Origin of the sequence: Mesorhizobium sp. YC-39 (assembly GCF_025753795.1) — a bacterium.
Lineage (GTDB): Bacteria > Pseudomonadota > Alphaproteobacteria > Rhizobiales > Rhizobiaceae > Mesorhizobium.
The window spans coordinates 675,758-788,045 of the sequence record NZ_JAOWPS010000004.1 but is presented as its reverse complement, the minus strand read 5'-3'; the positions used below and the strand labels follow the sequence as shown (position 1 = coordinate 788,045).

At 63.2% G+C, this 112,288-nt stretch carries 107 protein-coding genes, 1 other RNA gene and 2 pseudogenes (2 of these 110 cut by a window edge); 37 read left to right on the top strand and 73 right to left on the bottom strand.

Features of this window, described 5'->3' with window-relative positions; translation table 11 throughout:
- Positions 1-77, bottom strand: the 5' portion of a protein-coding gene (locus OHD62_RS25240; protein WP_263788302.1) for an FAD-dependent oxidoreductase. 1,162 nt of this gene lie to the left of the window's left edge; only the first 77 of its 1,239 coding nucleotides appear in the window; it begins with the start codon at positions 75-77; the stop codon falls past the left edge of the window.
- A 75-nt stretch (positions 78-152) separates the two neighbouring features.
- Positions 153-563, bottom strand: coding sequence for a winged helix-turn-helix transcriptional regulator (locus OHD62_RS25235; RefSeq protein WP_263788300.1), 411 nt, complete (start codon positions 561-563; stop codon positions 153-155).
- Positions 564-696: 133 nt separating this feature from the next.
- Here OHD62_RS25235 and OHD62_RS25230 point away from each other — a divergent pair, with 133 nt between their 5' ends.
- Positions 697-1,590 (top strand): SDR family oxidoreductase, encoded by an 894-nt coding sequence (locus OHD62_RS25230; protein WP_263788298.1) that lies wholly within the window; start codon positions 697-699, stop codon positions 1,588-1,590.
- 54 nt (positions 1,591-1,644) lie between these two features.
- On the opposite strand, the gene OHD62_RS25225 is transcribed toward OHD62_RS25230, so the two are convergent.
- Together OHD62_RS25225 and OHD62_RS25220 are read right to left on the bottom strand one after the other, a co-directional pair.
- A complete protein-coding gene (locus OHD62_RS25225; protein WP_263788297.1) occupies positions 1,645-3,564 on the bottom strand; it encodes a potassium transporter Kup in 1,920 nt (639 codons plus the stop codon).
- Positions 3,565-3,667: 103 nt separating this feature from the next.
- Complete coding sequence (locus OHD62_RS25220; RefSeq protein ID WP_263788295.1) at positions 3,668-4,408, bottom strand: pyridoxine 5'-phosphate synthase; 741 nt, start codon at positions 4,406-4,408, stop codon at positions 3,668-3,670.
- 110 nt (positions 4,409-4,518) lie between these two features.
- Here OHD62_RS25220 and OHD62_RS25215 point away from each other — a divergent pair, with 110 nt between their 5' ends.
- Positions 4,519-4,941: an STAS/SEC14 domain-containing protein gene (locus OHD62_RS25215; RefSeq protein ID WP_263788293.1), complete on the top strand. Its 423-nt coding sequence runs from the start codon at positions 4,519-4,521 to the stop codon at positions 4,939-4,941.
- An 18-nt stretch (positions 4,942-4,959) separates the two neighbouring features.
- On the opposite strand, the gene OHD62_RS25210 is transcribed toward OHD62_RS25215, so the two are convergent.
- From OHD62_RS25210 to OHD62_RS25165, 10 genes and pseudogenes are all read right to left on the bottom strand, one after another.
- Complete coding sequence (locus OHD62_RS25210) at positions 4,960-6,087, bottom strand: ATP-dependent DNA helicase (RefSeq protein WP_263788291.1); 1,128 nt, start codon at positions 6,085-6,087, stop codon at positions 4,960-4,962.
- A 154-nt stretch (positions 6,088-6,241) separates the two neighbouring features.
- Positions 6,242-7,141: pseudogene (fusA, locus tag OHD62_RS25205) on the bottom strand (elongation factor G); the annotation flags it as partial.
- A 106-nt stretch (positions 7,142-7,247) separates the two neighbouring features.
- Entirely contained in the window at positions 7,248-7,592 is a 345-nt protein-coding gene (locus OHD62_RS25200) for a nitrile hydratase accessory protein (RefSeq protein ID WP_263788289.1), read from the bottom strand.
- Positions 7,579-8,238, bottom strand: coding sequence for a nitrile hydratase subunit beta (gene nthB / locus OHD62_RS25195; RefSeq protein WP_263788287.1), 660 nt, complete (start codon positions 8,236-8,238; stop codon positions 7,579-7,581). Before nthB ends, OHD62_RS25200 begins: the two co-directional genes overlap by 14 nt.
- Entirely contained in the window at positions 8,235-8,840 is a 606-nt protein-coding gene (gene nthA, locus OHD62_RS25190; RefSeq protein WP_263788285.1) for a nitrile hydratase subunit alpha, read from the bottom strand. The genes nthB and nthA overlap by 4 nt, the downstream gene beginning before the upstream one ends.
- 55 nt (positions 8,841-8,895) lie before the next feature.
- Positions 8,896-12,057, bottom strand: coding sequence for an efflux RND transporter permease subunit (locus OHD62_RS25185; protein WP_263788283.1), 3,162 nt, complete (start codon positions 12,055-12,057; stop codon positions 8,896-8,898).
- Positions 12,054-13,337, bottom strand: a complete 1,284-nt coding sequence (locus OHD62_RS25180; protein WP_263788280.1) for an efflux RND transporter periplasmic adaptor subunit — start codon at positions 13,335-13,337, stop codon at positions 12,054-12,056. The genes OHD62_RS25185 and OHD62_RS25180 overlap by 4 nt, the downstream gene beginning before the upstream one ends.
- Positions 13,338-13,570: 233 nt before the next feature.
- Positions 13,571-14,167 carry a LysE family translocator gene (locus tag OHD62_RS25175; protein ID WP_263788278.1) on the bottom strand — a complete coding sequence of 199 codons (597 nt, stop codon included), beginning with the start codon at positions 14,165-14,167 and terminating at the stop codon, positions 13,571-13,573.
- A gap of 106 nt (positions 14,168-14,273) precedes the next feature.
- Positions 14,274-14,846, bottom strand: coding sequence for an acetolactate synthase small subunit (ilvN, locus tag OHD62_RS25170; protein ID WP_263788276.1), 573 nt, complete (start codon positions 14,844-14,846; stop codon positions 14,274-14,276).
- An 84-nt stretch (positions 14,847-14,930) separates the two neighbouring features.
- The gene (locus OHD62_RS25165; RefSeq protein ID WP_263788274.1) at positions 14,931-16,712 is read right to left on the bottom strand and encodes an acetolactate synthase 3 large subunit; all 1,782 of its coding nucleotides are present in this window, start codon (positions 16,710-16,712) and stop codon (positions 14,931-14,933) included.
- Between the two features lie 450 nt (positions 16,713-17,162).
- On the opposite strand from OHD62_RS25165, the gene OHD62_RS25160 reads away from it, so the two are divergent.
- Positions 17,163-18,965, top strand: coding sequence for an NAD(P)/FAD-dependent oxidoreductase (locus OHD62_RS25160; RefSeq protein WP_263788272.1), 1,803 nt, complete (start codon positions 17,163-17,165; stop codon positions 18,963-18,965).
- Positions 18,966-19,020: 55 nt separating this feature from the next.
- Here the strand turns inward: OHD62_RS25160 and OHD62_RS25155 are convergent, their stop codons facing one another.
- The 5 genes from OHD62_RS25155 to OHD62_RS25135 all read right to left on the bottom strand — a co-directional run bounded on the left by OHD62_RS25155 (position 19,021) and on the right by OHD62_RS25135 (position 23,114).
- Positions 19,021-19,545 (bottom strand): DUF1269 domain-containing protein, encoded by a 525-nt coding sequence (locus tag OHD62_RS25155; protein WP_263788270.1) that lies wholly within the window; start codon positions 19,543-19,545, stop codon positions 19,021-19,023.
- Positions 19,546-19,914: 369 nt separating this feature from the next.
- Positions 19,915-21,075: a PcfJ domain-containing protein gene (locus OHD62_RS25150; RefSeq protein WP_263788268.1), complete on the bottom strand. Its 1,161-nt coding sequence runs from the start codon at positions 21,073-21,075 to the stop codon at positions 19,915-19,917.
- 569 nt (positions 21,076-21,644) lie between these two features.
- Positions 21,645-22,178, bottom strand: a complete 534-nt coding sequence (locus OHD62_RS25145) for a GNAT family N-acetyltransferase (protein ID WP_263788266.1) — start codon at positions 22,176-22,178, stop codon at positions 21,645-21,647.
- A gap of 55 nt (positions 22,179-22,233) precedes the next feature.
- Positions 22,234-22,542, bottom strand: coding sequence for a hypothetical protein (locus OHD62_RS25140; RefSeq protein WP_263788265.1), 309 nt, complete (start codon positions 22,540-22,542; stop codon positions 22,234-22,236).
- Positions 22,543-22,547: 5 nt separating this feature from the next.
- Positions 22,548-23,114, bottom strand: coding sequence for a helix-turn-helix domain-containing protein (locus tag OHD62_RS25135; RefSeq protein ID WP_263788263.1), 567 nt, complete (start codon positions 23,112-23,114; stop codon positions 22,548-22,550).
- A 170-nt stretch (positions 23,115-23,284) separates the two neighbouring features.
- On the opposite strand from OHD62_RS25135, the gene OHD62_RS25130 reads away from it, so the two are divergent.
- On the top strand, positions 23,285-25,114 hold the full coding sequence (locus OHD62_RS25130) for an ATP-binding protein (protein WP_263788261.1): 1,830 nt from the start codon (positions 23,285-23,287) through the stop codon (positions 25,112-25,114).
- Between the two features lie 201 nt (positions 25,115-25,315).
- Here the strand turns inward: OHD62_RS25130 and OHD62_RS25125 are convergent, their stop codons facing one another.
- Positions 25,316-26,107 (bottom strand): GGDEF domain-containing protein, encoded by a 792-nt coding sequence (locus OHD62_RS25125; protein ID WP_263788260.1) that lies wholly within the window; start codon positions 26,105-26,107, stop codon positions 25,316-25,318.
- Positions 26,108-26,236: 129 nt separating this feature from the next.
- On the bottom strand, positions 26,237-27,205 hold the full coding sequence (miaA, locus tag OHD62_RS25120) for a tRNA (adenosine(37)-N6)-dimethylallyltransferase MiaA (RefSeq protein ID WP_263788568.1): 969 nt from the start codon (positions 27,203-27,205) through the stop codon (positions 26,237-26,239).
- Between miaA and serB the strand changes: the two genes are divergently transcribed.
- Both serB and OHD62_RS25110 read left to right on the top strand, forming a co-directional pair.
- Entirely contained in the window at positions 27,195-28,082 is an 888-nt protein-coding gene (serB, locus tag OHD62_RS25115; protein WP_263788257.1) for a phosphoserine phosphatase SerB, read from the top strand. The two genes, miaA and serB, sit on opposite strands and share 11 nt — an antisense overlap.
- Positions 28,079-28,669, top strand: a complete 591-nt coding sequence (locus OHD62_RS25110) for a GNAT family N-acetyltransferase (protein ID WP_263788255.1) — start codon at positions 28,079-28,081, stop codon at positions 28,667-28,669. Before serB ends, OHD62_RS25110 begins: the two co-directional genes overlap by 4 nt.
- A gap of 28 nt (positions 28,670-28,697) precedes the next feature.
- Here OHD62_RS25110 and OHD62_RS25105 read toward each other — a convergent pair whose 3' ends face one another.
- From OHD62_RS25105 to OHD62_RS25080, 6 genes are all read right to left on the bottom strand, one after another.
- Complete coding sequence (locus OHD62_RS25105; protein WP_263788253.1) at positions 28,698-30,212, bottom strand: DegQ family serine endoprotease; 1,515 nt, start codon at positions 30,210-30,212, stop codon at positions 28,698-28,700.
- A 164-nt stretch (positions 30,213-30,376) separates the two neighbouring features.
- The gene (locus OHD62_RS25100) at positions 30,377-30,562 is read right to left on the bottom strand and encodes a DUF2065 domain-containing protein (RefSeq protein WP_263788252.1); all 186 of its coding nucleotides are present in this window, start codon (positions 30,560-30,562) and stop codon (positions 30,377-30,379) included.
- 6 nt (positions 30,563-30,568) lie between these two features.
- Entirely contained in the window at positions 30,569-31,513 is a 945-nt protein-coding gene (hflC, locus tag OHD62_RS25095) for a protease modulator HflC (RefSeq protein WP_263788251.1), read from the bottom strand.
- On the bottom strand, positions 31,513-32,625 hold the full coding sequence (gene hflK / locus OHD62_RS25090; RefSeq protein WP_263788250.1) for an FtsH protease activity modulator HflK: 1,113 nt from the start codon (positions 32,623-32,625) through the stop codon (positions 31,513-31,515). The genes hflC and hflK overlap by 1 nt, the downstream gene beginning before the upstream one ends.
- A gap of 151 nt (positions 32,626-32,776) precedes the next feature.
- Positions 32,777-33,295: a dihydrofolate reductase gene (locus OHD62_RS25085; RefSeq protein WP_263788249.1), complete on the bottom strand. Its 519-nt coding sequence runs from the start codon at positions 33,293-33,295 to the stop codon at positions 32,777-32,779.
- On the bottom strand, positions 33,295-34,305 hold the full coding sequence (locus OHD62_RS25080) for a DUF4424 domain-containing protein (RefSeq protein ID WP_263788247.1): 1,011 nt from the start codon (positions 34,303-34,305) through the stop codon (positions 33,295-33,297). Before OHD62_RS25080 ends, OHD62_RS25085 begins: the two co-directional genes overlap by 1 nt.
- 140 nt (positions 34,306-34,445) lie before the next feature.
- On the opposite strand from OHD62_RS25080, the gene cobF reads away from it, so the two are divergent.
- Positions 34,446-35,219, top strand: coding sequence for a precorrin-6A synthase (deacetylating) (cobF, locus tag OHD62_RS25075; protein ID WP_263788245.1), 774 nt, complete (start codon positions 34,446-34,448; stop codon positions 35,217-35,219).
- On the opposite strand, the gene OHD62_RS25070 is transcribed toward cobF, so the two are convergent.
- From OHD62_RS25070 to modA, 4 genes are all read right to left on the bottom strand, one after another.
- On the bottom strand, positions 35,216-35,557 hold the full coding sequence (locus OHD62_RS25070; protein WP_263788243.1) for a winged helix-turn-helix domain-containing protein: 342 nt from the start codon (positions 35,555-35,557) through the stop codon (positions 35,216-35,218). The genes cobF and OHD62_RS25070 overlap by 4 nt on opposite strands.
- 91 nt (positions 35,558-35,648) lie before the next feature.
- Complete coding sequence (gene modC / locus OHD62_RS25065; RefSeq protein WP_263788242.1) at positions 35,649-36,761, bottom strand: molybdenum ABC transporter ATP-binding protein; 1,113 nt, start codon at positions 36,759-36,761, stop codon at positions 35,649-35,651.
- On the bottom strand, positions 36,758-37,462 hold the full coding sequence (gene modB / locus OHD62_RS25060) for a molybdate ABC transporter permease subunit (RefSeq protein WP_263788239.1): 705 nt from the start codon (positions 37,460-37,462) through the stop codon (positions 36,758-36,760). The genes modC and modB overlap by 4 nt, the downstream gene beginning before the upstream one ends.
- A gap of 16 nt (positions 37,463-37,478) precedes the next feature.
- Positions 37,479-38,273 carry a molybdate ABC transporter substrate-binding protein gene (modA, locus tag OHD62_RS25055; RefSeq protein WP_263788566.1) on the bottom strand — a complete coding sequence of 265 codons (795 nt, stop codon included), beginning with the start codon at positions 38,271-38,273 and terminating at the stop codon, positions 37,479-37,481.
- Positions 38,274-38,405: 132 nt separating this feature from the next.
- Between modA and OHD62_RS25050 the strand changes: the two genes are divergently transcribed.
- Together OHD62_RS25050 and OHD62_RS35625 are read left to right on the top strand one after the other, a co-directional pair.
- Positions 38,406-38,567: a hypothetical protein gene (locus OHD62_RS25050; RefSeq protein ID WP_263788237.1), complete on the top strand. Its 162-nt coding sequence runs from the start codon at positions 38,406-38,408 to the stop codon at positions 38,565-38,567.
- A 93-nt stretch (positions 38,568-38,660) separates the two neighbouring features.
- Positions 38,661-38,750 (top strand): annotated as a pseudogene (locus OHD62_RS35625) (transporter); the annotation flags it as partial.
- A 15-nt stretch (positions 38,751-38,765) separates the two neighbouring features.
- Here the strand turns inward: OHD62_RS35625 and OHD62_RS25045 are convergent.
- On the bottom strand, positions 38,766-39,560 hold the full coding sequence (locus OHD62_RS25045; RefSeq protein ID WP_263788564.1) for a thymidylate synthase: 795 nt from the start codon (positions 39,558-39,560) through the stop codon (positions 38,766-38,768).
- Positions 39,561-39,707: 147 nt separating this feature from the next.
- Entirely contained in the window at positions 39,708-40,019 is a 312-nt protein-coding gene (locus OHD62_RS25040; protein WP_263788235.1) for a DUF2853 family protein, read from the bottom strand.
- A 169-nt stretch (positions 40,020-40,188) separates the two neighbouring features.
- On the opposite strand from OHD62_RS25040, the gene ssrA reads away from it, so the two are divergent.
- Positions 40,189-40,549: a transfer-messenger RNA gene (ssrA, locus tag OHD62_RS25035) on the top strand.
- A 128-nt stretch (positions 40,550-40,677) separates the two neighbouring features.
- Positions 40,678-41,214: an AAA family ATPase gene (locus OHD62_RS25030; protein WP_263788233.1), complete on the top strand. Its 537-nt coding sequence runs from the start codon at positions 40,678-40,680 to the stop codon at positions 41,212-41,214.
- Positions 41,215-41,280: 66 nt separating this feature from the next.
- On the opposite strand, the gene OHD62_RS25025 is transcribed toward OHD62_RS25030, so the two are convergent.
- Both OHD62_RS25025 and OHD62_RS25020 read right to left on the bottom strand, forming a co-directional pair.
- Positions 41,281-42,363, bottom strand: coding sequence for a D-alanine--D-alanine ligase family protein (locus OHD62_RS25025; RefSeq protein ID WP_263788231.1), 1,083 nt, complete (start codon positions 42,361-42,363; stop codon positions 41,281-41,283).
- A gap of 129 nt (positions 42,364-42,492) precedes the next feature.
- Entirely contained in the window at positions 42,493-43,389 is an 897-nt protein-coding gene (locus OHD62_RS25020) for a LysR family transcriptional regulator (protein ID WP_263788561.1), read from the bottom strand.
- A gap of 187 nt (positions 43,390-43,576) precedes the next feature.
- On the opposite strand from OHD62_RS25020, the gene OHD62_RS25015 reads away from it, so the two are divergent.
- On the top strand, positions 43,577-45,019 hold the full coding sequence (locus OHD62_RS25015; protein ID WP_263788559.1) for an MFS transporter: 1,443 nt from the start codon (positions 43,577-43,579) through the stop codon (positions 45,017-45,019).
- Positions 45,020-45,064: 45 nt separating this feature from the next.
- Here the strand turns inward: OHD62_RS25015 and OHD62_RS25010 are convergent, their stop codons facing one another.
- The gene (locus tag OHD62_RS25010) at positions 45,065-46,273 is read right to left on the bottom strand and encodes a multidrug effflux MFS transporter (RefSeq protein WP_263788229.1); all 1,209 of its coding nucleotides are present in this window, start codon (positions 46,271-46,273) and stop codon (positions 45,065-45,067) included.
- A gap of 184 nt (positions 46,274-46,457) precedes the next feature.
- On the opposite strand from OHD62_RS25010, the gene OHD62_RS25005 reads away from it, so the two are divergent.
- From OHD62_RS25005 to OHD62_RS24990, 4 genes are all read left to right on the top strand, one after another.
- Positions 46,458-47,147, top strand: a complete 690-nt coding sequence (locus OHD62_RS25005; RefSeq protein ID WP_263788227.1) for a TetR/AcrR family transcriptional regulator — start codon at positions 46,458-46,460, stop codon at positions 47,145-47,147.
- Between the two features lie 199 nt (positions 47,148-47,346).
- Positions 47,347-47,880 (top strand): SspB family protein, encoded by a 534-nt coding sequence (locus tag OHD62_RS25000; protein WP_263788225.1) that lies wholly within the window; start codon positions 47,347-47,349, stop codon positions 47,878-47,880.
- A gap of 18 nt (positions 47,881-47,898) precedes the next feature.
- Positions 47,899-48,144 (top strand): DUF4169 family protein, encoded by a 246-nt coding sequence (locus tag OHD62_RS24995; RefSeq protein ID WP_263788222.1) that lies wholly within the window; start codon positions 47,899-47,901, stop codon positions 48,142-48,144.
- Between the two features lie 11 nt (positions 48,145-48,155).
- Positions 48,156-48,386, top strand: coding sequence for a ribbon-helix-helix domain-containing protein (locus tag OHD62_RS24990; protein ID WP_263788220.1), 231 nt, complete (start codon positions 48,156-48,158; stop codon positions 48,384-48,386).
- A 6-nt stretch (positions 48,387-48,392) separates the two neighbouring features.
- Here OHD62_RS24990 and OHD62_RS24985 read toward each other — a convergent pair whose 3' ends face one another.
- The gene (locus OHD62_RS24985; protein ID WP_263788218.1) at positions 48,393-52,385 is read right to left on the bottom strand and encodes an AsmA family protein; all 3,993 of its coding nucleotides are present in this window, start codon (positions 52,383-52,385) and stop codon (positions 48,393-48,395) included.
- A gap of 209 nt (positions 52,386-52,594) precedes the next feature.
- On the opposite strand from OHD62_RS24985, the gene OHD62_RS24980 reads away from it, so the two are divergent.
- Positions 52,595-53,569 carry a Dyp-type peroxidase gene (locus OHD62_RS24980; RefSeq protein WP_263788216.1) on the top strand — a complete coding sequence of 325 codons (975 nt, stop codon included), beginning with the start codon at positions 52,595-52,597 and terminating at the stop codon, positions 53,567-53,569.
- On the opposite strand, the gene OHD62_RS24975 is transcribed toward OHD62_RS24980, so the two are convergent.
- From OHD62_RS24975 to OHD62_RS24965, 3 genes are all read right to left on the bottom strand, one after another.
- On the bottom strand, positions 53,566-54,087 hold the full coding sequence (locus OHD62_RS24975; protein ID WP_263788215.1) for a hypothetical protein: 522 nt from the start codon (positions 54,085-54,087) through the stop codon (positions 53,566-53,568). The two genes, OHD62_RS24980 and OHD62_RS24975, sit on opposite strands and share 4 nt — an antisense overlap.
- A gap of 95 nt (positions 54,088-54,182) precedes the next feature.
- Positions 54,183-54,740: a hypothetical protein gene (locus OHD62_RS24970; protein WP_263788213.1), complete on the bottom strand. Its 558-nt coding sequence runs from the start codon at positions 54,738-54,740 to the stop codon at positions 54,183-54,185.
- 5 nt (positions 54,741-54,745) lie between these two features.
- A complete protein-coding gene (locus OHD62_RS24965) occupies positions 54,746-56,164 on the bottom strand; it encodes an FAD-binding oxidoreductase (RefSeq protein ID WP_263788212.1) in 1,419 nt (472 codons plus the stop codon).
- A 105-nt stretch (positions 56,165-56,269) separates the two neighbouring features.
- On the opposite strand from OHD62_RS24965, the gene OHD62_RS24960 reads away from it, so the two are divergent.
- Together OHD62_RS24960 and OHD62_RS24955 are read left to right on the top strand one after the other, a co-directional pair.
- The gene (locus OHD62_RS24960; RefSeq protein WP_263788209.1) at positions 56,270-56,755 is read left to right on the top strand and encodes a thioesterase family protein; all 486 of its coding nucleotides are present in this window, start codon (positions 56,270-56,272) and stop codon (positions 56,753-56,755) included.
- A gap of 253 nt (positions 56,756-57,008) precedes the next feature.
- Positions 57,009-57,206, top strand: a complete 198-nt coding sequence (locus tag OHD62_RS24955) for a hypothetical protein (RefSeq protein WP_008876617.1) — start codon at positions 57,009-57,011, stop codon at positions 57,204-57,206.
- A 42-nt stretch (positions 57,207-57,248) separates the two neighbouring features.
- Here OHD62_RS24955 and OHD62_RS24950 read toward each other — a convergent pair whose 3' ends face one another.
- Positions 57,249-57,776 carry an Lrp/AsnC family transcriptional regulator gene (locus OHD62_RS24950; RefSeq protein WP_263788556.1) on the bottom strand — a complete coding sequence of 176 codons (528 nt, stop codon included), beginning with the start codon at positions 57,774-57,776 and terminating at the stop codon, positions 57,249-57,251.
- A gap of 41 nt (positions 57,777-57,817) precedes the next feature.
- On the opposite strand from OHD62_RS24950, the gene OHD62_RS24945 reads away from it, so the two are divergent.
- Entirely contained in the window at positions 57,818-58,735 is a 918-nt protein-coding gene (locus OHD62_RS24945; RefSeq protein WP_263788199.1) for an EamA family transporter, read from the top strand.
- 139 nt (positions 58,736-58,874) lie between these two features.
- On the opposite strand, the gene OHD62_RS24940 is transcribed toward OHD62_RS24945, so the two are convergent.
- Positions 58,875-59,786: a dienelactone hydrolase family protein gene (locus OHD62_RS24940; RefSeq protein ID WP_263788197.1), complete on the bottom strand. Its 912-nt coding sequence runs from the start codon at positions 59,784-59,786 to the stop codon at positions 58,875-58,877.
- Between the two features lie 245 nt (positions 59,787-60,031).
- On the opposite strand from OHD62_RS24940, the gene OHD62_RS24935 reads away from it, so the two are divergent.
- Both OHD62_RS24935 and OHD62_RS24930 read left to right on the top strand, forming a co-directional pair.
- Positions 60,032-60,181, top strand: coding sequence for a hypothetical protein (locus OHD62_RS24935; protein ID WP_263788195.1), 150 nt, complete (start codon positions 60,032-60,034; stop codon positions 60,179-60,181).
- A gap of 8 nt (positions 60,182-60,189) precedes the next feature.
- Entirely contained in the window at positions 60,190-60,624 is a 435-nt protein-coding gene (locus tag OHD62_RS24930) for a hypothetical protein (protein WP_263788194.1), read from the top strand.
- Between the two features lie 27 nt (positions 60,625-60,651).
- On the opposite strand, the gene OHD62_RS24925 is transcribed toward OHD62_RS24930, so the two are convergent.
- Positions 60,652-62,964 (bottom strand): glucose/quinate/shikimate family membrane-bound PQQ-dependent dehydrogenase, encoded by a 2,313-nt coding sequence (locus OHD62_RS24925; protein WP_263788192.1) that lies wholly within the window; start codon positions 62,962-62,964, stop codon positions 60,652-60,654.
- Positions 62,965-63,176: 212 nt separating this feature from the next.
- Between OHD62_RS24925 and OHD62_RS24920 the strand changes: the two genes are divergently transcribed.
- From OHD62_RS24920 to OHD62_RS24910, 3 genes are all read left to right on the top strand, one after another.
- Positions 63,177-64,817: a helix-turn-helix transcriptional regulator gene (locus OHD62_RS24920; protein WP_263788190.1), complete on the top strand. Its 1,641-nt coding sequence runs from the start codon at positions 63,177-63,179 to the stop codon at positions 64,815-64,817.
- A 141-nt stretch (positions 64,818-64,958) separates the two neighbouring features.
- Positions 64,959-66,239 (top strand): flavin-containing monooxygenase, encoded by a 1,281-nt coding sequence (locus OHD62_RS24915; RefSeq protein ID WP_263788189.1) that lies wholly within the window; start codon positions 64,959-64,961, stop codon positions 66,237-66,239.
- Between the two features lie 140 nt (positions 66,240-66,379).
- On the top strand, positions 66,380-69,058 hold the full coding sequence (locus tag OHD62_RS24910; protein ID WP_263788187.1) for an ATP-dependent helicase: 2,679 nt from the start codon (positions 66,380-66,382) through the stop codon (positions 69,056-69,058).
- Between the two features lie 15 nt (positions 69,059-69,073).
- Here the strand turns inward: OHD62_RS24910 and OHD62_RS24905 are convergent, their stop codons facing one another.
- From OHD62_RS24905 to OHD62_RS24885, 5 genes are all read right to left on the bottom strand, one after another.
- Positions 69,074-70,123 (bottom strand): ABC transporter permease, encoded by a 1,050-nt coding sequence (locus OHD62_RS24905; protein ID WP_263788184.1) that lies wholly within the window; start codon positions 70,121-70,123, stop codon positions 69,074-69,076.
- Positions 70,120-70,917 carry an ATP-binding cassette domain-containing protein gene (locus tag OHD62_RS24900; protein ID WP_263788182.1) on the bottom strand — a complete coding sequence of 266 codons (798 nt, stop codon included), beginning with the start codon at positions 70,915-70,917 and terminating at the stop codon, positions 70,120-70,122. The genes OHD62_RS24905 and OHD62_RS24900 overlap by 4 nt, the downstream gene beginning before the upstream one ends.
- 88 nt (positions 70,918-71,005) lie before the next feature.
- Positions 71,006-72,019, bottom strand: a complete 1,014-nt coding sequence (locus tag OHD62_RS24895) for a substrate-binding domain-containing protein (RefSeq protein WP_107650461.1) — start codon at positions 72,017-72,019, stop codon at positions 71,006-71,008.
- Between the two features lie 81 nt (positions 72,020-72,100).
- Positions 72,101-73,009, bottom strand: a complete 909-nt coding sequence (locus tag OHD62_RS24890) for a sugar phosphate isomerase/epimerase family protein (protein WP_263788180.1) — start codon at positions 73,007-73,009, stop codon at positions 72,101-72,103.
- Between the two features lie 14 nt (positions 73,010-73,023).
- Positions 73,024-74,043: a Gfo/Idh/MocA family protein gene (locus OHD62_RS24885; RefSeq protein WP_263788178.1), complete on the bottom strand. Its 1,020-nt coding sequence runs from the start codon at positions 74,041-74,043 to the stop codon at positions 73,024-73,026.
- A 193-nt stretch (positions 74,044-74,236) separates the two neighbouring features.
- Between OHD62_RS24885 and OHD62_RS24880 the strand changes: the two genes are divergently transcribed.
- Entirely contained in the window at positions 74,237-75,262 is a 1,026-nt protein-coding gene (locus tag OHD62_RS24880) for a LacI family DNA-binding transcriptional regulator (protein ID WP_263788176.1), read from the top strand.
- A 22-nt stretch (positions 75,263-75,284) separates the two neighbouring features.
- Here OHD62_RS24880 and OHD62_RS24875 read toward each other — a convergent pair whose 3' ends face one another.
- Both OHD62_RS24875 and OHD62_RS24870 read right to left on the bottom strand, forming a co-directional pair.
- A complete protein-coding gene (locus OHD62_RS24875) occupies positions 75,285-76,100 on the bottom strand; it encodes an ADYC domain-containing protein (protein ID WP_263788175.1) in 816 nt (271 codons plus the stop codon).
- A gap of 176 nt (positions 76,101-76,276) precedes the next feature.
- Positions 76,277-76,741 carry a hypothetical protein gene (locus OHD62_RS24870; RefSeq protein ID WP_263788173.1) on the bottom strand — a complete coding sequence of 155 codons (465 nt, stop codon included), beginning with the start codon at positions 76,739-76,741 and terminating at the stop codon, positions 76,277-76,279.
- A gap of 249 nt (positions 76,742-76,990) precedes the next feature.
- Between OHD62_RS24870 and OHD62_RS24865 the strand changes: the two genes are divergently transcribed.
- A complete protein-coding gene (locus tag OHD62_RS24865; protein WP_263788171.1) occupies positions 76,991-77,674 on the top strand; it encodes a cation transporter in 684 nt (227 codons plus the stop codon).
- Between the two features lie 62 nt (positions 77,675-77,736).
- On the opposite strand, the gene OHD62_RS24860 is transcribed toward OHD62_RS24865, so the two are convergent.
- Positions 77,737-78,450 carry a response regulator gene (locus OHD62_RS24860; protein WP_263788169.1) on the bottom strand — a complete coding sequence of 238 codons (714 nt, stop codon included), beginning with the start codon at positions 78,448-78,450 and terminating at the stop codon, positions 77,737-77,739.
- The gene (locus tag OHD62_RS24855) at positions 78,447-81,005 is read right to left on the bottom strand and encodes a PAS domain-containing sensor histidine kinase (RefSeq protein WP_263788167.1); all 2,559 of its coding nucleotides are present in this window, start codon (positions 81,003-81,005) and stop codon (positions 78,447-78,449) included. The genes OHD62_RS24860 and OHD62_RS24855 overlap by 4 nt, the downstream gene beginning before the upstream one ends.
- A gap of 324 nt (positions 81,006-81,329) precedes the next feature.
- Between OHD62_RS24855 and OHD62_RS24850 the strand changes: the two genes are divergently transcribed.
- The 5 genes from OHD62_RS24850 to OHD62_RS24830 all read left to right on the top strand — a co-directional run bounded on the left by OHD62_RS24850 (position 81,330) and on the right by OHD62_RS24830 (position 87,126).
- A complete protein-coding gene (locus OHD62_RS24850) occupies positions 81,330-82,031 on the top strand; it encodes a response regulator transcription factor (RefSeq protein WP_263788165.1) in 702 nt (233 codons plus the stop codon).
- 201 nt (positions 82,032-82,232) lie between these two features.
- On the top strand, positions 82,233-83,714 hold the full coding sequence (locus OHD62_RS24845) for an esterase-like activity of phytase family protein (protein ID WP_263788163.1): 1,482 nt from the start codon (positions 82,233-82,235) through the stop codon (positions 83,712-83,714).
- Positions 83,715-83,826: 112 nt separating this feature from the next.
- The gene (locus tag OHD62_RS24840) at positions 83,827-85,299 is read left to right on the top strand and encodes an MATE family efflux transporter (protein WP_263788161.1); all 1,473 of its coding nucleotides are present in this window, start codon (positions 83,827-83,829) and stop codon (positions 85,297-85,299) included.
- Between the two features lie 61 nt (positions 85,300-85,360).
- Positions 85,361-85,936, top strand: coding sequence for a TMEM175 family protein (locus OHD62_RS24835; protein ID WP_263788160.1), 576 nt, complete (start codon positions 85,361-85,363; stop codon positions 85,934-85,936).
- A 95-nt stretch (positions 85,937-86,031) separates the two neighbouring features.
- Positions 86,032-87,126: a DUF930 domain-containing protein gene (locus OHD62_RS24830; RefSeq protein ID WP_263788158.1), complete on the top strand. Its 1,095-nt coding sequence runs from the start codon at positions 86,032-86,034 to the stop codon at positions 87,124-87,126.
- A gap of 118 nt (positions 87,127-87,244) precedes the next feature.
- Here the strand turns inward: OHD62_RS24830 and OHD62_RS24825 are convergent, their stop codons facing one another.
- Positions 87,245-87,526, bottom strand: a complete 282-nt coding sequence (locus OHD62_RS24825; protein ID WP_263788157.1) for a hypothetical protein — start codon at positions 87,524-87,526, stop codon at positions 87,245-87,247.
- Between the two features lie 130 nt (positions 87,527-87,656).
- On the opposite strand from OHD62_RS24825, the gene OHD62_RS24820 reads away from it, so the two are divergent.
- Complete coding sequence (locus tag OHD62_RS24820) at positions 87,657-88,523, top strand: SDR family NAD(P)-dependent oxidoreductase (protein ID WP_263788155.1); 867 nt, start codon at positions 87,657-87,659, stop codon at positions 88,521-88,523.
- A 9-nt stretch (positions 88,524-88,532) separates the two neighbouring features.
- On the opposite strand, the gene OHD62_RS24815 is transcribed toward OHD62_RS24820, so the two are convergent.
- From OHD62_RS24815 to OHD62_RS24805, 3 genes are all read right to left on the bottom strand, one after another.
- Positions 88,533-88,955 carry a low affinity iron permease family protein gene (locus OHD62_RS24815; RefSeq protein WP_263788153.1) on the bottom strand — a complete coding sequence of 141 codons (423 nt, stop codon included), beginning with the start codon at positions 88,953-88,955 and terminating at the stop codon, positions 88,533-88,535.
- Positions 88,956-89,198: 243 nt separating this feature from the next.
- Positions 89,199-89,834 (bottom strand): DapH/DapD/GlmU-related protein, encoded by a 636-nt coding sequence (locus OHD62_RS24810; protein WP_263788149.1) that lies wholly within the window; start codon positions 89,832-89,834, stop codon positions 89,199-89,201.
- Positions 89,835-89,941: 107 nt separating this feature from the next.
- Positions 89,942-90,460: a CreA family protein gene (locus OHD62_RS24805; protein WP_263788147.1), complete on the bottom strand. Its 519-nt coding sequence runs from the start codon at positions 90,458-90,460 to the stop codon at positions 89,942-89,944.
- A gap of 196 nt (positions 90,461-90,656) precedes the next feature.
- Here OHD62_RS24805 and OHD62_RS24800 point away from each other — a divergent pair, with 196 nt between their 5' ends.
- Both OHD62_RS24800 and OHD62_RS24795 read left to right on the top strand, forming a co-directional pair.
- Entirely contained in the window at positions 90,657-91,235 is a 579-nt protein-coding gene (locus tag OHD62_RS24800; protein ID WP_263788145.1) for an SCO family protein, read from the top strand.
- On the top strand, positions 91,235-92,107 hold the full coding sequence (locus OHD62_RS24795; RefSeq protein WP_263788142.1) for a 50S ribosomal protein L11 methyltransferase: 873 nt from the start codon (positions 91,235-91,237) through the stop codon (positions 92,105-92,107). Before OHD62_RS24800 ends, OHD62_RS24795 begins: the two co-directional genes overlap by 1 nt.
- Positions 92,108-92,141: 34 nt before the next feature.
- On the opposite strand, the gene OHD62_RS24790 is transcribed toward OHD62_RS24795, so the two are convergent.
- A complete protein-coding gene (locus tag OHD62_RS24790; RefSeq protein WP_318528625.1) occupies positions 92,142-92,285 on the bottom strand; it encodes a hypothetical protein in 144 nt (47 codons plus the stop codon).
- 311 nt (positions 92,286-92,596) lie between these two features.
- On the opposite strand from OHD62_RS24790, the gene OHD62_RS24785 reads away from it, so the two are divergent.
- Positions 92,597-94,441, top strand: a complete 1,845-nt coding sequence (locus OHD62_RS24785; RefSeq protein ID WP_263788138.1) for an aminopeptidase P family protein — start codon at positions 92,597-92,599, stop codon at positions 94,439-94,441.
- Positions 94,442-94,599: 158 nt separating this feature from the next.
- On the opposite strand, the gene OHD62_RS24780 is transcribed toward OHD62_RS24785, so the two are convergent.
- From OHD62_RS24780 to OHD62_RS24730, 11 genes are all read right to left on the bottom strand, one after another.
- Positions 94,600-94,896, bottom strand: a complete 297-nt coding sequence (locus OHD62_RS24780) for an AzlD family protein (RefSeq protein WP_263788137.1) — start codon at positions 94,894-94,896, stop codon at positions 94,600-94,602.
- Complete coding sequence (locus OHD62_RS24775) at positions 94,893-95,621, bottom strand: AzlC family ABC transporter permease (RefSeq protein ID WP_263788134.1); 729 nt, start codon at positions 95,619-95,621, stop codon at positions 94,893-94,895. Before OHD62_RS24775 ends, OHD62_RS24780 begins: the two co-directional genes overlap by 4 nt.
- Positions 95,622-95,755: 134 nt before the next feature.
- Positions 95,756-97,150: a glutamine synthetase family protein gene (locus OHD62_RS24770; protein WP_263788132.1), complete on the bottom strand. Its 1,395-nt coding sequence runs from the start codon at positions 97,148-97,150 to the stop codon at positions 95,756-95,758.
- Positions 97,151-97,183: 33 nt separating this feature from the next.
- Positions 97,184-98,260 (bottom strand): branched-chain amino acid ABC transporter permease, encoded by a 1,077-nt coding sequence (locus OHD62_RS24765; RefSeq protein ID WP_263788130.1) that lies wholly within the window; start codon positions 98,258-98,260, stop codon positions 97,184-97,186.
- 31 nt (positions 98,261-98,291) lie between these two features.
- A complete protein-coding gene (locus OHD62_RS24760) occupies positions 98,292-99,191 on the bottom strand; it encodes a branched-chain amino acid ABC transporter permease (protein ID WP_263788128.1) in 900 nt (299 codons plus the stop codon).
- A gap of 7 nt (positions 99,192-99,198) precedes the next feature.
- A complete protein-coding gene (locus OHD62_RS24755) occupies positions 99,199-99,903 on the bottom strand; it encodes an ABC transporter ATP-binding protein (protein WP_263788127.1) in 705 nt (234 codons plus the stop codon).
- Positions 99,904-99,952: 49 nt separating this feature from the next.
- Positions 99,953-101,107 carry an ABC transporter substrate-binding protein gene (locus OHD62_RS24750; protein ID WP_263788125.1) on the bottom strand — a complete coding sequence of 385 codons (1,155 nt, stop codon included), beginning with the start codon at positions 101,105-101,107 and terminating at the stop codon, positions 99,953-99,955.
- A gap of 43 nt (positions 101,108-101,150) precedes the next feature.
- On the bottom strand, positions 101,151-101,876 hold the full coding sequence (locus OHD62_RS24745) for an ABC transporter ATP-binding protein (RefSeq protein WP_263788122.1): 726 nt from the start codon (positions 101,874-101,876) through the stop codon (positions 101,151-101,153).
- A gap of 156 nt (positions 101,877-102,032) precedes the next feature.
- Positions 102,033-102,674 (bottom strand): helix-turn-helix domain-containing protein, encoded by a 642-nt coding sequence (locus tag OHD62_RS24740; RefSeq protein ID WP_263788120.1) that lies wholly within the window; start codon positions 102,672-102,674, stop codon positions 102,033-102,035.
- Between the two features lie 14 nt (positions 102,675-102,688).
- Entirely contained in the window at positions 102,689-103,492 is an 804-nt protein-coding gene (locus OHD62_RS24735) for an N-formylglutamate amidohydrolase (protein ID WP_263788118.1), read from the bottom strand.
- A gap of 15 nt (positions 103,493-103,507) precedes the next feature.
- On the bottom strand, positions 103,508-104,911 hold the full coding sequence (locus OHD62_RS24730; protein ID WP_263788116.1) for an aldehyde dehydrogenase family protein: 1,404 nt from the start codon (positions 104,909-104,911) through the stop codon (positions 103,508-103,510).
- Between the two features lie 153 nt (positions 104,912-105,064).
- Between OHD62_RS24730 and OHD62_RS24725 the strand changes: the two genes are divergently transcribed.
- Positions 105,065-105,823, top strand: a complete 759-nt coding sequence (locus OHD62_RS24725) for an SDR family NAD(P)-dependent oxidoreductase (RefSeq protein WP_263788114.1) — start codon at positions 105,065-105,067, stop codon at positions 105,821-105,823.
- Between the two features lie 29 nt (positions 105,824-105,852).
- On the opposite strand, the gene OHD62_RS24720 is transcribed toward OHD62_RS24725, so the two are convergent.
- The 5 genes from OHD62_RS24720 to lpxC form a co-directional block, all read right to left on the bottom strand.
- Entirely contained in the window at positions 105,853-106,545 is a 693-nt protein-coding gene (locus tag OHD62_RS24720; RefSeq protein WP_263788111.1) for a DUF2461 domain-containing protein, read from the bottom strand.
- Complete coding sequence (gene ligA / locus OHD62_RS24715; protein ID WP_263788110.1) at positions 106,545-108,752, bottom strand: NAD-dependent DNA ligase LigA; 2,208 nt, start codon at positions 108,750-108,752, stop codon at positions 106,545-106,547. Before ligA ends, OHD62_RS24720 begins: the two co-directional genes overlap by 1 nt.
- Before the next feature lie 150 nt (positions 108,753-108,902).
- Positions 108,903-110,576, bottom strand: coding sequence for a DNA repair protein RecN (gene recN, locus OHD62_RS24710; protein WP_263788109.1), 1,674 nt, complete (start codon positions 110,574-110,576; stop codon positions 108,903-108,905).
- Positions 110,577-110,589: 13 nt separating this feature from the next.
- On the bottom strand, positions 110,590-111,459 hold the full coding sequence (locus OHD62_RS24705) for an outer membrane protein assembly factor BamD (RefSeq protein WP_263788107.1): 870 nt from the start codon (positions 111,457-111,459) through the stop codon (positions 110,590-110,592).
- Positions 111,460-111,721: 262 nt separating this feature from the next.
- Positions 111,722-112,288 carry the 3' portion of a UDP-3-O-acyl-N-acetylglucosamine deacetylase gene (gene lpxC, locus OHD62_RS24700; protein ID WP_263788105.1) on the bottom strand. 381 nt of this gene lie beyond the right edge of the window, so 567 of the gene's 948 nt are visible here — the last part of the coding sequence; its start codon lies beyond the right edge, outside the window — the gene reads right to left on this strand; it ends in the stop codon at positions 111,722-111,724.

The window sequence follows — 112,288 nt, the reverse complement described above, 5'->3', positions numbered from 1 at the left end:
GCGCGCTTCAGATAGAGCGCGGTGGCGAGCCCCGCCGGCCCGGCGCCGGCAATCGCGATGTCGAGAGAATTGCCCATAGCCCGCCGAATCCCGCCCAGGCCGGACAATCCTTCAGCGACATTGGCAAATCAAGCTACAGGCTCTCGGAAGGATCAGGTCGGGGTGGCGTCAAAGGCGGCACGCGCGTCGCGCACCGCGCCATGGTTGAGTTCGGCCCATTGGATCAACTCATGCAATGGGCCAAACATCGAGCGTCCGAGATCGGTGAGGCTGTATTCGACGCTTGGCGGTTTGGTCGGGAACACCTCGCGATGGACGTAACCGTCACGCTGCAGATCGTGCAGCGTCTGGGTCAGCATGCGCTGCGAGATGTCAGGCACGAGACGCCGCAGTTCGCCGAAGCGATATGGCCTCTCCGCCAGCGCCATCATCAGCAGCGAACTCCACTTGCCGCTGATACCCTGGATCACATCGCGAACAGGGCAATCGGCAAAATTGCCCCCGTCAGTCATGGCTTTGTAGACCTCCATCTTCGATCGCAGATTGAGGATCTTGCTGTCCATGCTGGTTCCTTGCGTGTGCCTACCTCCCGCAAAACTGCCTCCTTTACGAGAGTTGGTCAATTCCTATTTTAGTGCTGCTCTCTTTTTGAGACTACATGGCACCCGCCATTTCGGCGCAACCACAGGACCTCCCATGACCGAAACCCTTCTCGTCACCGGCGCTTCTGGCCAGCTTGGCCGCGCCGTCATCCATCATCTGCTGGACACGCTCAAGGTTGCCCCTGCCCGCATCATCGCCACCACTCGCAATCCGGCGAATCTTGCCGATCTGGCGGCGCGCGGCGTCGCCATCAGGGCCGCCGACTTCGACGACACGGCCTCGCTGGCCAGCGCATTCAAGGGCGCCGACAGGGTTCTGATCATCTCGACCGGCGATCTTGACCTCAAAAGCGGCAAGCGCCTGAAACAGCATGAGACGGCGGTCGCCGCGGCCAAGGAAGCAGACGTCTCACACCTGCTCTACACCTCGATGCCCAATCCGGAGCCGGTCTCGCCAGTGCTGTTTGCCGGCGACCATTACGGCACCGAACAAGCGATCAAGGCGAGCGGCATCCCCTATACGATCTTCCGCAACGGCTGGTATCAGGAGAACCTGTTCATGTCGCTGCCGCACGCCATTGCCTCGGGGCACTGGTACACATCCGCGGCCGACGGCCGCATCGCCCATGGCGCCCGCGACGACATGGCGGCGGCAATCGCCGCCGGCCTCGCTTCCGGCTCGCGCGAAAGCAAGACCTACACGCTGACAGGCCCGCAAGCCTATACCGTTGCCGAGATCGCCGCCCTGGTGACCGAGGTCACCGGCAAGCCGCTTGAAGTCATTCAACTGCCGGACGAGGCCTTGACCGAAGGGGTGAAGGCAGCAGGCGTTCCCGAGGACTTCGCCCGCATCATCGTTTCCTTCGACGCCAACACGCGTTCCGGCCGGATCAGCATGGTGACCGATGCAATCGAGAAGCTTTCAGGCAGGAAGCCGCAATCGCTGGAACAGTTCCTTGAGGCGAACAAGACTGCTCTGGCCGGCTGAAGTCGGCGTTCTGCGACGTGACGCAGGGCCGTGCTCTATGGCACGGTCCTGCCCCTAAATCGCTACCTGCGTGCCGATCTCCACCACACGCCCGGTCGGGATCTGGAAATACTCCGTCGCATCCGCCGCCGTGCGCGCCAGTCCGATGAACAGCTTGTCCTGCCACACCGGCATGCCGGAATTGGGCGAGGCCTTGAGGGAACGCCGCGACAGGAAGAACGACGTCGTCATGATGTCGAACTTCCAGCCTTGCTTGCGGCAGATCGCCAGCGCGCGCGGAATGTTGGGCTGCTCCATATAGCCGAAGGTCAGCGTCACCCGCATGAACAGCTCATTGATCGTTTCCATCTTGACCCGCTCGCTGTCGGGCACGACGGGCTGCGGCGCCGTCACCACCGAAAGGATGACGTTCTGCTCGTGCAGCACCTTGTAGTGCTTCAGGCTGTGCATCAGCGCCGTCGGTGCGCTGAGCGGATCGCTGGTCAGAAACACGGCCGTGCCGGACACCAGTTGCGGTTTCTTCTTCAGCAAATTGCCGGCAAGGAAATCGAGCGGTATCTCGTTCCTGCGGGTCTTGTCGAACAGATAGCGGCTGCCGCGTACCCAGGTCCACATGGCCAGCACGACCGTGAAGGCCACCGCCAGCGAAGCCCAGCCGCCTTCGAACACCTTGACGATGTTGGAGGCAAAGAAGCCGACATCGATGAACAAGAACAATACCGTCAGGCTGATGGCCAGCCAGAGCTGCCATTTCCAGATGCGGGTCATAATGACGTAGAGAAGCACGGTCGTCACCAGCATGTTGCCGGTCACCGAAATGCCGTAGGCCGAGGCCAGCCTGCTGGATTCGCCGAAGCCCACGACCAGCAGCATCACCACCAGTGCCAGCAGCAGGTTGATTCGCGGCAAGTAGATCTGGCCTGACTGTTTTTCCGACGTATGCTGAATCACGAAACGCGGCAGCATGTTGAGCTGCACCGCTTGTCTGGTCAGCGAGAAAGCGCCTGAAATGACCGCCTGGCTGGCGATCACGGTCGCCATCGTCGCCAGCACCACCATCGGTATCAGCGTCCAGCCCTCGTTCATCTCGAAGAACGGATGGCCGACGACACCGCCATTGGCCAGCACGAAGGCGCCCTGGCCAACATAGTTGAGCAGCAGGCAAGGAAACACGATCGCCAGCCAGGCCAGCACGATCGGCTTACGCCCGAAATGGCCGAGATCGGCATAGAGCGCCTCCGCGCCGGTGACGGCGAGAAAGATGGCGCCGATCGTCACGAAGGCGACGTCTGGCGAATTGATCAGGAAGGCGACGATGTAATGCGGGCTGATGGCCAGCAGGATTTCCGGGTCGTCGACGATGTGGTTGATGCCCGACAGGCCGATGGCCAGGAACCAGACCGCGGTGATCGGGCCGAAGATCAGCGCAACGCCGCCGGTGCCGAACCGCTGCACCGAAAACAGGATCGCCAGGATAACCAGCGTCAGCGGCACCACATAAGGCTGGAACGCCGGCGTGACGACGTTCATGCCCTCGACCGCGGAAAGCACCGAGATGGCCGGCGTGATCACGGCATCGCCGAAAAACAGCGAAGCGCCGACGATGCCTATGCCCAGAATCACCGCCGAGCGGGTCGGAAAACTGCCGCGCGCCAACGCCATCAACGACAGCACTCCGCCCTCGCCGCGATTGTCGGCCCTGAGCACGAACATGATGTATTTGATCGTGACGATAATGGTCAGCGACCAGATGATCAGCGACAGCACGCCGAGAATATCGCCGCGCTCGGCGACATTGCCGCCCGCCGACGCTCGCAACGCCTCGCGGAACGCATAGATCGGGCTGGTGCCGATATCGCCGTAGACCACGCCGAGCGCGCCCAGCATCAGAACCTTGGTGCTGTGCTGTTCAATCTCCGGATGGCTCGATTGTTCGACGGGTTCTGCCTCACTACCAGTGTTGGCAAGGGCCATGGACGACACTCCGATAAGCGCGCGGTGCTCTACGCTTGCTGCGATGCAATATCAAGTGCCGCCGCGTAATCGCTTCCATGCGGGTAATGCAAAGCTGCCATCTCTACCACCCGCAGGCCTTCAGGAACCGCCCCACCGTGCCGGCCATGCCATACTCCAATGCGTCGGCTGTCAACCCGTGCCCGATCGATACTTCGGCCAAGGCCGGGATGCGCTTGATCAATGCCGGCAGATTGGCCACCACCAGATCGTGCCCGGCATTGACCTGCAGCCCGGCGGCAAGTGCGGCATCCGCGGTTTTCCCCAGTCTTTCCAGCTCTTTCGCCGCTTTTGCCGAATCGGAATGATAACTGCCATAGGGGCCGGTATAGAGCTCGATACGGTCGGCCCCGGTGTCGCGCGCGGCGCTCATGCCATCCGGCTCCGCATTGGAAAACAGCGACACGCGCAAGCCTCCCTTTTTCAGGCGCTTGACGATCGGTGTCAGGAACGGGGCATCGGCGACGAAGTTCCAGCCGTGATCCGAAGTGGCCTGGGCCGGATCGTCAGGCACCAGCGTCACCTGCTCCGGCTGGTGCTTTTCCACCAGCGCCAGGAAATCCTCGCTCGGATAGCCCTCGATGTTGAATTCCGCCTTGGGAAATTCGTCGTCGATCAGCGCCCTGATTTCTGGCAGGTCGGAATGCCTGGTGTGCCGCTCGTCGGGCCGCGGATGCACCGTCAGCCCATGGGCGCCAGCCGCAAGGGCGAGCCGCCCGAGCCCGATCACGCTTGGCCACGGCAGGTCGCGCCGGTTGCGCAGCATGGCGATGGCATTGAGGTTGACGGAGAGCTTTGCGGGCATTTTTCCGGTCCAGTCTAATCTTGGCGCGCATCTATACCGTCTTTGATGGGAACAGACAGGGGGTTTTCGGTGTTCCAAGGTGACGACTATTGCCTACCGAAGGAGGTTGCGTGAATTTTCTCGACGACGTGCCGGCTGTCCGCCGCATCGATACCAACCGCGACGACCTTTTCGCCATCGATGTCGTCGGCCATGTTACGGCCGCCGACGCGGAGAATCTGTTTGGATTGCTGGAGGCGGCCTATGCGCTGCACAACAGGATAGATGTGCTGGTTCGTCTGGTCGACCATGACGGCGTCGACTGGCGCAACCTGTCGGACGAGACGATCGAACAGGGCACGGCTAGTGCCGTGGCGCATATCGGTCGCTGTGCGGCAGTCGGCGAGCCAAACTGGATCCCGGGCGCACAAGCCATACTGCCCGACTCCGTGCCGATCGAGTTCAGGCATTTCGAGGCCGAGGACGAAGCGGCCGCCTGGGAATGGCTGGTGGCTAGCCCGATCAGTCCCCCGGCGATTCCGGCAAACTCATGATGTTGACACCAGAGCGTCTTATCTGACGATGGTCAGCCGTTCGGCAGCGCGCGTGATCGCAGTGTAGAGCCAGCGCTGGCGGGTTTCCTTGAACGCCCAGCTTTCGTCGAACAGCACGATCTCGTTCCATTGCGAGCCCTGCGCCTTGTGCACGGTCAGCGCATAGCCATAGTCGAAATCGTCGAAGCGTTTTTTTTGCTGCCAGGGAATATCGGCGTCCGGGTCCTCGAACGCCGCCTTGAGCAGCTTGATCTTGGCGACGCCACGATCCGGGTCGTCCTCCTCCGGCGAGACCAGCAAATTGATGCCGGGCTTCACCGTCTCGCGCGACGAGGTCATCACCTTCCACAGCGAGCCGTTGAGCAGCCCCTTGGCGGGGTCGTTGCGCAGGCAGACAAGCTTGTCGCCGGCCTGCGGATAATCGGCATTGAACCCTTTCAGCTCGCGCAGCCGCTGATTGTAGCGCCGGCGCGTGCGGTTGGTGCCGACCAGCACCTGGTCCGCCTTCAGCACCAGTTCCTGGGTGACGTCCTCCTTGCCGATCACCTGCGCCGTGCCATAGTCGCCGCGCATGAATTCGCGGCCCTCGCGCACGTCAAGGGCCAGCCGGATGATCGGATTGTCGCGCGCCTGGCGGTGTATCTCGGTGAGCAGGACATCAGGCTCATGGTCGGTGAAGAAGCCGCCACCGGAGATCGGCGGCAACTGGCCGGGATCGCCCAGAACGAGGATCGGCGTGCCGAAACTCATGAGGTCGCGGCCAAGCTGTTCGTCGACCATCGAGCATTCGTCGATGACGACGAGCTTGGCGCGCGAGATCGGGCTTTGCCGGTTGAGCGAGAAGGTCGGCGACATCGAAGTCTTGCCGGTCACCTCGTCGGCCACCGATTCCTCGCCCTTCGGCCGGTAGATCAGCGAATGGATGGTACGGGCGTTGGTTGCCCCCTTGGAGCGCAGCACCTGCGCCGCCTTGCCGGTGAAGGCGGCGAACTGCACCTGGCCGTCGACATGCTCGGCAAAATAGCGCGCCAGCGTCGTCTTGCCGGTTCCGGCATAGCCGAACAGCCGGAAGATCTGCGGCCGGCCCTCTTTGAGCCAGCCGGCAACCGCCTTCAGCGCCTCATCCTGTTGGGGGGAAAATTCCATCAGAGCGAGAGACCGGATTCGCAAGGGAAAGACAAGACAGCCGCCACCATATCGACTGCCGTCGGTGGCAAACTCAGCGCCTCCGACGGCTCAGGCTATCAGGCGCAAACGAGAACGTAAAGAGAACGAAGGCGGCTGCATATTAGTTTGAAAGTCAGGCAACGGCCATGATGGCCGGCGGGTCGCGGCCGTCCGGTGGTAGAGGGACGGGAGCGTATCCGGCATAGCTGGCGCACAAGCGTGCCTGCCCTTTCGAATGCAACAGGAGTGTATCCTCGAGCTTGGACATGTTCGCGAGCGGCACTGTCGCGTTGACGATGACCGCCACGCCCCTGGTTTCTTGGCCCCGGATCTGGCCGCGATGGCTGTTCAATTCGCGGATGACAGTGCCGACGTGATCTTCCGGCGTCATCACCTCGACCTTCATGATCGGCTCGAGCAGTTGCACGCCGAGGCGCGGAGCGGCTTCGCGAAGGCAGGCGCGGCCGGCGACCTCGAAGGCCAAAGCCGAAGAATCGGTATCATGATAGGCGCCGTCAACCAACGCCGCCTTGACGCCGATCATCGGGAATCCCGCGAACGGGCCTGAGGACAGGACGCTGCGCAGTCCCTTTTCGACGCCCGCAATGTATTCGTTCGGAAACGCACCGCCGACAATTTTGGACTCGAACATGAAGTCCGCGCTGTCCGCGTTCGGCTCGAACATGATCTTGACGCGGGCGAACTGGCCGGTGACGCCGGACCGTCTCTTGTGCGTGTAGTCCTGCTTGTAGGTGTGCGTGATCGTCTCGCGATAGGCCACTTGCGGAGTGCCGATGTTCACATCGACCTTAAATTCGCGGCGCAGGCGGTTAATGATGATGTCGAGATCAAGTTCGCTCATGAAGGCGATGATCGTCTGGCCTGATTCCCTGTCCGACTTGACGTCGAACCAAGGATCCTGGTCCGCTATTTTCGATAAGGCAACGAGCAGCTTCTCCTCATCGGTCTTCGACTTCGGCTCGATCGCGATTTGCAGCAAAGGCCAAGGCGCGGCAGGCTTTTCCATCATGAGGATATGGTCGCTGGTAGCCCCAATATTTGCAACTGGAGTGCCGGGACGAAATTCAGGCTGAGATAACAGAAGGCTAAATTGATCCTTTGGCTGCCCGCAGCTGCTGTCAGGGCCCGGGATCGTTATCCAGCAGGATCGGCTTGCCGTGCGGTGTTGCATGCGCCGCGCGTTCCCAGGCGGCGGCCATCGCATCGACATCGCCCTTGCCGGCAACGCCCTTGGCCGCAAGAAGCCTTTCCAGGGCCGCCAGCCAGTGTTCGTAATAGTCGTGGCCATCGCTTGCCGCGCCCGGCTTCTTCACCTCGGCGGACAGTGCGTCAGCCCATTCGCTCCAGGAAAACAGGCCCCTGTCGTGCAGCGCCACCGTCATGGCGAAGGCTTCCGCTTGCCACGGCTCGGCGAACACCGGCTCGTCGAAACCCGCCGGCAATGCGGCGTCACGCCGGCTCAAGATAGCTCTCCCAGGCGTCGATCGAGACCGTCAGCGTCGGGTCAGCCCCCTCGCCCCAGATCTCGGCGCCATCGAAAATCACGGTGTAGACCCATTGCGGGTTTTCACCCTTTCCATGTGCATTGCTGTCCGGGAAGACAAAGCCGTCGCGCACCGCCTCGATCCTTCCCTGCTTGCCACGCGCATAGCGCGGCAGCCGCGTGTGGCCGGTCGGATGAAAATTCTTCGTCCGCACGCGGTCGCCCGCTCTGAACCGCGCCGATGTCGAAACCGGCCGGTCGCAAGGCCCGCCCTTGGCCAGCACCGCCGGCACGTCAGCGGCCTTCAGTACCCTCTTCGGCGTCGCTGCCGGATCGATTGCCCGGCCCTCGGCCAGGTCGCGCTCGCTGACGAAGCCATGGCGCTTCAGCAGCACTTCCAGCGCCTTGATCCAGATCTGGTAGTAGCTCGACGCATAATAGTCGGCGGGATGCAGGGATTCGCGCGCATGCCGGCTCTCGTCGATGTTCCACGCCCCCATCCCACCGGCGGTGAGCGTCACGCCGAGCGCCCGCCTTTCCCAGGCAGTATGGAAGTAGGGCTCGTCCTTTTCGGGCGCGACCAGCCCGAACCCCATCTGTCCGCCGAGATCCTGCGGTCCGTTCATGCTGGTTCCCTCGCGAGCGCCGTGCCGATCATCGCATCGCGGCTCACCAGATCGGCCAGCCTTTCCTCGCTCCAGCCTTCGGTGCCTTCGGGCCGCATAGGCACGACCAGGTAACGCAGCTCCGCGGTGGAATCCCATACCCGGATTTTGGTCGTCCTCGGCAGCGTCAGCCCGAATTCCTCGAGCACGCCGCGCGGATCGATCACCGCCCGCGAACGATAGGGCGGCGCCTTGTACCAGACCGGAGGCAAGCCGAGCACCGACCAGGGGTAACAGGAGCACAGCGTGCAGACGACGAGGTTGTGCGTCTCCTGGCTGTTGAACACCGCTTGCATGTGTTCGCCCTGCCGGCCGGTATAGCTTAGCGATTCGATCGCCGCCGTCGCGTCGCGCTTCAGCCAATCGGCATAGCCAGGATCGCTCCAGGCCTTCGCCACCACTCGCGCACCGTTGCGCGGGCCGATTTTTGTCTCGTAGGTGTCGACGATGACGTCGATCGCGGCCGGATCGATCAGGCCCTTCTCGATGAGGATCGTTTCCAGCGCGCGCACCCGCGCCGCGAAAGGGTCGAGTTCGTTGTCGTGGTCATGATCGTGGGACATGGCCTCAAAATACGACCACCCGCAGCTGGCCGCAAGCGCGACGCCTTGGGCCAGCCTATTCGGCCGCCGCCTTCTGCGGTTCCCTCAGAGATTCGTCCTCGAGGCCGAACAGCGAGGGCTGTTCGGCGGTCTCCACCACGTGCAACTCGGGCTTGCGCTTCGGCCAAAGCCCCACCAGCCAACCGGAGAAATGCTCCATGTAGACATAGATCACCGGCGTGACGAACAGGGTCAGCGCCTGCGAGGCAAGCAGGCCGCCGACAACGGCAACACCCAGCGGCTGGCGCAGTTCGGCACTGGCGCCGGTGCCGAGCGCGATCGGGAACGTACCCATCAGCGCCGCCAGCGTCGTCATCATGATCGGCCTGAAACGCATCAGGCAGGCCTTGTGGATGGACTCGGTCGCCGACATCCCTTCTCGTCGCAATTCAAGCGCGACGTCGACCATCATGATGCCGTTCTTCTTGACGATGCCGATCAGCATCAGAATGCCGATCACCGCGATCACCGACAGATCCATCCCGGCGAAGCGCAGGGCAACAACCGCTCCGAGCACAGCCGACGGCAGGCCTGTGAGGATTGTGAGCGGGTGGATGAAGCTCTCGTACAGAATGCCGAGCACGATGTAGATGGTGAGGATCGCGCCGCCGACCAGCAGACCCTGGTTGGCCAGCGAATCCTGGAAGGTCTTGGCCGTACCGGCAAAGCTGGTCGAGATCGCCGTCGGCATGCCGATCTGCTCCTTCAGCGCGGCGATGCGGGCGGTACTGTCGCCAAGCGCCACGCCCTGCGGCAGATTGTAGGAGATGGTCACCGCCGGCAGCTGGCCGAGCTGGTTGACCGTCAAGGCGCCGGCGGTGCTGTCGACGCGGGCGAAGGCGCCAAGCGGAACCAGGCTGCCGCTCGCCGTCCTCATCTGGATGGCCAGCATCCGCTCGGGCGACCATTCGATGTTGGGATCGAGTTCGGTAATGACTTCGTAGCTGTCGGCCGAACCAAAGATCGTCGAGACCTGGTCGGTGCCGAACCCGCCATAGAGGGCGGAGCGCAGCGTGTCGGTATCGATGCCAAGCTGGGCGGCCTTATCGCGGTCGACCACCAGCGATGCCTGCAGGGCATTGTTCTGCAAATCGCTGGTGACGTCGGCGAATATCGTATGGTCGGCCGCCATCGCGTCATTCAGTTTCTGCGCCCAGATATCGGTCTGGCCGGTATCGAGGCCCTGAACCACGAGCTGGTAGGCGCTGGCGGAAGACCGCGAGCCCAGCCTGAGGTTCTGCACCGGCTGCATATAGGCTTCAATGCCCGGGACATTGGCAAGTTGCCGCCGGAGATCCGAAAGTACTTTCTCGATGTTGGGGCGCTTGTCCTTGTCCTTCAGTTGCACGAACAGCTGGCCTTGATTGAGCGCATTGCTGCCACTGCCCGCCGACCACGCCACATGGTCGACATACGGCGAATGCGAAAAGACACTGGCCACCTGGCCTTGGAGCTTTGCCATGGCGTCGAAAGAGATGTCCTGGCGGGCGATGGTGGTCACCGAGATCTGGCCGATGTCCTCCTGCGGGAAGAAGCCTTTGGGTGAGACCTGGATCAGCCAGACCGAGCCCGCTGCCGTTCCGATGAAGACCAGGAACACCAGGAAAGTGTGGCGAAGGCAGAAGCTCAGCAGCCGGTCATAGCCGCGCGTCACAATGTCATGCCGGTGGCCGTCGCCGTGCGCCTCGCGATCGGCCTTCGTGACCGACAGCAACCGCGAGCACAGCATCGGCGTCAGCGTCAGCGACACGAACATCGAGGCCAGGATGGCAACCGTCACCACGACGGCGAACTCGTTGAAGATGCGCCCGATCACTCCGCCCATCAGAAGCACGGGAATGAAGACGGCGACCAGCGAAATCGAGATTGAGATAATGGTGAAGCCGATTTCGCGCGCACCTTTCAACGACGCATCGAAGGCCGACAACCCATCCTCCTCCATGTGCCGGAAGATGTTTTCCAGCATCACGATAGCGTCGTCGACGACGAGGCCGACGGCAAGCGTCAATCCCATCAGCGAGATGTTGTCGATGGAAAAACCGAACAGGAACATCGCTCCGAGCGTGGCGATCAGCGAGATCGGCACCGCCACCGCCGGAATGATGGTCGCCGTCACACGGCGCAGGAAGACGAAGATCACCATCACCACCAGGGCGATGGTCAACAGCAGCGTGAACTGCACGTCGTCGACGGCCTGACGAATCGAGGTCGAACGGTCGTTGAGCAACTTGATGCTGGCTGCGGCCGGCATCTGGTCCTGGAAGGACGGCAGCATCGCCTTGACCTTGTCGACAACGTCGACCGTGTTGGCGTCGGGCTGGCGCTGCACGGCCATGATGATGGCGCGGGTACCATCGTACCAACTCGCGGTGGTCGTGGTCTGCACCGAATCGACCACGCGGGTCACTTCGCCCAGCCGCACCGGGTGGCCGTTCTTGGTGGCGATGATGAGGTTGGAGAAGCCGGCGGCGTCGGTCAGCTGCGTGTTGGCGGTAATGGTGAGCTGCTGCTTGTCGTTCTGCAGCACGCCCAGTGGCGTGTTGCTGTTGGCCGACGCGACCGCCGCCTGCAACTGATCGATCGAGATGCCGCGCGCGGCAAGTGCCGTCGGATCGATCTGGATGCGCACCGCATATTTCTGCTGGCCGAAGATCGAGACCTGCGCCACGCCGTCGATCGTCGACAGCGACGGCGAGATGACGTTTTCCGCGAAGGCATCGAGGTCGGTCAGCGGAACCGTGTCGCTGACCAGCGACATCAAAAGGATCGGCGCATCGGCCGGATTGACCTTGCGATAGCTCGGCGGCGCGGTCATCTCCGGCGGCAAGGACTTCTGCGTGCGCGCAATCGCCGCCTGCACGTCAGCCGCGGCTGCATCGATGTCGCGATTGAGCACGAACTGGATGGCGATCGAGGTCTGGCCAAGCGAGTTGGTGGTCGAGATCGAATCGATGCCGGCGATGGTGGCGAACTGCTTGATCAGCGGCGTCGCCACCGATGTCGCCATGGTCTCCGGCGAGGCGCCAGGCAGCGACGCCGAGACGTTGACCACCGGAAACTCCGCGCTCGGCAAGGCGGCCACTGGCAGGAATTTGTAGGCGAACAGCCCGCCCAACACGAGGGCGAACGACATCAGAAGGGTGGCGACCGGCCTGCGGATGCAGAATTCGGAGATCATTGGGCCGCCTCGCCGGCGTTGGTCGCCTCGGCCACCTTCGGCGTGGCAGCGCTCGCCGTGGACTTGCCTTCATGTACAGCGGCACCGTCCTTCAGCCTTGTCTGGCCTTCGGTGACTACTCTCTCACCGCTTTTCAGCCCCTGGCTGATGGCGCTGTTCTCGCCTTCGGTCAGCGCTACCTGCACCGGCCGCATCTCGACGGTGTTGTCCGGCTTGACCACGTAGACGAACGGCCCCTTCTGGCTGGGCTGGACCGCGACGGTGGGAACGGAGGTCATCTGCGGCATGATGCCGGCGTCCAGGATGACATTCACATATTGGCCGGGCCATAGCGAAAGATCGGCATTCGGAATGCTTGCCCGCGTGGCGATCGTGCCCGACGCCGTATCGACGCTGGAATCGACGAAATCGAGCGTGCCCTTGCCGATCGGCGTCGGGTCGCCGTCCTTGGTCAACGTCACTGCTCCTTGCTGGGGATTGGCAAGCGCCTTGTGCAGCAAGGCAAGATCGCCTTCGGGAAGATTGAAGTTCACCTGCAGCGGGTCCATCTGCGTGATCGTCACCAGCGGAGTCGTCGACGAACTGTTGCCGTTGCTGGTGGTGACGAGATCGCCGACCGCGACGTTGACCGCGCCAAGCCTGCCCGAAATCGGCGCCGAGATGGTCGCATAGCTCAACTGGACGGTATCGGAATCGATCGTCGCCTTGTCGGCGTCGATGGTTGCGACAGCGGCCTTCTGTGCCGCCAGTGCCTGATCATAGGTCTGCTGCGTGCCGGCTTGCTTGGCGACAAGATCCTTGGCGCGCTGGAGATCCGCCGTGGCGCTGACGAGCATCGCCTGATCCTTGACGAGCGTCGCCTGATCCTTGGCCAGTTGCGCCTTCAGCGCGCGATCGTCGAGCGAGAACAAAAGATCGCCAGCCTTCACCATCTGCCCGTCCTTGACCGCGATCGAGACGATCTGGCTGGACATCCGGGCATTGATACTGACCACGGCGGGTGACGAGACGAAGCCGATGGCATAGCGGCGGATCGGGAAATCGGCCGTCGAAGCGGTGGCCGCGACGATCGAGGCTGAACGCGCGCCATTGCCCCCGCCTGCCCTGTCGGCGCCTGACTTGCTCGCGCCGGGTTTGTCGGCGCCAGACTTGTCTGCGGCCGCGGTCTGCTTCGGCGATATGAGCTGCTGAACCTTGCTCATCGCCGTCGGCGAAAGGTAGAGGCCGGCTCCGGCGAGGCAGACCACTGCGACCACCGCAAGGACGATTTTTCCGCGCATCGACAACAGGTCCTCTCATCCGACACGCCGAACCCGGTGGTCCCGGTCTAGCTCAAACCACGGCGCCTTGCCGCGAATTCGCCGAATAGATAGGACACGCCTTAGGCGGAAAAGGGCCAAAACGCGGCATTACGAAGATTTAATGTGCAGTGCACAATAAGGCGGCACTAAAGCGCGCAGCGTTAAAGTGGCCTCGTGTGACGCGTTTTATGCACGCTTTTAGGCGGCAAACATCACCTCAGCATCGGCCACAGCGTCGCCGCCAGGAGCACGCCCATGGCGATGTTGAACCACTTCAGCCGCACCGGTTCCGACAGGAAACCGCGAAGCGCCGTGCCGAAACCCGCCCACACCGAAACGCTCGGCAGATTGACGATGGCGAACGCCGTCGAGATCAGCACCACCGACAGAAACGGATGGTCTGCGTCGCTGTAGACGGCCATGGCAGTGATCGCCATCACCCATGCCTTGGGATTGACCCACTGGAATGCCGCCGCATCGATGAAACGCATCGGCTTTGCCGTCGCCTCGCCCTTGCTGGTCATCGATCGCGACATGGCAATCTTCCAGGCAAGATAGAGCAGATAGACGCCGCCGGCGATCTTCAGTCCGGTGTGCAGCACCGGAAACGCCGTCAGCACCGCGCCCAGCCCGAAGCCGACAGCCAGCAGCAGCACAAGAAAGCCAACGCCGACGCCAAGCATATGCGGGACGGTCCTGACGAAGCCGAAATTCACGCCCGACGCCAGCAGCATGAAATTGTTCGGCCCCGGTGTGATCGAGGTCACGAAGGCGTAGACCAGCAGGGCAAGGAAGGCATCAAGGGACATGGTTTCCTCCCAAGTCAGGTCAGTATTATTGTCCTTTTACGCCAGACGCACCAAGGCCACCTCGGAGCGACAGCGCGGGCCAGACGATCATGACTTGCGAGGTGATCTACATCCCCTGCGGACCGCGGTTCATTGCCGCCACGCCGGTGCGGCAGATTTCGACCAGGCCGAGCGGCTTCATGATGGCGATGAACTGGTCGAGCTTGGAGCCTTTGCCGGTGATTTCGAAGATGAAATGCTCGGTGTTGGCGTCGATGACACTGGCGCGGAAGGCGTCGGCGAGCCTCAGCGCCTCGACGCGGGATTCACCGGTGCCGGCCACTTTAACCAACGCCAGTTCCCGCTCCATCGGCCGTTCCTGGCCGAGTTCCTGCGAGCGCACGGTGAGGTCGACGACGCGGTGCACCGGCACAATGCGCTCGAGCTGGTGCTTGATCTGCTCCAACACATGCGGCGTGCCGCGCGTCACGATGGTGATGCGCGACAGATGCTTCTCGTGCTCGGTCTCGGAGACCGTCAGGCTCTCGATGTTGTAGCCCCGCCCGGAAAACAGGCCGATGACCCGGGCAAGCACGCCAGGCTCGTTGTCGACCAGCACAGACAGGGTGTGGCTTTCCGGTTTTTCCGTTTCCTTGGCGATGAAATAGGCGGAACCGGTGGGTTGAAGCTGTGCGTTCATGATATGAATCTCGATTTCAGACTTTTTGAGCTAATTCTCTGTTTTCGCACGGCTTCTTCCGACAAGCCCTGCCTCGGCTTGGCGTTACACCAGTTCCCTGCCCTTGGCGTCGATGGCGTTGGCCACCGCCTCGTCCGTCGCCTCGTCCGGCAGCAGCATCTCATTATGTCCCTTGCCCGACGGGATCATCGGGAAGCAGTTGGCGAGCGTCGCCACACGGCAGTCGAAGATCACCGGCTTCTTCACCGCAATCATCTCCTTGATCGCGTCGTCCAGCTCATCCGGCTTTTCGCAGCGGATGCCGTGGCCGCCATAGGCCTCGGCCAGCTTGACGAAGTCCGGCATCGCCTCGGTGTAGGAATGTGACAGCCGGTTGCCGTGCAGCAGCTGCTGCCACTGCCGCACCATGCCCATATACTGGTTGTTGAGGATGAAGATCTTGATCGGCGCCTCGTGCTGCACGGCGGCACTCATCTCCTGCATCGTCATCTGCACCGAGGCGTCGCCGGCAATGTCGATGACCAGCGCATCCGGGTGCGCGATCTGCACCCCGAGCGCCGCCGGCAGGCCATAGCCCATCGTGCCCAGTCCGCCCGAGGTCATCCAGCGGTTCGGCTTCTCGAAGTGATAATGCTGCGCCGCCCACATCTGGTGCTGGCCGACCTCGGTTGTGATGTAGGTGTCCATGTCCTTGGTCAGCGCGTAAAGCCGCTGGACGGCATATTGCGGCATGATCACGTCGTGGTTCATCTTGTAGGCGAGCGAATCCCGTGCGCGCCATTTCGCGATCTGCTCCCACCACGGGTGGAGCGCCTTCTTGTCAGCCTTGGCGCTAGCCCGCCACAGCCGCACCAGATCCTCCAGCACCCGGCCGACGTCACCGATGATCGGCACGTCGGTGCGGACGTTCTTGTTGATCGACGACGGATCGATGTCGATGTGGATCTTCTTCGAATTCGGCGAGAACGCGCTGAGCCGCCCGGTGATACGGTCGTCGAAGCGCGCGCCGATGCAGATCATCACGTCGCAATCATGCATCGCCATGTTGGCTTCATAGGTGCCGTGCATGCCGAGCATGCCCAGCCAGTTCTTGCCCGACGCCGGATAGGCGCCGAGCCCCATCAGGGTCGAGGTGATGGGAAAGCCTGTCAGGTCGACCAGTTCGCGCAGCAAATGGCTGGCCTCCGGGCCGGAATTGATAACACCGCCGCCGGTATAGAGGATCGGCTTTTTGGCGGCCGCCATCAGCTCGACCGCCGCCTTGATCTTGTCGAGGTCGCCCTGGACCTTCGGCTGGTAGCTGGTGCGCGGCGCCGTTTGCGGCGGCACATAGATGCCCTTGGCGAACTGCACGTCCTTCGGAATGTCGACAACAACCGGACCCGGCCGCCCGGTCGTCGCGACATGGAAAGCCTCGTGGATGATTGCGGCGAGTTCGTTGACGTCCTTGACCAGCCAATTGTGCTTGGTGCAGGGCCGCGTGATGCCGATGGTGTCGCATTCCTGGAAGGCGTCGGAGCCGATCAGCGAGGTCGGCACCTGCCCGGTCAGGCAGACCAGCGGGATCGAATCCATCAGCGCATCCTGCAAGGGCGTCACTGCATTGGTGGCGCCCGGCCCCGAAGTCACCAAGAGCACTCCGGCCTTGCCTGTCGAACGCGCATAGCCTTCCGCCGCATGGCCAGCACCTTGCTCATGGCGCACGAGGATGTGCTCGACCTCGTCCTGCTGGAAAATTTCATCGTAGATCGGGAGAACGGCACCGCCCGGATAGCCGAAGACATGCTTGACGCCATTGTCCTTCAGCGCCTGCACCACCATTTCGGCGCCCGTCATTTCGCGCCGCTCGTTCTGTCCGTTGCTCATCGGTCTGGTCCCGTATTGGTTCGCCGTCTGGCGATTGCTGGTCGTTTAGTCGTGTTTCGGGCAATAAAAAAGGCCCCCGAGGGAGCCTGTGTCTTGCGCATGGGAGGTTTTCGCCCGGCGGTTACACCGCCTTGCCCACGCGCTTTCCTACGAGAATGAGTGCCGTTTTCATGGTGGCGGACAATAGAATTGGTTCTGCGCCGCTGTCAACGGGGAATGTGTATGACGTCGACGGGTTCGGATCAGTCCGGCTTCGAGCCGCCTGTTTCGCCGCTGGACACCGTTTCAGCAGCACCCAGCGGCGCCAGTGCCTCGATAAGTTGCTGAAACCACAGTAAACTATTTGACGACGTGACGCGGCGCGCATTTTGCCGCGATACTCCGGCCGACCGAGCTGGGAGGGCCCGGCAAAGCCATAGCAAACGACCAGGACTTCACGGGAGGAAATTGATGCTCGACAAGGCCCCAAACACGAAACTGTCAGATCTGCTCGACCGGTTCGGCGCAGCACTTGCCGCCGGCGACATCGACAGCGCGGTCGCATGCTTTCAGGAAGACTGTTATTGGCGCGATCTCGTCACCTTCACCTGGAACATCAAGACCATGGAAGGCCGCGACCAGGTGCGCGACATGCTGATCAGCCAGTTGGCGAAGACAAAGCCCTCGAACTGGTCGATCGCCAAGGGGGAGGACGCCAGCGAAAACGATGGGCTGCTGGAGGGCTGGATCAGCTTCGAGACGGAGACGGCACGCGGCTTCGGTCACATCAGGCTGAAGGACGGAAAGATCTGGACGCTTTTGACCACCATGGCCGAATTGAAAGGCCACGAGGAGCCGGCTGGCTTCGCCCGGCCGATGGGCGCCAAGCACGGCCATGGCAAGAACCGTCCGACCTGGAAGGAGGAGCGTGAGAGGGAAGCCGCTGAATTAGGCTTCAAGACGCAGCCCCATACGCTCATCATCGGCGGCGGCCAGGGCGGCATCGCGCTCGGCGCGCGTCTGCGCCAGCTCGGCGTGCCGACCATCATCGTCGAGAAGAACGAACGTGCCGGCGATTCCTGGCGCAAGCGCTACAAGTCGCTCTGCCTGCACGACCCGGTCTGGTACGACCATCTGCCCTATATCGATTTCCCCAGGAACTGGCCGGTCTTCTCGCCCAAGGACAAGATCGGCGACTGGCTGGAAATGTACACCAAGGTCATGGAGCTGAATTACTGGTCCTCGACCGAGGCCAAGAGCGCCACCTATGACGACAAGAAGAAGGAATGGAGCGTCATCGTCCACCGCGACGGCAAGGACATCACACTAAAGCCGAAGCAGCTGGTGCTGGCCACGGGACAGTCAGGCAAGGCCAACATGCCGAAATTCAAGGGCATGGACAGCTTCAAGGGTGATCAGCACCATTCCTCGAAGCACCCCGGCCCTGATGCCTATGCCGGCAAGCGCGCCGTGGTCATCGGCTCGAACAATTCCGCCCACGACATCGCCGCAGCCCTTTGGGAAGCCGGCGCCGACGTCACCATGGTGCAGCGCTCGACCACCCATATCTCCAGATCCGACACGCTGATGGAAATCGGACTGGGTTCGCTCTACTCGGAAAAAGCCGTGCAAGGCGGGATGACCACGGCCAAGGCCGACCTAATCTTTGCTTCCCTGCCCTACAAGATCCTGCACGAATTCCAGATCCCGGCCTATGCCGAGATGAAGAAGCGCGATGCCGAATTCTACAAAGGTCTGGAGAAGGCCGGCTTCATGCTCGACTGGGGCGATGACGATTCCGGCCTGTTCATGAAATATCTCAGGCGCGGCTCGGGCTACTATATCGACGTCGGCGCGTCCGACCTGATCATCGACGGCTCGATCAAGCTGAAGAGCGGCGTCGAGGTGAAGGAGATCAAGGAGCATTCGGTCCTGCTCAGTGACGGCTCGGAACTGCAGGCGGACCTTATCGTCTACGCCACCGGCTACGGCTCGATGAATGGCTGGGCGGCTGACCTCATCTCCAGAGAGGTCGCCGACAAGGTCGGCAAATGCTGGGGCCTGGGTTCGAACACCACCAAGGATCCCGGCCCCTGGGAAGGCGAATTGCGCAACATGTGGAAGCCGACGCAGCAGGAAGCGCTATGGTTCCATGGCGGCAATCTGCACCAGTCACGCCACTATTCGCAATTCCTGTCCCTACAGTTGAAGGCGCGGCACGAAGGCATCGAAACGCCGGTCTATGGGCTGCAGCAGGTGCATCATAAGGGCTAGCAGACGGGATAATGCATAAAGGGAGGCGCGGCGAATGCCGCGCCTCCCTCTGTAATCAGGCCGCAGGTGCGTCGGGTGCGGACACCGGCTGGCTCTGTGTGGCTGCCAGCGCGTCGCGCAGGGCCTGCTCCTTGGTGTGGTCGAGCGATGTTTTCAGCACGGTGCCGCCCGATCCCTTCAGGTGCTCGAGCACCTTGTCGGCTGTCATCTTGCGCACCAGCACGAAGAGTGCCGCGTTGCCGGGCTGTAGGCTCGACCCGAGATCCTTCATGAACTTGTCGTTGATGCCGAAATCGCTCAACGCGCCGCCAAGTGCGCCCGAGGCCGCGCCAACCGCCGCCCCTACGACCGGCATCAGGAAGATCATTCCGACGAGGAGCCCCCAGAAGCTGCCGGAGACCGCTCCAGCGGCAGTTGGGTTGAAGAGTTGATTGAGCTTGACGTCGCCGCTCTCCTGCTTCACGGCGATCACCGCATCGCTGAGTTCGATCAGGTATTCCTTCTGCAATTCGAACAGCCGCTTGCGCACCTCTTCCGCTTTGGCTTCGGTCGGATAGACGATGGCGATCAAATCGGACATGGAATAGCTCCTTGTTGGCTTGCAAATGCTCGGCAGGTCCGCCCCATGCTACGAAATCTTCGTGACAGCTATTGTTTGCTTCGCGTCGCTCAAGCGATGAGGCGCGCCCGGCGCATCTTCGGACGGATACAGGCTACACCGCGAAAGGTAGAAACATACTCGAACCAGTACTTGACTGTCTATCCGCCGGGCAATGCCGTTCGAGATACTTGCCATGCGAATATCTGGAGAAGAGGTGGCAAACGGGGGGAGCCGTCACGGAGACTGACCGGCTTCCAGTAGATGAGCGTGCCGGTCAGCGACTGCGACCTAGCATCGGCACATCCGTGCAGCCCGCGCGGCGTTTTCCGCCGCGCGGGGTCTTCTGTTTCATGCCCTGAGCATCACGCCCCTCGCCTTGGCCCAGCGCTCGATGATCTTGCGCTCGTCCAGCGAGGCGAGACGATTGCCGAAACCGCGCACCTGCACCGCACGGTTTTGCGGGTCGAGCTCGATCGTCAGCAACCGCTCGATCTTGCCGAGCGCCGTGCGTCGCAGCACCCAGATCGAGGCATTGCCGGCGATGCATTTGGCTGCATACATCGAGACGCAATGATGCATCGCCCGGCTCTCGGCGACCAGATCCTCGGTGGTCTTCAGTTGGCGGACGAAGAAACGCTCGCCATGCGCCTTCGCCTCCTTGCCCGATGGCTGCCATTCCCAGTCCTCGAGGAGCGAGCCGTCCCAGGCACGGCGCTGCGACCGCAATCCGGCAGTAGGCGGAGCCCTGCCGGCAGCGCGGCGGCGCATTGCCTCGATGCGTTCGATCGCGGCAATGTCGCGATGCCATTCCGACATCTGTCGACGCAGCGAGCCGAGCGTGCGACCCTTCAGACTGTACGCCGCATCGCGCTGGTGCATCGCGCCGATGTAATCGCACAGATCATCGATCTCCTCCTTCGACGCTGGATGCCCGCAGAAAAATCGCGTCACCTCGCGCCAGAAGACCAATTCCCCGCGCGGCGTGCGCGCAATTTTCGTCCGCGCAAGTCGGGCCGCCAACCCCGGATCATCCGTATAGGACCGCGCGATCGCCAACCAAAACGCCTCGTTGAACGAGAAGTCACCGGTCACATTCAGGAAGCAATGCACCTCCTTGCGGGACAGAAAGGCATTGGCACCTGCCTTGTAGAGCGAGTTGCCACCTGCGACCGCGACGTACCAGGCCATGCGAAGCGCGATCTCGTTAGCGTCCAGTCCCGACCTGTCCAGCCAGATGGCTTCGAGCGCGGCCGAAACCGGATAGCGTGCATAGAGATGGCGAGCAGCCGCCAGCCGCAGCCGCGCAGGGTCACGCGTCTTCAGCTTCGGACGCCACAGCGCGCCGTCGCGGATCGCCAGGCCGGCAAGGCCCCGGCGTGCCTCGTCAAGTGCCCGCTCGAAATCCGGAGTGGGACGCGGGGCGCGGGAAACCCGCCGCAGCGTTACGGAATATGCTTCAATGCGTTCGCGCTCGGCGTCCTGCCTGCGCTGGATCATGGACTTCGCCATGGCCGTTTTTCCCAATTGGACCCCTGTCAGCCGCACGCAATTCCAGCGCCGGCACGGAATGTGTCGATCTGGATTGCGGGGTCATTGACAGGTCTCCTCTGGGGATGACGGGTTAGGAATGGGCGGCGTCTCTACGCTCACAGCGAGCTCGAGGCAAGAGCCATTCTTCCAATGTTTACAATGGCCTGACCGAGTGTTGCAAAGGTGCATCTCAGATCTTCAGACAGCCGCGATCGTCGGCGGGGAGCTTTCAGCGCCCACCGTTTTTAATGGAATCCACGCGGCATCGGCGCCGTTACGGCTTGACGAACCGTGTACAGCGATGACCAGCATCGCGGCATAGCCGTTCTCAGATTGTCAGGAAGTTGGAAAACCCGCTATGGCGCGAGTCAGCCCGTCCGACTGCCGCGAAGGCGCAAAACGCGTGAACAAGATCTCATCGTCGCCTCCTTCAAAAGTCTGAACGGTGCGGCAATAAAAGGGCCGCATGTCGGGCGCGGCTAATACATCGGAACAAACGCAACAGCAAGACGTCCTCTCCGGCGCGGCACCGACTTGACCGGCACGAACTATCGCGGCGGCGTGACGACGATGCGCTTCCAATAGATGAGCGTGCCGGTCAGCCCGCCATGCGGCTTCAGCGCATAGTCCGGTATCTCGCCGGCCAGGATGAAGCCCAATCTCTCATAGAGACCCGATGCCCCCTCCTCGGTCGCCGTGTCCAGCACCAGCAGCGTGCGGCCTTGCTCGACGGCAAGCTTCTCGGCGGCCCGCATCAGACGGGTCGCCACGCCCTTGCCGCGATGCTCGACGCGGGTCATCAGCTTGGCGATCTCGGCCCGGTGCGGCTGGTTGGGAGGATAGTCGAGCAACAGGGTGACGGTGCCGACCAGGACTTCGCCGTCCCATGCGCCAAGCACGACTCTTTCGCCTCTTGCCGCCGCGGCAAGCGACTTCGCCCAGAAGGCGCCGGCTGCTTCCTGCGACAGCGGGTGCATGAAACTGACCGACCCGCCGGCCGCGACCGTTTCGATCAGCAAGTCGACCAGCTGTGCCTGCGTTCCCGCGGCCTGCGTCAGAGCCTTGATTTCGATGGAGCTCATGCGTGCGAGGTCCTTTGACTGCGATTGAGCGATCGGCGTGATCCAGATGCTGCCGTCAATCCAGACGACTGACCCGGCGTCGCCTTCGTGATGCCTTGATCGCGGCAATGCGATCGGTGTCCTTTGGCTGCAAATGCAGCCCGCGCTCCAGGATTTCGAGCGTATACTCTTCATAGGTCAGGCCTAACCGCTCGGCCTTGTCCAGGCGCATCAGCATGATTTCGTGGCTCGGCGCCTTCCAGGCCTTGGCATGCGCCGCCTGCCAGGCCAGGAAGATGTAGGCATCGCCATCGCCCCATGGCGGACCGTTGTAGTCGTCGAGTGGCGGGCCGCCATTGTCGGAGCGCTTCGGGCGACGCGCCATTCGCCTCAGCCTCTTGCCAGCGCGACCAGATAGTCGGCGGCATCCGGTCCCGGAGCGTGGAAGGTGCAATCCAATGGCGCGCCAAGCGCCAGGCAGTCGCCTGGTTCGAGACTGTGCACGACATCGCCCTCGGTGAATGCCAGCCGTCCGGAAATCAGCCAGATCTGCTGCCTGATGAAGGCATAGGACGCAGCCGGAAAGCTCACCTTGGCTCCCGCCGGCAATTGGACCCGGATCAGTTCAAGCGGCATGTCCGAGACCGGCGAAAGATGCCGCCTGATATAACCGGTGGCTGGATCGCGCCAAACCGGCTGATCGCTTTCACGAAGCAATCCACCGCCCTGCAATTCTGCCCGCGCGATCAGGGTGGAAAGCGTCATACCGAAGGCCGCGGCGATGCGCACGAGAAGTGCCGCGGTCGGGCTCGTCTTGCCATGCTCCATCGTGCTCAGCATGGCTTTCGACACATCCGACCGGTCGGCGAGCTCCGTCAGGGACCAGCCTCGCATGATCCTTTCCGAGCGTATCCGCCTGCCGATGGTCGAAGAGATATCATTCGCTATATAAGTCATATGTTCATTATATCGAATTCTCTCGGTCGTGCAAAGGGTCGTCGAGCAAAGGACCGTTTGATTCAATTTTCGCGAATGGCTTAAGACTCTCTGTACCATCCGGCCTCATCCCACCTTAACCCCGTCGCTGTAAGGTTGATCTCCTGGGGAAATGGGGAAACAGCCTGCTCATGTTTGTCGAACGTCAAGCCTCCGTCGGAGAACCGACACTGCAGGAGCGCCGAACAGCAGAGCAGAACGACAAGCGCATTCTGGGCAATGTCGTGCAGTGCGACGGCGCGCGCGCCACCATCAGCGCCTATGCCGAGGATGCCGAAGGCACGGTCACCGGCCAATGGACCGTCGGCAAGATGATTTCCATCAACCTCGGCACCACGCGAACCGTCGGCCTGGTCTACGGGATCGGCAAGTCGGATCGCGCCTGGAGCAATGAGGGCCAGAACCCGATCGAGGTCAGCATCGAGCTCATCGGCGAGGTACGTGACGGCGTCGGGCCCGGCGCCAAGCCGGTTTTCGACCGGGGCATCACCTGCTATCCGCATATCGGCGCGATCGCCCACCGCATCCGCAGCCGCGACCTGCAGGCGGTCTATGACCTCGCCGGGCGCCATTCGATCACCATCGGCACACTGTCGCAGGACGAGACGATCGACGCCAACATCGCCATTGACGACACGCTGGCGCGTCACTTCGCCATTGTCGGCACCACCGGCGTCGGCAAATCCACCGCCGTTTCGCTGCTTTTGCGCAAGTCGATCGCCGCCAGGCCCGATCTGCGCGTCCTCATCCTCGATCCGCACAACGAGTTCGCGGCGTCCTTGCCCGAGCTTTGCGTCAAGGTGGATTCGACGACACTGGACCTGCCCTTCTGGATGTTCAAGCTCGAGGAATTCGCCGAGGTGCTGTTTCGCGGGCGTGAAACCGTGCCGGAGGAAGTCGATGCCTTGCGCGATCTCATCCCCACCGCCAAAAGCCTGTATCGCAACCCGAGCTCGGGCACCTCTCTCAGGCGTGGCGTCGACGCGCTGACCGCGGACACGCCGGTGCCCTACCGCATTGTCGATCTGATCAAGCAGATCGACGAGCGCATGGGATTGCTGGAAAGCAAGAATGACCGTCCCACCCTCAGATCGCTGAAGACGCGCATCGAATCGGCGGCCGCGGATCCGCGCTACCGCTTCATGTTCAATTCGCGCCTGATCGAGGACACCATCCACGAGACGATTGGCAACATCTTCCGCGTGCCGCATCACGGCCGGCCGGTCACCTGCTTCGAAATGGCCGGCATGCCATCGGAAGTCGTCAATTCCGTCTGTTCGGTGCTGGCCCGTCTGGCCTTCGACCTGGCGCTGTGGAGCGAAGGCCGGCTGCGGCTGCTGTTTTTGTGCGAGGAAGCGCATCGCTATATGCCGGCCGATCCGCGTCTCGGCTTTGCACCGACCCGGCATGCGCTGTCGCGCATCGCCAAGGAAGGCCGCAAATATGGCTGCTATCTCGGTGTCGTAACCCAGCGCCCGGGCGAACTCGATCCCACCATCCTGTCGCAGTGCTCGACCTTCTTCGCCATGCGGCTCGCCAACGAGCAGGACCAGGCGATCATCCGTTCGGCAATTGCCGATTCCTCGGCCTCGACGCTTGCCTTCCTGTCTTCCATGGGCCAGCGCGAAGCCATCGCCTTCGGTGAAGGCGTGGCGACGACGATGCGGCTGAAGTTCGAGAAAATGTCCGAAGACCTGATCCCCGGCACGGCCAAGCGCGAGGACGCCTTGCCGGCCGAGGCCGGCAATGATGTCGATCTGGTGGCGATCGTCGAAAGGCTGCGCAACGTGCCGAAACCGCAACAGGCGATGGCCTTCGCCGAAGCCGTCGATTCGGGCCGGCAGGCGGGCGACCCCGACTACCGCAAGCCGCCCGCTCCACGCGTCCAGCCGGACGACGATTTCGACCTGCGCTACGGCCTCAAGCCGGCCACCTTCGGCCTGCGCCCGCAAAACGACTGAGCGACGACGGCTAGGCATACCATATGCTCCAAGGCTCCACCCGTTGGCAAGCTTGGGTAAATCCTGGAAGAGAATTCATCAGGCCGGATTGAATGACGTAGCTTTCGAGAACCGGAGCGGAGCGGACATTCAAGTCCGTGAGCACCGGAAGCGCAGAAAGCTACGTCAGTCGGCCGGCCTCATGAATTCTTCTCCGGGATTTTAGGCGCAGACGCGGTTGCGGCCTTGCCTCTTCGCCTCATAGAGCTGGCGGTCGGCGCGGCGATAAAACTCTTCGGCGGTTTCCTTGCGGTCCCAGACGGCAAGGCCGACGCTGGTGGTGATTTTCAGGCGAACGTTGCCTGACAATATCGACATATTGGCGATCGCCTTGCGGATGCGCTCGGCGAATTTGGACAGAAGTTCGGCGTCCATATTGGGTGTGACCACCGCGAACTCCTCACCGCCCAACCGCGCCACCACGTCGTGATAGCGCGTCATGTCCTTGAGACAGTTGGCGACCGCCCGCAACACCTCGTCGCCGACATCATGGCCATGGGTGTCGTTGACCTGCTTGAAATGGTCGAGGTCAAGGATCATCAGCCCGACCGGCTTCTCGATGCGGCGAAACTCCTCGAGATATTCCTTCAGCGCATCGTCGAAATAGCGCCGGTTCTGCATGCCGGTCAGGCTGTCGGTCAACGCCGCATGCTCCAGCGTTTCCGAGCGCGCGCTGAGCGACACCGTCATGGCGCGCAGCTTGCCTTCTTCCATCGCTTGTTTGCGGATCAACGGATAGATGAAGAAAATGCCGAAGAACAGCGCGGTCGCCAAAAGCACGCCGGTCACAAACAGCAGCTTGTTGAGGTGGACGATCTCGTCGACCTTGGAGGGCGCGCCAAGCTCGTTGGCGAAGGCTTGCAGAAGTCCATAGGCGTGAAGCGTCACCAAGCCAGCAGCCAGGATCACAAAGATAAACACGAAAAAGGCTGATTCCGCCTTGTGGAAACGCATCTGGCCGCCGCTGGAAAATTCCTGCAAACCTTATTGCACGCAGGGGCCTTACGGAGGGTTAATCGAGACAACTTCAACGGGAAGTCTCCTTTCGAAGTCAACTTTTCAGGTTGCACCTGAAAGGGGCGCTTAAATCGCGGATTCCACATCATCGCCGGGGCGCAGTCTTTGCCACTCCAAGCCCAACTGATGCCTGAACCAGGTGGCCTGCCGCTTGGCATATTGTCGCGTCGCGATCTTGGCGCGCTCGATCGCTTCGGGAAAACTCAACTCCCCGGCCATCGCCGCCCGGAGTTCGCGGACGCCGATCGCCTTCATCGCCGGCAGGTCGGCATCAAGGCCAAGCGCCGCGAGCCGCCTGACCTCATCGACGGCCCCCATATCCAGCATGCGGTCGAACCGCGCCTCGATGCGGCTCACCAGCGCGGCCCGCTCCGGTACGATCACGAAGAAGCGCGCGCTGTCCCTGTCGATCAGCGGCCGGCCGCGCATCGCCTGCCAGTCCAGAATGGATCGGCCCGATGCGTCGAGCACCTCCAGCGCCCGCACGATGCGCTGGCCGTCGGTCGGCTTCAGCACCATGCCGGCCGCTGAATCCTCGCGCAGCAGGATACGGTGCAGCTTAGCCGCCCCCTGCTCCTGGAGTTCGTAACGCCAGCGGTCGCGGATCGACCGCGGAATGTCGGGCATTTCCGAAATGCCTTCCGCAAGCGCCCGGAAATAAAGCCCGGTGCCACCGACGAAAATCACCGGTCGTTCGGAGAACGTACCGTCCGGCCGCTCTGAGAACGTGCCCGCGTCGATCAGCTTCATCACGTCGCGCAGCCAGGCGCCGGTGGAATAGGCGGTGGAGGGATGGACGTGGCCGTAGAGATAATGCGGGGCGCGGGCGAGTTCGGCAGCGCTCGGCCGCGCCGTCAGCACATCGAGCACTGAATAGCCTTGCATGGAATCGGTGTTGACGATGACGCCGCCCTTGCGTTCGGCGAGATCGAGCGCAAGCGCCGACTTGCCGCTGGCAGTCGGCCCGGCTATCAGGATCGCGTTCTTCACGCGGCCCTCGCCCGCCTGCCCACCGGAATTCTCGATGTCGCTGATCGCCACGCTTGTATCCCATCCCGCCGGCCACGCATTGTCGCCGGCGATTGCGAATATGGCCTCACGGTCGGTCGGCGCAAGCGCTGTTCGCTGGCTGGCCGAGGGGATCGCTTGCGATCTCGCTTTGCCCGAGACAGCCGAAACCACGGAAGCGACCGCCAGCCTGCGCGCCGTGCTCGCCAGTGAGCCGGTCGACGTGATCGTTCAGCAGGCCAAGGCAAGGCGAAAGAAAATCCTCATCGCCGATATGGACTCGACGATGATCGACCAGGAGTGCATCGACGAACTCGCCGACGAGATCGGCGTCAAGGATCGCGTTGCCGCGATCACGGCGCGATCGATGAATGGCGAGATCGCTTTCGAGCCGGCCTTGCGCGAGCGGGTGGCGTTGCTGAAAGGTCTCGACGCCGCCGTGGTCGACCGCATCATCGCCAATCGGCTGACGCTGGCCTCCGGTGGCCGCGAGCTTGTTCGGACAATGCGTGCCAACGGCGCCTGGACGGCGCTCATATCGGGCGGCTTCAACGTCTTCACTTCACAGATCGCGGCGATGCTCGGCTTCCAGGAGAACCGCGCCAACCGCCTGATTGAAAAGGATGGCCATTTCACCGGGATGGTGGCCGAGCCGATCCTCGGCCGCGCCGCCAAGGCCGATGCGCTGCTGGAGATTTCGGCGCGTCTCGGACTGACTACTGCGGATGCCATCGCCGTCGGCGATGGCGCCAACGACCTCGACATGATCCGTCTTGCGGGTACTGGCGTCGCTTTGCACGCCAAGCCGGCCGTGGCGGCCGAGGCCAAGGTCCGTATCGACCATGGCGACCTGACCGCGCTGCTTTATCTGCAGGGATACCGGCGCGAGGAGTTTGTCGAATGAGACCGATCCGCACCGAGCGCCTGATCCTGCGCAATTGGGAGGAGCGCGACCGCCACCTTTTTCACCGGATCAATTCCGACGAGCGCGTCATGGAATTTTTTCCGTTCCGCCGCGATCGTGCCGCCGCCGACGCCAAGATGGATGAATTCCGCGCCTGGATTGCCGAGGACGGATACGGTTTCGCTGCTGCCGAGATCATTGAAACCGGCGAATGCATCGGCTTCGTCGGCCTGCTCGTTACTGACCATTTGCCAGTCCTGCCGGCCGGCACTGTCGAGATCGGCTGGCGGCTGGCGCCAGAATTCTGGGGCCATGGCTATGTCACCGAGGCAGCCGAAGCCTGGCTCACCTACGGTTTCGAAACGCTTGGCCTCGACGAAATCGTCTCTTTCGCCGTCGGCGACAATCGCCGCTCCACCGCTGTCATGGAACGCCTCGGCATGACTGCCGACCCGGCCAACGATTTCGACCATCCCGGCATTCCCGACAGCTACCCCGCACTCAAGCGGCATGTGCTCTACAGGCTTTCGCGCGACGACTGGCGCACAAGAAAAAAGGCGGCGCGCTGGCCACCCTTTTTCCCGTAAAGTCAAAGTGTTGCAGCCTTTACCGGACTCAATCCATCCGGATCGTGACGAACCGCAACTCGCCGCTCTTCGACGCCAGCATCAGGAGCGCATTCTTGCGCCCCTGCTCTTTCAGCGCGCCGATCCGGTCCATGACGTCCTTCGGCGTGGCAACCGATTCCTGGGCGATCTCGGTGATCACCTCGCCGGCCTGGATGCCGCGTTCGGCGGCGGCCGAATCCTTGGCGACATCGGTGATGACGACGCCGGAGACATCGGCGGCGATGCCGAACTTGGTCCGCGTCTCATCGTTCAGTTCGCCGACGGTCATGCCGAGCACGGAAGCCGTCGAAACGGCAGGCGCCTTGTCACCATTGTCCTGGTCGGTGTTGCCGTCTTCGCCGCTGGCAAGCTTTTCGCCGTCCTCGAGCCGGCCGAGCGTCACCTTCACGGTCTGCTCGACACCCTTGCGCACGATGACCACGTCGACCGCCTTGCCGACCGTGCTTTCCGCGACGACGCGCGGCAGGTCGCGCATTTCGTGGATGTCCTTGCCGTCGAACTTGATGATGACGTCGCCCGCCAGGATGGTGCCGTTGTCGACCGGCCCGCCCTTGATGACACCGGCGACCAGCGCGCCCTTGGCGGTTGCCATGCCAAGGCTTTCGGCGATGTCGTCAGTCACCGGCTGGATGCGCACGCCAAGCCAGCCGCGCCGCGTCTCGCCGAACTGCCGGAGCTGGTCGACGACGCCAGAGGCGAGTTGCGAGGGAATGGAAAACCCGATGCCGATCGAGCCGCCGGACGGCGAGATGATTGCCGTGTTGATGCCGATCACCTCGCCAACGCTGTTGAACAGCGGGCCGCCGGAATTGCCGCGGTTGATCGCCGCATCGGTCTGGATGAAATCGTCATAGGGACCGGAATTGATGTCGCGGTTGCGGGCCGAGACGATGCCGACCGTCACGGTGCCGCCAAGGCCGAACGGATTGCCGATTGCCATCACCCAGTCGCCGACACGCATCTTGCTGGAATCGCCGAATTTCACCGCGGTCAGCTTGTGCCCTTTCGGATCGACTTTCAGCACCGCGACGTCGGTCTTGGTGTCGGTACCGACCAGCGTCGCCTTTAGCGTCACGCCGTCCGAGAAATTCACCTCGATATCGTCGGCATCGGCGATGACATGGTTGTTGGTCACCACGATGCCCTGTTCGGCGTCGACCACGAAGCCGGAACCCAGCGACTGCACCTTCTGCGCGCCACCATCCTTGTCGCCGCCACGGTTCTTGAAGAAATCGTCGAAGAAATCCTGGAACGGCGAGCCTTCCGGCAATTGCGGCATCGGCACCGCGCCCGGACCTTCCGTGCCCTTGACCGTCTGCGAGGTCGAGATGTTGACCACGGCGCCGAGCAGGCCCTGCGCGAGATCAGCGACCGAAGGCGGCCCGTCCGCGGCGACCGAAGGCGTCACGAAAGACGAAATGGCAAAGGTCCCGACAATGAGTGCCGCCGTACCGGCGATGAACGTCCGCCTCGCCGCACGCAGAAGGGTGTTGGATGTCATCGAGAAGTCTCCCAGTTTTTCTGAAGAGATAAGCGTTTCTGAAAAGATAAGCGCTTCGGCTGCGTCACGCCATGTTGGCAAAAAATACGGCACGTTTGCGGCCTTGACTATCGGCAGAGGATAAATCCTCCGTTACGCCGGCACCATGAAAACAATCGCCGTCATCAGCCACGCACCAGCCAGACGATACCAACGCCGATGACGATCGCCGCCAGCCCCGCAATCCGCAGCGCGTTCTCCGGCATCGCCAAAACCTCACCGGCGAGTTTTCTGGCGAGGCCGGGAAAGCAACCATAGACCAGGCCCTCGATGACGAGAACCAGGCCCATTGCCGCCAGGAAATCCTGCACCGGCCGTTACTGGCCGGTGCCTGGCAGCGCTGCCGGCGCGGCAGGTGCTGCGGGCGGCGGTGTTGGCGTGTCCTTGCCGTCCGGATTGCGGAAGAAGCGGAAGAACTCCGAGTTCGGCGACAGCACCATCGTCGTCCCGGTATTGTCCAGCGCCGTGCCATAGGCATTCATCGACCGGTAGAAATCGAAGAAGGCCGGATCGCGCTGATAGGCCGCCGCGAAGGTGGCGCTGCGCTGGGCTTCGCCCTCGCCGCGCAGGATTTCCGATTCCTTCTGCGCCTCGGCGACGATCTCCACCACCTCGCGGTCGGCGCGCGCCTTGATGCGCTGCGCCGCCTCGTTGCCGCGCGCCCTCAGCCGCTCGGCTTCGGCCAGACGCTCGGCCTTCATGCGGTCGTAAGTCTGCTGCGAGACTTCCGCCGTCAGGTCGGTGCGGCGGATACGGACATCCTCGATCTGCAGGCCGAGCGACGTGGCGTCAGGCCTGAGCTGGTCGCGCACCTCGCGCATCATCACGGCGCGCTCTTCCGAGAGCGCCGCTTCGAAGTCGCGCAGGCCGTAGACACGGCGCAGCGCCGCGTCGAGGCGCGTCCTCAGCCGCGCCTCGGCCAGTTCGATCTGGCCGGACACCGCGGCGCGGAACACGCGCGGATCCGAGATGCGATAGGCGATGAAGGCGTCGACCTCGTAGAACTTGCCACCCGACACCTGGACGCGGATATTGTCGAGGTCGAAACGCAGCACCCTGTTTTCGATCAACTGCACGCTGTCGGCATCGAAGAAGGCGAACGGCGCCTTGAAATAGATGCCCGGCTGGTTCTTGACGTCGACGATCTCGCCGAATCTGAGCACCAGCGCCTGCTGGCGTGCATTGACCACGAACACCGAGGAATAGAGCAGGAACAGGATGACGGCGGCGATCACCGCGATGACGGGAAGACGGTTGGCCATCACTGGTTTCCTCCCGTCGTGCCGCCCAGGGGGGCCGGCGCCGGCGCCTTCTGCTGCAATGCCGGCAGTGGCAGATAGGGGACGACCCCCTGCCCATTGCCTTGCTCGATGATGACCTTGCCCGAATCCTTCAGAACTCTCTCCATCGTTTCCAGATAAAGCCGCTTGCGCGTCACGTCGGGCGCCTTGGCATATTCGTCATAGACAGAGATGAAGCGCTGCGCCTCGCCTTCTGCCTCCTGCACGACCCGGTTCTTGTAGGCTGCCGCGTCCTCGCGGATCTGGGCGGCCTCGCCGCGTGCCTGGCCGAGCTTCTGGTTGGAATACTGGTTGGCCTGCTCAACGAACTTGTCCTCGTCCTGCTCGGCACGCTGCACCTCGTCAAAGGCATCGGCCACCTCGCGCGGCGGTGCGGCGTCCTCGATCGAGATGGCGTTTACCTGGAGGCCGGCCTTGTAGCCGTCGAGCGTCGTCTGGATGATCTCGCGCACCGATGCCGCAATACCTTGGCGATCGTCGCGGAAAATGTCCTGCGCGGGCCTGCGGCCGACCGCTTCGCGCATGGCGCTTTCGGCGACCTGCCGCAGCATGCCATCCGGATCGGACACGTCGAACAGATAGGCCCTCGGATCGGAGACCTGATAGGCCACCGAGAACTGGACGTTGACGATGTTCTGGTCGCCCGAAAGCATCAGGCCTTCGCCGCTGGTGTTGCCGCCGCCGATGTCGACGAGCTGCTCGGCGATGTTGGCCGTCTCGACCGTTTCGATGGGCCACCAATGGAAATGCAGGCCGGGCTGCGAGAGCTCGGCCTTCGGCTTGCCGAACCTCAGCTCAACCGCAACCTCGTCGGGCTGCACGGTGTAGATCGCCTTGAACGCCCACAGCACGACAAGCGCTGCCGCGATCAGCGCGAACACGGCTGGGCTGGCGCCACCGCCACCCGGCAGTGCACGCCGCAACCTGTCCTGGCCGCGTCGGATAATGTCTTCGAGATCGGGAGGCGAGCCCTGCGGGCCGCTCGGTCCCTTTGGCCCCTGCCCCCAGGGACCCTGATTGCCGCCGCCACCCCATGGGCCGCCGCCACCGCCACTTTTGTCATTCCAGGGCATGAATGTCCTTTCGCTTGGAATTCCCTCAAGCGCCTGTTCTACGGCGCGAAATCCAATGTCGTTCTTCTATAGGGATGCGGCGGCACGCTTTCAACGCGATCGGTTGCCGGCATCGTCCGTTTTTGCAGCGGTCGCGGCCCTTTATCGCCTCTCAATGCACGTGATGGCGTCGCTCGTAAACAGAATAGCGCGTCGCATGGCTATCCTTTTCACCGGCCGGAATGTCCTCAGAACGGACAATGTGCCACAAATCCGGATCGATCGGCGGGAAATATGCGTCACCATCGACCGCTGCCAGAACGTGAGTGACGTGCAGGCGGTCGGCCAGCGGCAGCGCCTGGGCATAGATCTCGCCGCCGCCGATGATGCAGATTTCGTCGACGCCGGCCATGCAGCGCCCGCGCACACTCGCCAGCCTGATCGCGTCGTCGAGCGAATGCGCGATTTCGACGCCCTCGGCGCGCCACGCCTTGTCGCGGGTCACGACGATGTTGAGCCTGCCCGGCAGCGGCCGGCCGATGCCTTCATAGGTCTTGCGGCCCATGATGATGGGCTTGCCCATCGTGTCGGCCTTGAATCGCTTGAGATCGCTGGAAAGCCGCCACGGCAAGCCGCCGTCGCGTCCGATCACGCCGTTCTCGGCGATGGCAACATAGATCGCGACGTCCATCAGCCGCCGCCCTCGCTATTCGACGGCTCAAGCAGCAATATGTCGATGTCGTGTTCGGGATAGAAGTCGTCAGCAGTCATCTCGAAAGTCGTCGGCCCGACCTTCCTGACATTGTCGCCGCAGAAAGAGACCAGGTTCTTCGGATCGCCCTTGTCGATGGTCAGCTTGAACTTGCCAATGCTGCCCGATGCCCAGTTGCCGCCGGTGGTCAGGATATAGGCGATGCGGTTCTCGAAATATTTCGGGGTGCCGTCGGGATCGGCCTTCGCCGCCTTGCGGATCGCATTCTCGAACGCGTCGTCCATGCAATAGCGGGTCTTGTAGGCTGCATACTGGCCCTGGAATTTGCCATCATAGAAGAAACTGACCGAGGACGTGCCGCCGACGCTCGGCTTGTAGTGGTGGGCGACATGGACCGCCTTGTTGGCGGGGAAGGTCGAGCGCCACCAATAGGTCGAACGCAACTGCCAGAACGGCACATAAACGGTCTTCATGCCCGAACCGTCGTCGGAAGTATCCTCGATGATGATGCCGCGGTTGACCCAGTCGTCGGCAACCGCCGGCGGCAGCTTTGCCAGCGCCGCCTTGGCGGCGTCGCCGAATGGGTAGAACGGCACGTTTTGCGCCTTGAGATCGGCGCTGATGTCGATGCCGAGCGCGAACACCTTCTGCTCGAGCTGCGGCTTTGCCGCCACGCCGTCGATCGTCACCTCGAAGCCGAGGAAATTGTCGCTCTGGTCCTCGGGGATCGCCGGCATTTCGTTCGGATCACCTTCGATGTCGGGCATCGGAAAGGCGACGATTGAATCGACATCCTTGTCCGTATTGTTGCGGAAGACATAGTCGACCGTCACCTTGTCCGCCGAAATGAAGAGATCCTCGCTCTCCATTGCCACCGCATCGCTGCGCGACAGGATCAGCCCGCCCGTGCCCAGTTCGGCAACCGAATCATTGGCGAGCGCAGGCGCGGCGCAAATCGCCAGCACCGCGGTCACAACATATCGAAACATCGAAGCTCCCTCAGCGAGAATGCCGGCCCGACCCTAGCGGTTCGATGTGGCGTTTCAAAGCCCTTGCGTGCGCCGCGGATGTCGGCGTCGATGCCATGGTTATCTGGACACAAACGTTCCGATCGGGCAGGAGTTCGCCCATGCGCAAGCTTCTCGTCATCGGCATCGGCGCCGGCAATCCCGACCACATGACGGTCCAGGCTATCAACGGCTTGAACCGCGCCGACGTGCTGTTCATTCCCGACAAGGGCGCGGCGAAGAGCGATCTCGCCGAATTGCGCCGCCAGATCTGCGATCGCTTCGTCACCAATCAGAATTCGCGCCGCGTCGAATTCGAGGTGCCAGTGCGCGCCGAACCGGCGCCCTCCTACCGCTCGACTGTCGATGACTGGCATGAAGCGATCGCCGCGATCTATGAAGGCCTGATCCGCGACGAGCTTCCGCAAGACGGCTGCGGCGCCTTCCTGATCTGGGGCGATCCCTCGCTCTACGACAGCGGCCTGCGCATCCTGGAGCGCGTACGCCTCAGGGGCAATGTCGAATTCGCTTTGGAAGTCATTCCAGGCATCACCGCCGTCCAGGCGCTCGCCGCCAGCCACAAAATGGCGCTGAACCGAATCGGCGATGCCATCCTGATCACCACCGGCCGCCGGCTCACCAAGGAAGGCTTACCCGAAAATGCCGGCAGCACGGTCGTCATGCTGGATGGCAAATGCGCCTTCAACACGCTTGAGGACAAGAACGCCTTGATCCACTGGGGTGCCTATCTCGGTACATCAGATGAGATCACCATCTCCGGCCGTCTGGGGGATGTTGGCGACGAGATCGAGCGCGTCCGCGAAGAAGCCCGCCGGAAAAAAGGGTGGATCATGGACACCTATCTGCTGCGCAAACCTGGCGAGCCTGAGGACTAAGCTGCGTCTATCTCCGCCTGCAGTGCCTCCATATGCGTCGCTGCCGCCGAAGCCGCCGCCCGTTCGATGGCGCGAAAACGGCTGACCACTGCAAGTCCGACCGCGGTCAGCTGGGCGCCACCGCCCTTCCTGCCACCGGTCTGCGCCGCGACCAGCGGCTTGCCGAACACACGGTTCATGTCCTCGACCAGGTCCCAGGCATGTTTGTAGGACATTTCCATGCCGCGCGCCGCGGCCGAGATCGAGCCAAAGGCGGCGATCTGCTCCAGAAGCTCGATCTTACCCGGCCCGATGCGCCCGTCGGGATCGAGATTTATCCGCAAGCTCAGCGACGGCATCTTTCCTCCTCCGCAATCACGCCCGCACTCAGACTAATGTCTCTTCGACGATAGCGCTATTCCAAAGCAACATAGCGGCATCATGAACCGATCATCCATCCGCCTCTGCCGGCAGGCCAGCGCCGGTGTTCGCCCGGTCGAAACTCACCGTCTTGACCACCGCGAACACCTTTCGGCCGAGCCGTAGCTTCAGCGCCTGCCGTGACTGTTCGGTGATACGGGCAAGTATGGTTGCGCCATTGCAGTCGATGCCGACCTCGACCGAGGGCCCCTCGCCCGGCTCAATCGCGACGATCGTGCCCGGCAATATGTTGAGAGCGCTGAGACCCGTCGGCAGTTCGGTGGCGATCATGACGTCGCGGGCGCGGATGCGGGTGCGGACCGGCGCCCCGACTGGCATCGCCAGCAGCGGCACGCGGATCTCGCCCGCCGCCGAACCAAGCACGGTCATGCCGAAGGCTTTGTCATGGCGCAGCACCGCCGTATCCAGCACAGCGCCGCCCTCGCCGCGCTCTTCGGCCGGCAACAGATCGAGCCGCCGCATGATCGCTCCGGTCGGTCCAGCGGCAACGACTTTGCCTTGCGCCAGCACCACCACGTCGCTCGCCAGCCGCGCCACTTCGGCGACGGAATGGCTGACATAGACGATCGGGATTTTCGTCTCGTCGCGCAGCCGCTCAATATAGGGCAGGATCTCGGCCTTGCGGGCATCGTCGAGGGAAGCCAGCGGCTCATCCATCAGCAACAGTTTCGGGCTGGCAAGCAGCGCCCGGCCGATCGCCACGCGCTGCTTCTCGCCGCCGGAAAGCTTTGCCGGCCGCCGCTCCAGTAGTGGACCGATACCGAGCAGGTCGACCACGGCATTGAAATCCGCGTAACGTTCCGCCTTGGGGGTGAACCAGCGGCCATAGCGCAAATTGCCCGCCACGCTCATATGCGGAAACAGCCGCGCATCCTGGAAGACCATGCCGATCCGGCGCTTGTGCTTCGGCACGAAGATGCCTGCCGCTGTGTCGACGAGCACGCGGCCGTCGATCGCGATCCGCCCTTTGTCGGGGCGGATCAGTCCAGCGATCAGGTCGATCAGCGTCGTCTTGCCGGAGCCCGAGGGACCGAACAGCGCGGTCAATCGCCCGGCGCTCTCGAAACGGGCATCGATCCCGAAATCGCCAAGCCGACGGCTGATATCGACAACAACGCTCATTCGATGTCCATCCGCCGGCCGACGCGCCGCGCCAGCACTTCCGAAGCGACCAGTGCCGCCATCGAGATGACGATCGAGATCAGCGTCAACCGGAGCGCGCCTTCATCGCCGCCAGGCACCTGGGTAAAGGTGTAGATCGCCGACGGCAGCGTCTGCGTCTCGTTCGGGATGTTGGAGACGAAGGTGATCGTCGCGCCGAACTCGCCCATCGCCTTGGCGAAGGACAGGATCGCGCCGGCGATCAGCCCGGGCAGGATCAGCGGCAGCGTGATGGTAGCGAACACGAGCAGCGGATTGGCGCCGAGCGTTCCAGCCGCCGCCTCCATCTTGCGGTCGACCGCCTCGATCGACAGCCGGATCGCCCGCACCATCAGGGGAAAGCCCATGATGCCGCAAGCCAATGCGGCGCCCGTCCAGCGAAATGAGAAGACGATGCCGAAATGCTCGGCAAGGAAAGCGCCGGCCGGCCCGCGTCTGCCGAAGGTGAGCAAAAGCAGATAGCCGGTCACCACCGGCGGCAGGATCAGCGGCAGATGCACCAGCCCGTTGAGCAGCGTCTTGCCCCAGAATTTTCCGCGGGCAAGCAGCAGCGCGATCAATATGCCCGGCGGCAGGCTGAAAAGCATCGCCACTGTCGCCACCTTGATCGACAGCCGGACCGCATTCCATTCGTCGGGAGTGAGGTCCAGCAGCCAGTTCATGCTTTGGTTTCGTGCCTCAGTTGCTCGGCATCAGGACGGTGAACCCCTGCTCCTTGAAGAGTGCGCCAGCTTTTGCGGACTGCAGGCATTTCAAGAAGGCCAGCGTATCCTTGTCCTTCGAGTCGGCTGTCTGGGCAACAGGGTAGATGATTGGCGGGTGCGAATCCTCCGGGAAGGTGCCGACCACTTTGACGCCCTTTTCGGCATGCGCATCGGTGGCATAGACGATGCCAAGGGCTGCTTCACCCGTCGAGACCAGCTTCAGTGCCGCGCGCACATTCTCGGCCTGCGCCACCTTGCCCTCGACCGAAGACCAGACGCCGAGCGATTCAAGGGCAGCCTTGCCGTATTTCCCGGCCGGCACCGCCTTGAAATCGCCCATGGCGAGCCTGCCGTCGCCGATGAGTTTGGCCAGATCAAAACCCTTCTCGATCTTGGCTTCGACTGTGGAGTCCTTCGGCGCCACCAGCACGATCTCATTGCCGAGCAGCTTCACTTCCGTGTCGGGCTTGGTCAGCTTCCTGTCGGAGAGATACTTCATCCAGTCGAGATCGGCCGAGATGAAGATATCGGCCGGTGCGCCGCCCTCGATCTGTTTGGCCAGCGCCGAGCTTGCCGCGTAGGAGACGGTCGCGGCCTCGCCGACATCGGCCTCGCAGGCTTTGTTCACCGCATCGAGCCCGTCCTTAAGGCTGGCCGCGGCAAACACGACCACCTTGTCGTCGGCATGGGCGGCGGGCGCCGCCACCATCAGCAGCGTCGCAAAACCACCGATCGCAATCGCCTTCAATCCAAGACCTTTGCGCGTCACCATGAAAAACTCTCCCTGGGTTTGAAATCCGCTCGGCTCGAAGCCTGCCAATCGATATATCTGGATGAACATAACAATGGAAGGCTTTTGGCCTAGCGCAGCCATTGTATCTTGCTGCTATCGCAGCCTACGATGAATTGGGCTGGATACAGCGAAACCCAATCCAAGGAGACGTCGCATGAAAATCAGCGCCCGCAGGGAACGATCACCGAAATCGTCAAGGGAGCAACCACCTCCCATGTCCGGATCGATATCGGCGGCGCCGTCGTCACCGCGTCGATCACCAACGCATGACCCCGAAAATCGAATTCGATTTTCGGTAAGGATCATGCGCCAATCAAGGTATTACAGCGCCCTTTGCGCGTCCGAAAGGACGCGCGGCGCTGTAACGAAGCCGTTGCCGATCTCAAGCTCGAAAAGGGCAAGCATGCCTATGCCGTGATCAAGGCCTCGGACGTGATGGTCGGCGTCGACTGAACAAATGGCGGCGGCTTACACCGCGATCGGCGCCTTGATCGTCGCGTCGGCGAAATAGTTCTCAAGCCGGAAATCCTCGAAACGGAAGGCAAAGAGATCCTTCACGTCTGGATTGATCCACATGGTTGGCAGCGTCTTGGGCGTGCGCCGCAACTGTTCGCGCGCCTGTTCGAAATGGTTCGAATAGAGATGCGCATCGCCCAGCGTGTGGACGAAATCGCCGGGCTTCAGGCCGGTCACTTGCGCCACCATCAGCGTCAGCAGCGCATAGGAAGCGATGTTGAACGGCACACCGAGAAAGATGTCGCCGGAACGCTGATAGAGCTGGCAGGAGAGCCTGCCTTCCGAGACATAGAACTGGAACAGGCAGTGGCAGGGCGGCAGCGCCATGGCCTCCACCTCGGCCGGGTTCCACGCCGAAACGATCAAGCGACGGGAATTAGGATTCTTGCGTATCTCCTTGAGAAGGCCAGCAATCTGGTCGATGGCGCCGCCATGGCCGTCCGGCCAGGAGCGCCATTGCTTGCCATAGACCGGGCCGAGATCGCCATTCTCGTCGGCCCATTCATCCCAGATGGAGACGCCGTGGTCGTTGAGGTACTTGATGTTGGTGTCGCCGGCCAGGAACCACAAAAGCTCGTATATGATCGACTTCAGATGCAGCTTCTTGGTGGTGGTGACCGGAAAGCCGCGCGCCAGGTCGAAGCGCATCTGGTAGCCGAACACCGAGCGTGTTCCGGTACCGGTGCGGTCGCCACGGTCGGCGCCGTTTTCAAGCACATGATTCAGGAGGTCGAGATATTGACGCATTGGCTTCGGCCCGATTCGGGTTGTCACCCATAATAGCCGACTGGCTGTCGGCCGAACATATCAAAGCGCAGGGCATTCAACAGGACACTCGCCGACAGCGTTACAAGCTGGCGCGGCAATCGCGCCAGCTTCCGCTCGATGCAGACGTCAGAGCGCGCCGAGCTTGCCCAAATCCTTGGCGACGAGGTAATAGAAGGTCACGCGGCTCTTGGTGTTGTCTGCATCCATCGCCTTGCAGGTCTTTTCGATGGCCGCGTCCGCTTTGCCGGCGTCGGTGACGCCGAGCTTCTTGGCAGCCCAGTTGTTCCTGACGCGCTCGAGTTCCTTGGGATCCGTGCAGGATACCAGCGAGGAATCACGGTTCCTGAGCGCGATGCCCAGATGCTTCACGATCTTGGCGACCGCGTCGGCATTTGCCGCGGCGTCGTATTTCTTCACGTCTGCAAGATAGTCGGCCATCAAATTTCCCCTCGTCGGCGCCACGGGATCCAGTCGGTGAGGGCTGTGGCGCGCTGCCGCAAACTGTGCGCTGGATCGGTAACTCCTCACCGCCGCAAACCTTCGGTTGAGTGCGCGTGCAAGTCAACCCTCCATGATCCGCTTTGAGACAGATATGAAACGGCATTCCGGCCTTTCATTTCTTGCGATGGCCCCTTATATTCGCTTTGTCGGCTTGACCGACTATGGCGATAAATGGGCGATGAAATAAGCCGTTCGGACCCGGGGGCGGTACCCGGCGCCTCCACCAAAAACCGCTCTTTTGAAAGGAGCGGCTTTTGCTGGGGGCGAAATAGGATCGACGAAGGTGTAAAGATCGTACTTTTGCCCGGCATTGTACCACCGTCATCGGGCTAAACTTATAGTTGCCAACGACAACTATGCGGAAGCTCGTCTCGCTGCTTAATGCAGTGCGAACGCTTCAAATCAAGCCCTAGGGGTTCGCACTTCTAGGCGGGGTTCGGAGGTACCTGGCAACAGAAACCTCCACTTCTCCCCTTTTTCGATTTTGTAGCGGCGGCAGGCTTGCCGGCCGGTTCCTTGCGTTGCGCACCAAGCGCCCATCGCGAAGCCGTCTGCCAGCAGCACGGCTGCTACGTCCCAATAGATGGACAAAAGAATGCAAAACGATTCCGATCGATTCTTCGTGCTGACCGGCGGGCCTGGTTCCGGCAAGACCACATTGATCGAAGCCTTGCGAAAAGCGGCCTTTGCCACCTCGCCCGAAGCCGGGCGCGGCATCATTCGCGGCCAGATGGCGATCGGCGGACCCGCCCTTCCCTGGAACGATCCGGCGCTGTTTTCCGAACTGATGCTGTCATGGGAGTTGCGCTCCTATGAGGCCGCCCTGGAAAAGAAGGGGCCGGTCTTCTTCGACCGCGGCGTGCCGGACACGCTTGGCTATCTCAGGCTGATCGGCCTGCCGGTGCCCGCCCATCTCAGGAATGCCGCCGAACGCTTCCGCTATGCCCGCCGCGTCTTCATCGCCCCACCGTGGCCGGCAATCTTCGGCCAGGACAGCGAACGCAAGCAGACCCTCGACGAGGCCGAACGCACCTATCATGCGCTTGCCGAAATCTACGTCGAGCTGGGCTATGAGCTGGTGCCGCTGCCCCTGGCTCCAGTCGAAACGCGGCTGCGATTCGTGCTGGGCTAGACGGGATTGTGATCGAACATGAGGAAGATCGGACGAGCCCCGGCTTTTGTTCGCTTGTGACAAGCCTCAAGCTGCCAGTGGCACGCTAACGCCGGCTCGCGCCAAGCCGTGCGCCACGAGCCGGTCGATGACCTCCGCATAGCTGACCCCGCTCGCCGCCATGGCCTTGGCATACATGCTGATGTCGGTGAAGCCGGGAATGGTGTTGAGCTCGTTCACGAGTGTGCGCATGTCGGCCGTTAGAAAGAAATCGACGCGGGCCATGCCGTCGCAGCCAACGGCGCGAAAGGCCTTGGCGGCAATCTCGCGGATCCTGGCTTCGATCTCCGGCGGCAGTTCGGCCGGCACTTTCAGCGCGGCGCCATTCTCGTCGATATACTTGGCGTCGTAGCTGTAGAAGCCATGGCTTTCGGCCGGAACGATCTCGCCGGGGCGGGATACGAACAACCCGCCGCTGGCATCCTCCAGCACGCTGCATTCAATCTCGCGGCCATTGATGAATTCCTCGGCGAGCAGCTTGCTGTCATGTTTGAAGCCTTCGGCGAGCGCGGCCTCATAGTCCCGCTCGGTCGCGACCTTGCTGACGCCGACGGACGAGCCCTGCCGGGCGGGTTTGAGGAAGAGCGGCGTTCCCAGGTCGCGCTGCAGGTCGGTAAAGGTCGGCGCTGCCCCTGGCGAAAGGGTTACGGACCGGGCCGTCGGCAATCCCGCCTCTTTCAAAAGGCGCTTTGCCATCTCCTTGTCGAGGGCCGTGGCCGAACCGAGGATGCCGCAGCCCACAAACGGCACGCGCGCCACTTCTGCCAGCCCCTGCGCCGAGCCGTCCTCGCCGTGCAGGCCGTGCAGCACCGGAAAGACGATGTCGATGTTCGCCAGTTCGTGCGGCGCGCCGGTGGCCGGGATCGCCAGGATGCGGCCACGCCCGCCCGGCACGAGGCAGATCTCCGTTCCCGCCGCCGGCCTTGCCAGCGCCCCACCCTCGAAGCTGCTCAGCAGCCATTGCCCCTCGCGGGTGACGAAGATCGGAACCGCATCATATCTGGCGGGCTCCAGCGCGCGCATGACATTGGTTGCCGAAAGCACCGAAACCTCATGCTCGGCGGAGCGCCCGCCAAAGAGAACGGCTATGCGCAGTCTGTTCGCGGCCATGGATGTCTCCCGAATGGGCTGGTGTTGAAAAATTGCAAGCCGACGGCAATGCCCTGGTTATTCGTATACTCGTATACGGGATTCGTAGGTGCATTCAAGCAACCGCCAGAAACAGCAGCGCAAAAAGCCTCAGCCAGCCGTGCTGCAAACCTCCCGAACGCACCCGCGCAGCCAGCGATGCACCGGATCGGCGTCGAGCCGAGGGTGCCAGAGCAATGAAATTGTGACCTCCGGTATAGCGACTGGAATGGCAAAACTATGCATTCCGCTGCGCAGATTACCGGTGTACCGTTCGGGAACGGTGGCAATCAGATCGGACGACCGGGCCAGGGCCAGCGCGGTCGAGAAGCCACCGACGACCATGACGATGTCCCGCTTCAGTCCGAACGGTTCCAGGGATTCGTCGACCGGTCCCTTGTCGAGATCCCGCCTGGAAATGCAGATATGCCTGCCGTCCGCATAACGGGCGAGCGTGATCTCGCCCTGGCTCAGCGCGTGCCCCATGCGCACGACGCCAATGAAGCGATCCCTGAACAATGCCTGCGTGCGCACCTCCGGACCTGTGGTGCCTCCCACGACGCCCGTCTCCAGATCGATATTCCCCTCACGCAGCGACGTGCTGTCCTTGTCCGACTTCAGCACAAAGCGCAGCCGCACGCCGGGAGCGTCCTGCCTGAGGCGAGCCATCAGATCCAGTCCGAAATTTTCCGCAAAGCCTTCGCGGGTCCGCAGCGTGAATGTTCGGGTTAGTTGCTTGAAGTTGGGCTTCTCCGTCGGACGCAGAGCCGCCTTGGCATCCTCGACGAGCTGCCCGACCCGTTCGCGCAGTTCAAGCGCCCGAGGTGTCGGAACGAGACCACGTCCGGCCCGGACCAGCAGCGGATCGCCCGTCGTCTCGCGCAACCGCGCCAGCGCCCGGCTCATCGCCGACGGGCTGAGCCGCAACCGCCGGGCTGCGCGCGCGACGCTGCCCTCTACGAGCAGCACATCGAGGGTGACCAGCAGGTTGAGATCGGGTGTCGACATGCGCCTGCCATAGCACGGTTCGATCATGATGTGGCGCCAAATGCACGAATGGAATGCAAATGATGCGTATTCCGCCATGTCAGGCAAAGGACTACGTCTCTGACAGCTCCGTTTCGGGAGCCGCCAGAAGACGGAGTTCACGTTGAAGCCAATCGTTGCCGGACACCCAAACATTACAGGTCAGCCAATCATTGCAGGGAAGAATACGGCGGCAGTCGCGGATGCGGTACCGACACCCTCCATCCGCTGGGCGCTCGCCGGTCTGTCACTGTCGATGCTGCTGTCTTCGCTCGGCACCAGCATCGCCAATGTCGGACTGCCGAATTTGGCGCTAGCGTTCAGCGCCTCCTTCCAGGACGTCCAGTGGATCGTGCTGGCCTATCTCCTGGCCATCACCACGCTGATCGTCAGCGTCGGGCGGCTCGGCGACATCGCCGGCCGCCGGCGGCTGCTGTTGGCCGGGATCTTCCTGTTCACCGCGGCCTCCGGCCTATGCGGCGCAGCACCCACGCTTTGGTGGCTGGTCGCCGCCCGGGCGGTGCAGGGCCTGGGCGCGGCCATCATGATGGCGCTGACCATCGCCTTTGTCGGCGACACGGTTCCGAAGGCAAGTACCGGCAGCGCCATGGGGCTACTTGGCACGATGTCCGCGGTTGGCACCGCTCTCGGCCCATCACTCGGCGGCGTCCTGATCGCCGGCTTCGGCTGGCGGGCGATCTTTCTCGTTGCGGTACCGCTGGGCATGCTGACTTTCTACCTCGCGCATCGCCATTTGCCGGTCGATCGCGTCGAGCCGAAGGCCGATCGGGCCGGCTTCGACGCCATCGGCACATTGCTGCTTGCCCTGACGCTCGCGGCCTATGCGCTCGCCATGACGGCCGGACGCGGCAGTTTCGGCGCACTCAACCTGGCACTGTTGCTGGCTGCCCTGTTCGGCGTCGGCCTCTTCGTGTTCGCCCAGGCAAGGACGGCAGCACCGCTCATCCAGTCGGCGATGTTACGCGATCCGGTGCTGAGTGCGAGCCTCGCCATGAACACGCTGGTCTCGACGGTGATGATGGCAACGCTGGTGGTCGGGCCGTTCTACCTCTCCCGCGCGCTCGGGCTCAACGAGGCGCTTGTTGGGCTGACCATGTCGATTGGCCCGGTTGTCTCCGTGCTGAGCGGTGTCGTGGCCGGCCGCATCGTCGACCGTTTGGGCGCGCCGGCGATGGTCGTCGCCGGACTTGTGCTGATGGCCGCCGGTTCGTTCGCCCTGTCCGTGATTCCGGCATCGTTCGGCATTCCGGGCTACATTGCCGCAATCATAATCCTGCCCCCCGGCTATCAGATGTTCCAGGCAGCCAACAACACCGCCGTCATGATGGATGTCGGGCCGGACCAGCGCGGTGTCGTTTCCGGCATGCTCAGCCTGTCGCGCAATCTCGGCCTCATCACCGGTGCCTCCATCATGGGCGCTATATTCGCGCTGGCATCAGCGACGACCGACATCGCAACGGCAAGTCCCGAAGCCATTGCATCAGGCATGCGGGTCACCTTCGCCGTGGCGGCAGGCCTGATCGTCGCAGCACTCGCCATCGCGGCCGCAAGCCATGTTTTTGCAACACGGCGGACCGGATCGCAGGCATGAAAAAGGCCGGGACAGGCCCGGCCTTTTCTCAGAGTTTGGCGATTGTCATTCGGCCGGCGCTTCCACCGCCGCTTCGCGACCGCGGCCGAGCGTCACCTTGGCCAGCGAAAACGAGATCACCGCGCAAAGCGTGATGCCGGCGACCATCGGCAGCGGCGTGCCGTCGAAGAACACGCCGGCAACACCCATGGCGACCGCGCCGATGGCAAAATGCAGCGTACCCATCAGCGCCGAGGCGGTGCCGGCGATTTCGCCATGCTCCTCCATGGCCAGCACCGACGTCGTCGGGATGACCAGGCCGAGGAAACCGTAGCCGATGAACAGCAGCGCCGCCATCACGTCTAGCCGGTCGACACCGGACGCCATAATCGCGAACAGCACCACCATCGTCGTCGCATAACCGACCACCGCGACGCGCACCACGCGCCGCAGCCCGAAGCGCTCCGACAGCAGTCCCGTCAACTGCGACATGCCGATGAAAGCGACCGCATTGATCGAAAAGAACACGCTGTAGACCGAAGGCGACAGCCCGTAATGGTCGATCAGGATGAAGGACGAGCTCGACAGATAGACGAAGAAGCTCGCAATGCCGAAGCCGGCGATGGCCGTCAGTCCAAGGAAGTTGCGATCGCCCATCAGGAAGCGATAGGCGGAAAGCGCGGTGCCGAAAGAGGAGCCGGCACGCTCTTCGACCGGCCGCGTCTCCTTGAGCGAGGTGGCGAGCAGGATGGTGGCGAGCACAGCCGCGCCCGTCACCGTCCAGAACACGGCGCGCCAGCCGAAATTCTCGATGATGACGCTACCGGTCAGCGGCGCCAGGATCGGCGACACGGAAAACACCAGCATCAGCAGCGACATCAGCTTGGCCGCCTCGGTGCCGGTATGCAGGTCACGCACGATGGCGCGCGGCACCGCCATGCCGGCGCTGGCGCCGAGCCCTTGCAGGAAACGGAAGGCGATCAGCCATTCGATAGTCGGCGCCATCGCCGAGCCGATGCCGCCGACCATGAACAGCGCCAGGCCACCATAGAGCGGCAGCTTGCGACCGACCATGTCGGAGATCGGCCCGACGAGGATCTGGCCGAAACCCATGGACAGGAAGAAGATCAGCAGGCTCATCTGCACGGCGGCGGTGCCGGCGTTGAGGTCCTCGCCGATCGAAGGCAATGCCGGGAGATACATGTCGATGGCGAAGGGGCCGATGGCGGACAACAGGCCGAGCACGACCGCGATGCGGAGGAATTTAGGACTCATAATATAGGCTTCTTTCGAATCTGGTTGCCGCCGCGGACCGGCGTCTAACCCTAGGACGTTCCATCCCGTGAAATTCCGACTCCAGAGCGAATTCTATTCGCCTGCGAAGCGAAATCCCTTTATCTCAGGTCCACAAATTTAGACACTCTTGTCCAATTCGTCAATCACCTCTATATAGTTTTCCATGAAGCTCGGCGTTTCTCCTGACATCATCCCGTCACGCGGCCATGAGGCGAAGCGTGTCTCCATCATGGATGCTGCCAGCGAGGTGTTCTGCCGCGAGAGCTTCGCCGGAGCCAATATCGACATGATCGCCGCCGAAGCCGGCGTCTCCCGCCAGACGATCTACAACCATCATGGCGACAAAGAAAAACTCTTCGTCGCCATCGTCCGCGATCTCACCGAGCGCTGCAATGCCGGCATCTTCGCCACCATTTCCACCTTTCCCGACCAGCCTAGGGATCTCGAAGCCGATTTGATCGCTTTCGCGGTGCGCATGAACCGCAACTGCATCTGCAACCGCGACGGAAAATTCCTGCGCAAGCTGATCCAGACCGAGGGCGAGCGCTATCCCGAACTCTTCGCCGAATGGCGCGAACAGGGACCGGGCAGGACATGGCCGGCGATCGCCGCCCGTTTTGCCCGCCTCGCCCATGCCGGTTTCCTCGACATCGACGATCCCGACGTGGCGGCGCGCCAGTTCCTGGCGCTTGCCAATGCCGAACTGCAGACCACCTTCATGCTCGGCGGCACGCCCGATGAGGACGAGGTGCTGCAATCGGCGACGAATGGCGTGCGCACCTTCCTGCGCGCCTTCGGCAAGCGCCAGCCTGCAGCCAATGCGAGCAAACTGGGCGCGCTTACCAACGCCTGATGCATGTCGCCCAAAGCCTGCCCACGGGCTCGACCCGAGGGTCCTCGGTGGTTTTGGAACAACGGCATGCATGAAACAAAGCGATCAAATCTCAGGCATTGTTGCCTCGCATCTGCGCCCTCGGCCTCTATATCCGGTTTACGCCGCCCTCAAGCTTGATTACAGCTATGCGGACGATTCAACGGAACCTGACTGGCATATGGCCGACGACCACATCCGCTACGACATTCTGGCCCAGGAGGCGTTGCGCGGCGTCATGCGCAAAGTCCTGGCCGAGGTCGCGCGCACCGGCCTCCCCGGCAACCATCATTTCTTCATCACATTCCTGACCGGCGCGCCGGGCGTGCGCGTGTCTTCGCGGCTGCGCGAGCGCTATCCCGAACAGATGACCATCGTCATCCAGTTCCAGTATTGGGATCTGAAGGTCACCGACACCGGCTTCGAGGTCGGGCTGTCCTTCTCCGACGTGCCGGAAAAGCTGGAAATCCCGTTCTCGGCCGTGCGCGGCTTTTACGACCCATCCGTCAATTTCGAGCTGGAATTCGACGTGAAGACGGAAACCTCGGCCGAGGACGAACCGGCCACCCAGCCTTCCGAGACGCTGGCCATCGTCGCCGAGAAGAAGCCGGAAACCAAGAAGAAGGCCACCGAGGCCGAAAAGAAACCTGCCGCGGCCGACGCGGCGGCCAAGGGCGCCGACGTGGTGTCCCTCGACGCCTTCCGCAAGAAGTAGCCCGACGGGCCGCGCGAGATGGCCGACATTGTCAATCTCCGCCATGCCCGCAAGCAGAAGGCGCGCGCGGAAAAGGAACGCCTGGCCGAGCAGAACCGGGCGCTGCACGGCCGCTCCAAGACCGACCGCGAGCGTGACCGGCTGACCGCCGACAAGAGCGAAAAGTTCGTTGCAGGCCATCGCCGCGAAAAGCCCGGCGAACCGGACGACCGGAGCATCGGACCGAAAAGTGCGCAGCGGTTTTCGGATGAATCCGATGCCTGAAGTGAAGTGAAATGAGCCCGGTCGAAAAACGCTCGGTGACCATTCGCGGCCATCGCACCAGCTATTCCCTCGAAAAGCCCTTTTACGACGATCTCGTCGCTATTGCGGCTGAACGAAAACTGACGCTTGCAGCGCTGGTTGCCGAGATCGATGAAAGCCGGCCGCGCGACGCCAACCTGTCGTCGGCGCTCAGACTCTACGTCCTGGACTGGGCCAAGCGGGGCGCGAAGGGTTCTTCGTAGATCTGGCTATCCGCCATCCAACGATTTCAGCAAATTGTCGATCGACGACGGCTTGAGCTTTGGCGTGGCCTCAGTCGGCGGCGGATTGTCATTGGCTGGCGGTTGCGGTGTGCGCTCCAGCTTCGGCGCCTCTGCCGCGGCTTTGCGTTCGGCGTCGAGCTTGGCTTTTTCCTCGGAGGCGGTCCGCATCGCCTCCTCCGCTTTCTGGCGCTCTTCCTCTTCGGCTTGTGCCTTCTTGGCTGCCTCGGCGGCCCTTCGATCGGCCTCGGCTTCAGCTTCGGCCTTGGCCCTTGCCCGCGCTTCCTCTTCTGCCTTTGCCTTTGCCTCGGCGTCCGCTTTGGCCTTCGCTTCGGCGTCCGCTTTGGCCTTGGCTTCCGCTTCGGCCCGGGCTTGTGCCTCGGCTTCAGCCTTCGCCTTGGCATCAGCCTCGGCTTGCAACCGCGCCGCTTCCTCCTGCTTGCGTAATTCCTCGGCTGCCCTGTCGCGTTCGCTCTGCAGGGCCGCGTAATAACGCACCTCGCGCCGCAGCCGCTGTTTCTCAAGCAGTGCCGCCTGCATCGCCTCGACCCGCTGCTGCTCTTTTTCCAGTGCGCGCTGGGTCAGGAATTGCGCCAGCGGCTCGCTGTCGAATTGCCGTTTTGGAGCGCCGAAAGGCCCGTCGACACTGAAATTCAGGATCGGTTCAGAACCGACCAGTGCCTCGTCGCCCGGCCGATAGGTGATCGAGCCATTGGCGGCGACCGCGCTGGCATTCAAATCCGCAGTGATGTCGGCGGACAAACTCGCCTCCGGATTGTCGAGATTGATCGGCGGCGCCCTTAACGTGCCGCCAGCAATGGTGAAGGCGATGTCCGTATTTCCAGCCGGAAAACTGCCGTCCGCGGCAATCTGCGGCGCGAAGCCGGCGGTCTTGGCCGCATCGATGTCGCGCCCGATCGCATCAGCCTTGGCGATGAAAGCGCCAAAGGCATTGGGATTGACGCCGGCAATGGCCAGGCCCTTCAGCGATGCAGTGCCAGAACCGGACAGCGCCGCGATCATCGCGTCGACCGATTTGCCGCTGGTCGAAAGCGCCGTCGAGAAATCGCCGTTTCCGCTGATGCCGGCCTCTGGTATCACGGTGGCCAGATCGGTGCCGGCAAGCTTCAGCTGGCCGGAAAAAAGCCCGGTACCCTCATTGTTCTTCAGCTCGAACAGTCCGGCAAGCGTTCCCCCAAAGAGTTTTGCCTTGAGGTCCGACACCCGGATGCCTTCCTGGTCGAGCTTCAAAGACAGCGTCGCGTCATAGGCCGTAGCAAGCGGACCGGCAGCCAGCGCAGCCGTGGTCAGGTCGAGGTCCGCGATGAACGGCAGGCTGGATTTCTGGCTGAAAGGCGCGGTCGGCCAGGTTCCGTTTGTGTCGAGAAAGGCCTGGTCGCCGAACAGCATCACCGCCATAGGATCGAGATCCAGTTCGTCGAGCGCCAGAGCACCGGCAAGATGCGGCAATCCATCCTTGATGTCGACATTGACGTCGCCGGAAACCGCCGCCTCGTTGATGGCGCCGCTGAGACCGCTCAGCACCAGGAGGCCGTTGCCATAGTCAGCATCGGCCGCAAGCGAGGTCGACATGCCTGCCCCCATGCCTGGCATGCCGATGCCGGTCGTCATCAGCCATGGTTCGATGTCGGTGGCCTCGAGACTGACCTTGCCCTTGGCAGTCGGGCCTTGCGGCGTCTCGGCCACCGTTCCGTCGAACCCGGCCTTGAAGTCGTTGCCGGTGAGGCTGAAGCTCGTCGCCATGCCGCCGCCAAACGTGCCCCTGGCCGAGACATCGGTTGTCGCCTCGCCGAGCATGCCGAGCGGCAGCGCCGGCAGGCCATAAAGCGCCAGAAGTGCTGTCGCGTCGGAATTCCTGGCATTGAAGGTCAGCGTTGCCGGCGACTCGAGCAGCCGGTCGGCCGCGCCCTTGCCGGACAGCGATGCCGAGAAGGCCGAGCCGCCGGCCTTGCCCTGCGCGCTGACCGCCAGCCCCGTCGTGCCGTCGCCATTGTCGGCGGCACTCGACACCAGATCGACGCGCGCATCCTGGAACAGCTCGGGATAGGCCGCCACACGGGTCTTCAGCCCTGCGAGCATAGCATTGTCCGGATAATGCTGCGCCGCCACGTCGATCAACGGCTTGAGGTCGACGGCAACTATCGATGCGTCAAGCTTGCCGGTCGGGCTCTGCGGAAAATCCTTCACCCGGCCGGTGGCGCTGATCGAGGCGCCGGCAAGTCCACCGACTGAAAGCCGGTCGATTTCGAGCAATCCGTCACGCAACCTCAATGCGGTATCGACCGTATCGGCCGTCAGCCCGCCGGCGCTGACCGGTCCTGCCTTGATCTGGAAATCGAGATCGCGGTCGGAAAACCGGTTGGCGCCCTTGTCGCTGATGAAGATCGAGGCAAAGGCGGCAAGGCCGTCGACATCGAGTTCACCACCTTCGAGCCGCATCAGCACCGACGGCTTGGCGTCGTCGGGCTGGCTGGAATCGATACGGCCGGAAAACTTCGCCTTGCCGAGGACGAGTTCGAGGTCGCTGAAAGCCTGGCGCTTCTCGGTCAGGTCGACATTCGCCTTGAAACCGGCAGCCGGCAGCCGGCGGATTGCCTCATCGACATCCTTCGACAGCCAGGCGGCAAAGCCGGAAGGCTGCGCCACGGCCAGAAGCAGCGAACCGGTGAAGCCGAAACGATCCTCGACGCTGAGCAGTCCGTTTGCTTCCAGCCTGGCGCGGCCTGGGAGCGTCGCGGCCAGTGACTTCACCGACCAGCCGCCATCGGTCGGCTCGGCGGAAAGGCGCACGTCGCGAACCGTCGTGTCGCCGGCGACCACCGCCGGCAGCTTCACCTCGACGGTGCCCGGTATGGTCGGTTTCGGCAGGCCGAGAAGTGCCTGCTCCAGCCGGGCAATACGCTGATCCAGTGTAAAGCCGGCGCCGGCTTGGGCGCCCACGGCTTCATCGAACTGCACCTGAGCGCCGTCGGCCTCGATCGCAAAACTCGGTTTCAGGCCGAGATCGACCGAAGCCTTGCCGTCGGCGGTGTAGGGATTGTCGAGCGGCCCGGTCTCGAAGCGGAATTCGTCGACGCCGAGCTTCTGGTGATCGAGCGAGAACTTGCCGTTCAGCCTGAACCCCGGATCCGGCTTACCAGCGCTGACCTTTACCGTCTCGCCATCGGTTCCGCGCAACTCGGCTGAATTCTGGTCGGCGCCACTCTTGTTAGCGACATTCTTGTCGGCGCCCGAGATCTTGAATTGGCCCGAATAGACCGCAGCGCCCGCGACGATGCCGGCATTGCCGTCGGTCTCGATGACCAGCGGATAGGCATCCGGATTGGCCCTGAGCTTGAGCCGCATCTCCCCATTCGCGCCGGCCTTGCCGGTGGAGGCGGCGATCTTGGTGCGCAGACCGTCGAGCCGCATTGACCCATCCAATCGCCATGGCCCGGCCAGCGACCTGGCCGAGATCGTCGAATTGATCTCGGAAATGAGATGGCTGCGCCCTCCAGCGGCATGGCTGAGCGCGATTTGCCCCTCGGTTATCGTCAGCTTCTCGATCGAGACCTGACCGGGATCGAAGGGCGACGACGGCCGCATCGCCCAGTCGACGGTTCCATCAGCGGCAATGTCGATCGTCGCCTTCGGCCTGACCAGCCGCATGTCGAAGATCAGCACCTCGCCGCTCAGGAATGGCGCCAGCTCCGCATCCATCGAAAAGGTCTCGACGGTCATTGCCGGCTGACCGCCGGCGCCGCCGGCGACGGTGACGTTCGAAAAGGTCACCGAGGGAAACGGCAGCAGCCTCGCCGTTGCATCGCCCTGAACGGTTACCTTGCGGCCCAGGATGGCGCTCGCCTCGCGCTCGAAATCGGCACGGTAGCTCGTCCAGTCGATAAAATGCGGCACCACCAGCGCCGCGCACAGCACCAGCACGAAAAGGCCACCGAAGATCACGAACAGGCGTGCGAGCATCAATCCCCAAGCGTCGATTGAAATCAGCCGCACTCTACCCGCATCAGCGTGTCGATAAAGAGGCAATTCGGTTGTGTCGTCGGGATCAGGCAACGCCATCCGCTGTTGCCTGCTCCCCGGCGGTCGAGATATCCTGTTTTAGCAGGCCCGCCTCTGTTCCCCCTGTTCTTCGGTTTGCGATCATCTGAAATAAAAGCGGAGACCTTCGCATGTCGGGGAAGAATTGGGACCGGGTGCCGATCGATGCGCAGAGCGTCGACGCCCCGCTGTCGCTTTCGGCGGTGTTTCTTGTTGTCACCGTCGCCAATGAACCGACCGCTCTCGCCAGGGTCGCCTCGGTGCTCGGCGGACTCGACGATCTCGTCAAGACGGTCGGCTTCCGCGACCTTTCCGGCCGGCTGTCGTGCATTGCCGGGATCGGCCGCGACATCTGGGATCGTCTCTCTCCGCACCGGCGGCCGCTGGAGTTGAGACCGTTCGCGGCGATCAAGGGGGCGGTTCATTCGGCCCCGTCAACACCGGGCGACCTTCTCTTCCACATCCGGTCCGAACGCCCCGACATGTGCTTTGAGTTCGAGCGGATTCTGCTCGACAGCCTCGGCGGCCAGGTAACTGTTGTCGACGAAGTCTCGGGCTTCCGCTATTTCGATGCGCGTGACCTGCTCGGCTTCGTCGATGGCACGGCCAACCCGACCGGCCTCGATCTGCCTGCCTCCGCGCTTATCGGCGACGAGGACGCCGACTTCGCCGGCGGCAGCTATGTCGTCGTTCAGAAGTATTTGCACGATCTTGCCGCGTGGGCGCGAATTCCAACACCTCTCCAGGAAGAGATCATCGGCCGCACCAAGATCGACAATATCGAGATCGATGATGACGACGCGCCGCGCAAGTCGCACAAGTCGCTTGCCACCATCGAGGATGCCGATGGCAACGAATATGACATCTTGCGCGACAACATGCCTTTCGGCCGGCCGGGGCAAAACGAGTTCGGAACCTACTTTATCGGCTATTCCCGCTATCTCTGGGTGATCGAGAAGATGCTGCAGCGAATGTATGTCGGCGACCCGCCGGGTGCCTACGACCGGCTGCTCGATGTCTCCACGCCGCATACCGGCACGACATTCTTCGTCCCAACCCGCCCCATGCTGCAGACACTTGTCCAGGGAGCGCAGGAGAAACCTTAGCGTGCGTCGCGCTTAGCCTGCGCGACTTTGGCCGCCTTGCGCTGCCGGCCAAGTTCCATCGGCCGAACCAGTTTCGGCGCCCTCTGGTTCACTACTGCCCGCATGCCTTTGTGCGCGGTGCGTGTGTTGAACTCGGGGCCGTCCGCGCCGGCGCCTTGCTTCATGGCGAGCGCCTTGCGCGCATTCTCGACCAGCGAGATCCGCGCCGCCAGCTGGCGGCGGCGTTCGGCCTCGCCATTCAGCCGCCGCATGGCCATCGCCAAAACCTCGAGCTTCAGCTGCGAGCCGCCATCGGCCTTTGAGGCGACGGCACCTTTTGGCGCGCCTTTGCCGCGTATCTCGCGGCGGCGGCGATGCGCCTCGCCCTGCGCCTTGTCGCGCCGCTCCCGCAACAGCTTGACCAGGCCGGTAAGCTCGGCGTCGGCAAGACCCTGCACCGCCGGATGGTGCGATTTCTCGACCAGCCCGTGTTCGTCGGCGCTCAATGCCCGAGCCTCTTCCTTGCGTGACATCGCCATGACACCGCTCCTCCGTTGGTGAAGACCGCTTCGTCCCTGGGCCGAAGTCTGCGACCAAACGGCGGTGCGATCAAGACACAGGGAAGTCTCGGCGATCAACCGCGTCCCAAAAGCCGTGTGAAAAATCCAGTTGGTTTGACATGATGCGCTGGAACAGAATGGCCAACGCTCTCCATCAGTGCGCTCAACACCGCTCCCTCGCGAACACTAGTCGAGAAACTCTTAGCGATGAATTCCAGCGTCGAATCTTGAAAGGTCAGGATGAAATGGCGATAGCCTGAAAACAGCTCAGGGGTATGGGATGGGTGAACCCGGTTTGCCCTTTCCAGAGAAGCGATCCAGGACGAGTTGAAAACTTCGAACGCGGAATATGGCTTCAACCCGAGCCCATAAAGCCGATGCCCGTTGATGGCTTCGTCATTCGGCGGGCCGAATTGCAGTGCCAGATAAGGATCCGCCGTCAGGATTGCGATGGAGGTGTTGTCCGTTGCCGGCGAAACCGAACGCGGATTCGTGCCATCGAATGACGGCTCCGGCCTGTTGGCGAGGTAGGCGATGAGCAGCTTGCCTTCATCCGCAAAGACGTGAGGCAACGGTGCACCGGCGGATGACGGTGGCACCCTCGATTGCAGAAGTGTCTCAAGGGCGGCCATACCCCTTACTTCCCCGCGCCCGGCAGGATCTTGCCCGGATTCATGATGTTGAGCGGATCAAGCGCCTGCTTGATCGTGCGCATGATGTCGACGCCATGGCCGAGTTCGTGGCGCAGGAAGCCGACCTTGCCCTGCCCGATGCCGTGCTCGCCGGTGCACGTCCCGTCCATGCCGATCGCCCGCATGTTGAGCCGCGCCACGAATTCTTCCGTCAGCGCGATTTCCTTCGGATCATCCGCGTCCATCAGCACCAGCACATGGAAATTGCCGTCGCCGGCATGACCGACAATCGTCGCGATCAGCCCCATCTCGGCAATGTCGGCTTCGGTTTGGATGACGCATTCGGCAAAGCGCGAGATGGGCACGCACACGTCGGTCGACAGGCCCTTGGCGCCGGGCCTGAGCGTCAGCGACGACCAATAGGCGTCGTGCCTGGCCTTCCACAGTTTCGTCCGCTCCTCGGCGACGCTGGTCCACAGGAACGGGCCGCCGCCATAGTCCTCGGCGATCGCGCCGAAGGTCTCGGCCTGTTCGGCAACGCTGGCGTCACTACCATGGAATTCGAGGAACAGGCATGGGCTTTCCGGATAGTCGAGCTTTGAATAGTTCTTCATGGCCCGCATTTGCAACGCATTGACCAGTTCGATGCGGGCCACTGGAATGCCCATCTGGATCGTCGCGATCACCGCGTTGCAGGCCGCCTCGACGCTGGGAAATGGGCAGACGCCGCCGGATATCGCCTGCGGAATGCCCTGCAGCTTCAGGGTCAGCGAGGTGATGATGCCGAGCGTGCCTTCCGAGCCGATCAAGAGCCGCGTCAAATCATAGCCGGCCGCGCTCTTTTTCGCGCGTTTTCCCGTCGTCACCACCTGTCCGTTCGCCATCACCGCCGTCAGCGACAACACATTCTCGCGCATCGTGCCGTAGCGCACCGCATTGGTGCCCGACGCCCGCGTCGCCGCCATGCCGCCCAGCGAGGCATTGGCGCCCGGATCGATCGGGAAGAACAGTCCGGTATCGCGCAGATGCCGGTTGAGATCCTCGCGCGTCACGCCGGGCTCGACGGTGCAGTCGAGATCCTGCGGATTGACCGCCAGAATGCGGTTCATCCGCGAGGTATCGACCGAGATGCCGCCGCCCGGCGCATTGGTATGGCCCTCGAGCGAAGAGCCGACGCCGAAGGCGATCACCGGCACGCGGTGCGCCGCGCAGGCCCATACGATCTCCTGTACCTCCGCCGTGGTCTCGGGAAACGCCACACCGTCCGGCGCCTGCGTCGGGATATAGGTGGTGGTATGCGCGTGCTGAGCGCGAATCGCCTGGCCGGTCTGGAACCGCTCGCCCAGCCGCTGCTTGAGGATGCCGAGCACGGCAGCGATGCCCTCCTCGTTGCGTTCAACCGGGTTGAGGTCGCTCAGAGCCATGAATTCCTCCGCGAATGGACCAGCGTCCACGCTTGTCATGCATTTAAGGATGATGCCTAGTCTTCCCAACCACACCCTGTCCAGCACCAGAACAAGGAAGTTTCGATGCCGATCCCCGCCCCTTTCGTTTCCCAGCCCATGGACATCGAGAAGGACTGGATCGACTACAACGGCCATCTCAACATGGCCTATTACAACGTGCTGTTCGACCGTTGCTCGGACGACGCCTTCGAGATGATGGGGATGGGGCCGAACTACGCCAAGGACCGCCGCCTCACCATCTACACGGCGGAAGTGCATGTCTGTTACGTCCAGGAATTGCACCTCGACCACAAGGTCACCGTCTCCTTCCAGCTTCTCGATCATGACGAAAAGCGGCTCAGGGCCTACCAGGAAATCCGCCATGTCGACGGCTGGCTCGCCGCCACTTCCGAATCACTGTCGCTGCATGTCGACATGTCCGGGCCGAAAGTGGCGCCCTTCCCGGCCGATGTGCTGGCCAGGATCGAGGCCATGCGCGCCGCCCATGCCGCGCTGCCAATGCCGGAGCGCGCCGGCCGTTCGATCGGCATCAAGGCGCGCCGTGCCTGAAGAGGCTCTTTACGGAAACCGACTTAAGTTCTTGTTTTCATTCATACTGTTACCCCAAAGCCACTACGCCCGGTAAGCAATTGGCACTAGCCCGCAAGATGACTTGACCCGCGGCCGGCCGCCGTTAACCTTACCTAGGTTTTAACGTGAACAAGCCGAATTGAGTCGTTGAACGACTCAGCGCGGCGGTTGAAAACCGTCCCTATCGAGTTGCGATACGGGCGGCTGGGCGGAAGCGGTTCGGGGAACGAGCATGAAAACCGACATCAAGGTCGAGGCGGACAGGCTGGCGGCCGACCCGCGCATCAGCGACTATGATTTCTGGCGCTCGCTGAAGAATCTCAACAATGAGATCTTCCACATTGCCAACAACAACGAGCCGATCCCCTTCGCCATGATCCGCTGGCGCGCCATCCTGAAACAGGCGCGCTCGAAACGCGGCCACGCCTGACTGTAAGTCACTCCGAGGCCAGCGCTGTCCCTTTCCTGAGTATCAAGCCGGACGTTTGAGCGCCCCCAGCGGTGAGCGCGCCATCACCGGCGACGACTGGATGATCGCGGTATTGGTCATCGCATGCGGGATGATCCGGTCGATCACCCGTTCGAGCTCGGCTACCGAGCCGACATGCGCCAGCGCGATGAAACAGTCCTCGCCGGTCACCCGGTCGCATTGCGCGATTTCCGGCAGGTCGCGGATGATCTCGGCAACGACAGCCAATTGACCCGGCACCGGCCTGATCCGCAGCCATGCCGACAGCTTCATGCCGAGCGCTGACGGATTGATCCTGACCGTATAGGCTTCGATCGCGCCGCTCTCCTGCAGACGCCTGATGCGCTCGGCCACGCTCGGCGCCGACAGGCCGACCGCACGAGCGAGTTCAGCCGTACTGGCGCGCGCATCCTTTTCCAGCAGGCGCAGGATTTTCAGATCCGCGGCATCCAGCTCGGTATTTTCGTTTCGAAGGCGTTTCAGCGAGAACTCCTTAGGCTCGGAAAGACATTGATCGTTCTGCCCGGTCATCATCCATATAAACCGGAAAAACTCCTTGCGATAATGATCTTATGAAAGACCGAGTGCAAGCACCCGCCGCAAGCCCCGCTCTCGCCGGCCCGGCCCTTGCGAACCTGGCGAGCGCGCTGCCACCGCATGTCTGGTTTGGCGTCAGCGCCGTGTTCCACTATCTCGGGCCGGCCTTCGCAGTGCTGCTCTTCCCGCATGTCGGCGTGCTCGGCATGGCGTGGCTGCGCATCGCCAGCGCCGCCCTTGTCTTTGCGCCAATGACCCTGCCGTGGACGGTCTTTGCCCACGCCGACCGCTCGACGAGATTGCTGCTTCTGGCCTTCGGCGCCTGCCTCGGCATCATGAACTGCTCCTTCTATCTGGCGCTCGACCGCTTGCCGATCTCGCTGGTCGCGGCGATCGAATTCGTCGGCACTATCGGCGTCGCGCTCGTCGGCCTCAGAAGCCCGCGCAATCTCGCGGCCCTTGCCGTCGCTGTCACCGGCACCTTGCTTTTGATTGATGTGAAATGGTCGAGCGATCCGGTCGGCCTGTTCTGGGCCATTCTCAACGGCGCGCTGTTCGTCGGCTACATCGTGCTCGGCCATCGCGTTGCCCGCGCCGGCGCCGGCGATGGCATCGCCGGCCTGGGCGCCGCCATGGCGGTCGCCTTCCTCATCGTGCTGCCGGTCGGCTTCACCGATGCGCTGCCGGCCTTCTCGGCGCCGCCGCTGCTCATCGCCGCCATCGGCGTCGGCATCTGCTCGTCGGTCATCCCCTATATCTGCGACCAGCTTGCCATGTCGCGTCTGCCGCGATCGAGCTTCGCGTTGATGCTGTCGCTGCTGCCGGTCACTGCGACGCTTATCGGCGTCGTTGTCCTGCACCAGATACCGAGCCTCACTGACTGCCTCGGTATCGCGCTGGTGGTCGCCGGCGTCGCCTTTCACAAACCGGCGCCGGAGCAATCCACTATTTAAGGTGTGTTGAGATTCGGGTCAGGCCGAGTCGAAAACGGTGACTTCCGAGAACCGGAGCGGAGCGTACTTAAGTACGTGAGCACCGGAAGCGCAGGAAGCCATCGTTTGCAGACCGGCCTCACCTGAATACCAACACACCTTAAGCCAGCTTTTCCCTGAGGAAGCTAACCGTCCGGCCCCAGGCAAGATCGGCCGCCTGCTTGTCGTAGCGGGCTGCCGACGTGTCGTTGTTGAAGGCATGGTTGGCGCCCTCATAGACATAGACAGTGTATTCGACATGGGCCGCGCCGAGTTCCTTCTTGAAGGCGTCGATGCCGGCATTGATGCGCGTGTCGAGCCCGGCATAGTGCAGAAGCAGCGCCGCCTTGATCTTGGGCACATCCTCGGCCTTCGGCTGCATGCCGTAGTAGGCGACGCCGGCGGCGAGGTCAGGCGCATTGACCGCCAGCATGTTGACGGTACCGCCGCCCCAGCAAAAGCCAACCGCACCGACTTTGCCATTGCCGTCCTGGTATCCCTTGAGGAAGGCGACCGCGGCGACTCCATTGGCTACGATCTGCGCCGGGTCGAGCTTGGAAAACATGTCACGCGCCTTGTCTTCATCGACCGGCGTGCCGCCGAGCGGCGACAGGAAGTCCGGCGCCAGCGCCACGAACCCTTCCAGCGCGATGCGACGCGCCACGTCGCGTATATGCGGGTTGAGCCCCCTGTTCTCATGCACGACGATGACGGTGCCGAGCTTGCCGGACTGGCCGGCCGGCTTGACCAGATACCCTTTCATCTCGCCGCCGCTGCCCGGGAAAGTGATGTCCTCGCCCGTCACCCGCGGATCGTCCTCGGCTACGATCGCTGCCTGGGCCGCATTCGCCGCCAGCAGCGGCGCGATCGTGGCCGCTGCCGCGCCCGATCCGGCAAGCCTGGTCAATTGCTCCATGAAGCGGCGGCGGTCGAGCGTCAGATGCGTGTATTCGTCATAGGCGTCGATCATGGCCTGGGTGATGATCGGTTTGGCAGCCCTGGCTCTTTCGGGACTGGCGGCGGACTTCGTCATGGCGTGCTCCTCGCTTCGGGATGATCTCGCTGCGCAAGATAGGGTCGGAACGTGCATGGTCCAGTCACGGACGAGTGGCACGGCGAAAGCCATAAGGCGAAGGATCGGCTCCAATCACATTTTGGTCATTTCCGACAATCTTGGTGGTCCTGCCACAATATGAGGGGAAACTGCTGGCGGTGGCTCACCTGCCCCGCCCGGCTGGCTCTGACAAGGGCCGGCTCCGACAAGAAGGAACAATGCCCATGACCTCCCCCACTCCGATCCTGGCAGGCGCATTCGTGCTTGCTGCCGCCGCCCTGCTGGCGCTGCGTTCCGCCGCTTTCGCCAGCCGATCGATGGTCAAGGTCCGCAGCAACCGGCGCCGGCCTGCAAACACGAAAACCCGGGGCTGAGGCAGGTTATGGACGCCCAGGACATCGTCAATACCGTCTCGCAAAAAGCTGGCCTCGACCAGGCAGTGACGGAAAAGGTCGTCGGCACAATTTTCTCGGTGCTCGAGCATGAAGCGGAAGGCACAAGCGTCTCCAGCTTCTTCGCCAAGATTCCGGGAGCCGATGGCCTGGCCCAGAAATACGACGTCATGGCCACCGCTCCGGCCGGCGGCGGCGGCCTCCTGTCGTCGCTGCAGGGCGCGCTCGGCGGCGTTCTCGGCGAAAAGACCGGCGCGCTGGTCAACGGTGTCGCCGCGCTCAACGCGTCGGGCCTCGACATGGCGCAAATCCGCCAGGCCGGCATGACGCTGATCCAGCAGGCCGAAGCAGCGGCTGGCCCGGACCTGACCAACGAGGTGCTTGGCTCCGTGCCCAGCCTTAGAGGCCATCTCGGGCTCGGCTAGCTCAACGGACCCGCCTCGCGCTGCCGCCTATTTCGGCAGCGTGTAGGCCATCACATAGTCGCCCGGCTTGGTGCCGACCGAGCCATGGCCGCCGGCGACGATGACCACGAACTGCCGCCCGTCGGCGACAGTATAGGTCATTGGTGTCGATTGCCCGCCGGCTGGCAGCCTGGCCTGCCAGAGCTGCTTGCCCGAGGTCAGGTCATAGGCGCGCAGATAGTCGTCGACCGCCGCTCCCAGGAAGGCGACGCCGCCGGCGGTGATCATCGGTCCGCCAATGCCCGGCACGCCAACCTTGAACGGCAGCGGCAGCGGCGTCATGTCGTAGACGGTGCCGTTACGGTGCTTGTAGGCGATCTTGCCGGTCCTGAGATCGGCACCCGCCACATAGCCCCAGGGCGGCGCCTGGCAAGGCACCCCGAGCGGCGACAGGAACGGCCCCATCACCACCGCGTAGGGCGCGCCTTCGTTGCGGTTGAGGCCCTGCTCGCTGCCGCGCCCTTCATCCGGCGGCGGCACCTGGTCGCGCGGAATGAGCTGCGACTTGAACGCCAGATAGGTCGGCATGCCGAACATCACCTGGCGGACGGGATCGACGGCGACGCCGCCCCAGTTGAAGGTGCCGAAATTGCCGGGATAGATCAGCGAACCCTGCACGGAGGGCGGCGTATAGCGGCCCTCATAACGCAGGCCCTGGAATTCGATCCGGCAGGCCAGCTGGTCGAACATGGTGATGCCCCACATGTCGGCGCCGGTCAGCGGCTTCGGCATGAAGGTGAGATCGGAGACCGGCTGCGTCGGCGATGTATGATCACCCTCGATCGCACCGCCTGGCGCCGGAACCTCGTTGACTGGAATGATCGGCTCGCCGCTGCGCCGGTCGAGCACGTAGAGGTCGCCCTGCTTGGTCGGCCCGACCAGCGCTGGAACAACACCACTGGCCGTGGTGATGTCGATCAGCGTCGGTTGCGCCGGAACGTCCATGTCCCAGAGGTCGTGATGCACGGTCTGGCGCACCCAGCGCAGTTGCCCGGTGTTGAGGTCGAGCGCGGTGATCGAGGAGGAGAATTTCTCGACATTGGCGCTGCGCCCGGCGCCGAGCTGGTCCGGCGTCTGGTTGCCGAGCGGCACATAGAGCAGGCCGAGCTTCTCGTCGGCGCTCGCCGTCGACCACATGTTGGGCGAGTTGTGGGTGTAGGTCTGGCCCTCTGCCAACGGCGTCGTCTGGTCCGGATTGCCCGAATCCCAGTTCCACACCAGGGCGCCGGTATCGACGTCGAAGGCGCGGATGACGCCGGACGGCTCCTCGGTCGAATAATTGTCGTTGACCGCGCCGCCGACGATGATCTTGCCGCCTGATATCAATGGCGCCGAGGTCGAATAGTAATAACCCGACTTCGGAAAGGGCATGTTGGCCATCAGGTTCAGCGTGCCGCCCTCGGCGAAGGCCGGACAAACCTGCCCGTTCGCCGCGTCGAGCGCAATCAGCCGCGCATCGGATGTCGGCAGATAGACGCGGGTCGCGCAAGGCTGGCCGGCGGCGATCTTGGCGTCGGCATGATAGGACACGCCGCGGCAGGTCTGGTGCTGGCGATCCTTGTCCAGCTTGATCTGTGGATCGTAGCGCCATTTCTCCGTGCCGGTCGCGGCGTCGATGGCGATGGCGAAATTGTGCGGCGTGCAGATGTAGAGCGTATCGCCGACCTTCAGCGGCGTCACCTGATAGGTCGTCTCGCCGATGTCGTCGGGCCCTTTCACATCGCCGGTGCGATAGGTCCAGGCCGGCTGCAGCTTCGCCACATTGTCCGGAGTGATCTGGTCGAGCGGCGAATAACGCTGGCCGTACTGTGTGCGGCCGTAATAGTGCCATTCGCCGGCAGGCACATCGCTGCCCAGGTCGGCGGTCGGCGTCACCTTGTCGGCGCTGAGTTCGCCGGCGATATCCTTCGGATCGGCCGTCATCGAATAGCCGGCAACCGCAAGCGAGGCCAGCACGGCCAGAATCAGCGGCGCCCGGCCGTCCGGGCCGGTGAGGCCCCGCCGCGCCCAAGGTGTCAGCAGCCACAGCGCCACAAGCACGATGACGCCGCCGCGCGGGCCAAGCTCCCACCAGTCGAAGCCGATCTCCCAGACCGCCCAGCAAAGCGTGCCGATCACGATCGCCGCATAAAGCCACAGCGCCAGGGACTTGCGCCTGTACAGCAGCCAGGCAGCGATGAGGAAAGCGAGACCTGTTATGACATAGTACCAACTGCCGCCCAGCATCGCGAGCCAGATGCCACCGACTCCAAGCGCCAGACCGATGAGGAGAAGGATGAGGGAGGTGAGGACGGTTGCCATAACGACACTCCTTCAAGCGCAGCAGGCGAACGGCCGAAGACCGCCGTTACGAAATGGAACCGTAGCCCGCTATTGATTCTGTTTCATCTCGCCGCCGCAGTTTTCCGCTGGCCTGCACGCGGTGTCAAATCAGCTGCCGCTCACGTTGAAATGACAGGGGCCCGGCATTCGCCATTCTTCTGCCCGCTATCAGGCAATGCTATGCTCTGCCCATGAAAGCCGATGCCGCCTCGTTGCTCGAAAAGGCCCGCCACGCCTACGCGCAGCGGGCATGGGCGGATGCCTTCGCGCTTCTGACGGCAACGGACGAGATCGCGTCTCTGGGCGTGGAAGACCTGGAACGGCTGCTCTGGTCGGCGGGCATGCTGGACCGCGATCAGGACATCTTCGCCGCCGGCGAGCGCCTTTTCAACATGCATATCGAAGCGGGCCGTGACGACCAGGCGGCGTATTGGGCATTCTTCCGTGGCTTCAGGCTTCTGGCGTTAGGCGAGGAAGGCCACGCAACCGCCTGTATCCAGCAGGCGCAGCGCCTGGCTGATGGCTTCGGCCGCGAGTGCGCGGCGCATGGCTATTTGATGTTGGTGGCGGCGCAAAAAGAAATCATGAGCGGCAACGATCCGGCATCAGAAGCGCTGGCGAGGCAGGCGCTGGCGATCGGCGAACGCTGTTGCGACATCGATCTGATCGCCTTCGCCAGATGCTATCTCGGGCGCGCGCTGGTTCGGCAGGGCCGGGTCGAGGAAGGCATCGCCCTGCTCGACGAAGCCATGCTGCCGGCCGCAGACGGCAAGCTCTCGCCCATCGTCACCGGCCTCATCTATTGCAACCTCATTGCCGCGTGCCGGCAAGTCTATGCATTCGGTCGTTCGCGCGAATGGACCGAAGCGCTGTCGAACTGGTGCGGGGCGCAGCCGCAGCTCGTTCAGTTCAACGGCGTCTGCCTGTTGCATCGGGCCGAGATCATGGAATTGAACGGCGCCTGGCAGGAGTCCATCGCCGAGGCCAGGCGCGCGACGCTGTCGTTGGCCCACACCACGAGCAACGAGGCGGCAGCCGGGGCAGCCTATCAGGAGGCGGAAATCCATCGGCTGCGTGGTGAATTCGCCGCCGCCGAAGACCTCTACCGCGCCGCCAGCCGGCTCGGGATAGAGCCGCAACCTGGTATGGCGCTGTTGCGCCTCATGCGGGGCCGGGCTGAACAGGCGGCGGCAACCATTCGCCGCGTGCTTGGCACGACCAAGGCTCCGCTTGGCCGTGCCCGCCTGCTGCCGGCGCTGGTCGAGATCATGATCGCCGCAGGCGCCATCGACGAAGCGCGCGAAGCCTACGCGGAACTGGAGGCGATCGCCGGCCGCTTCGCCACCGAGATCCTGGCCGCGATGGCCTCGCAGGCTAGAGGCGAAATCGAGATGGATGGGGGCGATGCCGCGGCGGCGCTCGGCCATTTCCGTGCCGCGCTGACGACCTGGCAGCGCGCCGGCGCTCCCTATCTCGAGGCGCGTCTGCACGTGCTGACCGGTCAGGCCTGCCGCATGCTTGGCGACGAAGATGGCGCAGAACTGGAATTCGAGGTCGCCAGATCGGTTTTCACCGCGCTTGGCGCGGCACCCGACCTCGCCCGCGTCAACCTGTTGATGCGGCCGGCCGCTTCATCCTCGCATGGCCTGACGCGGCGCGAGATCGAAGTCCTCGGTCTTGTCGCCACCGGCAAGACAAACAGGCTGATCGCGACTGAGCTCGGTCTCAGCGAAAAGACCGTCGACCGGCATCTCAGCAACATCTTCGACAAGCTGGCGGTCAACTCGCGCACCGCCGCCACAGCCTACGCCTTCCAGAACGGCCTGCTCTGACACGACGATCCTAAGATCGCGTGGGGCATGGGGGAAAGTCCCCATGCCGTTTCTTTTCTGCCGTGAGGTATCTCACCGAAGCGGCGCCGTGCCGGATCGTTATTTTTTGCTCCATGGCTGACGAAACCGCATGGAGCGATCATGAACCCGACTTCGACCCGCCCGACTTCAAACCACGCAATGAAACCATACGGCCGCCATGGCGTCGGCATCGGCGAGACCAGGGTGCGCGCCGGCGCGTTGCTGGAACAGGGAGCGGCGTTCATGCAACTGGAGGCCGGCGCATTGCAAGCAGCGGGCAAGGCGCCATCAGGTGATGAAAAGCGGTCCGCGCTCAGGGAAGAATATGTCGATGTCGTCGTCATCGGCGCCGGACAGAATGGCCTTTCCGTCGGCTATCACCTCGCCCGCAAGGGCGTGAAGTTCGTCATCCTGGAGGCGCGAGAACGCGTCGGCGACATCTGGCGTTCGCGTTGGGATTCGCTGCGCCTGTTCACGCCGGCGCGCTTTGACGGACTGGCCGGCATGCCCTTCCCCGCCGCCCGCTATTCCTTCCCGACCAAGGACGAGATGGCCGATTATCTCGAGGCCTATGCGAGGAAATTCTCTCTGCCGGTGCGCACCGGCGTCAAGGTCGACGAGGTAACCCGTTCCGGCGACCGCTACATCGTCACATCAGGCCGGACCCGTTACGTCGCCAATCATGTCGTGGCCGCGGCCTCAAGCTACCAGAAGCCGAAAATCCCGGATTTCGCGGCATCGCTCGATCCCTCGATCCGGCAACTCCACTCGGTCGCTTACAAGAACCCCTCACAGCTCAACGCGGGCAGTGTGCTGCTGGTCGGCGCCAGCAATTCCGGCGCGGAAATCGCCATGGATCTGGCAGGCACGCACCAGGTCTGGCTGGCCGGACGGCATCCGGGCAACATCCCGGTCGCCTACAATGGCTATTTTGCCATGCGTCTGGTGCTCCCGATCGTCTTCCGCATCGTTTTCCATCGATTGCTCACGGTCGACACACCAATGGGCCGCAAGGCCAAGCCTGGGCAGCTGGCGCATGGCCTGCCGCTGATCCGGGTCAAGCCTCAGGATTTGGAAACTGCCGGCGTCCGCCGCCTCCCCCGCGTTGCCGGCGTTAGCGATGGCAAACCGCTGCTCGACGATGGCCAGGTCCTCGATGTCTCGAACATCATCTGGTGCACCGGTTTCCGGGCCGGGCTGGATTGGATCAAACTGCCGATCTTCGACGAAACCGGCCGGGTGCAGCAGTATCGCGGCACCGTGGAGGACGAGCCCGGCCTCTATGTCTGCGGCCTGCATTTCCAGCACTCAACCTCCTCCACCATGATCCATGGTGCGGCACGCGACGCCGGCTATGTCGCCGACAAGATCGGCGAGCGGATGCGGGCAGCGGCCCGCTAACACTCGCGAGAGCGCTTTTGGCCGGATTGTCGGGCGCCGGGCGATAATATTCGCACGGCGATCGGCAATTCGGCTTCCAAACCGGAACAAAACGTAGACACTTCTGGCCTTTCGCCACCGAATCACTACATTCGGGGGCGATGTCCGGCTTTTCGGAAGACATGCCCTTTTTTGACGAACCGAATGCGCGGCCCGCGGCCCCGTCCGGCATCGCCGCGCGCGCCATGGCTGCCCGCAGCGGCCACAACAATGCGCCCGACTATCTCCAGGGATTGAACCCCGAGCAGCGGCTGGCGGTGGAAACGACCGAAGGCCCGGTTCTGGTGCTGGCCGGCGCCGGCACCGGCAAGACGCGGGTGCTCACCACCCGCATCGCCCACATCCTCGCCACCGGCAAGGCCTTCCCTTCGCAGATCCTTGCCGTCACCTTCACCAACAAGGCCGCGCGCGAGATGAAGCAGCGCATCGGCATCCTGATCGGCGAAGGCAATGTCGAGGGCATGCCATGGCTCGGCACCTTCCATTCGATCGGCGTCAAGCTGTTGCGCCGGCATGCCGAGCTGGCCGGGCTGAAATCCGACTTCACCATTCTCGACACCGACGATGTCGTGCGCCTGATCAAGCAGCTGATCCAGGCCGAAGGTCTGGACGACAAGCGCTGGCCGGCCAAGCAGTTCGCGCAGATGATCGACGGCTGGAAGAACAAGGGGCTTGGCCCCGCCGATATCCCCGAGGGCGATGCCCGCTCTTTCGCCAACGGCAAGGGCCGCGAGCTCTACAAGGCCTATCAGGAGCGGCTGCAGACACTGAACGCCTGCGATTTCGGCGATCTGCTCTGCCACCCGATCCGCATATTCCGCGCCTATCCTGATGTGCTGAAGGAATACCACAAGCGCTTCCGCTACATCCTCGTCGACGAGTACCAGGACACCAACACCGCGCAATACATGTGGCTGAGGCTGCTGGCGCAGCGACCGCAATCCTCCCCCCTTGAGGGGGAGGTGCCCGCGAAGCGGGCGGAGGGGGTCGCCGCAGAAGGCACCGCAAAAACGTCGAGCACTGCCGCCCGGCCCCCACCCGACCGGGCTTCGCCCGGCCACCCTCCCCTCAAGGGGGAGGGAAATCCGCGCCCGGCGACCGTAAACATTTGCTGCGTCGGCGACGACGATCAGTCCATCTATGGCTGGCGCGGCGCCGAGGTCGACAACATCCTGCGCTTCGACAAGGATTTTCCCGGCGCCACCATCATAAGGCTGGAGCGCAACTACCGCTCCACCGCGCACATCCTGGGCACGGCTTCCCATCTGATCGCTCACAATGAGGGCCGCTTCGGCAAGACGCTGTTCACCGAAAAGGTCGCCGAGGACGACGAGAAGGTGCATGTCCATGCCGCCTGGGATTCGGAAGAAGAGGCGCGCGCCGTCGGCGAGACCATCGAGGCTTACCAGCGGCAGAAGCACAATCTGAACGACATGGCCATTCTTGTGCGCGCCTCCTTCCAGATGCGCGAATTCGAGGACCGCTTCGTCACGCTCGGTCTCAATTACCGCGTCATCGGCGGCCCGCGCTTCTACGAGCGCATGGAAATTCGCGACGCGCTGGCCTTCTTCCGCGTTGTCGCGCAAGGCGCCGATGACCTTGCCTTCGAGCGCATTGTCAACGTGCCAAAGCGCGGGCTTGGCGAAGCCACCATCCGCCAGATCCACGATACGGCGCGCGCGCTCCGCATCCCGATGCTGGAGGCCGCCGCCAAGCTCGCCGAAAGCGACGAGCTGAAGCCGAAGCCACGCGCCGCACTGCGCGAGGTCGCGGCCAATTTCGAACGCTGGCAAAAGGCGCTGGAGACCACCCCGCACACCGAACTCGCCGAGACCATCCTGGAGGAGAGCGGCTATACCGACATGTGGAAGAACGACCGCTCGGTCGAAGCGCCCGGCCGGCTGGAGAATTTGAAGGAACTCATCCGCTCCATGGAGGAGTATGAATCGCTGCGCTCCTTCCTCGAACATGTGGCGCTGGTCATGGACGCCGAGCAGAACGAGTCCCTCGACGCCGTCAACATCATGACGTTGCATTCGGCCAAGGGCCTCGAATTCGAGACCGTTTTTCTGCCCGGCTGGGAGGAAGGCCTGTTCCCGCATCAGCGGTCACTGGACGAAGGCGGCCGCTCCGGGCTGGAGGAAGAACGTCGCCTGGCCTATGTCGGGCTGACCCGCGCCAAGAAGAACCTGCATCTGTGGTTCGTCTCCAATCGCCGCATCCACGGTCTGTGGCAATCGACCATCCCGTCACGCTTCCTCGAAGAACTGCCGGAAGCCCATGTCGAGGTCGCCGAAAGCGGCAACTCCTATGGCGGCTACGGCAATTCCTATGGCGGCGGATCGTTCGCCTCGGGCCGCGGTGGCCGCCAGAACCCTTATGGCGCCTCGCGCTTTGACAATGTCGGCGCGGAAAAATCCGGCGCCTTCTCCAACACCTATGCGACACCGGGCTGGCAGCGCGCTCAAGCCAACCGCACCGAGGCGACCGACCGCAACTGGGGCTCGCGCTCCGGCCATCAGGTCGAGCGCATCGGCTATGGCGAGACCGACTCCGGCTATGGCGCCGGCCGCACCAGCGTAAAGGGCCGTACCATCGACGGCGAGCTGGTCGCCAAATCCGTCGCCGATACGCCGTCGGCCTTCAATGTCGGCGACCGCGTCTTCCACCAGAAATTCGGCAACGGCAACATCTCGGCCATCGAAGGCAACAAGCTGACCATCGATTTCGACAAGGCCGGCCAGAAACGCGTCCTGGACGGATTTGTCACCGGGGTGTGAGCGTCCCCGCCCCCGTCACCGATATCGCGCCTGGTTCCATTTGTGACCGAGCAGCGACAGGATGATGATCAGCCCGTTGAAGAACTGCACGTAGAAGCCGCTTAGGCCAGCCGCCACGACGCCGGTCTGGATGAACGACACGGTGACCGCGCCGATGGCGCCGCCGACGACGGTGCCGATGCCGCCCCAGGTTGGCGTGCCGCCGACGAACACCGAGGCCAGCACCGGCAGGAGATAGCCGTCACCCGCCGTCGGCCACCAGGTGAAGTTGATCATCACCGAAAACGTGCCGGCGATCGCAGCCCCAATGCCGACGAAGACGAACACTTTTACCCGCACTCGCTTGACGTCGATGCCCATTTGCTGGGCGCTGTCGGGGTTGTCTCCGACCACCCTCACCTGCGCGCCGAAACGATGGCGGTTATAGAGCAGCGCCGACAGCACGACGAAGGCGATGGCCCAGAAGATCTGCACCGGGATGCCGTAGATCTGGCTGGAGAAGATCTTGTAGGCCCAGCTATCGGCGAGGCTGGTCAGCGCCGTCGACTTGCCCTCATTGATGATCTGGATCAGGCCGCGCAGCAGGAAGTTCATGCCGAGCGTGGCGATCAGCGATGACAGCCCGCCATAGACAACCAGCGATCCGACGAGGAAGCCGAGCAGCGTGCCGGTGACGATTGCGGCCGCGATGCCGAGAAACGGATCGTAGCCGGCCTGCACGACCAGCGCGAACACCCATGAGGCAAAACCCATCGTTGCCGGAAACGACAGGTCGATCTCGCCGCAGGTGACGACGAAGACCAGCGGCACCACCACGAACAGCGCCACCGGCAGCGTAGTCAGCACCGAACTGTAGAGATACCAGGTGGTGAAGACGGTCGGGTTGGCGATCATGAACACCGCCATCATGACGATGAACACGGCAAGCGTGCCGAGCGAAGCGCGGTTGTCGAGGATGAACCCGCGCAGCCAATTGTCGGACGGGTGTCTCCACTCTTTCCCAGCGGTTTCGCCATGCGTGCCGCCGAGAGGGCTCTGCAGATCGGGTTCCATGGTCTTGCTCATCGCGCTCGCTGCTCCGCATCGCCGGGCTCGTGCAATCCAGGCAATCCGCCGGGATGCGCCACATCTTCCATGAAGTTGATCAGGTCTTCGGCCGACTTGACCTCGCTGCGGTCAGCGGTGAGCGCCACCTTGCCGCGGTCCAGCACGACGAAGCGATCGGCGATGTCGAAGACGTGGTGGATGTTGTGGCCGATGAACAGGATCGAGCGGCCGCTCGCCCGCACCTGGCGCACGAAGTGGAAGACCTTGGCGGTCTCGGTCAGCGACAGCGCCGTCGTCGGCTCGTCGAGGACGATCAGCTCCGCCTTCTTGTAGATGGCGCGTGCGATCGCCACGCCCTGGCGCTCGCCGCCCGAGAGCTGGCCGACGATCGAGTGCGGCGTGAACACTTTCGAGGTGAAGCCGATCTCGCGCATCAGCCGGCTTGCCTCCTGGATTTCCTTGTTGACCTTCAGCCAGCCCATAAAGCCGGTGAGTTCGCGGCCCATGAAGATATTGCGCACGATAGTCTGCTGCACGGCCAGCGCCCGGTCCTGGAACACGGTCTCGATGCCGGCGTCGCGCGAGCGCGCCGCACTCCATCCGGTCACCGGCTGGCCACGCACCAGGATCTCGCCGCTGGTCGGCTTGACCACGCCGGACAGGATCTTGATCAGCGTCGACTTGCCGGCGCCATTGTCGCCGATCAGGCCGACCACCTCGCCGCGGTCGACGCTGAGATTGACCCCGCCCAGCGCATAGACCTGACCGTAGGATTTGCTGATGTCGCGCAGTTCGATGATGCGTTCGGCCATCGGATCCTCGCTTGATTGTCGCTTGCCGGCCTTTTCGCCGACGGTCCCGCCGGCCGGGCTCGATCCCGGCCGGCGGCGGCTTGGGAGGTCAGCGCAGCGCCTGCTTGGCCAGCTCGGCGACGATCTCGTAATTCTGCGGCGTGACGAAGCCGGCCCCGGTATCGACATTCATCGGCGCCAGGCCCAGCACCACCTGCTGGCAAAGGCTGAGGATCGGCAGATAGCCCTGCAGGAACGGCTGCTGGTCGGCCGTCAGTTGCACCCAGCCGCCCTTGAAGCCCTCGACGATCTGCGGACTGGTGTCGAAGCCGAAATTGAAGATATCGCCTGGCTTTCGGCCCGCCGCCTGCATGTAGGTCGGAACGTTGCCGAGCATTTGTCCGCCGGGATAGCCCACAGCCTTGACATCAGGATTGTTGAGCAGTGCGGCGGTGATCACCGGTATCGCCAGATTGGGGTCGGATGCCCACTCACCGCTCGGCGGCGACGACAGCTGGATGACCTCGACGCCGGCCTCCTTCAGTGCGGCCACCGTGCCGCGCTCGCGCGCGCCGCGTGCCTCGTTCTCGAACGGGCCGATCATGATCGCCTTGTCGCCGGCCTTGAGCCCGGCCAGCTTGAACGCCTCGGCGCCGAGCGCCCGGCCTTGCTGCTCCTGCTGGGCGCCGACATAGCCGCCGCCGAACGCTTCCACCACTTTCGGCACCGGCACGTTCTGGTACATCATCTTGATGCCGTCCTTATGCGCCTGTTCGGCCAGCGGCATGATCGAAGCGTCGCCCGGATGACCCATCATGGCGATGCCGTTGGGCTTCACGGCGACGGCTTCGCGCAATTGCTGCACCATCTTCTCGACGTCCCACTGGGAGAAGATGTAGTCGACCTTGGGTCCGAGATCGGCCGCCGCCTGCTTGGCGCCATTGTAGACGATGGTGCCGAAGGCGTCGCCCTCGGCGCCGCCGACAAAGAAGCGGATATGGACGTCCTTGCACCATTGGGCGTCGAGCGCCTGCGCCGGCAAGGTGGAGATGGCGGCGGCGAGCGCCGTGGCGGCGGCCACGACGGTCGAGCGCAGAACTGTCGTTCTCATCGCGATGCTCATGCACGTTCCTCCCTTTGTTCCCTCGCAAGCCGAGGGGTTTCGACGAATGCTTCGCTGGCGGCTCCTCCCGCCAGCCGATCCTCAAGCGGGATTTGGCAAGTAACTGGCACCTCCCCGGCATTGCTTGAGGTAATCCAGCGCCCGCACCTGCCCGGTGATCTCGAGATCGCCGCGATAGACCGGGTCGTGCCAGCCCTCGATGTCGATGGCGCCCTTGTAGCCGGCCAGCCGCAATTCGCTGATCACCCGCGTCCAGTCGCTGTCGCCGAAGCCCGGCGTGCGCATCTGCACGAACGGCAGGCGGCCGAACACGCCATGCTCGCGGATGACGTCCCAGCGCACCGTCGCGTCCTTGCCGTGGACATGGAAGATGCGCGGCGCCCATTTGCGGATTTGCGGCAGCGGATCGATCAGGTAGACGAGTTGATGGCAGGGCTCCCATTCCAGACCGAGATTGTCATCCGGCAGTTCGTTGAACATCAATTCCCAGGCGTCGGGATTGTGGGCGATGTTCCAGTCGCCGCTGGCCCAGTTGCCGTCCATGGCGCAATTCTCAAAGGCGATGCGCACGCCCTTGTCTGCGGCGCGTTTTGCCAGCGTCCCCCAGACCTCGCGGAAGCGCGGCAGGCTGTCCGTCAGCTTCTTGCCGCGGATGCGGCCGGTGAAGCCGCTGACCGTGGAAGCGCCGAACAGATGCGCATTGTCGATGACGGTCTCCCAGGCCTTGAGCACGCCCTGATCGACATCGCCGCCCTCCAGCGGATTGCCGAACACGCCGAGCGACGAGACGACGACGTCGGCGTCGCCGATGGCGTCGCGGATCTGGCCGGCGAGCCTTGGCAGATCCTTGCCGCCCAGCGTCTGCCAGAAGAAAGGCTGGATGCTCTCGAAACCGAGCGGCAGGATCTGCTTGATATAGGCGGCCGGGTCGTCGAGATTGGCCCGCACCATGGTGCCGATCCTGATGTCGAGAAGCGGGTTTGGCATCATTGTGCGTCCTCGAGCTATGCGATCGCCACGCGGCGCCCGGTTTCCGCGCTTTCGATCGCGCCAAAAACCATGGCCAGGCTCTTTATATTGTCCGAGCCGCGCGTTTCCGGCTCGCTGCCGGTCTCAATGGCGTGCATGAAATCCCTGATGATGCCGAGATGACCATCAATGCGGTCGGCAGGGTCGAGCGGCGGCACTTCGATGGGTTGGGTTTGGTCCAAAAGACCGTCACGGACCGGCAGCACGACCTCTGCCCTCAGATCGTTATTGCCGTCCCAGAGCAGACTGCCGCGCTCGGCGACGATGCGCCAGGTGCTCTCCCAACTGGTGCGGAAGCCTACGGCGCACCAGGAGCCGGCATAGGTGAACAGTCTGCCGCCACCGAGATCGAAGACAGCGCTGGCCGACGACCCCTGCCGGTACCAGGAATTGGCCGGTTCCCACTCCTGGCAATAGACGCTCACCGGCTCGCCGCCGACCATATAGCGAGCGGCGTCGAACGTATGGATCGCCATGTCGAGCAGCAGGACATGGGCCATCTCCTCGCGAAAGCCGCCAAAATGCGGGGCGATGAAGAAGTCGGCATGGATGCTGGTTGGCGCCCCGATGGCGCCGGAGGAGAGAAAACGCCTGATGCGCCTGACATTGGCGACATAGCGGCGGTTCTGGACGACGGCATGAACGCGCCCGGCACGGCGCGCGGCTTCGACGATGGCGCGCGCATTGTCCGGACTGTCGGCGAGCGGCTTCTCAGTCAGCAGATGACAGTGATGGGCAAAGGCGGAAAGCGCGACATCACGCCGGGCGGCGGGAACCACGACATCGAACACCGCTTGCGGCTTGGTCTGGTCGAGAATGGCGTCGAGGCTGGTACCGATGACGGCGCCGGCAAGCCCGTATTCATGCGCCCGTGCCCTCGCCCGCTCGGCGTCGAGATCGACAAGGCCGACAACCCTGAGCCCTTCGACCTGCCTTGCGGCGTCGAGCCATTGCTTGCTCATCGCACCGCAGCCGACCAGGACGGCATCCATCATCCAACTCCTCCCGTTCGGTCCCTCCAGACCGAAGTCACGGCATTCACGGCATTACCGTAAACGTTTTTCCGTAAACGTTTACGACAACACACCTGATGGCGTAGAATGTCAATTGGCCAGCCGCAAAAAAGTCGTCTTCATCCTTGGCCTGTGCGGCTGCCGGTGCTAGCCAAGAAAGGGGGAGAACCGTCCTTTGGCGTCCAGCATTCACGACCTAGCGCGTCACCTGAACATTTCGATCGGCACCGTGTCGCGCGCGCTCAACGGCCGCGCCGATGTCAATGCGGAGACGCGCCAGCGCGTGCTGGAAGCCGCCAGGGAGCTCAACTATTCGCCCAACCAGTCGGGCCGTAGCCTGCGCCAGGGCGCCACCCGTTCAATCGCCTTCATGCTGCAACCGCATCCCGGCGACCAGCAATATGGCGAGCCGTTCTTCATCCCGTTCCTGACCGGGCTGCAGGCGCGGCTCGCCGAGTATGACCTAGATCTGATGGTCGTCATGGGTGAGCCCGGCCAATATCAGCAGGAGAGGCTGCGCCGCGTGGTTGAGACGCGCCGGGCCGACGCGGTCGTGTTGGCCAATACGCGGCGGGAAGACGATCGGATCGACTATCTCAGCAAGGCCGGCTTTCCTTTCGCCACGCTTGGCCGAAGTCAATCCGGCGGCGACACCTATCCTTCGCTCGATATCGATTTCGAGAGGGCGGGTGATGAAGCCGTCGACCGGCTGGTCGCGCGCGGCCACCGCCGCATTGCCGCCATCCGCCCTTCGCTTGATCTCAACTTCGGCTACCTGTTCCTCGACGGCTACCGCAAGGCGCTGAAGAGGCACGGCATCAAAGTCGACCCCGGCCTGATCGCCGACGGCTTCATCAACGAGGCCGGCGGCTACCAGGTAACGCCGCGCGTGATAATCTCCAAGGACCGGCCGACAGCCATCATCTTCAACAATGACGCGATGGCGCTCGGCGGCTGCAAGGCGCTGGCCGAGATGGGCATCAGGCCCGGCCACGACATCGCGGTGATCGTCATCGTCGACACGCCGCTCTGCCGCTACTTCTCGCCGGCGCTGACCGCCTTCCGTCCGTCGCTGGAGCCCATGGGCCGGCGGCTGGCAGAGATGCTGCTCGCATCCCTTCCCGCCTTCGCCGGTCCGGAGGGCGTGCGGATAATGCGCGAGGTCTGGCCGCTGGAGCTGATCGCGCGCGACAGTGATTGATCACGGTCGGTTGACGGGCCTACTACGGCGTATGCCGTCCGCTCTGGTCGATTGAACGGTTGAGGATCAGCGCCCCCGCCTGGCTTTCGCAGGCCGGTGTCTGAGGCAGTTGCCGCACATCAGGGCAGATCCGAGCCAGCCCCTCCATTGTCAGCACATCTCGTATTCTCGTGTGGCTGACGCAAAGCGCGCCGCCCACACCCCACGCCGCCTCGAACGACATATCCGGCGCGGCCTCGTCCTGCTGGATACCCTTGCGGTCGTAGATGACGATCGGCGTCCCGTTGCGGGTGTGGCCGACGCCATCACCGCAATAGTCGGCACGGATCATGCGGGTACACGCCTGATGATGATCCCACAGTGACGTACCGTCCGCCGACTTTTCCCAGGGCCGATAGCCAAAGCGCACGCATTTCGCCTGAGCACCGCCGGTGCAGGTGATGCTGAAGGCCGTATCGGACGGCAGATGGCGACCGTCCGGCGTCCAGGTGCCGGCAAGCGGAAAGCCCATCCGCCGCCCTTCGATATCCGGTTCGCAGATGTTGCGCCATTCGCCGGTTGCCGCGTCGCGGCTTGACATGGCGTAGAGCATGATCGCTCCATCCAGATTGTGGGGGTCGGTCTCGACCGCATCAATGCGCAATGGCACCTGGTCATTTCCGTCGCCGATCGTCAGAACGGCACCGACGAGATCGTTCTGAGGGACAATGCGACCATCGTCTGTCGTCACTTCGAACCGTGTGCCGACGACGGAAATCGAGCTGATTTCTTGTCCGCTCCCGGCCTCGACGGAGGGTACAACAGCCATGCTGGAAACGGCTGCGGCGATGGCGACCAATGCTCGGCGACCAATATGGGCAAAGCGGTGTGACATTGTTGGCTCCTGACGACAGGTCTTGCGAATGGTTGATGAAGCACAGCCAAGGGCCGGCGCCTCCGGTGCTATTGTTTGACAGAGAACGGAGGGCGCGAAGCCATCCGTTCCATTGTCAGCGAACGCCTGGGGGCCGGACCCTAGCGCCTCGGTGAGGGGGTCGGCCGGTCATGGCTGCTCCCATCGCCGCCGCCAACGCTATGACCAGACGGAAGGCCGTTGCTCTGCTTGCCGGTCAAGGATTGGACATTGCCCTTCTGCACGGCCGGCAAGTTGCGATCGTTCGGGTCGACGACAGAGCCGGTGCGATTGCGGATGTTCGGGTCGATGATGGAGCGCACGTTCGGGTCGACGATGGACTTGCCGGCCGGAGCGAGACTCTTCACCAGAACGATGCCCTCGGCATGCACGCCGTTCAGTGCATAGACGCCGAGGCCATTACTGGTCAGCGAATTGCTGGTCAACGAGTTGCTGGTCAGCGAATTCTGCATCAGGCCGTTCAGCGATTTGCCATTCCCGCCGGTGACCGGCCAGTCGGCGCTGGCCGGTGCGACGAGGCAGGCCATTGCCGAGGCAGCGGCCAGATAAGTCTTGAAACGATACATTTGATTTCCTTTTTCGTTTTTTCAGCGGAGCCGTCCCGTCGGGTTCGCTCCATGGCGCGACTTCTCGCTCCCGACTGTTTCGGACGAATGCCGAATTCCTCCGAATTGTTTCAGTTGTGGCGATCCGTCCGGGCACTGCACCGGCGCGCACGTCACGGCGACACAAAGGAAACCTTCAGCCGGCAAATCGGCAAATCCGCGCAACATCCCTGCCGCATCGATGACGCCAGAACGAGGAGATTTCTGGCGATGCAAGCTTTGCCAAAAACCAATGACGGATCGGATGGCGCGGCTGCCCGGACGGCCCGTCTGGCGGTGCTGGCGGGCACGCCTGGCCTGCTGCTGACCGCCTACGCGGCAGCGACGTCCACCTCGCTGACCATCCGCGCCGATCTCGCGCTGACGCTGATGGACATGCTGGTGCTGGTCTCCGTCCTGGTTGTGGCTGGCGGCAGCAAGAAAATCGGCAAGCGGCGGGCAGCCCTGGCCGAAACGCTGGTCAACGCGCTCGCCGCCTTCGGCATGTGCCTGTCCATGGCTGTCGTCGCCAGCGTCGCTATTCAGCGCATCGCAGTCGGCGGTGTCGAACCGCATGGCTCCGGCGTGGTTCTCGCCATGAGCCTGAACGGGGCCTACGCGGTGGTCAATTTCTGGATCCTGCGCCGATGGAAGGCCCGCAACAGGGCTGCCGCTTCGGCGCTGGCTCGCGCACAAATCTGCCTGTTCTCGGACAAGCTCTCGTCGAACCTGCTCATTGCCGTCTCGCTCGCGACCGCCATGATCTGGCACGGCACGCTCATCGCCCGCTTCATCGATCCGGTCGCCGGACTGCTCATCGCGACGATGACCGCGCGCTGGACCATCCCCGTCGTGCGCGACACCGTTCGAAGCCTGCGACGGGAATTCCGCAGGGCGCGCAAACCGGCCGCGTGAACGCGCTCTGAACCGTCGAGACCGCAAGGCCCAGTCTTTCGCGACTTCTTCTAGCGCTCTTTCTACCGTCCCCGGCCTTCGTCGCGGGCGGGCTCGTAGACATAACCTTCGCCCCGAACCGTCACCAGGACCGCCGGAGCATCGGGCTCGGCCTCGAACTTCTTGCGCAGTCGGGTGATGCGGATATCGATGCTCCGGTCACCCGGCTCGAGGTCCCTGTTGTGCGCGAGCCGGCAAAGCTGGTCGCGCGACAATATCTGCCGGGGATGGCGCGCGAACACGCACAGCAGGTCGAATTCCATGGACGTCAACTGCACATCGGCGCCATCCGGATCGACCATCGTGCGGCCGGCCATATCGAGCACGCAGCGGCCGAAACGAACGCGGCTTGCCGGCGTCCGCTCTTCCTCGCCCAGGCGCCGGATGACGCTCCTCACCCGCGCCAGGAGTTCGCGCGGCTCGAACGGTTTTGCCATATAGTCGTCCGCCCCGGCGGCGAGACCTTCCAGACGATGCGGCAGGTCGCCGACGGCGGTCAGCATCAGGATTCCGGCGCGGCTGCGCCTAGCGATTTCGCGTGCGAGATCGTAGCCGCTTTCGCCGATGAGATTGACATCGAGAATGACGAGATCGGGGCCAAAGCGGTCAAGCTCGGTGTGCATGCCGGCACCATCCGCAACAGCCCGGACATCGAAGCCGTGTACCGGCAGGTAGTCGCACAGCATCTCGCGCAAGGGCGCTTCGTCGTCGACGATAAGCAATTTCTGTCTTGTCACGCTTCGGCCTTTTCCATTGCTCCCAGGCGTTCCATCACAAGCCTGCGAAAGGTTTGCGGATCGAGCGGCTTCTCGATCACCGGCGCGCCTGTCTCGCCGATGAAGCGGTCGATCTCCGGCGCCAGCGTGTCGCCGGTCACGAACAGCAATCGGCGGGTGAGCCCGGGACGCAATTCTTCCAGCGCGCGATAGAGCCCGGGACCGTCGAGGCCAGGCATGCGTATGTCGCTGATTAGCAGGTCGATTCCATCCTCGCGCACCGCCTTGAGGGCGGCATTCGCATCGTCAGCGATAGTGACGTCGTGGCCGTCGCGGCGCAGCATCTCGGCGATCATCGAGGCAATGTCGGCATCGTCGTCGACCACCAGAATTCGTGCAGCCGCCGGCGCCGGCGGTATCCTTCCGGCGGTCTCGGGCGCAGGAACCGTCTCGGTCCTGCCGCTCGGAAGCCGGACGGTGAACCTGGCGCCGCCGCCCTCCGCCGTATCCAGCTCAATGCTGCCGTCATGAGCGCTCACGATGCCCTGACAGACGGACAATCCGACCCCGGTGCCTTCGCCGGCCAGTTTGGTCGTGTAGAACGGTTCGAAGGCGCGCGCGCGGACGGCTTCCGGCATCCCTGGACCATTGTCGGCAACAAGGACCTCGACGACATCGCCCTCCCCGGTGGTGACGATGGTCAGCCGCCGTGGGTGCGGAACCTGCAGCAAGGCCTGCTGCGCATTCACCACGAGGTTGGTGATCACCTGATGCAGCTGGTCCCTGTCGCCCCAGATATTGGGAAGCGGCTCCTCCAATTCGGTGCGGATTTCGACCCCTGCCGAACGCAGGCCGTAGGCGGCAAGCTCCAGCGAAGCGGCGACGACTTCGTTGATGTCGACGGCGCCTCTTGTCGGCGGCTTCTTGCGGGCCATCGCCAGGAAGGTCCGCACGATCCGCGAGCATCGCTCGGCCGCCGCGTGGATCTTGTCGGCGCGCCCCACGGTGGTGCTGTCGGTCGAGAATTCCTTCAGCATCGAACTGTAGCCGATGACGACGGATAGCGGGTTGTTGAGTTCGTGCGCCACGCCGGCCAGCAGCGAGCCGAGCGCGGAGAGCTTTTCCGACTGGTACAGCGTCTCACGCTGGCGCGCGATCTCGGCCTCGGCTTCCCGCTGGCGGGTAATGTCGGTGACGGCGGCCAGCATGGCTGAACGGCCGCCTCGCGTGATCAGACGCGCCGAAACCAGCGTATCGATTCTTGGCCCTTGCGTGGTGGTCATGCCGGCCTCGAAGGCGTCGACGATGCCGTCTTTCAGCAACAGCCGCAGGAGTTCGTCTCGCCTTGCACGATCTTCCCAGGTCGATATCGCTTCCGCTCCGATCTGGCCGACCTCGATGCCCAGCGTCTTGCGCGCCGGTTCGTTGACGAACAGGATTTCGGGTCCTTCGATTGCTGAGATGATGATCGGCAGCGGCACGCCTTCGGCGATGGCGCGGAATTGCGCCTCCCTTTCTCCCGAAAGTTTCTCGGCTTCAAACCGCGCCTGTTCGGCCAGGACGCGGTCGGAGATGTCGCGGCCAACCGACTGCACTTCGACAAGGCGCCCGTCGCTGTCGAATATGCCATGGTCGTTCCAGGCAAGCCATCTGCGCGCGCCATCGGGCATCGCATTAAGAAGCTCCATAGAGGCATCCGGCGCCTCGGGGGTCAGGCGGGCAAGATGCTCCAAAAACCGGCGTCGTTCGTCGGGCGGCAGCACATCGAGTTCGCACCAGGATGGATCGAGAAGCTGTTCGCGGGTCATCCGGCATGCCCGGCAATAGGCATCGTTGACGAAGCTCAAATAGCCGTCCGGCGACATTCGGACCACGAACTCCGTCTGCAGCTCGACCACGCTGCGGTATCGCTGTTCGCTGGCCTCCAGCGCCAGACGGGCAAGTTTTTGCTCGGTGACGTCCCGTCCTACCGACTGGATTTCAACGAGCTTGCCGTTTTCGTCGAAAATGCCGCGATCGGTCCAGGCTGCCCAGGTCCAGCCACGGTTTGGCCGCTCCACCTTCAGCTCGATAGCGGCAACCGGATCCTGCGGCGTAAGACGCGCAACATGGGCAAGAAATCGGGCGCGCTCGTCATCCGTGAGCTGGTCGAGGTCGCACCACGCCGGATCGAGCAATTGCTCTCGAGGCATGTCGCAATAACGGCAATACGCTTCATTGACGAATGTCAGATGGCCATCGGGCAACATGCGCATGACAAACTCTGTCTGCGTTTCGACGAGACTGCGGTAGCGCTGCTCGCTTTCCTCCAACGCCTTTCGGGTAAGTCTTTGCTCGGCGGCGTCGCCGCCAAACCCCTGCAGGATCGCCGGTCGCCCGAATTCACGCAGAACTATCCTGTGCACAGCGAAAAGGAAGACCAGCAAGCCGGCTAAGATGATCGCGTAGGGAAGCAGCGAAGCTTGCCGGCTGTGAGACTGATGCAGGCCAAGACCGGCGACAAGCAATATGAGAGGCAGGGCGGCCATCGTCAGTGCGTAACGCCGGGACAAGAGCTGGTTCCAGGAGGTCGGCAAGGCGAGATCTCCACAGACGGATGCGCCGTCGCGACGGTTCTGTTTCCGTGCCGGCCAGTGGACTGATCAGGCCCCGGCCTGTCAAGTCGACGATCGCGCGAGGACGTGGGCAACGCGTGCTCCGTCGCTTCGACGTTGTTGGACAGACAACGGCACCGACGTTTCACAACGATGTCGCCATGATGCCGCGAGCCGGTTTTCTCGGCTTCCATTGTTTCAATTGTGTCGAGCCGACCCGAAATCGCAGGCAGGCAGGCCATCCCCGCGGTTGACCCGCGGCGAATGCCCTGTACCTTTGGCGCGTCGCTCGCCGCGGGGGAACGCATGGCCGACATCATTGTCGTAGACGACGAGACCGACGTGGCTTTCATGATCGCCGACTATTTGCAGGCGAAAGGCTATCAGATACGCACGGCATCCGGCGGCGCCGAATTGCGCGAAGCCATCGCGGCGACGAAACCCGATCTTGTCGTTCTCGATCTCAACATGCCGGGTGAGAACGGCTTCAGCCTGGCCCGCTGGCTGCGCGAGCATCACGACACCGGCATTCTGATGCTGACGGGAGCCGATTCAGTCTTCGACAAGGTGGCAGGCCTCGAAGTCGGCGCGGACGACTATCTCGCAAAACCCTTTGCTCCGGTCGAGCTGGAAGCGCGGATCGCCGCGGTGCTGCGCAGGCGCAGGCCAAAGCGCGCGAACAATGCAGGCGTGCTGCCCGCCCGGCATTTCGCCTTCGGGACCTATGTGTTCGATGCGGATCGGCGAGACCTCAGCGATGCAGAAGGCCGGACAATATCGCTTACGCCGATGGAGCTTGATCTGGTGGCGGCTTTCGCCACCCGGCCCGGTCAGGTCATCGGTCGCGACGAACTGCTCAACCTTGCACCGCCAAGGGGCGATGAACCCTTTGATCGCAGCATCGACAGCCGCATCACCCGGCTGCGCCGCCGGCTCGAAAAGGATCCGACCAAGCCGGAGCTGATCAAGACGATCCGTGGGGCGGGATATCTGTACCCGCGAGGGTGAAGGCAGCTACCGGCAACAGCCAAAAGTATGCGGAAGGGCGCCGATGCCCCTCGCCCGTTCTGCCGGATAGGAACAAGCGCCTCCTGTCACGCAAGTATCATGTTCGCGTCCTAGACCGCTCTGTGGAAGGGCGCATCATCGATGCGACGCCCTGTAAAGGTTGCGCCCGCTCCGGCACGCTTCGTCACAAAGGGGATATCCATGACAAATCTGTACCGAACCGCCTCGCTCGGCGTCGCGCTCGCTTTGTTCACCGCCCTCACCCCGGCGCTCGCCGACGGCACCGCCTATGTCAACAAGGGACTGGTCGGCGTCGGCCGCATTCCGGCCAGCCAGAAGGACAAGTTCGGCGAGACCTTCGGCTCCGGCTCCGGCATGTCGATCGACGCCAAGGGCTGGACGCATGACGCCACCGGCTACAAGGGTTCGCTCTGGCTGCTGCCGGATCGCGGCTACAATGTCGTCGGCACCACTGACTACCGGCCGCGCCTCAACACCATCACCATCGAGCTTGCGCCCGTAGCACCTGGCGCAGCACCCGCTGCTGGCCAGGAACAGTCGGGCCTAAAGGCTACTCTCGCCGACACCATGCTGCTCACCGACGACAAGAATGCCGGCGCAACCGGCCTCGACCCGCTCAACGGCGTGCGCGCAGCAAGCGGCGACATGCCGATGCTGCCGCAGGCCGACAATGGCAAGCTGGCGCTCGACAACGAGGCGATCGTGCGGCTGCCAGACGGCACCATGTTCATCTCCGACGAATACGGCCCGAACATTTACCGTTTCTCGGCCGATGGCCATCTGATGTCGGCCACGCAGCCGCCGGCCGCCCTGGTGCCGACGCGCCATGGCAAACCGAATTTTGCCTCGGACAATCCGGGCCCGGGTGCCGCCGAGCCCGATCCGAAGGATCCCGAAACCGGCCGCCAGAACAACCAGGGCCTCGAAGGCATGGCGATGACGCCGGACGGCAAGTTCCTGATCGCGGTGCTGCAATCGGCGCCGAGGCAGGACGGCGGCGACTCGCCGGCGACGCGCCAGAACACCCGCGCCCTGGTCTACGACGCTTCGGACCTCGGCCACCTCAAGCTGGTGCATGAATATGTCGTGCCGCTGCCGGTGTTCAAGGATGCTAAGGACAAGACCAAGGTTGCGGCACAAAGCGAGATCGTCGCGCTGTCCGACAAGACCTTCCTGATGCTGGCGCGCGACAGCGGTAACGGCCAGGGCTTGAAGGGCGACGAGTCGCTCTATCGCAAGATCGACATCGTTGATCTCTCCGCCGCGACGGACATCGCCGGTGGCGCCTTCGACGCCGCCGACAAACCGGTGGCGCCCAAGGGCGTGCCCGACCCGTCGGTGACGCCGGCCAAGCTGACGCCGTTCATCGACCTCAACGACAAGGCCGAACTTGGCCGCTTCGGCCTGCACAATGGCAAGCCGAACGACAAGGATAACCTGTCGGAGAAATGGGAAGCCATGTCGCTGGTCAGCGTGCTCGATCCGAAGCTGCCCAACGACTATTTCCTGTTCGTTGCCAACGACAACGACTTCATGACCCAGGACGGTTTCCAGGTCGGCGCGCCCTACAAGGCTGAAGACGGTGCCGATGTCGACACCATGTTCCTGGTCTATCAGGTGACGCTGCCCGGCCTTTCGGGAAACAGCCTCGTCGCGAACTAGCTCCGCCATGCCGGCGGGTGCACCCGCCCTGGCCGGAAAAGGTGCATAGGAAACAGGCCTGCGATATCATCGCGGGCCTGTTTCAGTTGAGCCTTTTGCCGAGCTGCCCGCCATGGACGAGAAGATGCCCACGCGCCGGCGCACCGGCGACCTCATCAGTGGCCCGATCCCACACACGCTTTTGCTGTTCGCGCTGCCGGTGCTCGGGTCCAACGTACTGCAATCGCTGAACGGTTCGATCAATGCCGTCTGGGTCGGCCGCTTCCTCGGCGAGGCGGCGTTGACGGCGACCTCCAACGCCAACCTCGTTCTGTTCCTCATCCTCGGCACGGTTTTCGGCATCGGCATGGCGGCCACCATCCTGGTCGCGCAATCGGTCGGTGCCCGCAATCTGCCGGAGGCCCGGCGCATCGTCGGCACCAGCGCCACCTTCTTCTTTGCCGTCTCGGTGGTGTTCGCGGTCTGCGGCTGGATCTGGGTCGACGCCATCCTTAACGCGCTCAGCACGCCGGCCGATGCCTTGCCGCTCGCCCGTTCCTATTTGCGCATCATCTTCCTCGCCGTGCCGATGATGAACCTGCTCTCCTTCGTCATGACGGTGCTGCGTGGCGCCGGCGATTCGCGCACGCCGTTTGTCTTCATGGCGCTGGCCGTCGTGCTAGACATCGTCTTGAACCCGCTGCTCATCCGCGGCATCGGCCCGTTCCCCGAGCTCGGCATCGCCGGATCTGCGACCGCGACGCTGATCGGCCAGACGGTGAGCGTCATCGCTATTCTCGCCGTGCTCTATGCGCGCAAGCACCCGCTGCGGCTGGCCGGCGCCGACCTCGCCCTGCTGCGGCCGGACCCGGCGCTGCTGCGCATCGTCGTCTTCAAGGGCGTACCGATGGGCCTGCAGATGATCGTCATCTCGGTCGCGGCGCTGACAGTGATGGGCATGGTCAATTCCTACGGCTCGCGGGTCGCGGCGGCCTACGGCATCGCGGCCCAGCTCTGGACCTATATCCAGATGCCGGCGCTGGCGATCGGCGCCGCGGTCTCCTCGATGGCGGCGCAAAACGTCGGCGCCGGCCGCTGGGACCGGATCGGCCACATCGCCATGTCCGGCGTCGGCTTCAACCTGGTGCTGACCGGCGCGCTGGTCGCGTTGCTGTTCGTCTTCGACCGCCCGGTGCTCAGCCTGTTCCTCAGCAGCGACAGCGCTGCCATCGACATCGCCGCCCACATCAACAATGTCGCGTCCTGGTCGTTTATCCTGTTCGGCATCACGATCGTGCTCTTCGCCACAGTGCGCGCCACCGGTGCTGTGATGCCGCCGCTGATCATTCTGGTGATCTCGGTGCTGATCGTGCGCACCGGCTTTGCCTATTTCTTCCGGAGCGTCATCGGCGAGGAAGCGCTGTGGTGGAGCTTTCCCGCCGGCTCGCTAACCTCGCTCCTGCTCGCCGCCGCCTATTATCGCTTCGGCCGCTGGCGCACCATGCACATGATCGAGGACAGGCCGGCAGCAGGTGAACCGCCTGACACCGGCCTCGGCGTGCCGCGCGAGCGCGCCAACATGGCACCCGAGACGCCGAATGGCTGAAATCCGCCGCCTTTCCTCCGACATGGACTCTAGACTGGACTAGGCGCAGCGGGGGAAAATCATGGGCAAAGGCAGGGTCGAGGCATTCACCGATGGCGTCGTCGCCATCATCATCACCATCATGGTGCTGGAACTGAAGGTGCCGCATGGCGAGGATTTTTCCACCCTGGCGCCGCTATGGCCCGTTTTCTTCAGCTATGTCCTGTCTTTCATCAATGTCGGCATTTACTGGAACAATCTCCACAACATGTTCCACACCGTGCAGCGCGTCGACGGTGGCGTCTTGTGGGCAAACCTCAACCTTCTGTTCTGGCTGTCGCTTATGCCGGTGACAACCGCCTTCATGGGCGAAAACCACTTCGCGCCGGTGCCGGTCGCTGTTTACGGCGTCGACCTTGTCCTTTGCGCGGTCGCCTACACGATCCTGGTCAGCAAGCTGCGCCACCTGCATGGCGCCGACACGACCTTCGCAAGAGCCGTCGGCCACGACAGCAAGGGCAAGATTTCGCTGGCACTTTACATTGCCGGTGTCCTGCTCACCTTCGTCAACCAGTGGATCGGCGTCGCCATCTACGTCCTGGTTGCTCTCGTCTGGTTCGTTCCAGACAGGCGATTCGAGCGGATGATCGAGAAATAGATCCGGAGGGTTTGCCCCACCTGTCCAGCGGCTAAATCGCGCCACTCCCACGCTCATGCTTGATGCCGCCGCTATTTCACTCCACATCGGTTAAGATGAAGGACGAGACACGAGAGCGGCATCGGAATTTACTGTGGGGCTTGCCCGCCTCGCTGATCCTGCATGCGCTCATCGCAGCTCTCCTGGTCTACGGCCTGTCGACGCCTCCCCAACAGCCGCAGGAGGAGCAACCGGTAAATGTCGCGCTCGTACCTCCGCCCGATCAGCCAAAGCCGAAACCTGCTCCCCCAAAGGCTCCCAAAGTCGAAAAGCCGCCCGAGCAGAAAGTTGAAAAGCCGCCTGCGCCGGAACAGCAGCCGCGCAAGCCGCCGCCAATCGAGATCCTGAAGCCTGTTTTTCAGTTCGGCGAGAAGGATACCGGCCCCAGGAAGTCCCTGGATGGGGGCAGCCCTCAAGACAACGCGCCGTCACCGGCCAAGAATGACGATTTGAAGCAGCCTGTCATGCCAAAGGCCGAGGAGCAGGCGGATTCAGCCAAGACCGGCGACAACTCGGCAATCGCCGAGCCCACACAGCAGAAGCAGGCACCATCAGCCCGGAACGTAGACAAACAGGAGACTGACAAACAGGAGGCGGGAACGCAAGCCGACAAGCAAACAGCACCAATGCCGTTGGCTGCTCCCGGTAGCGACGATGAGATCGAGCTTCCTACGTCGGCCGAAGCCCCCCGGCCCAGACCCGCAAATACGCCGAACCCCAGCCCTGCAAAGGTCACGAAGTCCGGAAGCGCTGGCGCCAAGAGGCCAAGCTCCACGAACGCACGCAACTATTCGGGCCTTCCGGGTGTTCGCAGGCTCTATTCGCAAGAAGCCACCGGCGATGTGCTGGCTACGACCTCGATCGCCGGAATGCCACGCGGCCAGCGAGCTGCCAGACTTTGCGCCAGCGCGTTGCAGCAACAATTACAGGAGGCCTCTTATTTTCCTGACCTGGTGCCACTTGTTCCGCTGAAGGTGGGCAATGTCCTCGATGTTCCGCAGGCTGCGTTCCATGCAGCTGCAACATGGTATCGTCTGAGCTTCCGGTGCGAGGTCGATACCGATGCGACGAGAGTCTTGTCCTTTACCTCCCGTGTCGGACCTACGATCCCGCCCGACGAATGGGCCGGCCTTGGACTACCTATTCGCTAGAGCATGATCCCGAACCGAAGGTCGGCGAAGCAAAAAGTTGCAGACTTTTCGGACAAGATCATGCGAAAAAACAAAGACCCAGAGCAGGATGACCGATTCAACTTCGATTCATCCTGCTCTAGCCGCGCATCGCCTTCAGCTTCTCCGCCACCGAGGCCGCAAGATCAGCATAGCGCTCCTCCAGCCGCTCGGCGGCCTTGATCACAGAGAAATCATGGCCGAATTTCTCCAGCGCCATGCGCAGCTTCTCGACGAATTCCGCCTGTTTTTCGAGTGCCGAAAACAGCGTCTTCACTTGCGCCTCGGTGATATCGGGATTGGCCAGCATCTGCGGCACCTCTCGGCCCATCTGATCGCCGGTGGCGGTCTGCTGCTTCAGGATCTCGATCCAGTCGGTCAATCGGCAAATCTCCTCTTTCACCGGCAGCATGCGCAGCGCCCGCCGACGCGGTCAACCCAAACGCGTCGAAGCAGGCTTGCATGGGCATCTTGCCGCGCTAAGTTCTGCGCAGCTTGAAAGAGGATCACCCATGACCACCGACGCCGAAATTCAGACCACCTTGCCCGCTCTTGCCTCTGGCAATGTCGCCGTCATCACCGGCGGGGCCAGCGGCATCGGCCTTGCCGCGGCCAGGCGGCTGGCGTCGCTGGGAATGAAGATCGTGCTGGCCGATATTGGCGGCGCGCGTCTCGACGAAGCCACCGGCGCCGTCGCCGCCATCGGCGGTGACGACACCGTGCTTGCAGTCCCGACCGACGTCTCCAAGGCAGACGAAGTCGACCGGCTGGCAGAAAAGGCATTCGGCGCCTTCGGCGCCGTGTCGTTGCTGATGAACAATGCCGGCGTCGGCAACAATCCCGGCAAACCCTGGGAGAACCGCGGTGCCTGGAAGCGGCTGCTGGACATCAATTATTGGGGCGTCGTCCATGGTGTCGAAGCGTTCGCACCGCGCATGCTGGCGGCCGGCAACCCCGGCCTGATCATCAACACCGGCTCCAAGCAAGGCATCACCACGCCGCCCGGAAATCTTGCCTACAACGTCTCCAAATCGGCCGTGAAGACGTTCACCGAAGGCCTGGCGCATGCGCTGCGCAACGAGCTTGGCGCCCATCTGTCGGCGCATCTGCTCATCCCGGGTTTTACCTATACCGGCCTGACCGAAGGGGCGACGCAAAAGCCGGCCGGCGCCTGGACCGGCGAGCAAGTCATCGACTTCATGCTGGCATCGCTGATGCACGGCGACTTCTACATTCTGTGTCCGGACAATGAGGCGACGCGGCCGATGGACGAAAAGCGTATGGCCTGGGCGATCGGCGACATCATCGAGAACCGCCCTGCTCTCTCGCGCTGGCATCCGGATCACGCCAACGCTTTCGCGGCATTCATGAAGCGCTGAATTCCAGGCTCAGGCAGCCTGCTTTTTCGAGCCGCGCTTTTGCGCTGCGGTCTTCTTGGCCATCTCGGCGATCTCCCGGTCATGCCGTTTTGCCGCGCGTTCGCATTTGTCGCGAATCTCCTCGACCTCGGTTTCGGTCAAATGTTCGATGCCGATGAAGTGGTTGTGACCTTCGCTGACCCGGATCAGCTCGTCTAGCTTCGCCTGGATCGCCGCGCCATCGCGGTTCTGGGTGTTCTGGATGAGGAACACCATCAGGAAAGTGATGATCGTGGTGCCGGTGTTGATGATGAGCTGCCAGGTGTCCGAAAAACCGAAAATCGGCCCAGTTACCGCCCAGACCACAACGATCAGGCAGCACATGGCAAATGTCAGCGGCATGCCGGAAAGGTGGGCGACCTTGTTGGCGATCCCAGTAAAAAGCTTTTCCATTTATCGAAATCCCTCAAGGGCTGCGCGTTGAGAAACAATCGGCGCCCGTTTCAGGTTCCCACCGGTAGCAAATTCAGCCGGCACAATTGAATGCACGCGAAGAGAGCATCGCCCGGAAAACACTCCTTATGAATTTGACGCGATAGTAGTTGCGCAGGCAAAGTGCCTGCTCCTTCCGCTTTCACGGCGGTTTATCTCCAGCCCCTCTCGCCGCGCCACCCCCGCTTGGCGGGAGGGGTTCCTTCAGGCGTGTTCCCAGCGGTCGAGGAAGGCCTCGATCGGCAGCGCCTGCATGTCGGGGATTGCCTTGGCCAGCTTTTCGACCGGCCAGTCCCACCAGACGAGACGCTCGATCCGCGCGGCAATGTCCGCGGCAAAGCGCTGACGCAGCGGCTTGGCCGGCACACCGGCGAGGATGGCATAGGCCGGTACGTCGCGCGTCACCACCGCATTGGCGCCGACAATCGCGCCATTGCCGATGGTCACACCGGGCATGATCACCGCGCCATGGCCGATCCAGACATCGTGGCCGATGCTGACGAATCTGGCCTGACGCCGTTCCCGGAACGCCGCGTCGACGCCCAGCCAGCGAAAATATTCGTTCGGCCGGTAGCTGACCTTGTGCTGGGTCAGCCGCTCAATCGGATGCTCCAGCGCGTTGATACGGCTGTTGGCGGCGATCGAACAGAACTTGCCTATTGTCGTATAGATCGCCTCGGCATGGCGCTCGAAATAGGAGAAATCGCCGACCGTCACCTCGCGCAGGATGACGCGCTCGCCGATCGAGGCATAGCGCCCGAGCTTGCACGCCTTCAGTTCCGCGGTCGGGTGGATGCGCGGCTCGGGATCTTTCAGGACGAGGTTTTCGGTACGATCCATGCCGGGGCTTTACGTCAGCGCAATTGCTCCTGCAAGGCGGGAGCAATTGTCGCGTCGCCGATTGGTCCCGCAAACGGGACCAATCGGCCGTCAGCTATTGCCGGGGCTTATTTCGGCTTGCTGCTGGTCCACACCACGTTCTGGTCGTAGAGCGGCACGGTGGTGATCGACATTTTCGCCGAGCCATCCTGCACCTGGCGTGAATGCGACAGGTAGATCAGGGTCTCGTTGGCCTTGTCGTAGATGCGGTTCACCACCTGCTTCTTCCAGATCAGGCTGATGCCTTGCTTGAACACTTCCTCGCCGGCCTCGCTCATGTCGATGTCGCCGATGGTAATCGGCCCGGTCTGGCGGCAGGAGATAGAGGAATCGGACGGGTCCTCGAACCAGTTGCCTTTTTGCAGGCGGTCGATGACGCCACGGTCAAAATAGGAGACGTGGCAGGTCACGCCCTGGACTTTCGGATCCTTGATCGCCTCGACGATGATGTCGTTGCCGAGCCAGTCGACACCGACCTTGCCGACCTCCTGCGCGACAGCCGCGCCAGCGCCGATGACGAGACATACGGCCAATGCGCCGCCGATCAGTTTTCGCCCAACCAGTCTTTGCCCAATCAGTCTCTGCAAAGGGAGCCTCCTGCGGTTCGAGTTTTGCCGGTCTCAGGTGGGGCGAAGGACAACGCTTTGCAAGCCGGATCGTGCGCACGGGTCTGCCGGTTGCGGCAACGCGACATCTTTGCGTGCGCAGTATCAAACAGTTAAGAGTATTCGCCAAATGGCGCCGATCCTGCGCGCCCAATGAAAATCACGACGGACATAACAGATGATGCGTTCAATTCTGGTCGGCATTCTCGTCCTGATGGCGGCAGGCATCGGCTGGCTCACCTTCGACTGGTACCGCGGCCACTATGGTGGCGAGCCTTATGGCGCACCTTTTGCGCTGGTCGACCAGAAGGGGGCGCCGATCACCGAAGCCGCGCTTCGCGGCCACCCCAGCGTCGTCTTCTTCGGCTTCACCCACTGCCCCGAGGTCTGCCCGACCATGCTCTTCGAGCTGGCCGGCTGGCTGAAGACGATGGGCGACAGCGGCAAGGATTTGCGTGCCTATTTCGTCTCGGTCGACCCAGAGCGCGATACGCCCGAGATCATGAACACCTATGTCAGCAATTTTTCCGACCGCATCACCGGCATATCGGGCGATCCGGACAAGGTCCATGCCATGGCCAAGGCCTTCGGCATCTATTGGAAGAAGGTCGACACCGGCGACGGCGACTACACGATGGACCACACCGCCTCGGTGCTGCTGCTCAACGCCAGGGGCGAGTTTGCCGGCACCATCGCCTATGGCGAAAGCGCGGAAACCGCCATCGCCAAGCTCAAGCGGCTGGCTAGCGAAAGCTGATGACCCAGACGCGGCTTTACTTCACGGCCGGCAAGATCGAGGCCGATCGTATCTTTGCCGCGCTCGACGCGGCATTCGAAGACGAAGGCCTCCCGATTGCCGTGCTGGAGGTCGATGAAGACAGCGACATCCATGAAGTGTCGCTCTATGCCGACGGCGATGTCGATGCCGTCGAGATCAGGGTGAAGGACATTCTCGCCGGCCTTTCGCTGTCGATGCCGATCGAGCGCGAGACCCTGCCCGATATCGACTGGGTGGCACGCTCGCTGGAAGGGCTGAAGCCGGTGCGCGCCGGGCGTTTCTTCGTTCATGGCGCGCATGACCGCGGCAAGCGCCGCAGCGGCGAACTCGCCATCGAGATCGAGGCGGGGCTGGCCTTCGGTACCGGTCATCACGGCACCACCGCCGGCTGTCTCGAAACGCTCGAACAGGTCGTGCGGCGCGAGCATCCGAAGAATGCGCTCGACCTCGGCACCGGCAGCGCCGTGCTGGCCATTGCGGTGGCCAGGCTCGCGCATATCCCGGTGCTCGCCACCGACATCGACCCGGTCGCCGTCAAGGTAGCCGCCGCAAATGCCCGCCTCAACCACGTCAAGGCGCTGGTCGAAACGGTGACGGCGCCGGGGTTCCACCATCCGATCTTCGCCAGGCGCGCGCCCTTCGACCTCATGGTCGCCAACATACTGGCGCGGCCGCTGATGCGGCTGGCGCCCGAAATGGCCAAGCATACCAGCCTGGGTGGCTCGATCGTGCTGTCAGGCATCCTCGACCGGCAACGCGACGCGGTGATTTCGGCCTATGTCGGCCAGCAATTTCGCCATGTCAGGACCCTGCATCGCGAGGGCTGGGTGACGATTCACCTCAAGCGGTGAGGCGCGGCGCCTTCAAACGCAACCGCAAATTCTTTCAGATATCGAACGAACCTGCCGTCTTCTCCAGCTCCTTGCGATCGTAACCGTGCGCTTTCAACGTTTCGTCATCGAGGCGGAGCAGCACGCCGCTCACATATCGGTTCGCCTCGCGCTGGCGAGCTTCGATCAGCGCGTTCATGGCGTTTCTGAAAAATCCGCGTCTGGCTGAAATCGTGGACATGACGGTCTCCTTTGCAGGACAACAGGACACTCCTCCACGTTTGAAAGGTAAGCTTTGCTGATCTGTTTGGAAATCACCGATTCTGCATGGCCTCCATGCGTAAAGGCGATGCTGCTGGCCCAACCCTGACCGATTGTCAGGCGGCGGGTGCTGTAGCACTTTGATCTTGCGCACGATCCTTGCCGAACCGAAGGTCCACCACAACAAAAGTCGATTCCGGTTTTCGGAGCCATGCGCTACGGTCGCCAAGCATCCGAGGAGAGGCCACCATGTTCCAGACCTTTGATTCCGCCGGCGACCCGGCCGTCGGCAAGTCGCGTGTGGCGCTGCTGCGCCAATGGCTGGCGGCCAACGCGCTGGACGGGTTCATCGTGCCTCGCGCCGACGAGCATCAGGGCGAGTATGTCGCCGATCGCTCGGCGCGGCTGAAATGGCTGACCGGCTTCAGCGGCTCGGCCGGCGTTGCCATTGTCTTGCGCGACCGCGCCTTCATGTTCGTCGACGGGCGCTACACGCTGCAGGTGCGCCAGGAGGTCGATCTCGACATCTTTGCGATCGAGAGCCTGGTCGACAATCCGCCCGCCGCCTGGATCAAGGACAATCTCGGCAAGGGCGCGCAGCTCGGCTTCGATCCGTGGCTGCAGACGATCGGCGATGTCAAGGCGCTGAAAGCCTCGGCCGAGAAATCGGGCGCGGTGTTGGTGCCGCTCGACAAGAATCCGATCGACGCCATCTGGACGGACCAGCCCGAACCGCCGCTGGCGCCGGTCGAGATTCATCCGATCGCCTTTGCCGGCGAACTTGCCAAGGACAAGCTGGCGCGGCTGGCATCGGCGATCGGCAAGGACGGCGCCACCCATGCCGTGCTGACCGACCCCTCATCCATCGCCTGGGCCTTCGACATACGCGGCGGCGACGTGCCGCACACGCCGCTGGCGCTCGGCTTTGCCGTGCTCGCCGCCGATGGTTCGCATCAGCTTTTCATGGACCAGCGCAAGTTTTCGCGCACAGTCGCGGCCTATCTGACCCAGCTCGCCGAATTGCATGAACCCGGCGAGTTCGAAGCGGCAGTCGCGGCGCTCGCCAAGGGCGGCGCCAAAGTCGCGCTGGACCCGGTGCTGGCGGCCGAAAAACTCAGGATGCTGGTCGAGGACAATGGCGGCACCGTCATTTCAGCATCCGACCCTGCCCGCATTCCACGCGCGACGAAAAACCAGGCCGAGATCAACGGCGCGCGCGCCGCGCATCGCCGTGATGGTGCGGCCGTCGCCAAGCTGCTCTGCTGGCTCGACCGCCAAAAACCCGGCAAGCTCGACGAGATCGCCGTGGTCACCAAGCTCGAAGAGTGTCGCCGCAGCACCGGCGAGGAAACGCAGATGCCGCTGCGCGACGTGTCCTTCGACACCATATCGGGCGCCGGTCCGAACGGCGCCATCATGCATTACCGCGTTTCGCGCGCCACCAACCGGAAACTCAAGACTGGCGAACTGTTCCTGCTTGATTCGGGCGGACAGTACCAGGACGGCACCACCGACATCACCCGCACCGTGCCGATCGGCACGCCGACCGAGGAGATGCGCGAGCGCTTCACCCTGGTGCTGAAGGGCATGATCGGCATTTCCATGCTGCGTTTCCCGGCGGGCACGCGCGGCTCAGAAATCGATGCAGTGGCGCGGCTGGCGCTATGGCGGCACGGCTGCGACTTCGCTCACGGCACCGGCCATGGCGTCGGCTCCTACCTGGCCGTGCACGAAGGCCCTCAACGCATCGCCAGGACCGGCACAGAAAAGCTGCTCGCCGGCATGATCCTCTCCAACGAACCAGGCTACTACAAGGAGGGCGCCTACGGCATCCGCATCGAGAACCTCGTGCTGGTGACACCGATCGAGGCGATAGAGGGCGGCGACATCGCCATGCACGGCTTCGAGACGCTGACGCTGGCGCCCATCGACGTCAGGCTGGTGCGATCGGATCTGCTGACGCGCGACGAGCTGCATTGGCTCGATCAATACCACGCGCGCGTGCTCGCCGAGATCGGCCCGATGCTCGACGGCGAAACGCTGGCCTGGCTGGAGAAAGCAACCGCCCCGCTCCCGCACGACGCAAAAATCTGAGTTTTGCAAGGCACGGAGGGTGTGTCGAGATTCAGGTCAGGCCGAGTCGAGAACGGTGAGTTCCGAGTACCGAAACGGAGCGGACATTTTGTCCGTGAATACCGGAAACGCAGGAAGCCGCCATTTGCAACCCAGTATCATCTGAATATCGACACACCCTACCCGACGAACTGCCGAGCCAGGATCAGCACCGCGGCGCCCGCCAAAAACATCGCCATCAGCCCGCCGCGCAGCGAGACCAGCGCGGTGACGATCAGCGCCGCCCATTCCGCCGGTCCGGCGGTAAGGGCGGCCGGTGCCACCAGCGTAGTCAGCACGGCCGCCGGCACGGCGTTCAGGCCGGCTTCGACGCGCGGATGGATGTTTTCAAAGCGCGAGATCACCAGATGCCCGCCGATGCGGGTGAGATAAGTCGCGATCGCACCGGCGATGATGATCCACAGCGTTGTGCTCATGGCTTCGCCTCGACGCCGCTATGGTGCGGCGGCAGGATGACCGCCAGCAACACGCCAGCCACGGCGCCGATTGAGACATGCCAAGGCGAGCCGACCGTCTTGTAGGCGATGATGGAGGCCGCAGCACTGGCGACGACCACCGGCAGCCACAGCGGTCTCTTGCGGAAACCCAGGACCAGGCCGAGGAAATAGATCGGTAGCAGGAAATCGATGCCTAGCGCATGCGTATTGGGGATAAGCTTGCCGAAAACCGCGCCTAGCGCGCTTTCGATCACCCAGAACACATAGACCGGCAGCCCAAGCCCGAGATACCAGGCAAAGCCAACGGTTTCGCCGGCTTCCGCCTTGCGCTCGGCCACGGCGAACTGCGGATCGGTGAGGATGAAATAGCCTATCGCCTGCTGGAACAACGGCCAGTGCGCGATGCGCCGGCCGATGCCGGCGGAATAGAGCACATGGCGGAAATTCACCGCAAAGATCGACAGCACGATAAGCCACGGCGCGACATGCTGGCCGAACAGTTCGATGCCGACCATCTGGCTGGCGCCGCCAAAGACCAGGGCGCTCATCAGGAAGGCTTCAAGCACCGAAAAGCCATTGTCGACGGCGATCGCGCCGAACAGCAGCGCAAACGGCGCCGAGGCGACCACCACCGGCATCGACAGCCGCACGCCGTCCCAAAAATCGCTCTTCGCGCTTTTTTCGGAAATTGCTTCCACCGACATGACCGCTCCCTGATCGAAGGCCTGATGTAGGGAGCCCCGCCTGCCTTGTCACACCAATTCGCTTGAGCCAAACGATCAGCCGAAATGATTGACGCAGCCGCGCCAGGCACAAGGCGCCGACAAATTCGCTCGCTTCAGCTGACGAAATAGCGCTGCCATTCGAAATCGGTGATATGCGAGGCCTGCCAGGCGTCGAAGGCCGCCTGTTCGGCGCGCCGGCTGTCGGCGTAATTGTCGCGAAACACTTCGCCGAAGGCCTCGGCGCAGAAATCGGAGGTTGTGAAGGCCTCGATCGAAGCACTCAACGTGCGCGGCAATTTCGGCTTGTCGAGATTGGCCAGGTTCGATGTCACCGGTGCCTCGAGCGTCAAATCCTTCTCTATGCCCTCGCAGCCCGCCGCCAGGATCGCCGCAATCGACAAATAGGGATTGATGTCGGCTCCAGGCGCGCGATGCTCCAGACGGCAGGCACCGTCATTGGGCGTGGTGATGGCGCGGATCGGCGCGGTACGGTTCTCGAAACCCCAGGCGACGTCTTCCGGCGACCAGGCGCCACGATCGAAGCGGCGATAGGAATTGACCGTCGGGCGGAACAAGAGATGCGTTTCCTGCATCCTCTTGAGTACGCCGGCGAGGAATTTTTCGGCGACCGGTGTCAGCCGGCCTGGTCCGGCAGCGAAGGCCGGCTTGCCGTCGCGCCACAGGCTGACATGATGATGCGCACCGCAGGCGCTTTCCTTGCCCGGCGGCTGGAACCGCGTCATGAAGGTCGCGACAAGCCCGTGCTCGGCACAGAGTTCGCGCAGATGCAGCTTGGCGCGCATGGCGTCGTCGGCCGCCTGCAGTGCCGTCTTCGGTGTCAGCGCGTATTCATACATGCCGTAGCCATATTCGGTCACCAGCGAAGCCACACCGATGCCGATGCTTTTCATGCGGGTGATGAACTCGGCGGCGAAATCCTGATACTCGCCGCTGCGTACCAGGTCGTAATTGATCAGCGAATGGCCCCAGGGCTTCAACTCGCGATAGCGGCCGGCGCGCATCAAATCGTGGTCGGCGTGAAAAATGCCGAACTCGTATTCGAGCGCGAAGCGCGCTTCATAGCCAAGCGCATTCGCCCGCTCCTCGACCTTGGCCAGAACGCCGCGCGGATCGAACGGGCAGACCGCGCCGTCGAGCATATAAGAGCTGGTGATGGCCGAGGCGAATTTCGGCTTCCAGCCATGCCGGACGACGGTCGCCGGATCTATGATGCCCTTGATGTTGGGAAAGCCGTTCTCTTCGTTGGCGCTTGCCGAAGCGAAGGCGACATCGCCCATCGGCTGACCGTCGCCGTGGGTGACGCAATAGAGGATGGCGTTGATCGATTCGCCGTAGCTCGACAGTTTGAGCGGCGCGATCTTCGAGCGGAAGGCGCCTGATGTGTCGACCGTATGGATCTCGATGAACTCGACGCCATCGGCTGCCAGCTTGCTTTGCAAGGCCTCAAGCTTGGGCGCATACGCCGCGACCCTGTCCTCAAATTCCACTTTCAAACCTCCACCAAGAAACACCAGGTTTCGTTATTGTGTGCGCCTGAAAAATCGCGAAAGCAGCTCGTCCAGCTCGTAGCGGCCGCTGATGCCGCTTGGCCGGAAGGCCATGCAAAGCACGATGACAACGCCAAGCGCGACACCCGACAGGCCAAGCAGTTGCGGCAACTGGATGCCGGCAATCGTCACGCCGGATTCGATGCTGCGGATGAATTCGAGCCCGACCGAGAGCGCGATGACGCCGGTCACCGCGCCGGTGACTGTCGCCATGCCGCCAAGGATCAGCATCGCCAGCGTCATGAAGATCATCTGGAAGTAAAACAGCTTCGGGCTGATCGTACCGGCGAAATAGGCGTAGAGAACACCAGCCAGACCGCAGATCAGCGCCGACAGCACCCATGACATCAGCCGCAGGCGCCGCGCGTCGATACCGAGTGCGGCGGCGGCTTGCGGGCTCTGCGCGCTGGCCCTCAGCTGCAGGCCCCAGCGACTGTCCTTGAACAGGCGTGCGAGCACAATCACCACGACCGACATCACCATCATCCATGGCAGGCCAACCACCTTCGGGATACCGAAGAAGGCCTGGTTGCCCTTGAACAGATCGGTCCAGTTCAGGAACACCGAATGGACGATGATCAGCAGCGCCAGGCTGACGATGGTTGCCGCAACGCCCGAAAGGCGGCTGATGACCTTGCCGCTGACCAGCGCCAGAATGCCGACCGCCAGCAGCGCAAGCAGCGCCGACGAAACGGGATCGAGCTCCAGCGTCGCGAAACCGAAGGGCGCGTTTGGAATGGACAGCTTCTTCATCGCCAGCGGCGTCGACAGGATGGCCACGCCATAGGCGCCAAGACCGACAAAGGCACTGTGGCCGAGATTGGCGATGTTGCTGTTGCCCATGAACACTTGCAGGCCGACGACGACGATCAGGTTCACAAAGGCGCCGAGCGCCAGGAAGGTGTAGTAGGTCGGCGCGAAATTCAGGATAAGCAGACCGACCACCAGCACCGGCAACGACGTCAACAGCCCGCCGACGAGCGAGCGCGCCAGCACTCCGCCGGGCCGTATGACAGCGACGGGAGCGGTGTTTTCGATCGCCTGCGACATCTCTGATCTCGCTACCTCGGATCTCGTCACCTCAGATCTCCTTGTCGCCGAGTTCGACCCGTTGGCCAAGCAGACCTTCCGGTCGATAGACGAGCAGCGCGACGATGATCACGTAGGTAAGCGCATCCTTGAAGCCCCCATATTCCTGCGGCAAGGCGACCAGCAGGCCGACTTCGATGAAGCCGAGCAGCATGCCGCCGACCGCCGCGCCGGGAAGCGAGCCGAAACCGCCAATGACGCAGGCGACGAATGCCTTCAGCACCAGGCTGAAGCCGAGATCGGGCGAGACGCTGCCGCGTCGCGCGATGATGAAGACGGCGGCGATGCCGGCCAGCGCGCCCGAAATGGCGAAGGCGGTGGCAATCACCCGATTTGCCCTGATACCCATCAGGCGAACGGTGGCGAAATCGCGTGAGGCGGCGCGGATCGCCAAACCGAGCGTCGACCGGTTGAGGAAAAGCACCAAGGCAAGGATGGTAAGGCCGGAAACGACAAGTTCCATCACCTGAAGCGACGACACCGCAAAAGGCCCGAAGAACCACATCTGGTTCAGGCCATTGAGGATCGAAACCGACTGCGGCTTCGGCGAGATCAGCAGCATGAACAAGTTCTGCACGACGATGCTGACGCCGAAGGCCGTCAGCAATCCTGTCGTCGTCGGCGCATAGCGAACCGGGCGGAACGCCACGCGCTCGAAGGCAATCGCCGCCAGCGCCGCTGCCGCAATGGCAAGCAGAACCGCGACGATTGGCGACGTCAGCCCCAGTGCCGCCGCCAGGAACACGCTGTAGGCTGAAACGCCGATGATCTCGCCATGGGCGAAATTCACCAGTCCCATGATCGAAAACACCACCGCCAGGCCAAGCGCCACCAGCGAATATTCCGCACCGAAGGCAAGTGCGTTGAGAAGTTGCTGCAGAGCGTAGTCCATGCCGCGCCTACCCGCCGATGTAGAGATTGAGGAGGCCATGTTCGTCGGCAAGCCCGGACGGCAGCCCGTCGAAGCGAAGCGCGCCGGAACTCATGACATAGACGCGGTCGGCAAAACGCAGCGCCTGCCTGGCGTTTTGCTCGACCACCAGCAGCGTCAGCCCCTCAGCCTTGAGCTGGCCGATGAAATCGAAGATCCGCACAACGATCTTCGGCGCCAGGCCCAGCGAGGGTTCGTCCAGAAGCAGAAGTTTTGGCCGCGACATCAGCGATCTCGCAATGGCCAGCATCTGCTGCTCGCCTCCCGAAAGCGTGCCGGCTGCTTGCGCGTATCGTTCGGAGAGGACCGGGAATAAAGCCAGGAAGCGCTCTATGTCCTGGCGCACGCCGCGGGCGTCGCGCCGCGTCGCCGCGCCCAGCCGCAGGTTCTCGCCAACCGTCAGATTGGCGAAGATGTGCCGGCCTTCCGGCGTCGACGTCAGGCCGGCGCGAATGCGATCCTCGGTTCGAACGCGCGATATGTCCTGGCCGTCAAGGACGATACGGCCGGCCGACGGCGCGACAAGGCCGGTCAGCGCGTTGATGGTCGAGCTCTTGCCGGCACCGTTCGGGCCGAGCAGGGCGACAAGCTCGCCCTGCCCCACCGACAGCGACAGGTCGCGCACGGCGGCAACCGCGCCGTAGCGCACGCTCAGATTCTCGACCCTCAGCACGAACCGGCCCGGATTGTCGCTCGCGGCATCATCGAAACAGCTTTGCCAATCAGTTCAACGCTGGAACGAAGGTCGGCTGCGCATCGGTGATGAGCACGCGCTTGCCGCCGGAGAAGCCCATCACCGGCACGGCCTTGACCGGATAGCCCTTCTTTTCGGCAAAGGATATGGTCGGCGCCGTCGTGCCGGGATAGCCACCCGGCGCCCGGATCGCCTCGCGCAAGGCGGCGGGCTCGACGGTGCCGGACTTCTTCGCCGCCTCATAGCTGATCTGCACCATGTCTGCACCGAGCGCGTCGAAGATGCCGTTGATCTTGTAGCCGTCGGCCTTGCACTGCGCCAGGAAGTGGTCAATCGGGCTGTCGACGCCGGTCGCGCCATGGGTGGCGAACATCACCTTCTCCAGCGACGCCGGATCGCCGACGGTTCCTTCCAGCGACTTGTCGTCGAAGGCGTCGCAACCGGCGACCCAGCCATCATAGCCATTGGCGCGCAGCTGGCGAATGAGGATGCCGACATCGGGCAGCACGCCGCAGACATGGATGGCGTCCGGCTTTTCAGGCAGTGCCTTGATGCTGGCGATCTGCGGCGACCAGTCGGTGGTGCCCCAGGAATAGTTGAGCTTGGAGACGACCTTGCCGCCGAGATGTTCGAAAACCTCGCCGAACCATTCCGGCAGCTTTTCGGAATAGGAGCCGGCATCCGGCGAGACCAGGAGCGCCACGGTGCGCGCGCCTTTGCCGTAAAGCGCATCGGCGGTTGCCGCCGCATTGATTGGATCGGGCACCGCGCCGGCGATGAAATTGTCGAGGCCGGCCAGCTGCATCTCGATCTGGGTATTCGGTGCCGAAAACACCGTCGCGCCGTAGGGTGCGGCGATCTGGGCGGTCGGGATCAGCGCATCCGGGAACGGCACGCCGGTGATGACCTGGGCGCCGGCATCGAGGAATTTCTGGCCGAGCGAAACCGAAAGCTGCGGGTCGGAACGGTTGTCCTCGATCATCAGCTCGACCTTGGGATCACCGGCGCCAGCCGCCTTGTTCAATTTATCCGCCATGCAGCGGGCGCCTTCGGCCTCGCTGTAAGGTGCATAGGTGCCCGTCATTGCCACCGCGAGCCCGATTTTCAAGTCGGCCGCGCCGGCAGGCATCACCTGCAAAAGCCCCGCCGCGACAACCGCGGCCCCCAAGATCATCCTGTCCATTGAACCCCTCCTTCTTCCTTGTTGCTGCAGTTCCGGGGCGCCGTCACGATGTCTCGGACTGCCCGACATAAACCTCGATGACGCGCGGATCGCGCCACACCTCTTCGGTTTGCCCGGAGGCGATCACCTGGCCCTGGTCCATGACGCAGAGCCGGTCGCACAGCCGGTTGATGAAACGCAGATCGTGATCGATGACGATGGTCGCGCAGCCGACATCCCTGCGAATGCCCTCGATCGCCACTGCCAGTGTCTCGGATTCGTCCTCATTGAGCCCGGCCGCCGGCTCATCGAGCAGAAGCAGCGACGGACCGAGCGCCAGCGCACGAGCGATTTCGAGCCGGCGCTGGCTGCCATACGATAGTGTCCCCGCCGGGACATCGGCGAAGCCGTCCAGTTGATATTGGGCTAGCAGCCGATCGACACCGATGCGGGCCGCGACATCGGGGCGGACGGCGCGACAGGTGATATGGGCGACCTCGACATTCTGCCGGACGGTCAAATCCCTGAACAGGCGGATGGTCTGAAAGGTGCGGGCCACACCTGCCCGCGCGCAATGCTCGGGACCGTGGCCTGTGATTTCCTTGCCTGCCAGCCCGACGCTGCCGGTGTCCGGCTTGAGCACACCGGAGATGGCATTGACCAGCGTGGACTTTCCCGCCCCATTGGGGCCGATCAGGCCGAGGATTTCGCCAGCCTCGCACGACAGTGAAGCACTGCGCAAAGCCCGCACGCCGCCAAAAGTCTTGCTGACTGCCTCAACCGACAGCATCGGTCACATCTCCCATCCCGGCCGATGGCTTTTTCTCCTGTCAGCCGGTCATCAGGATGCTAGACCCCTGACTTTTCCATAACAAGTATTTTTTTCCATTTTAGAAAATATTCTTCGAGAGCCGAATTTTCCGGCCTGGAATCCGAACGGTCAGGATCAGACTCCGGCGCCGGCCGGAAGCCCGTCGCGCGGAACCGTGTTCGACATCAGCATGACGACCGGCTCCTCGCCGAGCGCGATATAGGCGTGCCGCATTTCGCCGTCGAACAGGATGCTGTCGCCCGGCTGCAGCACCGTGGGGTCATAGTGGATCGTGTGCAGCTCCAGGCTGCCGCTGAGCACATGGATGAACTCTTCGCCCGAATGGCTGCGCCAGCCGCCATTCTCCTCGAAGCTCCTTGCCCGCAGCGTGACGCGCCAGAAAATGTTGGTCTTGTCGCGAAAATCGCTGCACAACACCTCGAATTCCATCGCATTGCCCTGATGCAGGATGCCGCTGCCGGCGCGCGTGATCGAGCGGCGCGCCTGCATGCCCGGCTTCGGACTGAACAGGAAGGATGCCACCGGCACATGCAGCACGCCGGCGATCATCAGCGCCACGTCGACCGTCAGCCGGGCCTTGCCGTTCTCGAGCTTCGACAGTTGCGAGACCGAAAGGCCGGAGCGTTCGCTGAGGTCGCGCAGTGTGATGTTCTGCTCCTTGCGCGCATCCCTGATCTTGCTGCCCACATTGCCCTGCATCGCCCATGCCCTTGGCTGTCGTGTTTCCAATTCGACAAGCTCTAGCGGCGTCGCCATGGGGCGTCCAGCCTTTAGACGGCTACGGCTGGTTTCGGCCATAGCGACATCGCGACGGTGGCAAAGGCACTCTCCAGGGTGTGGCTGACGAGTTCGAAAGTTTCGGGATCGGAAAGCAGGTCGTTGCGGACTTCGAGATAGAGGCAGGGCCTGCCCTGCTCCAGCCCGTGCCGGTTCAGCGTATAGCCGATGGCCTGGCGCCAATCGTACGGCGCGTTGTCGCCGATTCTGAGCCCCGCTTCGGCGCCATGCGCGCTAAGGGTTTTGAGCACCGAGGTGACGAAGGGCGACGGCTCGCGCCACAGCACGCCGATATCGACATCGCGCCTGATGCCACCCATCACCGGGGTGAAAGAGTGTATCGAGATCAGCGCCTGCCTGCCTGCCGCGGCCTCGGTGATCGCCTGTTCGACCGGCGCCCAGCCGATATGCTTGCGCAGCCTGGCGTCCGCCGCATCGACCACGAGATTGCCGGGCACCGGGATGCCACCGAGATCCGGGCGCATGAAATCCCACTCACCGGCAGGGCGGTTGTAGTCGAGGAACAGCCGCGAATAATGCGCGACGACGGCTGGCGCCCGCAACGTGCGCGAGAGCCGGCGCGTCAAGGCGTCGATGCCGATATCGACGGCGAAATGCGTGCCAAGATAGGGCGCTGCAAGGCCAAGGTCATGCCATGGCGCCGGCACCAGATTGCCGGCGTGTTCGGCGATCAGCAGATAGGGGTTCGCCACGTCGGGCAACAGCCGCTCGACACTGGCTGCGGCCAGCCTCTCAACGGTCGCATCGTCAAGCCCTGCAAGGCCCGCAGCGTTCACCGGGCAACCTCCAAATCAACCGATGACGGAGCGGACGTGGTAGGCCTTCGCCGCCGTCGCTTCTGTCAGGCCGGCGCGGCCGTTGGTGCGGCCGAGGCCTGAATTCTTGATGCCGCCCCAGGGCAGATGCAGGTCGGCATGGTCGCAGCGGTTGAGATAGACGGTGCCGGCCTCGACCTCGTCGAGCAACGCCACGCCGCGATCGATGTCCTGCGTCCAGATCGAGGCGCTCAGGCCGAAATCGCTGTCGTTCATCAACCGAAGCGCCTCGTCGTCACCGCCGACCGACTGGATACAAGCCACCGGCCCGAACAGCTCGTCGCGCATGATCGGCATGCCGTGGTCGACCCCGACCAGAACTTCCGGAGCGATATAGGCGGCGCCAAGCCCTGCAGCCTTGCCGTCCTGCGGCATCAGCCGCCGCGCCCCTGCCCGCACCGCGCTTTCGGTGAGATCGCGGATCGTGTCGGCGGCGCTCGCCCGCACCACCGGGCCGACCATCGGCTTGTCGCCGATCGGGTGGCCGACGGTCCATTTCGCCGTCTCGGCGACAAGGGCGTCGACGAAACGGTCATGGATCGCCTGGTCGACATAGATGCGCTCGACCGAGCAGCAGGACTGGCCGGCATTGGAGTATGCGCCTTCGGCGATCTGCGGGATCGCCGCCTCGAGGTCGGCATCGGCCCGCACATAGGTCGGGTCCTTGCCGCCGAGCTCGAGATGCACCTGCGTGAACGTGCCGGCGGCGGCGGCATGGACGCGCCGGCCGCCATTGACCGAACCGATGAAGTTCACCGCATTGAAGGCACCGGACGCGATCAGCCGTTCGGCATCGGCATGGTCGAGATGCAGGCTCTGAAACACGCCTTCAGGACCGCCGGCGGCGCGGAAGGCTTCCTCGGCCACCTCCGCGATCAGCGGTGTCTGCGGCGAATGCTTGAAGACCACGACATTGCCGGCGGCAAGCGGCGCCGTGATCAGATAGCCCAGCATGGCGGTCGGATAGTTCCAGGCGCAGATCGACAGATGCAGGCCACCCGCCACCGGCCGGGCATAGCGGCGGATGTTCTCATCCGAGGGATAAGGCACGTCGGCCAGCGTTTCCGGCGCGACGTCGGCAAGCAACTGCCCGATCAGCGCCAGGCGCGGCGTCTCGTCGGCCTGCCACAGCGGCCGGCCGATCTGCCACGCGACCATTTCGGCGAGCGGTGCGGCCCGGGCCTTCATCTCTTCGCCGAAGCGCAGCAGGATCGCCAGCCTCTCGGCCAGCGGCACCCGCCGCCAGGACGGCAAGGCGGCCCGGGCCCGCGTCAGCGCGGCCTCGATTGCCGTGCCGTCGGCATAGAAGCGCGTCACATAGGTCGAGCCGTCGACGGGAGAGGTCACGGAGAAGGTCCGCGCGCCGGGATGCAAATTCATGGTCTTGAAATCCATTCGAACTGGGAAGTCATCCCGGCACGATATCGCTATTTTCCATTTTGGCAAATTTTTTCTAATACCGCTTGATGGAATTTTTATCCGCCCCTATTGTCCGGCGATCGCGCGTTGGGCGGAGCACATGAGGGCAAGCAGATGATCGTTTATGATTTCACCGGCAGGCACGCGGTTGTCGCCGGCGCCGGTGGCGGCATGGGCGAAGCCATCGCGCTGGCGCTGCTCGAAGCGGGAGCATCCGTTACCGCCATCGACGTGAAAGCTCGTCCGGCGTCCCTCGCCTCCTATGACGACAGGCTCACTTTCGCACAGGGCGATCTCACCGACGCCGCCTTCGTCGAACAGGTCGTCGGCACGGCGGGCCGCGAGCGCGGTGGCATCGACTATCTCGCCAATGTCGCCGGCGTGCTGTGGTTCGGCCGCGACAGGTCGGCTCTCGACATGGATCTCGACGTCTGGGACGAGGTCTTCAAGATCAACCTGAAGTCCTTTGTGCACACGGCCCGATCGGTCGTTCCCTACATGCGCTCTGGCGGACGCGGCGGGGCCATGGTGCACTTCTCGACCATCCAGTGGTATCGCGGCGACCCGAACCCGCAGGATGCCTACCAGGCGTCGAAAGCCGGCGTCTGCGCTCTGTCAAAATCGCTGGCCATGCAGCTTGCCGGGGACCGCATCCGCTCGAACGCCATCTGTCCGGGCATGACGCTGACGCCGCTGCAGGCACGCTGGGACACCGAGGAAAAGCGCTCTACGGTCGCCAGTTACGCTCCGCTCGGACGGATCGGCACGCCGCAGGACATGGCCAACGCAGCACTCTTCCTGCTCTCCGACGCAGCAAGCTACATCACCGGCATTGAGCTTCCCGTTGACGGTGGTCTTTTGATGCGGATGTAACACCGCATCCGCGACCAAACCCGGCAAACTTAACTCGTCGAGACTTTCCCCTGGATCGCCCTGCCCCAGTCGAGCAGCGGCCTGGCGCGCAAGGTGAAATCGACAAGCTCTTCGACCAGGGCCGGCGTGTGGATTCCGGCCGGCTCGATCGTGTGGCGGACGGCGAAATGCCGGTTGCGGACAGCCTGGGCGAGATCGGCCTCCGTGACATGCTCGAAACCGCGTGGCGCGCGCTTCATGCACCCTTCCGTGTCGAGGTCGAGGCCGGCCTTCTTCAGCCTCCCAATCAGGCCGCGGAATTCCGCCGGTTTCGTCGCGATCGCCTTTCGCATGGCCTGCAGCAGCTCCGGGCCAGGCTGCCACCAGGCAACGCCGGCAAAGCAACGGTCAAGCCCGATGTAAACGAAGAACACGCCCTGCTCCATCTTGGTGCCGTCCGGCGACAGGATGGCCGACAGATGGCTGTTGTAGGGCCGCTTGTCCTTGGCAAAGCGCACGTCGCGGTTGATGCGGAATAGCGACTTCTTGCGATCGCCGCGCAAGCCCAGTCCCACTGCTGCGAAGCGTTCGGAGAGCGTCTCGACGAGATCTGCGAACGGCTCATAAAGCTCGCTTTCGTAGAGACCGCGGTTTTCCTGGAACCACTCCCGGCTCTGATGGAAATCGAGCGCCTTCAAGAACGGAATGGCCTTCTGCCCAAAACCCTGGAATGCACCTGCCATCACGATCCCTTGCCAATGCGCACGAGCCAGGCATCCTCGTCGATCACCTCGATACCGAGTTCCGTGGCGAGCTTGAGCTTGGAACCAGCGCCCGGTCCGGCAACGACCAGATCCGTCTTCGCGGAAACCGAGCCCGCGACCTTGGCGCCGAGGCGTTCCGCCATCGCCTTGGCCTCGGGGCGCGTCATCTTTTCAAGCGTGCCCGTGAACACGATCGTCTTGCCGGCGACTTCACTGTCCGCCGAAATCTCGACAACATACGGCTTCGGATGGACCTGCCTGAGCAGCGCTTCAAGCACGTCGTCATTGCGTTCATTGCCGAAGAAGTCGCGCAGCGCGCCGATCACCGTGTCGCCAATGCCGTTGATCGATGGGAAGACGCTGTGCGGGTCGGCCGCCGCCGCCGTCTCCTTGCCGACGCGGATCAGCTCCTCGATGGTCGAGAAGGTCCGGGCAAGCACGGCTGCCGTCGTTTCGCCGATATGGCGAATGCCCAGCGCGAAGATAAAGCGGTCGAGTTCCGGTTCGCGGCGCGCGTCGATGGCGGCAAAGAGCTTGTCGAGGCCTTCGTAATTGCGTTCCTCGACGCTGCGCACATTCTTGCGCGTCTTGCCCGATGCGGCTTCGCGTTGCCTCGCCTGCTCCTCGCGCCGCTCGGCCAGCGCCTTGGTGACGGCGGGACGGCGGTCCCTAAGCGTGAAGATGTCGGCGGCCGTCTTGATCAATCCCGCATTGAAGAAGATGTCGATGTTCTCGGCGCCCAGCCCCTCGATGTCCAAAGCGCCGCGTGACACGAAATGGCGCAATCCTTCCACCGTCTGCGCGGGGCAGATCAGTTCGCCAGTGCAGCGGCGGCGGGAATCTTCCTTGCCGGTCTTCTCATTGATCTCGCGCGTCGCTGGCGAGCCGCAGATCGGGCAGGTGTGCGGAAATTCATACGGCACGGCAGCGGCCGGCCGCTTGTCGATGACGACGCTGACGATCTGCGGGATAACGTCCCCTGCCCGCTGGATCACCACCGTATCGCCGACGCGCACATCGATGCCGTCACGAATCGGCTGGCCGGTGCTGTCCAGGCCCTTGATGTAGTCTTCATTGTGAAGCGTGACGTTTTCGACCACCACGCCGCCGACCGTGACGGGCGCAAGCCGTGCAACCGGCGCCAGCGTACCGGTGCGACCGACCTGAATGTCGATCCTTTGCACGGTCGTCATTGCCTGTTCGGCCGGGAATTTGTGGGCAACGGCCCAGCGTGGCTCGCCGGTGACGAAGCCCCATCGGCGCTGCAGCTCCAGCTGGTCGACCTTGTAGACGACGCCGTCGATATCATAGCCCAGCGATGAGCGCCGCTCCTCGATCAGATGATAATGCGCAACCAGTTCCTCGACCGATTTGGCCCGCACCATCAGCGGACTGATCTTGAAACCCCACTCCGCGAATTTCCGCACCGAATCATATTGGGTCGGAGCCGGATCCGCTGTCGTGTAGCCCCAGGCATAGGCAAAGAATTTGAGATTGCGGCTGGCGGTGACGGATGGATCTTTCTGGCGCAGCGACCCGGCCGCCGTGTTGCGCGGATTGACGTAGTCCTGGCCGCCGGCCGCCGCCGACCGCTCCTTCAGCGCCTCGAATTCCGCATAGGTCATATAGACCTCGCCGCGAATCTCGATGACATCAGGCCAGCCTGTGCCTTTCAGGTGCTTGGGAATGTCAGCGATCGTCCTGAGATTGGCGGTGATGTCCTCGCCGACGGTGCCGTCACCGCGCGTCGCGCCCTGCACGAACACACCACCTTCATAGCGCAGCGAAGCCGACAGCCCGTCGATCTTTGGCTCAGCCGTAAAGGCGATGTCCAGGTCCTTGTCGCGGTCGAAGAATCGCCGGCCGCGTTCGATGAAGTCGGTAACGTCCTGGTCGGTATAGGCCTTGGCGAGGCTGAGCATCGGCACCGCATGGCGCACCTTGGCAAAGCCTTCCGCCGGCGGCGCGCCGACCCGGCGCGATGGCGAATCCTCGCGCACCAAGGTGGGGAAGCGTTCCTCGATGGCGAGATTGCGCCGCGTCAGCGCGTCATATTCCGCGTCCGTGATTATCGGCGCGTCTTCGGTATGGTAGCGCCGGTCGTGCTCGGCGATCTCCGCCGCCAGCCGCTTCAGCTCGCTGGCTGCCTCGCTTTCGTTCAGCGAATCGACTGGTTTTTCGGACATGTTTTTCTTCCCTGGACGTGGCGCGACACAATAGAACAGGATTCTCCCGTGAGGGAGAGACCAGGCCCCGGAAAATCATTCCTGAACAGCGGGATGGAGCCATATCCTGACTCTGTCCGAAAGGCCGGGCTTGTATCGGATGGCGCGTGGCTATGCCGCGGCTGTATTCTCGCGCAGCAGCCGCTCGGCCGCGGCGCGGGCTTCGTCGGTGATGGTCGCGCCGGCCAGCATGCGGGCGATCTCTTCCTGGCGCGCCGCCCGGTCCATCTCGGCGATGCCGGTTGCAACCCTGTCGGCGCCGCCGGATTTGGAGATCAGGAAATGCGTTGCCGCGCGCGCCGCGACTTGTGGCGCGTGCGTAACCGAAAGCACCTGAACGCGCTTCGACAGCCGCGCCAGCCGCTGGCCGATAGCGTCCGCTACGGCGCCGCCAACGCCAGTGTCGATCTCATCGAAGACCAGCGTCGGTGCCGAGCCGCGGTCGGCCAGCGCCACCTTCAGCGCCAGCAGGAAGCGCGACAGCTCGCCACCGGAAGCCACCTTCATCATCGGACCAGGCCTGGTGCCGGGATTGGTGCGCACCCAGAACTCGACCTGGTCGATGCCTTCTTCCATGCGGCTCTCGGCCGCGCTCGTCATTTCGACGATGAATTCGGCCCGTTCGAGTTTCAGCGCCGGCAATTCGGCCATGACGGCCTTCGTCAGCCCGATGGCCGCCGCATGGCGAAGCGACGACAGCTGTGCCGCCGAAATGTCGTAGGCCTCGCGCGCGGCCGCCGCCTGCTTTTCCAGCCCGTGCAGGCGCTCCTCGCCGGCATCGAGATCGGCGAGATCGGCGGCCATCGTGTCACGCAGCTGCGCCAAATCGTCGACCGCGACGCTATGCTTGCGCGAGGCGGCGCGCAGCGAAAACAGCCGCTCTTCCGCCTTCTCCAATCGCTGCGGATCGTATTCGGTGGCGCGCAGGGCGGCTTCGACACCGGACTGCGCCGCGTCGAGCGACAACATCGCCTCGTCGAGCGACTTGACCACATCGTCGAGCAGACCCGGCGCTTCCGTTACCTTGCGCTGCAGGCGACGCAAAAGGCTTGCGAGCTGCGGCAAGGGCGAGGACGGCCCGGAAAGCACATCCTGCGCGTCATGGATTTCCGAGGCGATCTTTTCCGCCCGCATCATCGTGGCGCGCAGTTCCGCCAGCTCGGTCTCTTCGCCGGGCTGGGGATCGAGCTTCGTCAATTCGGCGACCGCGGCCCTGAGATAGTCGGCCTCGCGGGCCGCCGCCTCGACCTTGGCGCGGTGCTTGGCCAGGTCCTGCTCGCAGCCCCGCCAGTAGCGCCACGCTTCGCCGGTCGCCCGGACCGCGCCGAGATGGCCGCCGAAACTGTCCAGCAATTCGCGATGCGCGCCTGGGTCGACCAGGGCGCGCTCATCGTGCTGGCCGTGGATCTCGACCAGAGCGTGGCCGACATCGCGCATCAGCGTCACGCTGGAAGGCTGGTCGTTGACGAAGACGCGGGTGCGGCCGTCCGCCGTCTGCACGCGCCGCAGGATGATGTCGCCGTCATCCTCGATGGCGTTGTTGGCAAGCAACAGGCGGGCAGGATGGTTGCGCGGCACATCGAACACGGCGATGACCTGGCCTTGCGCCGCGCCATGGCGCACCAGCGAGGCATCGCCGCGGGCGCCGAGCGCCAGCGACAGCGCGTCGAGCAGGATGGATTTCCCGGCTCCGGTTTCGCCGGTCAGCACCGAAAGGCCGGACGAGAAGTCGATGTCCAGCTTCTCGATCAGAACGATATCGCGGATCGACAATCTGGAAAGCATCGCTACGCCTGCATCAGGCGCCGGTGATCAGCTTCCCGGCCTTGGATATCCATGACCCGGCATTCTCGCGCGGCGCAAGCCCATTGCTTTGCAGGAGCTTGTAGGAATCCTTGTACCACTGGCTGTCGGGGTAATTGGTGCCGAGCACGGCGGCGGCGGTCTGCGCTTCGGATGTCAGACCCATCGCATAATAGCTTTCGGTAAGACGCGCGAGCGCCTCCTCGACATGGCGCGTGTTGGAATAGTTCTCCACCACGGTGCGGAACCGCTTGACGGCGGCGATGTATTCGCGCCGTTCGAGATAGTAGCGGCCGATCTGCATCTCCTTGCCGGCGAGCTGATCGGTGGCGAAGCGGATCTTTTCCTTGGCGTCGTCGACATATTCCGAATCTGGCCAGCGCGTCACCAGATCCTGCATGGTCTGCACGGTCTGACGCGCTTCCTTCTGGTCCTGGGTGACGTCCTTGATCTGCCGGTAGTAGCTCAGCCCGATAATGTACTGGGCGTAGGCCGCGTCGTCCGTCGACGGGTAGAGCGTGAGATAGCGCTTGGCCGAACCGATCGCCTCGTCATAGCTTCCCTTACGATAGTCGGCGAAGGCACCCATCACCATCGATTTGCGGGCGAATTCCGAATAGGGGTGCTGGCGGTCGACCGCGTCGAACTTCTTGCTCGCCTCGTCCAGGCGGCCGGCATTCAGATTGGCAAGGCCTTGATTGTAGAGAACGTCGGCTGGCTCGGTCTGCTCGACATAGGTCGACAGGTCGACATCCTTCTCGGACGACATGCAGGCCGACAGGAAAAGCGACGGAACAACCACCGAAAGCGCCAGGAAAACAGCCCGTTGCGGCGCTTTCGATTGACCAACTCGCTTGAAGACCATGATTGGATTCCGCCCTTTCGGCGTTATTTTAATGCACTTTGCATGTCGTCGTCCCCAAACCGGCACCCACTTTTGGGCGACATGCACCAGTTGTCGGCAGCAGCCATAAACCATAACCGCCTTGCCCGGCAACGCTATCGCCGGCCAATCGCACATTTTTGTGGCGGTTTGGCAGCGCCTGAAAGTCTATGCCTTTTCGCCGAAATGTGATGCATTCATGCAACACATTTCGGTCCTCATAAGGCCTGAAAAACGTTAAAAATCAGATCATCCACGGGGCGTAGACGGGCGCATAGACGGCGCTCATCTCGGCGGCGCGGCCACGCTCGCGGCGCGTCGTCTCGACGATTTCGAAGGCCGAACGGTCCGACAAGAGGCGGCGCAGCGCCGCCGCGTTCAGCCTGTGGCCGCCGCGATAGGAACGGAAGCAGCCGATGAACCGGGCACCGGCCAGCGCCAGATCGCCCATGGCGTCCAGCGTCTTGTGGCGCGCGAACTCGTTGGGATAGCGCAGGCCGCCCATGTTGATCACGCGGTTGTCGTCGCCGATCACCAGCGAATTCTCCAGCGACGAGCCAAGCGCATAGCCGGCGGCCCAAAGCCGCTCCACATCCTTCATGAAACCAAAGGTTCGGGCCCGCGCGACGTCGCGGCGGAAAATATCGGGGTTGATGTCGGACGCGAAGAGCTGACGGCCGATTGCCGGGCTTTCGAAATCGATCTCGATTTCGAAGCGCGTGCCGTCATAGGGCCTGAATTCCGCCCAGGAGGCACCGTTCTCGATACGAACCGGCTTGACCACCCGGATGTACCGGCGCTTGACCGGCAG

Bases quoted from the DNA above. Each gene is read 5' to 3' on its own strand.
- OHD62_RS25235 (WP_263788300.1), bottom strand. From the start codon at position 563: ATGGACAGCAAGATCCTCAATCTGCGATCGAAGATGGAGGTCTACAAA.
- OHD62_RS25230 (WP_263788298.1), top strand. From the start codon at position 697: ATGACCGAAACCCTTCTCGTCACCGGCGCTTCTGGCCAGCTTGGCCGC.
- OHD62_RS25225 (WP_263788297.1), bottom strand. From the start codon at position 3,564: ATGGCCCTTGCCAACACTGGTAGTGAGGCAGAACCCGTCGAACAATCG.
- OHD62_RS25220 (WP_263788295.1), bottom strand. From the start codon at position 4,408: ATGCCCGCAAAGCTCTCCGTCAACCTCAATGCCATCGCCATGCTGCGC.
- OHD62_RS25210 (WP_263788291.1), bottom strand. From the start codon at position 6,087: ATGGAATTTTCCCCCCAACAGGATGAGGCGCTGAAGGCGGTTGCCGGC.
- nthB (WP_263788287.1), bottom strand. From the start codon at position 8,238: ATGAACGGACCGCAGGATCTCGGCGGACAGATGGGGTTCGGGCTGGTC.
- nthA (WP_263788285.1), bottom strand. From the start codon at position 8,840: ATGTCCCACGATCATGACCACGACAACGAACTCGACCCTTTCGCGGCG.
- OHD62_RS25185 (WP_263788283.1), bottom strand. From the start codon at position 12,057: ATGATCTCCGAATTCTGCATCCGCAGGCCGGTCGCCACCCTTCTGATG.
- OHD62_RS25180 (WP_263788280.1), bottom strand. From the start codon at position 13,337: ATGCGCGGAAAAATCGTCCTTGCGGTGGTCGCAGTGGTCTGCCTCGCC.
- OHD62_RS25175 (WP_263788278.1), bottom strand. From the start codon at position 14,167: ATGTCCCTTGATGCCTTCCTTGCCCTGCTGGTCTACGCCTTCGTGACC.
- ilvN (WP_263788276.1), bottom strand. From the start codon at position 14,846: ATGAACGCACAGCTTCAACCCACCGGTTCCGCCTATTTCATCGCCAAG.
- OHD62_RS25165 (WP_263788274.1), bottom strand. From the start codon at position 16,712: ATGAGCAACGGACAGAACGAGCGGCGCGAAATGACGGGCGCCGAAATG.
- OHD62_RS25160 (WP_263788272.1), top strand. From the start codon at position 17,163: ATGCTCGACAAGGCCCCAAACACGAAACTGTCAGATCTGCTCGACCGG.
- OHD62_RS25155 (WP_263788270.1), bottom strand. From the start codon at position 19,545: ATGTCCGATTTGATCGCCATCGTCTATCCGACCGAAGCCAAAGCGGAA.
- OHD62_RS25150 (WP_263788268.1), bottom strand. From the start codon at position 21,075: ATGGCGAAGTCCATGATCCAGCGCAGGCAGGACGCCGAGCGCGAACGC.
- OHD62_RS25145 (WP_263788266.1), bottom strand. From the start codon at position 22,178: ATGAGCTCCATCGAAATCAAGGCTCTGACGCAGGCCGCGGGAACGCAG.
- OHD62_RS25140 (WP_263788265.1), bottom strand. From the start codon at position 22,542: ATGGCGCGTCGCCCGAAGCGCTCCGACAATGGCGGCCCGCCACTCGAC.
- OHD62_RS25135 (WP_263788263.1), bottom strand. From the start codon at position 23,114: ATGACTTATATAGCGAATGATATCTCTTCGACCATCGGCAGGCGGATA.
- OHD62_RS25130 (WP_263788261.1), top strand. From the start codon at position 23,285: ATGTTTGTCGAACGTCAAGCCTCCGTCGGAGAACCGACACTGCAGGAG.
- OHD62_RS25125 (WP_263788260.1), bottom strand. From the start codon at position 26,107: ATGCGTTTCCACAAGGCGGAATCAGCCTTTTTCGTGTTTATCTTTGTG.
- serB (WP_263788257.1), top strand. From the start codon at position 27,195: ATGTCGCTGATCGCCACGCTTGTATCCCATCCCGCCGGCCACGCATTG.
- OHD62_RS25110 (WP_263788255.1), top strand. From the start codon at position 28,079: ATGAGACCGATCCGCACCGAGCGCCTGATCCTGCGCAATTGGGAGGAG.
- OHD62_RS25105 (WP_263788253.1), bottom strand. From the start codon at position 30,212: ATGACATCCAACACCCTTCTGCGTGCGGCGAGGCGGACGTTCATCGCC.
- hflC (WP_263788251.1), bottom strand. From the start codon at position 31,513: ATGGCCAACCGTCTTCCCGTCATCGCGGTGATCGCCGCCGTCATCCTG.
- hflK (WP_263788250.1), bottom strand. From the start codon at position 32,625: ATGCCCTGGAATGACAAAAGTGGCGGTGGCGGCGGCCCATGGGGTGGC.
- OHD62_RS25085 (WP_263788249.1), bottom strand. From the start codon at position 33,295: ATGGACGTCGCGATCTATGTTGCCATCGCCGAGAACGGCGTGATCGGA.
- OHD62_RS25080 (WP_263788247.1), bottom strand. From the start codon at position 34,305: ATGTTTCGATATGTTGTGACCGCGGTGCTGGCGATTTGCGCCGCGCCT.
- cobF (WP_263788245.1), top strand. From the start codon at position 34,446: ATGCGCAAGCTTCTCGTCATCGGCATCGGCGCCGGCAATCCCGACCAC.
- OHD62_RS25070 (WP_263788243.1), bottom strand. From the start codon at position 35,557: ATGCCGTCGCTGAGCTTGCGGATAAATCTCGATCCCGACGGGCGCATC.
- modC (WP_263788242.1), bottom strand. From the start codon at position 36,761: ATGAGCGTTGTTGTCGATATCAGCCGTCGGCTTGGCGATTTCGGGATC.
- modB (WP_263788239.1), bottom strand. From the start codon at position 37,462: ATGAACTGGCTGCTGGACCTCACTCCCGACGAATGGAATGCGGTCCGG.
- OHD62_RS25050 (WP_263788237.1), top strand. From the start codon at position 38,406: ATGAATTGGGCTGGATACAGCGAAACCCAATCCAAGGAGACGTCGCAT.
- OHD62_RS25045 (WP_263788564.1), bottom strand. From the start codon at position 39,560: ATGCGTCAATATCTCGACCTCCTGAATCATGTGCTTGAAAACGGCGCC.
- OHD62_RS25040 (WP_263788235.1), bottom strand. From the start codon at position 40,019: ATGGCCGACTATCTTGCAGACGTGAAGAAATACGACGCCGCGGCAAAT.
- OHD62_RS25030 (WP_263788233.1), top strand. From the start codon at position 40,678: ATGCAAAACGATTCCGATCGATTCTTCGTGCTGACCGGCGGGCCTGGT.
- OHD62_RS25025 (WP_263788231.1), bottom strand. From the start codon at position 42,363: ATGGCCGCGAACAGACTGCGCATAGCCGTTCTCTTTGGCGGGCGCTCC.
- OHD62_RS25020 (WP_263788561.1), bottom strand. From the start codon at position 43,389: ATGTCGACACCCGATCTCAACCTGCTGGTCACCCTCGATGTGCTGCTC.
- OHD62_RS25010 (WP_263788229.1), bottom strand. From the start codon at position 46,273: ATGAGTCCTAAATTCCTCCGCATCGCGGTCGTGCTCGGCCTGTTGTCC.
- OHD62_RS25005 (WP_263788227.1), top strand. From the start codon at position 46,458: ATGAAGCTCGGCGTTTCTCCTGACATCATCCCGTCACGCGGCCATGAG.
- OHD62_RS25000 (WP_263788225.1), top strand. From the start codon at position 47,347: ATGGCCGACGACCACATCCGCTACGACATTCTGGCCCAGGAGGCGTTG.
- OHD62_RS24995 (WP_263788222.1), top strand. From the start codon at position 47,899: ATGGCCGACATTGTCAATCTCCGCCATGCCCGCAAGCAGAAGGCGCGC.
- OHD62_RS24990 (WP_263788220.1), top strand. From the start codon at position 48,156: ATGAGCCCGGTCGAAAAACGCTCGGTGACCATTCGCGGCCATCGCACC.
- OHD62_RS24985 (WP_263788218.1), bottom strand. From the start codon at position 52,385: ATGCTCGCACGCCTGTTCGTGATCTTCGGTGGCCTTTTCGTGCTGGTG.
- OHD62_RS24980 (WP_263788216.1), top strand. From the start codon at position 52,595: ATGTCGGGGAAGAATTGGGACCGGGTGCCGATCGATGCGCAGAGCGTC.
- OHD62_RS24975 (WP_263788215.1), bottom strand. From the start codon at position 54,087: ATGGCGATGTCACGCAAGGAAGAGGCTCGGGCATTGAGCGCCGACGAA.
- OHD62_RS24970 (WP_263788213.1), bottom strand. From the start codon at position 54,740: ATGGCCGCCCTTGAGACACTTCTGCAATCGAGGGTGCCACCGTCATCC.
- OHD62_RS24965 (WP_263788212.1), bottom strand. From the start codon at position 56,164: ATGGCTCTGAGCGACCTCAACCCGGTTGAACGCAACGAGGAGGGCATC.
- OHD62_RS24960 (WP_263788209.1), top strand. From the start codon at position 56,270: ATGCCGATCCCCGCCCCTTTCGTTTCCCAGCCCATGGACATCGAGAAG.
- OHD62_RS24955 (WP_008876617.1), top strand. From the start codon at position 57,009: ATGAAAACCGACATCAAGGTCGAGGCGGACAGGCTGGCGGCCGACCCG.
- OHD62_RS24950 (WP_263788556.1), bottom strand. From the start codon at position 57,776: ATGACCGGGCAGAACGATCAATGTCTTTCCGAGCCTAAGGAGTTCTCG.
- OHD62_RS24945 (WP_263788199.1), top strand. From the start codon at position 57,818: ATGAAAGACCGAGTGCAAGCACCCGCCGCAAGCCCCGCTCTCGCCGGC.
- OHD62_RS24940 (WP_263788197.1), bottom strand. From the start codon at position 59,786: ATGACGAAGTCCGCCGCCAGTCCCGAAAGAGCCAGGGCTGCCAAACCG.
- OHD62_RS24935 (WP_263788195.1), top strand. From the start codon at position 60,032: ATGACCTCCCCCACTCCGATCCTGGCAGGCGCATTCGTGCTTGCTGCC.
- OHD62_RS24930 (WP_263788194.1), top strand. From the start codon at position 60,190: ATGGACGCCCAGGACATCGTCAATACCGTCTCGCAAAAAGCTGGCCTC.
- OHD62_RS24925 (WP_263788192.1), bottom strand. From the start codon at position 62,964: ATGGCAACCGTCCTCACCTCCCTCATCCTTCTCCTCATCGGTCTGGCG.
- OHD62_RS24920 (WP_263788190.1), top strand. From the start codon at position 63,177: ATGAAAGCCGATGCCGCCTCGTTGCTCGAAAAGGCCCGCCACGCCTAC.
- OHD62_RS24915 (WP_263788189.1), top strand. From the start codon at position 64,959: ATGAACCCGACTTCGACCCGCCCGACTTCAAACCACGCAATGAAACCA.
- OHD62_RS24910 (WP_263788187.1), top strand. From the start codon at position 66,380: ATGTCCGGCTTTTCGGAAGACATGCCCTTTTTTGACGAACCGAATGCG.
- OHD62_RS24905 (WP_263788184.1), bottom strand. From the start codon at position 70,123: ATGAGCAAGACCATGGAACCCGATCTGCAGAGCCCTCTCGGCGGCACG.
- OHD62_RS24900 (WP_263788182.1), bottom strand. From the start codon at position 70,917: ATGGCCGAACGCATCATCGAACTGCGCGACATCAGCAAATCCTACGGT.
- OHD62_RS24895 (WP_107650461.1), bottom strand. From the start codon at position 72,019: ATGAGCATCGCGATGAGAACGACAGTTCTGCGCTCGACCGTCGTGGCC.
- OHD62_RS24890 (WP_263788180.1), bottom strand. From the start codon at position 73,009: ATGATGCCAAACCCGCTTCTCGACATCAGGATCGGCACCATGGTGCGG.
- OHD62_RS24885 (WP_263788178.1), bottom strand. From the start codon at position 74,043: ATGATGGATGCCGTCCTGGTCGGCTGCGGTGCGATGAGCAAGCAATGG.
- OHD62_RS24870 (WP_263788173.1), bottom strand. From the start codon at position 76,741: ATGTATCGTTTCAAGACTTATCTGGCCGCTGCCTCGGCAATGGCCTGC.
- OHD62_RS24865 (WP_263788171.1), top strand. From the start codon at position 76,991: ATGCAAGCTTTGCCAAAAACCAATGACGGATCGGATGGCGCGGCTGCC.
- OHD62_RS24850 (WP_263788165.1), top strand. From the start codon at position 81,330: ATGGCCGACATCATTGTCGTAGACGACGAGACCGACGTGGCTTTCATG.
- OHD62_RS24845 (WP_263788163.1), top strand. From the start codon at position 82,233: ATGACAAATCTGTACCGAACCGCCTCGCTCGGCGTCGCGCTCGCTTTG.
- OHD62_RS24840 (WP_263788161.1), top strand. From the start codon at position 83,827: ATGGACGAGAAGATGCCCACGCGCCGGCGCACCGGCGACCTCATCAGT.
- OHD62_RS24835 (WP_263788160.1), top strand. From the start codon at position 85,361: ATGGGCAAAGGCAGGGTCGAGGCATTCACCGATGGCGTCGTCGCCATC.
- OHD62_RS24830 (WP_263788158.1), top strand. From the start codon at position 86,032: ATGAAGGACGAGACACGAGAGCGGCATCGGAATTTACTGTGGGGCTTG.
- OHD62_RS24820 (WP_263788155.1), top strand. From the start codon at position 87,657: ATGACCACCGACGCCGAAATTCAGACCACCTTGCCCGCTCTTGCCTCT.
- OHD62_RS24815 (WP_263788153.1), bottom strand. From the start codon at position 88,955: ATGGAAAAGCTTTTTACTGGGATCGCCAACAAGGTCGCCCACCTTTCC.
- OHD62_RS24810 (WP_263788149.1), bottom strand. From the start codon at position 89,834: ATGGATCGTACCGAAAACCTCGTCCTGAAAGATCCCGAGCCGCGCATC.
- OHD62_RS24800 (WP_263788145.1), top strand. From the start codon at position 90,657: ATGATGCGTTCAATTCTGGTCGGCATTCTCGTCCTGATGGCGGCAGGC.
- OHD62_RS24795 (WP_263788142.1), top strand. From the start codon at position 91,235: ATGACCCAGACGCGGCTTTACTTCACGGCCGGCAAGATCGAGGCCGAT.
- OHD62_RS24790 (WP_318528625.1), bottom strand. From the start codon at position 92,285: ATGAACGCGCTGATCGAAGCTCGCCAGCGCGAGGCGAACCGATATGTG.
- OHD62_RS24785 (WP_263788138.1), top strand. From the start codon at position 92,597: ATGTTCCAGACCTTTGATTCCGCCGGCGACCCGGCCGTCGGCAAGTCG.
- OHD62_RS24780 (WP_263788137.1), bottom strand. From the start codon at position 94,896: ATGAGCACAACGCTGTGGATCATCATCGCCGGTGCGATCGCGACTTAT.
- OHD62_RS24775 (WP_263788134.1), bottom strand. From the start codon at position 95,621: ATGTCGGTGGAAGCAATTTCCGAAAAAAGCGCGAAGAGCGATTTTTGG.
- OHD62_RS24765 (WP_263788130.1), bottom strand. From the start codon at position 98,260: ATGTCGCAGGCGATCGAAAACACCGCTCCCGTCGCTGTCATACGGCCC.
- OHD62_RS24760 (WP_263788128.1), bottom strand. From the start codon at position 99,191: ATGGACTACGCTCTGCAGCAACTTCTCAACGCACTTGCCTTCGGTGCG.
- OHD62_RS24750 (WP_263788125.1), bottom strand. From the start codon at position 101,107: ATGGACAGGATGATCTTGGGGGCCGCGGTTGTCGCGGCGGGGCTTTTG.
- OHD62_RS24745 (WP_263788122.1), bottom strand. From the start codon at position 101,876: ATGCTGTCGGTTGAGGCAGTCAGCAAGACTTTTGGCGGCGTGCGGGCT.
- OHD62_RS24740 (WP_263788120.1), bottom strand. From the start codon at position 102,674: ATGGCGACGCCGCTAGAGCTTGTCGAATTGGAAACACGACAGCCAAGG.
- OHD62_RS24730 (WP_263788116.1), bottom strand. From the start codon at position 104,911: ATGAATTTGCATCCCGGCGCGCGGACCTTCTCCGTGACCTCTCCCGTC.
- OHD62_RS24725 (WP_263788114.1), top strand. From the start codon at position 105,065: ATGATCGTTTATGATTTCACCGGCAGGCACGCGGTTGTCGCCGGCGCC.
- OHD62_RS24720 (WP_263788111.1), bottom strand. From the start codon at position 106,545: ATGGCAGGTGCATTCCAGGGTTTTGGGCAGAAGGCCATTCCGTTCTTG.
- ligA (WP_263788110.1), bottom strand. From the start codon at position 108,752: ATGTCCGAAAAACCAGTCGATTCGCTGAACGAAAGCGAGGCAGCCAGC.
- recN (WP_263788109.1), bottom strand. From the start codon at position 110,576: ATGCTTTCCAGATTGTCGATCCGCGATATCGTTCTGATCGAGAAGCTG.
- OHD62_RS24705 (WP_263788107.1), bottom strand. From the start codon at position 111,459: ATGGTCTTCAAGCGAGTTGGTCAATCGAAAGCGCCGCAACGGGCTGTT.